Annotated in this window: 86 protein-coding genes, 1 other RNA gene, 1 pseudogene and 1 riboswitch (1 of these 89 running past the window's edge); of the genes and pseudogenes, 29 read left to right on the plus strand and 59 right to left on the minus strand. The window is 64.0% G+C overall.

All coding sequences use genetic code 11. From position 1 onward, the window contains the following. Positions 1-217: 217 nt before the first annotated feature. The 12 genes from QRN34_RS04080 to QRN34_RS04135 all read right to left on the minus strand — a co-directional run bounded on the left by QRN34_RS04080 (position 218) and on the right by QRN34_RS04135 (position 25,180). Positions 218-1,483 (minus strand): substrate-binding domain-containing protein, encoded by a 1,266-nt coding sequence (locus tag QRN34_RS04080; RefSeq protein ID WP_285402242.1) that lies wholly within the window; start codon positions 1,481-1,483, stop codon positions 218-220. 270 nt (positions 1,484-1,753) lie between these two features. Next, the gene (locus QRN34_RS04085) at positions 1,754-15,418 is read right to left on the minus strand and encodes a filamentous haemagglutinin family protein (RefSeq protein ID WP_285402244.1); all 13,665 of its coding nucleotides are present in this window, start codon (positions 15,416-15,418) and stop codon (positions 1,754-1,756) included. Next, a complete protein-coding gene (locus tag QRN34_RS04090) occupies positions 15,415-15,792 on the minus strand; it encodes a hypothetical protein (RefSeq protein ID WP_285402246.1) in 378 nt (125 codons plus the stop codon). Before QRN34_RS04090 ends, QRN34_RS04085 begins: the two co-directional genes overlap by 4 nt. Before the next feature lie 102 nt (positions 15,793-15,894). Next, positions 15,895-16,521: a hypothetical protein gene (locus tag QRN34_RS04095; protein ID WP_285402248.1), complete on the minus strand. Its 627-nt coding sequence runs from the start codon at positions 16,519-16,521 to the stop codon at positions 15,895-15,897. 9 nt (positions 16,522-16,530) lie between these two features. Further along, a complete protein-coding gene (locus QRN34_RS04100; RefSeq protein ID WP_285402250.1) occupies positions 16,531-18,237 on the minus strand; it encodes a putative porin in 1,707 nt (568 codons plus the stop codon). A 56-nt stretch (positions 18,238-18,293) separates the two neighbouring features. Further along, a complete protein-coding gene (locus QRN34_RS04105; protein ID WP_285402252.1) occupies positions 18,294-18,974 on the minus strand; it encodes an energy transducer TonB in 681 nt (226 codons plus the stop codon). 4 nt (positions 18,975-18,978) lie between these two features. After that, positions 18,979-19,386, minus strand: coding sequence for a biopolymer transporter ExbD (locus QRN34_RS04110; RefSeq protein WP_036142026.1), 408 nt, complete (start codon positions 19,384-19,386; stop codon positions 18,979-18,981). A 9-nt stretch (positions 19,387-19,395) separates the two neighbouring features. Further along, positions 19,396-21,171, minus strand: coding sequence for a MotA/TolQ/ExbB proton channel family protein (locus QRN34_RS04115; protein ID WP_285402256.1), 1,776 nt, complete (start codon positions 21,169-21,171; stop codon positions 19,396-19,398). Positions 21,172-21,208: 37 nt separating this feature from the next. Next, positions 21,209-22,813, minus strand: coding sequence for a ShlB/FhaC/HecB family hemolysin secretion/activation protein (locus QRN34_RS04120; RefSeq protein WP_285402258.1), 1,605 nt, complete (start codon positions 22,811-22,813; stop codon positions 21,209-21,211). 140 nt (positions 22,814-22,953) lie between these two features. Further along, a complete protein-coding gene (locus tag QRN34_RS04125) occupies positions 22,954-23,919 on the minus strand; it encodes a FecR domain-containing protein (RefSeq protein WP_285402570.1) in 966 nt (321 codons plus the stop codon). 5 nt (positions 23,920-23,924) lie between these two features. Beyond that, the gene (locus QRN34_RS04130; protein WP_285402260.1) at positions 23,925-24,461 is read right to left on the minus strand and encodes an RNA polymerase sigma factor; all 537 of its coding nucleotides are present in this window, start codon (positions 24,459-24,461) and stop codon (positions 23,925-23,927) included. Positions 24,462-24,463: 2 nt separating this feature from the next. Further along, the gene (locus QRN34_RS04135) at positions 24,464-25,180 is read right to left on the minus strand and encodes a secretin and TonB N-terminal domain-containing protein (RefSeq protein ID WP_285402262.1); all 717 of its coding nucleotides are present in this window, start codon (positions 25,178-25,180) and stop codon (positions 24,464-24,466) included. 182 nt (positions 25,181-25,362) lie between these two features. Between QRN34_RS04135 and QRN34_RS04140 the strand changes: the two genes are divergently transcribed. After that, complete coding sequence (locus tag QRN34_RS04140; protein ID WP_285402264.1) at positions 25,363-25,791, plus strand: hypothetical protein; 429 nt, start codon at positions 25,363-25,365, stop codon at positions 25,789-25,791. Positions 25,792-25,817: 26 nt separating this feature from the next. On the opposite strand, the gene gspD is transcribed toward QRN34_RS04140, so the two are convergent. Beyond that, positions 25,818-28,172, minus strand: coding sequence for a type II secretion system secretin GspD (gene gspD, locus QRN34_RS04145; protein WP_285402266.1), 2,355 nt, complete (start codon positions 28,170-28,172; stop codon positions 25,818-25,820). Between the two features lie 188 nt (positions 28,173-28,360). Between gspD and QRN34_RS04150 the strand changes: the two genes are divergently transcribed. From QRN34_RS04150 to ykgO, 4 genes are all read left to right on the plus strand, one after another. Then, positions 28,361-29,080: a CoA transferase subunit A gene (locus tag QRN34_RS04150; protein WP_036142040.1), complete on the plus strand. Its 720-nt coding sequence runs from the start codon at positions 28,361-28,363 to the stop codon at positions 29,078-29,080. A gap of 10 nt (positions 29,081-29,090) precedes the next feature. Continuing rightward, positions 29,091-29,726, plus strand: coding sequence for a 3-oxoacid CoA-transferase subunit B (locus tag QRN34_RS04155; protein WP_285402269.1), 636 nt, complete (start codon positions 29,091-29,093; stop codon positions 29,724-29,726). Positions 29,727-30,072: 346 nt separating this feature from the next. After that, positions 30,073-30,987, plus strand: coding sequence for a LysR family transcriptional regulator (locus QRN34_RS04160; protein ID WP_285402271.1), 915 nt, complete (start codon positions 30,073-30,075; stop codon positions 30,985-30,987). A gap of 88 nt (positions 30,988-31,075) precedes the next feature. Beyond that, positions 31,076-31,201, plus strand: coding sequence for a type B 50S ribosomal protein L36 (gene ykgO, locus QRN34_RS04165; protein WP_029213509.1), 126 nt, complete (start codon positions 31,076-31,078; stop codon positions 31,199-31,201). A gap of 305 nt (positions 31,202-31,506) precedes the next feature. On the opposite strand, the gene QRN34_RS04170 is transcribed toward ykgO, so the two are convergent. From QRN34_RS04170 to QRN34_RS04180, 3 genes are read right to left on the minus strand one after another with little or no spacing between them, the layout of a single operon-like run. Further along, on the minus strand, positions 31,507-33,405 hold the full coding sequence (locus tag QRN34_RS04170) for a GGDEF domain-containing protein (RefSeq protein ID WP_285402275.1): 1,899 nt from the start codon (positions 33,403-33,405) through the stop codon (positions 31,507-31,509). Next, the gene (locus tag QRN34_RS04175; RefSeq protein ID WP_285402276.1) at positions 33,353-33,790 is read right to left on the minus strand and encodes a hypothetical protein; all 438 of its coding nucleotides are present in this window, start codon (positions 33,788-33,790) and stop codon (positions 33,353-33,355) included. Before QRN34_RS04175 ends, QRN34_RS04170 begins: the two co-directional genes overlap by 53 nt. Positions 33,791-33,805: 15 nt before the next feature. Continuing rightward, positions 33,806-35,416, minus strand: a complete 1,611-nt coding sequence (locus QRN34_RS04180; protein WP_285402277.1) for an OFA family MFS transporter — start codon at positions 35,414-35,416, stop codon at positions 33,806-33,808. A gap of 183 nt (positions 35,417-35,599) precedes the next feature. Between QRN34_RS04180 and QRN34_RS04185 the strand changes: the two genes are divergently transcribed. Both QRN34_RS04185 and QRN34_RS04190 read left to right on the plus strand, forming a co-directional pair. Continuing rightward, the gene (locus QRN34_RS04185; RefSeq protein WP_285402278.1) at positions 35,600-37,705 is read left to right on the plus strand and encodes a TonB-dependent receptor; all 2,106 of its coding nucleotides are present in this window, start codon (positions 35,600-35,602) and stop codon (positions 37,703-37,705) included. Between the two features lie 4 nt (positions 37,706-37,709). After that, positions 37,710-40,151 (plus strand): sulfite reductase flavoprotein subunit alpha, encoded by a 2,442-nt coding sequence (locus tag QRN34_RS04190; protein WP_285402280.1) that lies wholly within the window; start codon positions 37,710-37,712, stop codon positions 40,149-40,151. A 252-nt stretch (positions 40,152-40,403) separates the two neighbouring features. Here the strand turns inward: QRN34_RS04190 and greA are convergent, their stop codons facing one another. The 3 genes from greA to carA are packed head-to-tail and all read right to left on the minus strand — an operon-like array spanning position 40,404 to position 45,308. Beyond that, on the minus strand, positions 40,404-40,886 hold the full coding sequence (greA, locus tag QRN34_RS04195) for a transcription elongation factor GreA (RefSeq protein WP_285402281.1): 483 nt from the start codon (positions 40,884-40,886) through the stop codon (positions 40,404-40,406). Further along, entirely contained in the window at positions 40,883-44,110 is a 3,228-nt protein-coding gene (gene carB / locus QRN34_RS04200; RefSeq protein WP_285402282.1) for a carbamoyl-phosphate synthase large subunit, read from the minus strand. The genes greA and carB overlap by 4 nt, the downstream gene beginning before the upstream one ends. A 58-nt stretch (positions 44,111-44,168) precedes the next feature. Continuing rightward, positions 44,169-45,308, minus strand: coding sequence for a glutamine-hydrolyzing carbamoyl-phosphate synthase small subunit (gene carA, locus QRN34_RS04205; protein ID WP_285402283.1), 1,140 nt, complete (start codon positions 45,306-45,308; stop codon positions 44,169-44,171). Positions 45,309-45,524: 216 nt separating this feature from the next. On the opposite strand from carA, the gene QRN34_RS04210 reads away from it, so the two are divergent. Continuing rightward, positions 45,525-46,208, plus strand: a complete 684-nt coding sequence (locus tag QRN34_RS04210; protein WP_285402284.1) for a 2OG-Fe(II) oxygenase — start codon at positions 45,525-45,527, stop codon at positions 46,206-46,208. On the opposite strand, the gene QRN34_RS04215 is transcribed toward QRN34_RS04210, so the two are convergent. From QRN34_RS04215 to hrcA, 6 genes are all read right to left on the minus strand, one after another. Beyond that, on the minus strand, positions 46,205-47,212 hold the full coding sequence (locus QRN34_RS04215) for a sodium:calcium antiporter (protein WP_285402285.1): 1,008 nt from the start codon (positions 47,210-47,212) through the stop codon (positions 46,205-46,207). The two genes, QRN34_RS04210 and QRN34_RS04215, sit on opposite strands and share 4 nt — an antisense overlap. Positions 47,213-47,232: 20 nt before the next feature. Continuing rightward, positions 47,233-47,425: riboswitch (yybP-ykoY riboswitch) on the minus strand. 95 nt (positions 47,426-47,520) lie between these two features. Then, positions 47,521-48,315, minus strand: a complete 795-nt coding sequence (dapB, locus tag QRN34_RS04220) for a 4-hydroxy-tetrahydrodipicolinate reductase (RefSeq protein WP_285402286.1) — start codon at positions 48,313-48,315, stop codon at positions 47,521-47,523. A 54-nt stretch (positions 48,316-48,369) separates the two neighbouring features. Beyond that, on the minus strand, positions 48,370-49,506 hold the full coding sequence (gene dnaJ, locus QRN34_RS04225) for a molecular chaperone DnaJ (RefSeq protein WP_285402287.1): 1,137 nt from the start codon (positions 49,504-49,506) through the stop codon (positions 48,370-48,372). A gap of 127 nt (positions 49,507-49,633) precedes the next feature. Further along, positions 49,634-51,562: a molecular chaperone DnaK gene (dnaK, locus tag QRN34_RS04230; RefSeq protein ID WP_036142082.1), complete on the minus strand. Its 1,929-nt coding sequence runs from the start codon at positions 51,560-51,562 to the stop codon at positions 49,634-49,636. Between the two features lie 91 nt (positions 51,563-51,653). Then, the gene (gene grpE, locus QRN34_RS04235; RefSeq protein WP_036142085.1) at positions 51,654-52,190 is read right to left on the minus strand and encodes a nucleotide exchange factor GrpE; all 537 of its coding nucleotides are present in this window, start codon (positions 52,188-52,190) and stop codon (positions 51,654-51,656) included. 87 nt (positions 52,191-52,277) lie between these two features. Further along, positions 52,278-53,339: a heat-inducible transcriptional repressor HrcA gene (gene hrcA / locus QRN34_RS04240; protein WP_285402288.1), complete on the minus strand. Its 1,062-nt coding sequence runs from the start codon at positions 53,337-53,339 to the stop codon at positions 52,278-52,280. Positions 53,340-53,473: 134 nt separating this feature from the next. Here hrcA and recN point away from each other — a divergent pair, with 134 nt between their 5' ends. Beyond that, positions 53,474-55,144, plus strand: coding sequence for a DNA repair protein RecN (gene recN, locus QRN34_RS04245; protein ID WP_285402289.1), 1,671 nt, complete (start codon positions 53,474-53,476; stop codon positions 55,142-55,144). A 50-nt stretch (positions 55,145-55,194) separates the two neighbouring features. Here the strand turns inward: recN and QRN34_RS04250 are convergent, their stop codons facing one another. Continuing rightward, a complete protein-coding gene (locus QRN34_RS04250; protein ID WP_036142093.1) occupies positions 55,195-55,824 on the minus strand; it encodes a response regulator transcription factor in 630 nt (209 codons plus the stop codon). An 86-nt stretch (positions 55,825-55,910) separates the two neighbouring features. On the opposite strand from QRN34_RS04250, the gene QRN34_RS04255 reads away from it, so the two are divergent. Next, the gene (locus QRN34_RS04255) at positions 55,911-57,530 is read left to right on the plus strand and encodes an MASE1 domain-containing protein (protein ID WP_285402290.1); all 1,620 of its coding nucleotides are present in this window, start codon (positions 55,911-55,913) and stop codon (positions 57,528-57,530) included. A gap of 415 nt (positions 57,531-57,945) precedes the next feature. Here the strand turns inward: QRN34_RS04255 and fur are convergent, their stop codons facing one another. Further along, positions 57,946-58,359 carry a ferric iron uptake transcriptional regulator gene (gene fur, locus QRN34_RS04260; protein ID WP_036142099.1) on the minus strand — a complete coding sequence of 138 codons (414 nt, stop codon included), beginning with the start codon at positions 58,357-58,359 and terminating at the stop codon, positions 57,946-57,948. A 72-nt stretch (positions 58,360-58,431) separates the two neighbouring features. Between fur and bamE the strand changes: the two genes are divergently transcribed. Beyond that, complete coding sequence (gene bamE / locus QRN34_RS04265; RefSeq protein WP_036142103.1) at positions 58,432-58,899, plus strand: outer membrane protein assembly factor BamE; 468 nt, start codon at positions 58,432-58,434, stop codon at positions 58,897-58,899. 26 nt (positions 58,900-58,925) lie between these two features. Here the strand turns inward: bamE and QRN34_RS04270 are convergent, their stop codons facing one another. Together QRN34_RS04270 and QRN34_RS04275 are read right to left on the minus strand one after the other, a co-directional pair. Further along, positions 58,926-59,204, minus strand: a complete 279-nt coding sequence (locus QRN34_RS04270; protein ID WP_285402291.1) for an RnfH family protein — start codon at positions 59,202-59,204, stop codon at positions 58,926-58,928. Further along, complete coding sequence (locus QRN34_RS04275) at positions 59,197-59,625, minus strand: type II toxin-antitoxin system RatA family toxin (RefSeq protein WP_285402292.1); 429 nt, start codon at positions 59,623-59,625, stop codon at positions 59,197-59,199. The genes QRN34_RS04270 and QRN34_RS04275 overlap by 8 nt, the downstream gene beginning before the upstream one ends. 79 nt (positions 59,626-59,704) lie before the next feature. Here QRN34_RS04275 and smpB point away from each other — a divergent pair, with 79 nt between their 5' ends. The 3 genes from smpB to QRN34_RS04290 all read left to right on the plus strand — a co-directional run bounded on the left by smpB (position 59,705) and on the right by QRN34_RS04290 (position 62,276). After that, positions 59,705-60,205, plus strand: a complete 501-nt coding sequence (gene smpB, locus QRN34_RS04280) for an SsrA-binding protein SmpB (RefSeq protein WP_036112483.1) — start codon at positions 59,705-59,707, stop codon at positions 60,203-60,205. Positions 60,206-60,287: 82 nt separating this feature from the next. Next, positions 60,288-60,680, plus strand: a transfer-messenger RNA (tmRNA) gene (ssrA, locus tag QRN34_RS04285). Positions 60,681-60,758: 78 nt separating this feature from the next. Next, positions 60,759-62,276, plus strand: coding sequence for a site-specific integrase (locus QRN34_RS04290; protein ID WP_285402293.1), 1,518 nt, complete (start codon positions 60,759-60,761; stop codon positions 62,274-62,276). A gap of 348 nt (positions 62,277-62,624) precedes the next feature. On the opposite strand, the gene QRN34_RS04295 is transcribed toward QRN34_RS04290, so the two are convergent. From QRN34_RS04295 to QRN34_RS04305, 3 genes are all read right to left on the minus strand, one after another. Then, positions 62,625-62,903: a hypothetical protein gene (locus QRN34_RS04295; RefSeq protein ID WP_285402294.1), complete on the minus strand. Its 279-nt coding sequence runs from the start codon at positions 62,901-62,903 to the stop codon at positions 62,625-62,627. Positions 62,904-62,929: 26 nt separating this feature from the next. Continuing rightward, positions 62,930-63,514, minus strand: a complete 585-nt coding sequence (locus tag QRN34_RS04300) for a TIR domain-containing protein (protein WP_285402295.1) — start codon at positions 63,512-63,514, stop codon at positions 62,930-62,932. Between the two features lie 73 nt (positions 63,515-63,587). Further along, on the minus strand, positions 63,588-65,042 hold the full coding sequence (locus QRN34_RS04305) for an SIR2 family protein (RefSeq protein WP_285402296.1): 1,455 nt from the start codon (positions 65,040-65,042) through the stop codon (positions 63,588-63,590). Between the two features lie 409 nt (positions 65,043-65,451). On the opposite strand from QRN34_RS04305, the gene QRN34_RS04310 reads away from it, so the two are divergent. The 6 genes from QRN34_RS04310 to QRN34_RS04335 all read left to right on the plus strand — a co-directional run bounded on the left by QRN34_RS04310 (position 65,452) and on the right by QRN34_RS04335 (position 70,314). Further along, positions 65,452-65,805 (plus strand): SDR family NAD(P)-dependent oxidoreductase, encoded by a 354-nt coding sequence (locus tag QRN34_RS04310; protein WP_285402297.1) that lies wholly within the window; start codon positions 65,452-65,454, stop codon positions 65,803-65,805. A gap of 291 nt (positions 65,806-66,096) precedes the next feature. Beyond that, the gene (locus tag QRN34_RS04315) at positions 66,097-67,494 is read left to right on the plus strand and encodes an SIR2 family protein (protein WP_285402299.1); all 1,398 of its coding nucleotides are present in this window, start codon (positions 66,097-66,099) and stop codon (positions 67,492-67,494) included. Positions 67,495-67,503: 9 nt separating this feature from the next. Next, positions 67,504-67,944: a TIR domain-containing protein gene (locus tag QRN34_RS04320; RefSeq protein ID WP_285402300.1), complete on the plus strand. Its 441-nt coding sequence runs from the start codon at positions 67,504-67,506 to the stop codon at positions 67,942-67,944. Between the two features lie 20 nt (positions 67,945-67,964). Then, complete coding sequence (locus QRN34_RS04325; RefSeq protein WP_285402301.1) at positions 67,965-68,420, plus strand: hypothetical protein; 456 nt, start codon at positions 67,965-67,967, stop codon at positions 68,418-68,420. 69 nt (positions 68,421-68,489) lie between these two features. After that, entirely contained in the window at positions 68,490-68,783 is a 294-nt protein-coding gene (locus tag QRN34_RS04330) for a hypothetical protein (RefSeq protein ID WP_285402302.1), read from the plus strand. Positions 68,784-69,465: 682 nt separating this feature from the next. Next, the gene (locus QRN34_RS04335) at positions 69,466-70,314 is read left to right on the plus strand and encodes a hypothetical protein (RefSeq protein ID WP_285402304.1); all 849 of its coding nucleotides are present in this window, start codon (positions 69,466-69,468) and stop codon (positions 70,312-70,314) included. Between the two features lie 2 nt (positions 70,315-70,316). Here QRN34_RS04335 and QRN34_RS04340 read toward each other — a convergent pair whose 3' ends face one another. The 3 genes from QRN34_RS04340 to QRN34_RS04350 all read right to left on the minus strand — a co-directional run bounded on the left by QRN34_RS04340 (position 70,317) and on the right by QRN34_RS04350 (position 72,323). Next, on the minus strand, positions 70,317-70,919 hold the full coding sequence (locus QRN34_RS04340) for a TIR domain-containing protein (protein WP_285402305.1): 603 nt from the start codon (positions 70,917-70,919) through the stop codon (positions 70,317-70,319). 53 nt (positions 70,920-70,972) lie between these two features. Then, on the minus strand, positions 70,973-71,809 hold the full coding sequence (locus tag QRN34_RS04345; RefSeq protein ID WP_285402306.1) for a hypothetical protein: 837 nt from the start codon (positions 71,807-71,809) through the stop codon (positions 70,973-70,975). 136 nt (positions 71,810-71,945) lie between these two features. After that, positions 71,946-72,323 (minus strand): hypothetical protein, encoded by a 378-nt coding sequence (locus QRN34_RS04350; RefSeq protein WP_285402307.1) that lies wholly within the window; start codon positions 72,321-72,323, stop codon positions 71,946-71,948. A gap of 295 nt (positions 72,324-72,618) precedes the next feature. On the opposite strand from QRN34_RS04350, the gene QRN34_RS04355 reads away from it, so the two are divergent. Then, positions 72,619-73,727 (plus strand): IS3 family transposase gene (locus QRN34_RS04355; protein WP_285402308.1). Its coding sequence is split into 2 segments (ribosomal slippage): positions 72,619-72,880 and positions 72,880-73,727, totalling 1,110 coding nucleotides; the frame shifts between segments, so codons are not numbered across the junction. Here QRN34_RS04355 and QRN34_RS04360 read toward each other — a convergent pair. From QRN34_RS04360 to QRN34_RS04370, 3 genes are all read right to left on the minus strand, one after another. After that, positions 73,724-74,023, minus strand: a complete 300-nt coding sequence (locus tag QRN34_RS04360; RefSeq protein ID WP_285402309.1) for a hypothetical protein — start codon at positions 74,021-74,023, stop codon at positions 73,724-73,726. The genes QRN34_RS04355 and QRN34_RS04360 overlap by 4 nt on opposite strands. A gap of 1,823 nt (positions 74,024-75,846) precedes the next feature. Then, positions 75,847-80,496, minus strand: a complete 4,650-nt coding sequence (locus QRN34_RS04365) for an RHS repeat-associated core domain-containing protein (RefSeq protein WP_285402310.1) — start codon at positions 80,494-80,496, stop codon at positions 75,847-75,849. Between the two features lie 209 nt (positions 80,497-80,705). Beyond that, a complete protein-coding gene (locus QRN34_RS04370) occupies positions 80,706-82,394 on the minus strand; it encodes a MobA/MobL family protein (RefSeq protein WP_285402311.1) in 1,689 nt (562 codons plus the stop codon). Between the two features lie 763 nt (positions 82,395-83,157). Here QRN34_RS04370 and QRN34_RS04375 point away from each other — a divergent pair. The 3 genes and pseudogenes from QRN34_RS04375 to QRN34_RS04385 all read left to right on the plus strand — a co-directional run bounded on the left by QRN34_RS04375 (position 83,158) and on the right by QRN34_RS04385 (position 85,011). After that, the gene (locus QRN34_RS04375; protein WP_285402312.1) at positions 83,158-83,418 is read left to right on the plus strand and encodes a hypothetical protein; all 261 of its coding nucleotides are present in this window, start codon (positions 83,158-83,160) and stop codon (positions 83,416-83,418) included. A gap of 169 nt (positions 83,419-83,587) precedes the next feature. After that, positions 83,588-84,716: pseudogene (locus tag QRN34_RS04380) on the plus strand (IS3 family transposase). Between the two features lie 43 nt (positions 84,717-84,759). Beyond that, on the plus strand, positions 84,760-85,011 hold the full coding sequence (locus tag QRN34_RS04385) for a cupin domain-containing protein (RefSeq protein WP_285402313.1): 252 nt from the start codon (positions 84,760-84,762) through the stop codon (positions 85,009-85,011). A gap of 139 nt (positions 85,012-85,150) precedes the next feature. On the opposite strand, the gene QRN34_RS04390 is transcribed toward QRN34_RS04385, so the two are convergent. The 4 genes from QRN34_RS04390 to QRN34_RS04405 are packed head-to-tail and all read right to left on the minus strand — an operon-like array spanning position 85,151 to position 89,901. Continuing rightward, complete coding sequence (locus tag QRN34_RS04390; protein WP_285402314.1) at positions 85,151-86,698, minus strand: MFS transporter; 1,548 nt, start codon at positions 86,696-86,698, stop codon at positions 85,151-85,153. 2 nt (positions 86,699-86,700) lie between these two features. Continuing rightward, a complete protein-coding gene (locus QRN34_RS04395; protein WP_285402316.1) occupies positions 86,701-87,852 on the minus strand; it encodes an efflux RND transporter periplasmic adaptor subunit in 1,152 nt (383 codons plus the stop codon). Further along, the gene (locus QRN34_RS04400; RefSeq protein ID WP_285402318.1) at positions 87,849-89,348 is read right to left on the minus strand and encodes an efflux transporter outer membrane subunit; all 1,500 of its coding nucleotides are present in this window, start codon (positions 89,346-89,348) and stop codon (positions 87,849-87,851) included. The genes QRN34_RS04395 and QRN34_RS04400 overlap by 4 nt, the downstream gene beginning before the upstream one ends. A gap of 4 nt (positions 89,349-89,352) precedes the next feature. Next, positions 89,353-89,901 carry a MarR family transcriptional regulator gene (locus QRN34_RS04405; RefSeq protein WP_285402320.1) on the minus strand — a complete coding sequence of 183 codons (549 nt, stop codon included), beginning with the start codon at positions 89,899-89,901 and terminating at the stop codon, positions 89,353-89,355. Between the two features lie 248 nt (positions 89,902-90,149). On the opposite strand from QRN34_RS04405, the gene QRN34_RS04410 reads away from it, so the two are divergent. The 4 genes from QRN34_RS04410 (at position 90,150) to QRN34_RS04425 (ending at position 94,303) form a co-directional block, all read left to right on the plus strand. Next, on the plus strand, positions 90,150-91,073 hold the full coding sequence (locus QRN34_RS04410; protein WP_285402322.1) for a LysR family transcriptional regulator: 924 nt from the start codon (positions 90,150-90,152) through the stop codon (positions 91,071-91,073). A 1,130-nt stretch (positions 91,074-92,203) separates the two neighbouring features. Next, positions 92,204-92,401: a hypothetical protein gene (locus QRN34_RS04415; protein WP_285402324.1), complete on the plus strand. Its 198-nt coding sequence runs from the start codon at positions 92,204-92,206 to the stop codon at positions 92,399-92,401. Then, positions 92,398-93,069 carry an OmpW family outer membrane protein gene (locus QRN34_RS04420; RefSeq protein WP_285402326.1) on the plus strand — a complete coding sequence of 224 codons (672 nt, stop codon included), beginning with the start codon at positions 92,398-92,400 and terminating at the stop codon, positions 93,067-93,069. The genes QRN34_RS04415 and QRN34_RS04420 overlap by 4 nt, the downstream gene beginning before the upstream one ends. Positions 93,070-93,148: 79 nt before the next feature. Continuing rightward, positions 93,149-94,303 carry a GGDEF domain-containing protein gene (locus QRN34_RS04425; RefSeq protein ID WP_285402328.1) on the plus strand — a complete coding sequence of 385 codons (1,155 nt, stop codon included), beginning with the start codon at positions 93,149-93,151 and terminating at the stop codon, positions 94,301-94,303. Between the two features lie 154 nt (positions 94,304-94,457). Here the strand turns inward: QRN34_RS04425 and QRN34_RS04430 are convergent, their stop codons facing one another. The 6 genes from QRN34_RS04430 to QRN34_RS04455 all read right to left on the minus strand — a co-directional run bounded on the left by QRN34_RS04430 (position 94,458) and on the right by QRN34_RS04455 (position 101,339). Next, complete coding sequence (locus QRN34_RS04430; RefSeq protein WP_285402330.1) at positions 94,458-95,150, minus strand: TetR/AcrR family transcriptional regulator; 693 nt, start codon at positions 95,148-95,150, stop codon at positions 94,458-94,460. A gap of 9 nt (positions 95,151-95,159) precedes the next feature. Next, positions 95,160-95,390: a hypothetical protein gene (locus tag QRN34_RS04435; RefSeq protein ID WP_285402332.1), complete on the minus strand. Its 231-nt coding sequence runs from the start codon at positions 95,388-95,390 to the stop codon at positions 95,160-95,162. Positions 95,391-95,528: 138 nt separating this feature from the next. After that, a complete protein-coding gene (locus tag QRN34_RS04440) occupies positions 95,529-96,890 on the minus strand; it encodes an NAD(P)/FAD-dependent oxidoreductase (protein WP_285402334.1) in 1,362 nt (453 codons plus the stop codon). A 108-nt stretch (positions 96,891-96,998) separates the two neighbouring features. Then, a complete protein-coding gene (locus QRN34_RS04445) occupies positions 96,999-97,328 on the minus strand; it encodes a hypothetical protein (protein WP_285402337.1) in 330 nt (109 codons plus the stop codon). Between the two features lie 418 nt (positions 97,329-97,746). Beyond that, a complete protein-coding gene (locus QRN34_RS04450; protein WP_285402339.1) occupies positions 97,747-99,513 on the minus strand; it encodes a methyl-accepting chemotaxis protein in 1,767 nt (588 codons plus the stop codon). A 59-nt stretch (positions 99,514-99,572) separates the two neighbouring features. Further along, positions 99,573-101,339, minus strand: a complete 1,767-nt coding sequence (locus QRN34_RS04455; protein ID WP_345782888.1) for a PAS domain S-box protein — start codon at positions 101,337-101,339, stop codon at positions 99,573-99,575. Positions 101,340-102,253: 914 nt separating this feature from the next. Here QRN34_RS04455 and QRN34_RS04460 point away from each other — a divergent pair. Continuing rightward, positions 102,254-102,886 carry an SOS response-associated peptidase family protein gene (locus tag QRN34_RS04460; RefSeq protein ID WP_285402343.1) on the plus strand — a complete coding sequence of 211 codons (633 nt, stop codon included), beginning with the start codon at positions 102,254-102,256 and terminating at the stop codon, positions 102,884-102,886. Here QRN34_RS04460 and QRN34_RS04465 read toward each other — a convergent pair. From QRN34_RS04465 to QRN34_RS04515, 11 genes are all read right to left on the minus strand, one after another. Further along, positions 102,860-103,162: a hypothetical protein gene (locus QRN34_RS04465; protein WP_285402345.1), complete on the minus strand. Its 303-nt coding sequence runs from the start codon at positions 103,160-103,162 to the stop codon at positions 102,860-102,862. The two genes, QRN34_RS04460 and QRN34_RS04465, sit on opposite strands and share 27 nt — an antisense overlap. A gap of 43 nt (positions 103,163-103,205) precedes the next feature. Further along, positions 103,206-106,289 carry an error-prone DNA polymerase gene (locus QRN34_RS04470; protein ID WP_285402347.1) on the minus strand — a complete coding sequence of 1,028 codons (3,084 nt, stop codon included), beginning with the start codon at positions 106,287-106,289 and terminating at the stop codon, positions 103,206-103,208. Beyond that, positions 106,286-107,686 carry a DNA polymerase Y family protein gene (locus tag QRN34_RS04475; protein WP_285402349.1) on the minus strand — a complete coding sequence of 467 codons (1,401 nt, stop codon included), beginning with the start codon at positions 107,684-107,686 and terminating at the stop codon, positions 106,286-106,288. The genes QRN34_RS04470 and QRN34_RS04475 overlap by 4 nt, the downstream gene beginning before the upstream one ends. Positions 107,687-107,698: 12 nt before the next feature. After that, positions 107,699-108,322: a translesion DNA synthesis-associated protein ImuA gene (imuA, locus tag QRN34_RS04480; protein ID WP_285402351.1), complete on the minus strand. Its 624-nt coding sequence runs from the start codon at positions 108,320-108,322 to the stop codon at positions 107,699-107,701. Next, positions 108,322-108,942, minus strand: a complete 621-nt coding sequence (gene lexA / locus QRN34_RS04485; protein WP_285402353.1) for a transcriptional repressor LexA — start codon at positions 108,940-108,942, stop codon at positions 108,322-108,324. Before lexA ends, imuA begins: the two co-directional genes overlap by 1 nt. 1,036 nt (positions 108,943-109,978) lie before the next feature. Continuing rightward, complete coding sequence (locus QRN34_RS04490) at positions 109,979-110,344, minus strand: hypothetical protein (RefSeq protein WP_285402355.1); 366 nt, start codon at positions 110,342-110,344, stop codon at positions 109,979-109,981. 212 nt (positions 110,345-110,556) lie between these two features. Beyond that, complete coding sequence (locus tag QRN34_RS04495) at positions 110,557-111,033, minus strand: hypothetical protein (protein WP_285402357.1); 477 nt, start codon at positions 111,031-111,033, stop codon at positions 110,557-110,559. Positions 111,034-111,666: 633 nt separating this feature from the next. Continuing rightward, positions 111,667-111,990, minus strand: coding sequence for a hypothetical protein (locus QRN34_RS04500; protein WP_285402358.1), 324 nt, complete (start codon positions 111,988-111,990; stop codon positions 111,667-111,669). A 220-nt stretch (positions 111,991-112,210) separates the two neighbouring features. Continuing rightward, a complete protein-coding gene (locus QRN34_RS04505; protein WP_285402359.1) occupies positions 112,211-112,567 on the minus strand; it encodes a hypothetical protein in 357 nt (118 codons plus the stop codon). Between the two features lie 383 nt (positions 112,568-112,950). Continuing rightward, on the minus strand, positions 112,951-113,241 hold the full coding sequence (locus QRN34_RS04510; protein WP_285402361.1) for a hypothetical protein: 291 nt from the start codon (positions 113,239-113,241) through the stop codon (positions 112,951-112,953). Between the two features lie 1,726 nt (positions 113,242-114,967). Beyond that, on the minus strand, positions 114,968-115,343 hold the 3' portion of the coding sequence (locus QRN34_RS04515) for a hypothetical protein (RefSeq protein ID WP_285402363.1). The gene runs 11 nt beyond the window's last position; only the last 376 of its 387 coding nucleotides appear in the window; its start codon lies beyond the right edge, outside the window — the gene reads right to left on this strand; it ends in the stop codon at positions 114,968-114,970.

Raw genomic sequence — 115,343 nt, forward strand, 5'->3', positions numbered from 1 at the left:
TGAGCGAGTTCGGCCGCTTGCGGCCGCTGCCCGAGCGCAGAGTGTGACCACCCAGTACCTCCTCGCCGTGCCCTACGAGCGACGGGCTCCGGCTCCGGCTCCGGCTCTGGCTTCGGCCTCGAACTCGCGGCATTACCCGCCCATGCGCGAAGAACAAGAAAAAGGGGCCCGAAGGCCCCTCGTTCGTCACCGGACATCCCTGTCCGCACGCAGAACCTTAGTTGACCACGCAGCCGTTGATCTTGGCCTGGGTCATGTCGGCGTTGGTCAGGAACGCCAGGCCCGTGCCGGCGCCCGCACCGATGGTGACGGTGTTGTTGCGCACCGTGGTGTTGTACGGCGAGAAGAGCACGCCTTGCACCGCCGACAGGTCGGCGCCGTTGCCGCTCGAGTTGCCGAGCAGGTAGGACACGGCGAGGATCGGATAGCCGCTGGCCGGCTTGGCGTAGTTGGCCGGATCGACCAGGGCGACGCACTGCGTGGTGAGCGGCAGCGCGGCGATCGTCGGACGACCGTTGCTGTCGACCGCACCGATCGCCTTGTCGTAGGTCACGGCGACGGCGAGCGGGCCACCGAAGTTCGACGGATTGATGAAGGTGGACGGCGCGGCGTCGTTCGACACGCTGGCGAAGCGAACGTTGCTGGACACGGCGTTGGCCGCTTCCGCGTAACCGATCGAACCTTCCGTGGCGGCAACCGTCGAGACGACGGCCGGGTTACCCGAGGCCGTGACCGAAGCGGCATAGGACGGGATGTAGGCCGCGGCGGCGGTCGCATAGGACTGGTCGGTCTTGAACGCCGTCGCCGTGTTGTTGCCGCCGATCGAGGTGGCACCGCACTTGGCCGACAGGTGGTTCGAGAACGCGAACGACGTGCCGCTACCGTCGGCACGCGAAACGATCGTGATGTTGCCCGTGGTACCCGACGGGATACCGGCACCGGCGAGGCCGGCGTCGTTCCAGGTCTTGATCTGGCCGGAGAAGATCTTGCAGACCTGCGTTTCCGTGAGCTTGAGCGAGGTCACGCCCGTCTTCTTGAACGCCACCGCGATGGCGCCGGCGACGGCCGGAATCTGCACCGGCTGGCCGCTGCTGTGGCCGGAGGTGTAGGCGGTGTAGTCAGACGAAGACAGCGGCGAGTCCGAGCCGATGAAGTGCGGCTGGGCAAGGCCGGTCGCGCCGAAACCGGTCGGCACGGCGGTGGCCGAGCAGGCGGCGTTGACGTTCGCGACCGACGGATCGTTACCGGCCAGGATCTTCTTGCCGGTGCCGCTGCCGGTCTGGCAGTAGGTGGTCGGCTTGTTACCGGAGATCTGCGAGTAAGCCCAGAGCATGGAACCGTTGGCCGGGACGACCTGACGGCTCGACACGTCGAGGCCATAACCGACGGCCGGCAACGTGGCGCCACCGCCACGGATGGTGGCGCTCTGCGCGACGGCAAGCGACGCAACGCTCATCAGAACAGCGCCCGCGATCAACTTCATGCGGGTGTTTCCCATCGAGTTCTTGAAACGCATGGTGTATCCCCTTGCATAGAAGCCCCCCGATCGGGGGCGACGACAAAGGTGGCATCTTGCGGTGACGTGTTGATGGTGTTTCGGTGTCGCGGATTGTGATGCAACGATGACTTCGTTCACTCCACATAACGTGGCGATCACACCTCGTATTGAACGTACATATGCGTTGTCATCGCCCGCTGACGTTGTGCCTAAATAGCGCATGATTATCCCGATATTGCCGCATCTGCAACCTTCTCACAGCTGTCGCAGCGCGCGTCGCTCATCCTCCGTCAGTCGCGCATCGCCTGCCGCCTGATGGCCCAGTACCTGGACCGGACTGCCCGCGTCGTATCCGCGGGCAGGCGCGATGCTCGAGGTCGTGTCGCCGTCGCGAAGCACCTGCACCGATATCTCGGAAGGCAGCTTGTCGCGCGTGTCGGCCTGCTGCTTCCTGACGACATCTTCCGCGGCCTGCGTCGCCGCGGTCGCCGCCGCACTCGCCGCATTGAGCGCACCGATGTTCACCGATGCCGTGACCGGAACACCCACCGACTCACCGGTGACCTGGATGTTGTCGGCGTTGGCGACACGCGCCGCGGCGATGACGAGGTTGCCTGCCACACGAATACCCGCGTCGCCCGCATCCACCGTACCGCGCGGCGCGATGAGATAAGCGTTGCCGGCCGGCGCACCTTCCACGGTCTGCAAGGTGGCGATGCCCGCGCCGGCGACCTGCCCGCGCGCATCGATACGACACCACGCATCGACGTCGCACACGTAGACCGGCGGCGGCACCTCCGCCGTGGTCTTGGCGCCCAGGCCGGCGTTGATATCCCCGTTCGAGCTCCAGATCGTGACGTTGCCGCCGCGCTCGGTAAAGATGCGGCTCTGGGCCAGCAGCACGCTCTTGTCGGTGAACAGGTTGACGCTGCCCGTCTCGAGGGTGAGCACACCCATGGTGTTCGGTCCCGCAAGCACGCGACCGTTGATGTCGACGATCTGCGATGGCGCTCCCGTGCTGCCGATGAGTGCCTGGCCGCCGGGACCGAGGATGGTCACGTCACCACCCTGCTGCGTCTGGATCGTGGAGCTGCGCACGTCCAGGTTGCCGGTGTCCACCGGCTTCGTCGCCCCGTTGAGGCCACCCTGGCCGGTACCGTTGGCGGTATAGCCGTCACTGGCGGGGAACATGGCCTCCACGGCGGCATAGCCACGGGCGTACTGACTGAAGTACTTGCTTTCCGGGCTGTTGTAGTCGGCACCGACCTGTGCCAACAGCTTGAACAGCGCTTTCTGCGCGAACAGCCGCTGCACATCGTCCGGCTGCCGGGCGAACAGTGACCGCGCCTGCGCCGCCGTCAACGTCACCGCGACCTCGTCGCCCACGTGGCCCGTGTCCGTTACCGTACCCGCGAGCCGCCGCTGCATGAAATCGACGAGGTCGGGCACGAGGCTCGGCAGGCCGTCGGCGCCATCGAGGTAATGGGCCAGGAAGCCCGCCGTGTCCATGCCCGGACCGACGCCGAAGTTCACCAGGATCTCGGCGCTTTCGTGCGGCAGGTAGGGATTGTACAGATTGCCCACGGCCTGGATGCCCGTCGGCTTGCTCACCTGACCGACCTGCGTCTCCGCCGCCACGTCGGTCTGGCTGGTGAATGGCCCGATGTCGCGACCGGCATCGACGAGGAACGCGCCCGGTCCTCCCAGCAGCAGCGAGGGCGCGAGATGATAGGCATTCGGAATGGGCCCGTAGAAGCTCACGTTGGCGAGATAGGGCGTGTCGTAGATGTCACGTCCGGCCCGCACACGCGTGATGTCGGCGCGGCGGGTGTGTTGCCCCACCAGCGACAGGTTCACGATATCCCTGCCCGCCTGGATGAAGGCCTGCTTGGCCGGGTAGATGACCAGCGACAGGTAGTTGAAGCCGTTGGGCGCGTCCAGGCCGTCGGTGATGTCACCACCCAGCGCATAGATCCGGACGGGTTGCACGTCGTCGCGATGCAGGCCGTCCGCATCGTGGTAAATCGCATTCTGCGCGGTGCGATCGTCGACACCCAGGTAGATCGACTGGTTGGGCACCGGCGCGAGCGGGTTGGGCATGCCTGCCGGATCGCTGTCGATCAGGCCGAAGCCCGTACCCAGCGAATCCAGGATCGTCTGCCGCGAGAACGCGATCCCGCCGCTGGCCAGCAGCGACAGGTTGCCGGATGCCGATGGGAACAGTTCCCCGTTGACGCGGATGTCGATATCGCCACCGAAGGCGTTCATGGCCAGGGAGGCTGGCAGGACGGGGCCAGCGACGCCGCCGGCACCAAAGACCAGCCCCGGTGCCGACAGGCTGCCGAAGACCAGGTCGCCGGCCAGGGCGCTCACCGTGAGCGCCGACCGCGCCGAGTACGACTGGGCATCGGGGTGCGTCGCAGGCAACAGGGCCGTGAACACGCCGGTCGAGTTGTAGTACGACGGGTTGTACACGCCCCCCAGGTCGACGCCTTGCCGGCCGCTTACCGTCGCCACCGTGTCCTGCATGCCGATCAGCGTCGACACGGGTGTGATGGTGTCGCCCAGCCCGGTGACGTTGCCGACGTTGACGGCCGACAACGCTTCCGAGGCGCCGATGCGACCGTCCGCGCGGATGTCCGCCTTGCCGCGCGCCACGAAATAGGCGCCGCTGAGGATATCGCCGCCCGCATGCACGGCGAGGTCGCCCCCGCCCACCGTCGTGATCGCATCGCGGGCATCGTTGGCGTACCACGTGGTGGGAAGCGATACGGACAACTCGCCGATGGTTCCGCCCGCCTGTACGTCCACGTTGCCGCCCAGGCTCATGACGCCCTGGCGGAAGTTGGAGAAGTCGATCGACGAGCGACTGCCGTCGGCGGCGTTGCCCACTTGCATCCATTGCCACCAGTACTGCGAGATGGGCGTCCCCGCCGTACCCTTGGTGAGGCTGCCATCGGTATCGCTCACCGACTGGATGCCCTGGATATTGCCGGCGGCATGCAACGAGAGGTCGCCGGCGCGATCGGGATTCACCAGTCCGTTGACGACCATGTTCGGCTGCGTGTCCGCCGCTCCCGGCGCACGCTCGGAAGGCCGCAGCACGCTGACGTCGGTACCGGCGGTGGTTCCTTCCGCCGGTTCACCCGCCGTGTAGATCGTCGCCGGTGCCGCGGTGTCCAACCACGCGATATCGCCGGCCGAAGCGACGTCGATCGAACCGGTGCCGGTGCGTATCGTGGTGGGCATCAGCCAGGTCTTGCCGGCGTACGGACTGCGAGGCGTCACGACGGTGGCATCCGTGACCGTGTCCTGCACGGCGAAGTGACCGGCCAGGCGCACGTCGCCAGTACCCGTGGCCAACGTCGCCAGCGGATCGGTGGCGACGGTGTCCGCCCCGGCGATGAGACGGTACGACGTGCTGGAACCGCCCAGCAGGGTCGCCGACGCGAACGACGCGGGGTTACCCAGCGACGGCATGTTCGAAGGCGAATTGTTCGGAGCCGGCGGCGGCACGACGACGGGCGTCGTACTGCCACCACCACCGCCACCGCCACCACTGCCACCACCATCGCCCGGCCCGGTGGCGACCGCGTCGGACTTCGGCGCAAAGGGGGCATAGAACAGCTGGCTGCCGGAGAGCCGGTTGCCGACGCTCCCGTTCACGTAGCGGAAATAGGTGTCGTGACCACCGATATACGTGGTGTAGTTCGTCGACCAGGTCGTGTATTCGTTATCCACCGGCAGAAGGATCGGCGATGGGGTGACGCCACGGTTGTCGACGCTGAAATTGCCTTCCAGCCAGGTCTCGTAGTCGGTCGCGTAGTCGGCATAGTTCGCATACGAACCCGGCTGGGGCGCCGCCAGGGTGGTCGGGTTGTAGACCAGGAAACCGACCACGTTGTTCGCACGCGCAAACGCCGCCGCCCAGGCCGGGTTGTCCCCGTCGCCCATCTCGGTCAGGTACTGCTGGTAGTTCGCATAGTAGGCGTCGGTCTGCGTCTTCAGCGGCGCCTGCAAGGGCTGGTAGTACGGGTCCTTGCTGATATCGGCGGTACCGCCGCCGGGCGTCATCGCGTTATCGGGGTCCCCGTCGCGCAGGTTGATGCTGCCGTTCCAGATGCCATTCTGGTCGAAGTAGCTCTGGATCGTCTGGTAGGAAGCCACCGACTGGTCATAGGCAGGATTCGAGTCCGAAGGCACCGCGTCCGACTTCGGTGCAAAGGGCGCATAGAACAGCTGGCTGCCGGAGAGCCGGTTGCCGACGCGCCCGTTCACGTAGCGGAAGTAGGTGTCGTGACCGCCGATATAGGTGGTGTAGTTCGTCGACCAGGTCGCATAGTCGCCATCCACCGGCAGCAGGATCGGCGATGGGGTGACGCCGCGGTTGTCGACGTCGAAATGGCCTTCCAGCCAGCTCTCGTAGTCGGTCGCATAGTCGGCATAGTTCGCATACGAACCCGGCTGCGGCGCCGCCAGGGTAGTCGGGTTGTAGACCAGGAAACCGACCACGTTGTTCGCGCGGGTAAATGCTGCCGCCCAGGCCGGGTTGTCCCCGTCGCCCATCTCGGTCAGGTACTGCTGGTAGTTCGCATAGTAGGCGTCGGTCTGCGTCTTCAACGGCGCTTGCAAGGGCTGGTAGTACGGGTCCTTGCTGATATCGGCGGTACCGCCGCCGGGCGTCATCGCGTTGTCCGGATCGCCGTCGCGCAGGTTGATGCTGCCGTTCCAGATGCCGTTCTGGTCGAAGTAGCTCTGGATCGTCTGGTAGGACGCGACGGACTGGTCATACGCCGGGCTCGTCCCCGAGCTCGGATTCGCCCCCGACCCCGAGCCCGAACCCGAGCCGCCGCCGACGCCGTCCGACTTCGGCGCGAAGGGCGCATAGAACAGCTGGCTACCGCTGAGCCGGTTGCCGACGCGCCCGTTCACGTAGCGGAAATACGTATCGTGCCCGCCGATATAGGCGGTGTAGTTCTGCGACCAGGCCGCGTACTCGCTATCCACCGGCAACAGGATCGGCGACGGGGTGACGCCACGGTTGTCGATGTCGAAATGGCCTTCCAGCCAGCTCTCGTAGTCGGTCGCGTAGTCGGCATAGTTCGTATACGAACCCGGCTGCGGCGCCGCCAGTGTGGTCGGGTTGTAGACCAGGAAGCCGACCACGTTGTTCGCGCGTGAGAAGGCCGCCGCCCAGGCCGGGTTGTCGCCGTCGCCGTACTCGACGAGGTACTGCCGGTAATTCGTGTAGTAAGCCGTGCTCTGGCCCTGGAGCGGAGCCTGCAACGGCTGGTAGTACGGATCCTTGCTGATATCGGCGGTGCCGCCGCCGGGCGTCATCGCGTTATCGGGGTCGCCGTCGCGCAGGTTGATGCTGCCGTTCCACAGGTTGCCGTTGTCGACGAGGTACTGGTCGGCGGTCTGGTACGCGGCCACGGAATCGGTATAGCCATTGTCCGGAGGCGTACCCGGATCGGTCGGATCGGTCGGGTTCGTCGGGTCCGTGGGGTTGGTGGGGTCCGTCGGGTTGGTCGGCGACGTGGCCTTGCCCGGGTTGTTGAAGGCAGCACCGTCGTTCTGCTGGTAGAAACCATCCGTGATGCTGGCCTTGAGGTCGAGATGGCCGGCCGCGCGCACCGTCAGGATCGGCGCCTCGCTGCCATAGCGATAGGCGAGCTGGATTCTGCCGTCGCTACCGGTGACGCCCGCGCCCAGGTTCCAGTTGGTGAGCACGGCGATGTCGCCCTGCGACGGGCCGTCGGAAGGATTGCGCAGCTCGATGCCCGGTCGCACGTTCACGTTCCGGATGTCCGCGAAGCGCGAGCCGAAGCTGAAGCCCGGCTGCTGCACGAAGCCCATCAGCGTGCCCGGGCCGTTCGCGATGTCGCCACCCAGGTAACCGTAGAAGCCGGCATGGTCGGCGTTCACGGCATCCGGGAAGAAGAAGTACTTCGACAGGTAGGTCGCGATCTGGTCGTCGCCGACCGGCGCGGCCAGGACCTTGCCGGATGCATCGGTCCACTTGCCCGCCACCATCGTGGCGCCGCCATTCGCGTACCAGCCGGCGGGGTCGACGATGCCGTCGAAATGCTGCGCGCCCGTGGAGGTGTCCTTCGTGCTCCACACGGCATAGGGCTCGAGGGTGACGTCGCGCGCGCCCTTGATCGCCGAGGCGGCGTCGACGGTGATCGGCACGTCGCCGTCGGCAAGCAGCGGCGCGCGCATGCTGACGCGACCGCCGGAGAACGCATCGCCGGAACCGCCGGAGACGTCGATGCCCGCATTCGCGCCGATATGGATGTAACCGGCATCCTGGCGGTCCACCTGCTCGTAGCCGCGGGTCGGGTCCAGCTGGCCGTTGGGCGTGCCCGTGGTGCCCAGCACCACGTCGCCACCGCGCTGGGCGGGAATGGACGTGTGCGCATCCAGCTGGCCTTCGATATCCACGCCCTGGCGGCCCCACACCTCGATACGGCTGCCTGCCGGGGCACTCGCGTCGATGCGACCGTCCACGCGCGCCGTGCCGCCGTTGGCGTACAGGTACACCTTCTGCGCCGTCAACGCATGGCCGGCAGACAGCGTGAGGTCGCCCTGCCCGCTGCTGATGTCGACGAGGCCCGTCGCACCTGCCGAAGCGGCGAGTGCCGAGAGGGCATCCAGGTCCAGCGTGCCACCCGAGCCGACCGTGAAGTAACCGCCACGGTTACCGGCAAGCGCATGGCCGTCGTAGCTGCCACCGAGCAGGAGATTGCCGCCGGCCACCGCATGGAACGTACCGGCGTCACCGCCCTGGGTCGTGCCCGCGAAACGCATCGCCGCGCCGTCGCCGATGACGATGTTCCCCTTGCCGGCGTCGAGCCTGACATTGCCGCCGGCGGAATACGCGGCGGTGTCGAAGAAGGTGCGGACCGCGCCGGAGGCGTCGAGCACCGTGCCGGGGGTGACCGTCAGGTCGCCGTCCGTCGCACGCAGCCGCAGCGTTCCCGAGGTAGCAGTGAGGTTCATGGCATCGTCGAGGGACGCCGCCTGCAGGGTCAGTGAACCGCCGAGCCCGTCGCGGGTCAGGGCGCTCCCGGCGGCGCCACGCAGCGACATCGTTCCCGTCGTGCCGAGCGTCGTCGCACCACCGCCGTCGGCGACGAATACCGGCGCGCTGAGCGCCACGGCGGCGGCGCCGAAGTCGACCCCGCCCTGCCCCTGGGCGACAAAGCCTTGCGCGGCGGTGGCGTTGAAGGCATCGAATCCATGCAGGGCGAGCGTGCCGGCGCCGAAATCCACCTCGCTGGCCTGGGCGTCGAACGTGCCGGACCCTGCCAGCGCCGCACCCGCGGCGGCGCCGAGCACGTTGGCGAATGTCAGCGTGCCCGCGCGCAGGCGCACGTCGCTGCCGTCGCCGACCAGCGCACCCGCACTGAGTGTCAGCGCCCGATCGAACGCGATATCGAGCGGACCGACGAAGTCGATCTCGCCACGGCTTCGCAGCACCACGCTGTCCGCGCCACGCAGCTGCGCGACGGTTCGCGAGCCGATGGAAAGGCCGTCATCCGCGCCGACCGCACCGTCCGCCACGAAGCTCACGCGGTTGGCGGTGGCATCGATCGACTTGCCCGACAGCGAGGCGCTGTCGTCCACGCGCATGCGGCCGGTGGCGTCAAGGGTCAATGCGTTGCCGCCGTCCACACTGGCGCCGGCGCCGATGGTGAGGCGCCCCTGCGCCGTCCCGTCGACGGGCAGGCCCAGGCGGGTCACCGACGAAGCGCCGTTCTGCGACACACGCAGCAGTGAGCCGTCGCCGCTGATCGCAGCGACCGGCGCACCGCTGGCGTCGATCGCTGCGTTCCGACCGAACACCAGGGCGTTGTTGCCACCCGTGTTCGCGTCGCCACGCCCCTGGATGACGCTGCCATCGTCGAGCACCACGCCTTCGCCATCCGGCGAACCCGCGGCCACCAGGAGGATTTCCTGGCCCGACAGCGGATGCGCCGCATCGTTCGACAGCAGGACGCTGCTCGCCTTCACGTCCACATGGTCGCCGTCGGCCGCTGCGCTGCGGGTGCCGCCGATGAGCAGGCTTCCCGCACCCAGGGTGGTCAGGCCGTCGGCGGCGATGCCGAGGTAGCCGTCGCGTGCCACATCGCCGGCGCCGAGGATCTGGATGGCCTGCCCCGCGATGTCCACCTGCGAGGTACGCCCGCCCTTGCCCGGCGTGGTGGCCAGCGTGGCACCCAGGTCCAACCGCTGGCCCGCGTCGATCATCAGGCGGCCGGCGTCCATCGGACGCTGCGTGGCGACCTGGCCTTTCTTGCTCGCCAGGCTGGTGAAGAAGGTATCCGCATCGGTGAAGCGGTACTGCGAATACTGCTGCCACACCGGTGCCGACTGCACGAGGAAGCGGGTGTTGCGCGCATCGCGCGCACCACTGAGGGCATCGCCGAAGTAACCGGACACGGCATAGGTGCCGTCGGCCATGCGCGAGGAACGGCCCAGCACGCTGTCCTGCGCCGTGGTGTCCTGCACGATGCGGTAGGCGCCGCTGAGCTGCGCGTACTGCGCAGGCAACAAGGTATACATCCCTGCGGGCAAGCCAGGCATGCCGGAAAGGTAGACGGACTGTCCCACGCGGGGCTGCGTACCGCCCGCACTGGAGAAAGCGCTGTCCTGCGCCGCGACCGGGCCGGTGAACCCGGGGAGGATCGCGTACACGGCCGCGCCCGTGCCCGTTGCTGACGACGCGAGCACGTCGCGTGTGCCACCCACGCCGGCGACGAACTCAGCCGCCTGCAACTGGCCACCGCCGGCAAGATCGATCGATGCACCGCTGTCCAGCGCCAGCGCGGTTCCGTGCAGTTCCACCTGCTTCGACGGCGGTGCCGTCAGCGCGGCCGAGGACACGTTGGCCGCACCGTTATAGCGCCAGTCCACGCCGTCGACGGTGCTGCCGTAGGGCACGGTCGCGCCACCCAGCGACACCGAGGTGATGCTTCCCGGAGCGAGGTGCACCGAGGTCGTGGCCACGAGCGGCGCGTAGGCGGCGCCCAGACCGAAGGCGGACGCGGCGGCCTGCGGATCGCTCACGCCGAGAATCAACGAGCCCGCCGGCGCGCGCAGCGTGCCCTGCTGCTCGATGTGATCCGCGCTGACCAGCAGCGCGCCGCCCGCGGACAAGGGTGCGGACGACGGTCCGCCGGGAAGGAAGGTGACTGTGGTTTCGCGGGCGTTGCCCTGCGCATCGGCGATCCCCGAGGCGTTCGCGTCGATGACGAACCGGTAGTCGGTGGCGGGATAGACCTGCGCGGCGCGGAAGGTGAGATCGCCGGTGCTGAAGAGCATGCCCGGCACACGCGCACCCGCCGTGTCGTAGGCAAGCTGCGCGTCCTGGGCGAAGCGGAGATCGCCCGTGGCGTTGAACGACGCACCGCTCCAGCCCTGCAGGTTGAGGGCGCCGCCAAGGTCGATCGCGTTCGCCTGCACGAGCAGGGTGCCGTCGCCGGCCTCCGCTGCCGTCACGCTGGGTGCGCCGCCCGCCAGGTGAACGTAGGGCGCGCGAAGATGGACCTGGCCGTTACCGCTGCGGAATCCGTTCACCGGCTCCGTGCCGGTCGCGTCGTTGCCGACGGCCCGATAGGCCAGCGCATACGCCGAGAACGACCGTGCGAGATCGAGATCGACGTCGCCTGCAAAGGTCACCGGTACGATCGTGTTCGCGACACCGCCCGCAGGGTCGGCACCCAGCGACAGGCTCGCGATGCCCGATCCCTGCAGACGGTCCGCCCCGAAGGCGAGCACACCCTGCGCGGAGGCACCGGTATCGGTGACGGAGGAGGCGTAGCCAGGCGCGTCTTCCACCCGGGCGCGAACGAGCATCGTGACGGGCGCCCAGGCGTCGCCGCCCACCTCGTCGCGCGGCACGATGGCCAGCGAACCGCCCTCGCCACGCGTGTCGCCGGCATGCGCGCTCAGTGCGGCGCCCAGGTACAGGCCCGAGACGGCGCCAATCGTGATGTTGCCGGCGTCGCTCCATACCGCGGTGGGGGCGTCGTCCACCGTCGTGCCGTTGAGCCGACGCGTGCCCGTCGGCAGGTCGTAGGTGTCGCTGGCGCCGGAGACATCGATGACCGACCCGTTCGCCGCGACCACGTAGCCCGTATAGGGCGAGTCGAGCGTGACACGGCCACCGTCGAGCACCGTGCCGGTACGTGGCGTGGCGCGCACCGACACACCTGCGCCCGCGCCCGCGCCCGTCAGCGTCGCCGGCGTGGCCTGGGTGTCGATCAGCGAGACGCCGCTGGCGTCCAGTACACCCGTGGCACCCAGCCAGACCCGCGAAGGCTGCACCTGCACCGTGTTGCCGGCCTTGCTGTTCGTCAGCGAGATGTTGCCGCCTGGCGCGCGCAACGTGCCGTCGACGACCACCGCACCCGGGGAAGCGAGCGCGATCGTGCCGCCGGCGTCCACCACCACCTGCGCACCCGCGCCGATGTCCGCCGATCCGCTGACGCCGGCATAGACCGGCGCGGCCGACTGCCCGCCCGCGGAACCGCGCGAGGGCCATCCGAGGTAATCGCCGGCGACCAGGGTGAAGCCCGGCCCCTGTCCGGTTCCGGTGCCACGCGTGGCCCAGCGCTGGTACGGATCGAGGTAACCGATGACCGACGCACCGTTGGACGCATCGATATCCGTTCCACTGCCAAGGAAGCGCAAGGCATCCAGGTCGGCGACGCGATTGGCGCGCCGCACCTGGACCTGTGTGCCGGGCGCGACCGTCGCGTCGGTGACCGCGTGCAGCACGTAGTTGTCGAAGCCCTGCCCCTGGAAGAACGACGGCGTGAGGTAAAGCCCGTTCGGCTGGGTCATGGCGGCGGGATCGCCACCCACCTGGACCTGCGCCGCGTGCAGGGCAAGCGTGCCGCCGCCGGCGAATCCATACGCGTTGATCGCGCCATCCATGACGAGGTAGCCGCTGTCCAGCGCCGTGGGAGGCTTCTGGTCGCCGAACGCCAGGGTGGACGGCACGTCGTAAAGCAGCAGCGACACGTTGCCGCCACGCCCCAGGGGAACGCCGTTCGCCGTCGCCACGCGAGCGTCGAGGCCCACGTAACCCCCGCTGGAGACATCGATCGTGCTGCCGCGGGCCAAGCGGATGGAGCCGGTCTGGTCGACCTGCGCCTCGACATCGCCCTGGTAGCTCTGGCGGGTGGCGAGGGTGATGTTTCCGCCATCGACGAAGTGGCTTCCTGCCACGTCCGTGCCTGCGCGATTCGTATCGTTCACCCACAGGCCGCGCGTGCTGAGCAGCGCGCCGTCGGTCAGGGTGATGTCCGGCGCGGGATTCGCATGGTCGGCGAACTGCGCCAGCGTCTGCGTCGTTAGCGTTATGGCGCCGGACGGCGCGACGAGGCTGCCATGGATGTCGATGCGGCCAGCGGCCATCGATACGCTGCCACCCGGCGACACGGTGACCTGGGTGCCTGCCGTCTCTTCGATCGCCCCGTCACGGTTGTTGATGGTGAGCGCGGAGAAGCCGCCCTTGCCCAGCGTATTCGCGGAAAGGAGCAACCATGTCTGGCCATCGTCCGACGGCGCCTGCACATCGGCAAGGTCGTCGCCGCCGTTGAAGCCCGGCATCAGCGATTCCAGCGTCTGCGAGGACTGCTGCAGGCGTACGCCGGGAATGACCTGGCGCGGCGCGATGGACACCGGGGTGGTATCGAAAACGAAGGTGCCGCCGTCCGGCGGCGTCCCGTTGGCGGCCTGCCGCGCACCGACCGTAGCCTGCGCCGTCATCTCGCCGTCCAGGGCCAGCCCGCTGCGCGCGTGCACCACCAGATCGCCCGCGTCGCTGCCGGAGACGAAGCCCTCGGCCCAGCGGCGCGAGCCGCCGAGCAGCGGCGAGTTATAGGTCTGCGATACGCCCCAGCGGGCGTGCGTCGCGGTGTACTGCCCGGCGAAGCCGATGTACTCCACGTCCGGATCGGCGGAGGAAATGTCGTAGATGCGACCGTCGGCACCCAGCAGGTTCGGCGTGGTGATCCAGCCCGCCTGGTAGGCAAGGTAACCGCCGTCGAGACGCAGGCTGGAACCCGAGCGGGCGATCACCTCGTTACCATCGAGCGTGATCGACCCGCCCCGGGTGAGCATCTGCGAAATATCGCGGGGCACGTTCTCCACGTAGCCCTTCACGTTCAAAATGGGGCTGCCGATCCAGTCGAGGCCGTCCGCGCGCGTGCCGGACTGGCTGCTGTCGATCAGCACATTCTTCTGCGTGTACAGGAAACCGTTGCGCAGCAGCGGGGAGTCGGCCAGTTCGTTCTGGCCGATGCGCGGCACGTTCACCAGCAGTGCGGACATCGGCAGATCGACATCGGCCAGGCCCGACACGTCGATCGTCGCGTTCGCATCCACGTAGACGCGGCCCGCGTTCGCCACCACCCCTTCGCCGGTGAGCGAGCTGTCGCGGATCGCGGTGAGCGCCACCGTCGAGCCCGGCGCTTCGATGAGCGCCCCGGAGGCGAGGCTCACGTTGCCGCCCGTCACCGTGACCTTGCCGGGCGTGAACACCTTGTCGGCGGCGGCGGTCGAGGAGGTCGTGGCGCCGTCCTTCTCCGGCAGGATGGTCGTGACCGACTGGGCGCCGAAGGTCACCGGACCCGAGCGGCTGCCCCGTCCCGACTGACCGGTGATGTTGATCGTTCCGGGTGCGGCGATACTGGTCGAGGCCACGACGACCCCGTCCTGCGCCACCCCGTAACCGGTGAGGTCGATCTCACCGCGACGCGCCTGCACCAGGCCGCGGTTGCTAACCGTGCCGCGCCCTTCCGTGTAGGCGCCGCTGGATGTCTCCGACAACAGGATGCGCCCGGACGTGCCCGCCAGCGATGCATCGAACACCGTGCCCGCGGCGAGGATCGCCTGGCCGTCGTCCGAGACCACCGCGCCTTCGTTGACGACGTTCGGCGCGGCGACGATCGCGAAACCCTGCGCACCGGTGGTGATGCCGGCGCCCTTCTCGATCGTGACGTCGTGCCCCGCGCCCGGGGCGAAGGCGGACTGCAACACACTCATTTGCGGGCCGCCCGAGGCGGTCGAGGCGAAGCCTTCCGCGAGGAACCTTGCGTTGCTGGTGGCCCGGTCGGGACTGTAGATATCCAGCGAGCTGGCGATCAGCGAATGCACGTTCACCTGCGAGCCGCTACCGAAGATCATGCCGTTGCGGTTGAGCAGGTACACCGTGCCTTCGGCCTTGATCTGGCCGAGGATCGTGCTGGGTTTCGCGGTGGGATCGGTGATGCGGTTGAGCGCCACCCAGTCATTCCCGCCCGAGGTGAGGTTGCCTGCGCTCTGGTTGACATACAGCGTGGTGTCGCGGCCGACATTGAAGCTGTCCCAGGTCAGGATCGCCTTCTTCGCCGTCTGCTTCACTTCCACCGTGTGCCTGGCGTTGGCTGCCACGGTATCGGTGGGCTGGCGTGCGTTCTGCCACAGCGTGGGATCGGCGGCGAGGCCGGCCGCCGGCTTCAGGCCACCCTCGGCCAGGCCGTCGGGCACGCCGGACACACGCGGTGCGGTGGCCGCGGCGGTGGCCTGCTGCTGCATCTGCGTGGCAAGGGCCGCTGCGGCATGGTCGAGGTTCTGGATCGACTGCTGCACACGTTGCTGCTGCAGCGCGTTACCCGGGGTGAGGCTGGCAGGCCTGCCATCGGCGCGTGGCACGGTATCGGACGATGAAGGCGTCGCGCCCGGCTGCCTGGCCGCCAGCCACGCCGCGCTGAACGGCGGAGGCGTCGTCGCCGCATGGGCGACACCGCCGCCGAACAGCGCCAGGGCGATCAGCCGGCACATCGCCTTGCGACGGAACGGCGGTCGCGACGCGGGCGGAAGCGGGCGGAGGGTGGCGGCAGGAGTCCGGATACGCGCGCTCATGAGAAATCACCAGTCATCGTTGCCACTTCATCGTTGAGTTCGGGCAGCGCGGCGAGCTCCCTGAGCTCCTCCCCGCTGAATTCGCGCAGTACGGCGCGGATCGCCAGGCGGCGACCGTCGTGCAGCCAGGCGTTGAGCACGCTGGCGATCGCGCGCATGGTCGACAGCGCGGTTTCCTCCAGCAGCGGCTTGCGGTGGCGCAGGTGCTCGACCACGGCATATCGCACGCGTGCGCCCAGGAAGGCGGACGACTCGTCCAGCAATCGCTGCAGCCCGTCGAGCGAACAGCGCGCCAGCAAGACATCGGCGGCCTTGGCCTGTCCGGCCGAGTAAAGCTGACGCAGCATCTCGGCCAGGGCGTAGGGACAGCTCATGTCGCGGCTCCCCGCATCGATCCGGGCACGCGACCACATCCGCGGCGCGCGATCCGTCGGCGAGGCGACGTCATGACCCGGATACATGGGCTACCCCCCGCCTCACGGTGTCGCCGATGCCTGGCCGGCCCGGGGGTCGAACCGCTGTTCGTAGAGCCGGTCGCCGAACGACTGCGCGGCGGCTTCCAGCTTCACCCGTGACTTCGCGGCAAACGGCTGCCGCGACGACACGATGTCGCCCAGGTCGATGTTCTCGTAGGCCGCGATCACATCCCTGCCCACCTGGTACATGCGGACATTGCGCGCGGTGCAGGCATCGACCTGGCCACGAACGACATCCAGCTCCCTGGCCAGGCGCGCGCGCTCGGCTTCCGCCGTGCGCAGCGCCACCCCCGACGACTCCCTGTCGGCCTTGCCACGTTGCACGTCCGCCTCGGCTGCTTCGCGGCGGCGGCGCTCGTCGGCGAGGGCGCGGACGGCATCCGGTGACGGACCGGCCGGCCGCTGCGATGCCGTGTGCGCCACGTCGTCGCTATGCCTGGCCTCGTCGCGCTCTTTCTCCAGCGCCGCCTTCTGCACGGCCCACTGCGATTGCTGGGCCTGCAGGTCTTGCAGTTGCGTGCGGGTGTCGCGCAACTGGTCGCGCAGCCGGCTTTCCAGGCTGGCGGTCTGCGCGAACGCCGTGGGGCACACGGCGAGCAGCGCGAGGACGATGAGGGTTCGTTTCATGTCGTCTCCTCAGAACCGGGCATTCATTTCGAGCTGGAAGACATCGATCGACAGCGGCGGCCCGAACACTTCCCGGGCATTGAAGTAATGCAGGGTCAGCCATGCGTAGGTGGACACGCCGTAGCTGCCGCCGAGGATGAAGCCCTTGGCGTTGGTGCCGCCCAGGTGGAAGTCGGTGTCGGTCAGGCCATCGAGCACGGCGTCCGGTTGCAGGTACTTGTAGGCCAGGCTGACGTTCCAGTCGCCCGCGGCATGCGGATTCACGTCGCCCAGGGTGGCGCGCAGCATCCAGCCCACCGGGCCGCTCTTGTACGTCGCTTCGCTGACGTCGCCGGCACCGAAGTTGTTCACCAGCCGGTTGACGCCCACGTCCGGCCGGAACGCGTCGCGACGGTGGTAGGCCAGGTTGCGCAGGTAATCCGCTTCCAGCCGCAGCGGCGTGTCCGCCACCTTGGTGTCGAACTGGGTGGTGGCGTTGGCGACGTGGTAGTCGTAGACCAGGCCGGCGAACTGCGGCTGCGCATAGCGCGACGGCGAGGCCGGGTCCGGGACGATGTTGCGGATCAGGAACAGCGAGTTGCCCTTCTGCATGAAGGCCGAACGGGTATCGTCCGTGTCGCAGTAGTTCACACCCAGGTAGATCGAGCACGGCGACGACAACTCGCCGCGCATGTGATCGAAGCGGTAATAGGCCAGGCCGAGTTTCCAGCGCGTATCCTCGCTGAACGACCAGGTGCCGCCGATCTGCGCGCCGGTCATCCACTTGTCGCGGCTGGCGTCCTTGGCCGGTCCGTTGGAGGGGAAGTCGTCGGCCTGGTATTCGATGGGGAACATGCCGACCGTGGCGAACGTGCTGACGTCATCGCTCACGGGTACGTCGAACCGGCCGGCCACACCGTCGAAGTTCAGGTCGTTCGAATACAGCAGGTCGGTGCTCATGAAGGGGTTGGGCATGCGCCCGCCGATGAACTGCGCCCACGCGGTCGGCTTCCAGGCCAGCCAGGCCTGGTCGAGCCACAGGTCCTTCTTGGCCAGGCCGCCACCCAGCGTCTGCGTCGTCGAGACCGGGTTGTTGTCGTTACCCGTGCCGATGCGGATACCCGCGGTGACGCCCTGCCCCAGGTCCACGTTCACGCCCAGGCGCGCGCGGATGCGCAGCGAGTTGGTGCGGTTCTGCAGGGTGTTGAGCAAGGGCGGCAGGTTGCCGCTGTTGAGGTCGTACGGCCCGGTGCGGTTGAGCTGCGCGAAGTCGACCATCGTGGGCACGTTGCCCTTGTCGTAGTAATGGAACTCGTCGCGCACGCGCATGTCGCCGGTCCACTGGATGCGGTCCAGCCACTCCGGCAGCTTGCCGGGCTCGGCCCAGTGTTCCTGTTTCGCCTGGGCGACCACTTCCTGGCGCAGTTCATCCTTGATCTGGTTGCGCACCACCTCCGGCACGTAGGTGACCCGCACCTGGCCCGGCGTGGCCGGCGCGGCATTCGCGGTACCGGCCAGTTTCTGCGCCTGGGCCGCCTCGGCGGCGGCCTGGGCGACGAGTCCGTCGGCATCGGACTGGGTCAGCACGCCACGCTTCACCAGCAGGCGAACCAGGTTGATCGTGGCGTTGTCCGAGGGTGCGTTTTGCGCGTGCACCGAGCCTGCGAAGATCGCCAGGCCGATGGCGGCGGCCAACATGGCGCGCGCGGGGCGATGGCGGGCCTTTCCGATGGTCATGCGAACTCTCCGGCTATCCAGGGTCGTGTCTTTCGAAGGGAAACAGGTGGCGTGGCTCATGCGGGGCGCTTCCCGCGAATGGCCACGCGCAGGGGAAAATGCAGCGACGACGGCGGCGCGACGTCGATGTGGGGCATCGTGCGCAGGGCGTCGAGCAACGCCTGGTCGGTGTCCGGGTTGCCGCTGGAGCCGACCAGTTCGGCGCGGGTGAGCTTGCCGTCGGCATCCAGCCAGATATCCGCGCGCACGTCGAAGGCCAGGCGGTTGACCCGGCCGTCGCGCTGCACGGCCTGCTGGATGGCGTAACCCAGGTACTGGTCGTAACTGCCCGTGCCGCTGCCGGTGCCGCCACCGGAACCGACCATGCCGCCGCCGTCGCCCGCGCCGATGTTGAACGCGTCGGACCCGGCCTGTGCGTCGGCATTCATGGTGACGTTGCGGGCTACGTCGTTGCTCGGCTTGGGCGCGTCCACCGGCTTCTGCGGAACGTCCTGCGGCTTGTCGACCGGCTTGATGTCTTCTTCCACCTTCTTCGGCTCCGGCGGTTTTTCCTTCGGCGGCGGGGGCGGGGGCGGCAGCGGCGTGATGGTGGCGATGCGCGGCGCTTCCCGGCGCACGCCCACGGTGCTGCCGGCGAAATGCCAGATCAGCACACCGAGCAAAACGACCGCGATGGCGCCGATCGCCGGACCGAGCCAGCGGCGTTGCCTGCGACGGGGGATGTCGTGTGGGCTCACGCGATCAACCCTTCGGTGCCTTGCCGGTGACCAGACCGACCTGCGGCAGGTCCACGCGGCGCAGCAGGTCCAGGATGTCCATCACCTTCTGGTACTGGACGGTCGAGTCGCCCTTGACCACCACCGGGAAATCCGGGTTCAGCGCCTTGAGCGAGCGCAGACGCTGCTCCAGCTCGGCGATCGTCACCGGGTAGGCGTCGAGGAAGATCTGCCCGGTGTCGGAGATGGTGATCGCCTTGGTCTGCGGCTTGGCCATGCTCACCGCGGAGCTCGCCTTGGGCAGGTTGACCTTGATGCCCTGCACCGACGCGGTGGTCATGATGATGAAGATCACCAGCAGCACGTACGCCAGGTCGAGCATCGGCGTGATGTTGATGTCGTCGTACGGTTTGTCGTCGTCTTGGGCGCGCATGTCCGCTCCTCAGGCCGCGACGGCGGTCGGGTGGGTGCTGCGCTGCTGTTCCGCCAGGCGCGTCACGAACTCGTCGACGAACACCTGCATGTTCGCGGTGACATTCTTGTTGCGGATCAGCAGGTAGTTGTAGCCGAACAGCGCCGGGATGGCGACGAACAGGCCGGCCACCGTGGCCAGCAGGGCCGCCGCGATGCCGGGGGCGATGGCGTTGACGTTGACGTCGCCCGCCGCGGCGATGGCGGCGAAGGTGATCATCACGCCGACCACCGTACCGAGCAGCCCGAGGAAGGGACCGCCGGAAATGGCGATGGTCAGCAGCACCATCGATTTGGCGAGGCGCTGGTTCTCGCGCACCAGCACCGAATCCATCGTGGCGCGGATGGCCTCGATGGATTCCGGCGCGATGTGGTCGCGGCCGTCCGCGTCACGGCGTCCCCAGACTTCGCCGGCGCCCACCTTGTACAGGCGATACAGCGACGAGGCCTCCAGCCGGTCCGCGGCCGGATCGCGCGACAGCGCGAGGATGTTGCGCCCCTGCTGGCGGAACGCGTCGAGGAAATCCTCGTTGGCGCGGCTGACCCGGTTCACGTAGGTGGCGCGCTGCCACATCACCACCCAGGACAGGACGGCCATGATCATCAGGATGCCGATGATGGACCAGGCATCCGCCGTCACCGACTTGACGATGATGCCGAAGTAGCCGAAGCCGACGCCGGCCTGCTTCTCGTCCGGGCCATAGGCCAGCAGCTTCGACTCCGCGCCCTGGGTCTGCGCGTCCACGGCGATCAGCGCCGCCGGACGGGCGATGCGCGAGATACGCACCTCGTCCATCGTTCCGACAAACGGCACCAGCGTATCGGCCTGGCCGGCGACATCGCCGCCGAGCGTGGCCGGGCCGCTCATCGCGGGCAGCCGGGCATCCAGCTTTGCGTACGGCTTGCCGTCGACATACAGGGCGATGTCGTTGCCCGCGGCGGTCACGGCGACATGGGTCCAGGCACCGGCCTTGATCGGCTCGCCGACGGGGCTCACCGCGTCGCCCACCTGTACGAAGGGCACGCCGTTGTCGAGGCCCACGAAGACCTTCTGCGTGCCCTGGCGACGCGCGTAGAGCAGCGAACGACCCGCGGCCACGGCATCGACCTTGACCCAGGCACTGACCGTGAAGGTGCCGCCGTCGGCGACGTTCATCGACACGCTGCCCGGCAGCGTCACCACCTTGCTGCCGTCGAAGCGCGCGGCCTTGCCGATCACGCCGTCGACGGTGGGGATGTCGTTGCCGGTGGCGTTGTTGGCGTACGCCGTGGCGTCGCGCGGCGGCGTGCCGGCGGGTTCCTCGAAGTGATACACGGCCGCGTAGTCGGCGTCGAACACGGCACCGGCCTTCTCGCCGCCCTGCGCCTTCGGGTTGCCGTAGTACATCCAGATCGGCTGCTGGGCATCGGCCGCCAGCTGCGGCACGTCCACCCAGACCAGGGCGACGCCGAGCACCGGATCGAAGCTTTCGACCTGGTAGTTCAGCGGGGTCTTGTCGTCCGCGGCGACGAAACGCACATCGGCGCCGCTTTCGGACACACCGTCGAACGTGAAGTTGCCCGAGTGCAACCGGACCAGCAGGGGCACGCGGCCGACCGCCGTGGTGAGGTTGCCGCCCTTGGCCGTGCTGTCGATGGTGATGGCCTTGCGGAAGGCGAAGTCCTGGTTCCACCAGGAGGTCTCGGCATGCGCGGCCGGCACCAGCGTCAGCAACAGCAGGCCGGTCAGGATGAGAAGTCGTTTCACGGTGATGTCCCCTGGATGCGTGGACCCGACCCGAGGGTCAGAGGTCCGCCTTGAGCGAGAAATGGATACGGGTGTCGTGGGCGCGCGTGGCCTGCCCGTCGTTGAACGGATAGGCCACCTCGAACGCGCCGGTGGCGATGTTGAAGATCTGGAAACGCGTGCCCAGGCCCACGCTGGAGAGGTCGTAACTCTTCACCGTCTTGCTGCCGGCCTCGGGACGGGATGGATCGACCAGCGACGGCAAGGCGTTCATCAGGGCCAGGTGCGCGCCGTCGAGGAAGGCATGGAAGCGCCAGTCGTTCACCCATGCGCCCAGGTGTGCGGCGATCGACGGTGAGCGGAACTCGATGGAGCCGATGGCGCCGCGGTCCGCGGTTTGTTCGGCTTCCAGGTAACCGCGCACGCTGCTCTCGCCGCCGGCGGCGTATTGCTCGCTGGAAATCAGCGACGAGGTGGACACCTGCGCGCCGAGGCGGCCAAACAGGCTGAACCCGTTGTCGAGGACATGGGTACGGCTGGTGTCGGCCTTCACGTAGAAGAAGTTCTGCCGCGCGCGGTAGCGCTGGTAGTCGAACTCGGCCGAACTGCTGCTGCCGGCGCGAAAGCCCGCCGTGGCGCTCAGCGAGATCGTCTGCACCGTCTTCTCGTCCACCGACTGGCCCTGGTAACCGGCGGTCAACGGGATATAGGTGATCGGCGCCTTCGAGGTGGCACCGCCCAGGGTGATGTTCTGGTCGAAGTGCTTGCGGTTGACCGCCAGCGACAGCGACTGGCTGTACGACCCATGGGCCGGCAAGGTACGCAGGAGCGTGAAGCCGAAGGCATTGCCCTTGCCGAGCACGGTGGTGCCACCCACGGCATTGGCGTTGCTGTTGGACTTATAACCGGAGGCCAGCACGCTCCAGTCGCTGTCGAGCGGCACCAGGTAGGAACCGGCCCAGACTTCCGCCGCATTGCGATGCTGCGGGGCGACGATATAGGTGAGCGAGGCCGCATGGCCTGCCTGGAACAGGTTGTCGTCGCGCACGCTGGCAACGGTGCGCAGTTCCGGCGTATTCACGCTGTGGTCGTTGTTGACCTCGAGGCTGGCGTGCAGCGGCGAGGCATCGGTGACCTTAAGCGTCACGTCCATCGTCTGCGGCAGCTTGCCGGGCGTCAGTACCGGCACCACCTGCGCGCCACTGCGCCGGTTCACGTCCGTGAGCTGCTGCTGGGCCCGGGTGAAATCGGGCACGTCTCCTTCATGCAGCGCCGGCACCGCGTCGCGGATGTCCTTCGGCGAGCGATACGTCGCGCCTTCCACGCGCACGCGGCCGATCGTGTTCTCGGTGACCTGGAAGCGGATGATCCCGCCCTTGACCTGCTGCGGCGGCAGGTCCACCACGACCGACTGGTAGCCGTGCGCCTGGTAGGCCTTCTGCAAGGCGTCCCGGGCCGCGCTCACGTCGTTCATCGACTTGCCGGGACCGAGAAACGGATAGACCGCCGTTTCGATATCCAGCGCCGGCAAGGTCGTGTTGCCGTCGACCACATACTCGTTGACGTCGAACGCGGTCGGCGCATCCTGGGCCGACGCGTTCACGGCGAGGCCGAGCGCAAGCGCCAACGCAAGCGCGTGGCGTGACGTCGTGGCACGACTCATGCGTTCACCCGTATTACTCGTGTAGCCACGCGGACTGTCCCCTGTCGTTCCGTTTGTCCCCTAGACGCGGGAACACGGGTGGCACTGAACCGCTGTCACGAAAGATTCATGGGCCGGCCAAGCGCCGCCCGGGCGCGTGCTCAGCTGAGCAGCACCCATCCCCCCGGGAGATGCGTGGCGTGGGCGCCATACGCGTCCTGGATGAGGGTCGTCACGTCGGCCATCTGGGCGAGGGTGAAACGCGCATGCACGCGACGCTCGGCAAGGGCACGATCGGTAATCACGATGCGCCCGGGCCGGTAGCGGTTGATATCGGCGACCACGTCGGCCAGCCGCTGGTTGTCGTAGATGAGCACACGACGGCGCCACGCCAGTGCGGTATCCGGATTCACCGCGACCGGCGCGGACAGGCCGTTCGCATCCACGTCCACCTGCTGCGACGGCTTGACCCGCGTCGTCGTCGATGCCCAGGTCAGTTCGGTCTGCCCGTCCAGGCAGGTGACGCTGGTCGCCGCGTCGTGGCAGCGCAAGGCGAACGCACTGCCCGGCGCCGAGGCCAGCGTGGCATCGGCCACCTGCACCACGAACGGCGCACGGCGGCTCGGGTCGATGTGGACTACCGCCTCACCCGAGCGCAGCCGCATGCCGGTGACCCGCCGCCCGTCGGTAAGCAGGTGGATGTCGCTGGCCGTGTTCATTTCCACCCGGATGCCCGGCGCCACGTCGACCCGGCGCTGCTCGCCCACCGCGGTGTGCAGGGTCGAGGCATCGGCGGTGGCGATCAGGTCGAGCCCATGACGTCCGATGAGGACGGCGGCCACCGACGCGGCGACGGCCGCGGTGAGGAAACGCCTTCGGTCCATGCGCAGGCCGTGGCGCGGGGCGACCCGATCCCCGCGTGACGCGCCCGCGCGGTGTTCGGCGATCGCCGGCCCCAGGTGCTCCCACAGGCGCCGCGTGCGTGCGAAGGCCTCCGCATGCCGTTCGTCGGCCATGCACCAGCGCCGGAACGCCTCACCGTCCTCGCGGGTCGCCGTGCCCGAGGTGAGGTGGAGCAGCCAGGCGTGTGCCTCGCGGTCGCTGCGTTGCAGGAGAAGGGTGTCCATATCGGTCAAGACGATTCGCCCGCACCGGGACCGAACCGCTGGAACGATTTCCGACCCACTTTTGTGGCGCAGGTCTCAAGCGCCTTCTTCAGTTCCTTGCCCACCATGCGCACGGATATGCCATGCCGCGCGGCGATGTCCGCCTGGGGTTGTTCGTCGACACGGGCCGCGATGAGGATGTCGCGCTGGCGACGGGTCAACGTGTCCAGGGCCTCGGACAGCGCCAGCACCTCCTGCCGCGACGACAGCACCGCGGAGGGATCGAGGCCATCGTGGACGCCGTTGATCAGGTCGTCCACCTCGTCACCCGTGAGCAGGCGCCCCGACGCACGATGATGATCGGCCGCCATGTTGAGGGCCATGCGGAACAGGTAGCCGGTGGGATGCCGGGCACGTTCCTCGCTCGGGTCGAGCCGGCGCACGCGCAGGTAGGTCTCCTGCAGCACGTCGTCGACCAGGTCGTCCGAGCGCAGTCGCCGACGCAGGCGACGGCGGAAGTCCTCGTAATTGTCGAGGAACAGGCCGAGCATCGACGTATCCACGGTCAATCCTCCCCCGCGCGGACGCCGCGGCAGGGATCGTTCGACGCGGGGGAAGGCACGAGCAGCACGGTCACCGGGCTCATGCCGGACAACCGGGGCGGTAGACGCACCGAGCGCACCGCGGCCAGTACCCGGCGATCTCGCGCGGGATCGTCGGAAGGCGCGAGCGCGGATGCCCGTTCCACGGTCCCGGAGCCGTCGATCCACAGCTGCAAGGCGAGGCGGAAGCCACCCGGGCGGGTGTCCTGCCTTGCGCACAAGGCCTGGGCGATGCTCGCCTGGATCAGGAAGGCATCGCCCTGGCCGAGCGAGGGCGAGCCGTCCCGTGCCATCGCGGGCGCATCGGGCACGCCAGGCGTCGGGGCTGTCGCGTCGGCGGTCACGGTGAAGGCATTCGTCGATGAGAAACGTGCACCCAGGCCGGTTCCGAGCAGGAGGATACGTAACGCATCGTGCGGGCTCGCCGTCCCGTGCACACCCCGACTGAGGCGGCCCGCGACCAGCGCGTCGTCGAACAGCACGGCAATGCCGCTCTGTTCGCCGAAGGCGCGCAGGGCACTGGCGAGGGACTGTTCGTCGATGTCGAAGCGCGCTGACGCATGCGTTTCTGCCGTCCCCTGGGGTGATTCGGACGGCCTGCCCACCTGCGCGACCGCACCGGACGACGCGAGCAGGACCATGCACGCGACGAGCGCGAAAACGCTGCGTGCCAAGGTCATTCCTCGCGCTCTGGCGGACGGGACGGAAGCTCGTCTTCGGGCCGAAGGCTAGGCGCGCGGAATGACAGTCAGGCTCTGTTTCGATGACAGGCTCGATGACACGACCATGACAGCGGGGGAATGACGTTTACCCGCGAGAACTTGCGTGTTATCCATCACCGGATATCGCGGGGAAGAGAACGATGCATATTCGGCAAGGTGGACTGAAAGGCGTCGCAGCGAACGCCTCGAAGCGATGTGTTGTTGCCATCGCGTTGTGCATCGCTGCGCTGGACGGCGGCTGGTGCAGCGCACAGACCGTGGCCGACCACGGGGCGGTCGTCACGTTGCCCGGCGTCAATGCGTCAGCCGATGCTCCGGGTTGCGCCGAGGCCAACGGCGCGGGCACCGCGGCGCTTTCGTTCGAGTGCCTGAACCGCGCTGTCGCCCCCACGAACACGCCGCCCCTACCGGTGCCGCAAGGTACCGACGTCGGCCATCGCGCCACCAACCAGCTGGGCCTCTACAACGCCGCCGCCCTGGGACACCGCATGGGACCGAACCTCGGAACCTCGGTGCAACCCTACCGGCCGCGGCTTGCCTACCCTACCCCGCTGGTGCCCGCGCACTAGCGCAGCGCGGGACTATCCATGGTGCCTTACGGATGCAGAGGCACGGTCACCGTCGGCTCGCCGTTACCGGTCCGGGTCGTTCCCGACGTGGGCGTATCACCCCGATACGGGCGCAGCGATTCGAACTTGCGCTGGTATTCGTCCGTCACCTGCTTGGCTTCGTCGCCATTGGTGATGACGCGCGGCGTGATCAGCACGATCAGCTCGGTGCGGTTGCGGCTGCGCGTGGTGGAGCCAAACAGACGGCCGAAGACGGGAATGCGATTCAGGCCGGGAATGCCGGTGTCGGTCACGCCCTCGTCCTGCTTGATCAGGCCACCCAGCAACACCGTCTGCCCGCTCTGTACGGCCACCTGGGTGGCCACCTCGCGCTGCTGGATCGGGAAGTTGCCCGTGGCGGTGTCCTTCTGGCCGGGCGCGCTCACCACCTGGTTGATGTTGAGGTACACCAGGCCACCGGGATTCACGCGCGGACGCACGTTGAGGATCACACCGGTGTCCTTGTATTCCAGCTGGCCGATGGTGTTATCGGAGTTGGCGTTGGTGTTGATATAGGTCTGCGTGATGGGAATCTGGTCGCCGACCTGGATATGCGCCTTCTGGTTGTTCAGCACCACCAGCGACGGCGCGGACAGCGTCTTGGTGTTGCCGCTGGTTTCCATCGCACGAAGTGCCACGGAGATATTGTTGTTGACGAAAGAGTAGAAGAAACTCTCGCCGCCGTAGCTGGCGCCACCGTTGCCCAGCGCCCACTGCTGCTTGTTGCCGGGCTGCGTGGGCTGGCCGTTGGTCGACCCGACCAGGCCTTCCAGGTACCACTGCACGCCGAACTGGAACTCGCCGGTCAGCGCCACCTCGAGGATGCGCGTCTCGATCTGCACCTGCAGCGGCACGGCGTCCAGGCGCTTGATCGCCTGCTCGATCTCGGCCCACTGGGCCGGACGGCAACGGACCATCAGCTGGTTGTTCGAATCCACCGAGGTGATGCGCACGCCTTCGTCCGTGGTGATCGGTCCGTTGCGCTGGCGGCGCGACGAGGTGTTGTCGTCGTCGCCGAGGCCGCTGCCGCCACCCGAGCCCATCGAACTGCCGCCGCCGAAACTGGAGCCGCCATTCGATCCGTACGAGCCGCCGCCCAGGCCGCCGGTGGTATTGATCAGGCCCGACGAGCCCGACGACGAACCCGAGCTGTTGCCGAACGAGCCGGTGTTGCTGCCCAGGCCCGAGCCGCCGCGGTTGCCCAGGTCGTTATCGCCGCCGCCCAGCGAGCCGGACGACAGGCCGGGGCCCACCTTGCCGCCGCGGTCGCTCGAACCGCCGCCACCGGAGCCGCCGCCGTAGATGTCGGAGAGGTAATCGGCCAGGTCGGAGGCCTGCACGTTGCGCACGTCGTAGACGTACAGCTGCGGCTCGTTACCGCCGCCGTGGTCGATACGGTCGATCCAGCTGCGGACTTCCTCGAGGTACGCCGGCTGCGGGCTGATCACCACCAGCGAGTTGGTGCGTTCGATCGGGATGAAGCGCAGCAGGCCGGCCATGGGCGTATTGCCCTTGTCGCCGAACAGCTTGTCGAGCATGGGCGTGAGGTCCTTGACCTCCGCGCGTTGCAGGCTGAACACGCCCACCGACATGCCACGCAGCCAGTCCACGTCGAACGTGGCCACGGTGCGCTGGTAGTTGTCCAGCTCGGAAGGCGTGCCGGCCATGACGATGACATTGCGCGTCGGATCGGCCAGCAACGTGGCGTCCGGCCGCGCGAACGGCTTGATCAGCTTCTGCATCTCGGTGGCCGAGATGTAGTGCAGCGGGAACAGCCGCGCCTGCAGGCCGCCGGCCGGCGCATTGGCGCCCAGGCTGGGGACGAGGTTTCCCGCCACGGCGTCCTTCGCAGGCACCACCACGTAGCGGCCGTTGCTGTGCACCAGCGCGTTGTTGGTCCAGGACAGCAGCGTTTCCAGGATCGGCAGGGCCTGCTCGGCCGTCACCGGCTGCGAGGTCGAGAAGGACACGTTGCCCTGCACGCCCGGGGTGATCGAGTAGTTCTCGTGCAGCAGGTCGCCCAGGATGGCCTTGACCACCGCCTCGACCGGCTGGTTCTCGAAATTGAAGGTCACCGTGCCGGTGCCCGCCGCGACCGGCCGGGGCTTGGCCAGGCCCACGGGGCGGACGAACTGGCCGGTGCCGGTGGTGATCTGCGGCTGGGTGGTCGCCGACGAGGAAGGGTTGGTCGACGGGGCGATGCGCGGCCGGGGGGCAGGCAGTTCCGTACCGGCCATGGCTTCGCGCTGCAACGATCCATCGTCACGCGGTTGCGGCAGCGACTGGCATCCGGCAAGTGCGACCGCGAGCGCCGTGGCGCCGATCAGGGGACTTTTGAGCATGGAACAACGTACTCCCTCGTTGGACGCGGCACGATACACCGACCCCTGGTGTTCGCCTATTTCGCTAACTCTAAAGGGAGCCTCACACAAAGCGCCAGCCTTACGCGCCGTTGCGGCATCCCCGGGCGGCCCTCGGCTATGATGGCCGGCGAACCGGCGGCGGGTCCGACCGGATGGACTGGACACGCATGAACCAGGTGAAGTCGCCTTCCCGCGACAAACGCGTCGCCACCGCCGACGAGGCGCTGGCCGGCCTCGTGGCCGATGGACAGATCATCGCCGTGGGGGGCTTCGGGCTCTGCGGCATCCCCGAACTGCTGATCCAGGCGCTGCGCGATTCCGGGGTCAAGGGCCTCACCGCCGTGTCCAACAACGCGGGCATCGACGGCGTCGGCCTGGGCCTGCTGTTGGAAACCCGCCAGATCCGCAAGATGGTCTCGTCCTACGTGGGCGAGAACAAGGAATTCGAGCGCCAGTACCTCGCCGGCGAGCTGGAGGTCGATTTCACGCCGCAGGGCACGCTGGCCGAGAAGCTGCGCGCCGGCGGCGCGGGCATCCCCGCCTTCTTCACCCGCACCGGTTACGGCACGCAGGTCGCCGAGGGCAAGGAAACCCGCGAGTTCGACGGCCACATGTACGTGATGGAGCGATCCATCGTGGCCGACGTGGCCCTGGTCAAGGCGTGGAAGGCCGACCCCTCGGGCAACCTGGTCTATCGCAAGACCGCGCGCAACTTCAATCCGATGGCCGCCACGGCGGGCAAGGTGTGCGTCGCCGAGGTGGAGATCATGGTCGAGGTGGGCGAGCTGGACCCGGACCAGATCCACACGCCCGGCATCTACGTCGATCGCATCGTGCACAATCCCGCGCCGTCCAAGCGCATCGAACAGCGCACCGTGCGCGCCTGAGGAGAACACCATGGCCTGGACCCGCGAACAGATGGCGCAACGCGCCGCCCTGGAACTCTCCGACGGCGATTACGTCAACCTCGGCATCGGCTTGCCCACACTCGTGGCCAACCACCTGCCCGAGGGCGTGGACGTGTGGCTGCAGTCCGAGAACGGCCTGCTCGGCATCGGCCCCTTCCCCACCGAGGACGAAGTGGACGCCGACCTCATCAACGCCGGCAAGCAGACCGTCACCGCCCGCCAAGGCGCGTCGTTCTTCTCCAGCGCCGATTCCTTCGCCATGATCCGCGGCGGCCACGTGGACATTTCCATCCTCGGCGCCATGCAGGTCACCGCCAGCGGCGACATCGCCAACTGGATGGTGCCCGGCAAGATGGTCAAGGGCATGGGCGGCGCGATGGACCTCGTGGCCGGCGTCAAGCGCGTGGTCGTGGTCATGGAGCACACCGCGAAGGACGGCACGCCGAAGATCCTGACCGAATGCAGCCTGCCCCTCACCGGCAAGGGCGTGGTCGACCGCATCATCACCGACCTGGCCGTGTTCGATGTCACGCCCCAGGGCCTGGTGCTGATCGAGATGGCCCCGAACGTGGACGAGGCGCACCTGCGCGCCAGCACCGCCTGCGATTTTGCACGGGCCGGCTGACGGGCCGTGAGGCGTGATGGGCGGTGAGGGGGATCGCGCACGTGCGTGCGCTCCTACACACACCAGGTTGTCACGTCGTCGCGTTCCCGCCGTAGGAGCGCACGATGTGCGCGATTCCGCCGTGCGCACAATGACCGGACACCGGAAATAAAGTCGCCCCGGAGCAAACGCCTCGGTATGGGCCTCGGGGGGGGAGGTAGGCCAGATACCGGTAGTTAGCGTCGCTGCGGGGCGAGGGACCTGCCGACCCAGGGGGAGGGTTGGTGGCAGGTCGAGGCGAAGCATAGATTTCCTAGGAAATTCTCGCCAATATATATTTCAGCGATCACTTATACGAAATGCGACTATGTTCGATCTTCGGCAATTGCGCTACTTCGTCGAAGTGGCCGAAACCCTCAGCTTCACCCAGGCCGCGCAACGACTGCATATCTCGCAGCCGCCGCTGTCGCAGCAGATCCAGTCGCTGGAGGCGGACCTGGGCGTTCGCCTGCTCGACCGGAATCGGCGGCGTGTGGCGCTGACCGAGCCGGGGCGGCTGTTCCTCATCGAGGCCAAGGCGATCCTGGCCCGTGCCGAAAGCGCGCGTACCGTGGTCAGCGAGGCGGCCGCAGGGTTCACGGGCCAGCTGAAGCTGGCCTATGCCGTTTCCGTCTCCTTCCACCCCGCCCTGCCCGAGACCCTGCTGCGGTTTTCCCATGAGGCGCCCAACGTCAGCCTGCACCTCGGCGAGATGCTGACCGGCGCGCAATACGATGCGCTGCTCAGCGGACAGATCGACGTCGGCCTGCTGCGCGCGCCCCCCGAAGGCGTGGCTAACGCGCGCCAGCTGAACGTCGAGACGATCGACCACGAGCCACTGGTGATCGCCCTGCCCGTCGATCATCGCCTCGCCCGGCGGGACGCGGTACGCATGGAGGAACTGGCCACGGAGCGGTGGGTAGCCCCGCCGAGGGCGCACGCCGCGACCCTGATCGACCGGCTCAGCCTGCTGGCCGACAAGGCACGCTTCCGTCCCAATATCCGCCAGGAGGCCCAGCAGATCCCGTCCCTGCTGCCGCTGGTAGCCGCGGGCCTGGGCCTCGCCCTGGTGCCCGCCTCGCTACGGGCGGTGCACCTGGACGGTGTCGCTTTCGTCCGCGTGGACGATCCGGAAGCCTACCTGTTGCTTGCGGTGGCCTCGCGCGTGGACAATACCTCGCCCGTGCTGGACAGTTTCCTGCGTACGGTCCGCCAGGCGCGCGTCAAGCTCGGTCTTGCCTGAAAAGCGAATCTTTCCCAGCGCTTGCGTAACGGGAGGCGGATGGCTACAATTCCGTTTTTCCTTGTCCTTAAAGTTTCAGGAGCTGGCCGTGAAGGTGCTTTCCTCTTTGAAGTCCGCGAAGTCGCGTCACCGTGACTGCAAAGTCGTACGCCGTCGCGGCAAAGTGTTCGTGATCTGCAAGAGCAACCCCCGTTTCAAGGCTCGTCAGCGCTAATCGGCTGCGACGGGTTCAGAAAAAAGACCGCGAAAGCGGTCTTTTTTTTGTCCGTTACACCCTCGCGCGCCGTTGGGGGTAAGGCATCGGTCGTTTTTGTCGCGGTGAGGGTTCGCGCACATGCGTGCGCTCCTACACCTGCCGGAATCGTCACGTTTCGGAATCGTCACGTTTCGGAATCGCCACGGGCCGGGATCGCCGCGCTTCTGTAGGAGCCCACGATGTGGGCGATCTAATACACCTGCCGGAATCGCGGCACCCCTATAGGAGCCCACGATGTGGGCGATTTACGCCCCCTACCCGGCTTACGCCCCAGACTCGGTGAGATACGGCGAATCGGGAATGTCGCCGGTGTCGCCCATGAAGACGCCGTTGCGGCCGGCGCGCTTGGCGCGGTAAAGGGCGGCGTCGGCAACCACCAGCAGGCGGTGCAGTTCGTAGCCGCATTGCAGCGTGCTGCCTACGCCGAAGCTGGCGGTGACATGCAGTTCCGGGTGCGATGGCGTGGCCGAGGTGGCGGCGATGGACAGGCGCAGCTGTTCGGCACGGGCGCGGGCCTGGGCCGGGCTGCAGTCCGGCAGCAACACGGCGAACTCCTCGCCCCCCAGCCGCCCGAACACGTCGCACGCGTGCAACGAGCGACGGCACACGTTCACGGCGCGCTTGAGCACCTCGTCGCCCACGGCGTGGCCGAAGGTGTCGTTGACGTTCTTGAAGTGGTCCAGGTCGAACAGGATCAGGCACAGCCCGCGATCGGACCGCGCGCCGTAAGCCAGCACGCGCTCGGCCTGCTCGACGAAGTGCTCGCGGTTGCAGATGCCGGTGAGCCCGTCGCGGCGCGCCAGCTTCATGAAGCGTAGCTGCGAACGCCGCAGCCACAGCAGCAGCCAGACGATGGCCACCAGGGCTAGTCCGAGAATGAAGATATACAAGCGGCCGGTCTCGACCTGCTTGCGGTCCAGCGCGCCGCTCAGGCGGAGGATCTCGTTCTGCTTGTTCAGTGTGTCGACTTCCGCCTTGCGGGCCAGCAGCTGCTGGTCCACGATCTGGAAGGCCAGGCTGCGGGCGCCGATGTCGTCCAGATAGGCCTTGTCCGCCGCCATGTACTGCTCGTGGTACGCCAGCGCCTGCGGCGCGTGCCCCAGCCGCTCCTCGACCTGGTACAGCACCAGGTAACCCGTGCGCCGCGGATCGGTGAACTCGTCGCGGATGGCCCCGGCGACCGCCAGCAGACCGAAACGCCGCGCATTGGCCAGATCGCCCAGGGCAAGATAGGCGCGGGCCAGGTACGCATCGAACTCGCTCAGCAACTGCGGGTAATCCAGCGCGCGCAGGTTGTCGCGATGCGCGATCAGCAGCGCCACCGCATCGGCGGCGCGGCCGTGGTCGAGATAGAACGCCGCGATATCCGCGCGCATGCTTTCGGCGAAGACGTCCTCGTGCCGGGCCATGCAGGTCTCGATGGCCTGCTCGAACACCGGCTCGATGGACGACAGCCGATTGGCTTCGCGTCGCGCCCGCAACAGGTGCTGGGCGCCCTTGCAGATCGTCTCGCCCGGTGGCGGCTGCGCCATCATCTCGCGGGCATACGCCTCGGCCTGGTCGAACTGGCCCGCCGTGCTGAGCAGCTGAGACGCTTCGCCCAGTGCCTGGAAACGCGCCTTGCGATCACGCACGGAAGGCAGCAGCTCCTGCAGTTCGGCCAGCCGCTGGAAGGCTTCCTGGTAGCGGTGCCCGACGCCGAGAAGATTGATCAGGGTGGCGAGTGCCCGCACGCGCAGCACCGAGTTCACCGAGGGATCGATGACCTTTTCCAGCTCGCCGCGGCCGGTGTCGTAATCGCCCAGCCAGGTGGCGCGCCACCCGCGCAGGAAATGGAGCATGGCGCGCTGGTCGGTATCCAGCCGCGGCTCCATCGGCGTCATGGCGTCGACCAGCCGCGAATAACGGGCGAAGTCGGTGATCTTCAGCGCGTCGGCTTCGCGCAGCGTGGCGTCGACAGCGGCCGGCGATATCGCTTCGCCCGCGCCGGTGGCGGTGGTCGCTGCCTGGCCTGCCCCCGCAGCGGACGCCGCTGCGCACGCCGCGGTGGCAGCCATGCCGAGTACGAACAGGGCCGCGATCCAGCGCTGGCCGAACGCGCGCACCGGGTCAGGACAACGGGGCGGGATGGACCAGAGGGGAACGACGAGGTTTGCCTTCACCCTCGTCGTCGTCCTCGTCGTCCTCGTCATCGAGCGGCCGGTCGTCCTCGTGATCGGGGTGCACCGGCATCTGGCTGGAAAACCAGATGCCCTGCCCGCCCATGACCGCCCGCAAGGCTTCCGCGTCGCGTGCCACCAGGGGCGCGCGAACGGCATCCTCGATAACGTGATCCCCCAGGGCCTTCGCCAGCGATTCCGCCGACGCGTACCTCAGCGACGCATCGCCCCCGACGCGCGCCAGCCAGTCCACTACAGTGCCCATCTTCGTCCCTTGGGCGCAGAGGCCGTACCCCTGGCCGATGTCGTGCCTCCCCTCGAGGCGCCGTGGGCGGATCATATCCGCAAGGGCTTTCGGGTTGAAGTAGGCCAACTGGCCGGTATGCATCGCCCTGTCCCTGCGTTACAGCAGGGCCGCGGCTTTCTGCAGGGCGATCCACACGCCGATCAGGAACGGAATACCGACCGCCAGCCAGGCGAGCACGCCCGTCATGCCGAAGGGGCCACGCGCGGCCGCCGATACGCTCGCGTCGGTGGTGTGGACTTCGTGCTGCAAGGCGCGTTCGCGTTGCAGCTCGGCGTCCGTCATGTGCAGGCGCGGATCGACGGGGCGCACCAGCAGGTTGCAGACCAGCCCGACCAGCAACAGGCCCGCCAGCAGGTACAGCGTGCGGTCGTAGACCAGGTTCTTTGCCACGCCCGCGCCCAGCTGGGCCTCGCGGATGCCGGCGATCAGCACCGGACCGGCGACGCCCGCCACCGACCACGCGGTCAGCAGGCGCCCGTGGATGGCACCGACCATCTGCGTGCCGAAGATGTCCGCCAGGTACGCGGGCACCGTGGCGAATCCACCACCGTACATCGAAAGGATCAGGCAGACGGTCAGCACGAACAGCGCCGCCAGCCCCATGTGACCCAGGCTCGGCAGCAGGCAGTACAGGGCGATACCGAGCAGGAAGAACACGGTGTAGGTGGTCCTGCGGCCAAGGATGTCCGATGCCGAGGCCCAGGCCAGTCGGCCCAGCGAGTTGAACAGGCTGATCAGGCCGACCAGACCGGCCGCGGCGGCGGCGATCGAGGCCTTCTGTGCCGTGCTGAGCGCGACGTCCGATCCGACGCCGAGCAGGCGACCACCGAACACGTCCTGCAGCATCGGGCTGGCCATGGACAGCACGCCGATGCCGGCGGTGACGTTCATGCACAGCACGCCCCAGATCAGCCAGAACTGCGGCGTCTTCCACGCGTGATCGAGATGGACGTGACCCTGCGAAATCATCGCGGCCTTCGTTGCGACCGGCTGGTAACCGACCGGTTTCCACCCGCTGGGGGTCACGCGGAAACCGAAGGCACCCAGCGACATCACCACGAAATACAGCACGCCCATGACGATGAGCGTCCGCGACACACCGGCGATGTCCCCGTCCCGGAACACGTCCATCAGCTTGACTGCGACAGGCGCACCGATCATCGCGCCGCCGCCGTAGCCCATGATGGCGAAGCCGGTGGCCAGTCCGCGCCGGTCCGGAAACCACTTGATCAACGTCGATACCGGCGTGATGTAGCCGAGCCCCTGCCCGACACCGCCGAGCAGGCCACAGCCGAGGTAGACCAGCCACAGCTGGTGGATGGCGACGCCGATGCCGCCCAGCACCAGGCCACCGCCCCAGCAGCATGCGGCGATGAAGCCCGCCTTGCGCGGGCCGGCATGTTCCAGCCAGCCGCCCCAGATCGCCGCCGCCAGGCCGAGCATGGCGATGAAGGTCTCGAAGATGTGGTTGACCGAAGGCACCGTCCAGTTGCAGGTGGTCGTGGTCAGCTGGTCGAGGAAACCCTGGCTCGCGCACAGGGCGGCGTCGGCGCCGGGTACCAGCTTCGTCATCGGCAGCCAGAACACGGAAAAACCGTAGGCCATGCCGATGCACAGGTGAATGGCCAGTGCCGCGGGGGGCACCAGCCAGCGATTGAATCCCGGACCCGCGATCGTGCGTTCCCGTGCCAGCAAGCCTGCCGCCATGTGATGTCCCCCTGCCTGTGAAAATCGTCGTGCCCCGGATCGCATCTTAGGCAGGTTGACGGGCAATGCCACCCTACGTTGGTATGACGACGCGCGTTGACGTATCGATGTGCGGTCGCAATAATCTGCGGTTCATCCGGGCCAGCCAGATCGCCACGCCCTCCCCTCTCGTGAGGACCTCTGGTGCCCCTTTCTTCCCGGCTGCTCGCTGCCGCCCCGTTTCTCGTCCCGTCGCTCGCCCTGGCCGACGACGCCCGCCCGCCGCAGACGCTCGACAAGGTCGTGGTCACCGCCTCCCGCACCGACCAGGACGCCCACACGGCACCGCAGACCGTCGTGGTGATCGACCGCGAAGCCATCGAACAACAACTGCGGCTCAGCAGCAACACCTCCGATGTGCTGTCGAACCTGATTCCTTCGTACACCCCGAGCCGCGGCAAGATGAACGGCAGTGGCGAGACCTTGCGGGGACGGACGCCACTGATCCTCGTCGACGGCATTCCGCAGTCCAACCCGCTGCGCCCTACCGGTCGCGAAGCACACACCATCGATTACGCGATGGTGGAGCGCATCGAGGTGATCCAGGGTGCGAACGCCATGAACGGCCTGGGTGCCACGGGCGGCACGATCAACCTGATCACACGTCGTCCGGAACCCGGCGCCGTGAACCAGCACCTGGGCGTGCAGACGACCCTCCCGACAAGCGGCGCCAACAGCGAAACGGCCGGTTACCGCGCGGACTACCGCATCAGCGGCAACCGCGGTCGCTGGGATTACCTGCTGGGTGCCGGGTACGAGGACCAGGGCTTGTGGCGCGACGGCAACGGCAAGGCCATCGGCACCGACGTGACGCAAGGCGACCTCATGGCCACGCGCGCCTACGACCTGCACGCGAAGCTCGGTTACTGGATCGACGACAACCAGGAACTGCAATTCAGCACCAACCGCTACCGCATCAAGTCCAAGGCCGAGTACGTCACGGTGCCGGGCGATCGCGACGCCGGCGTTCCCACGACGTCCGCGCGCGGCACCCCGCCAGGCACGCCGCCGTGGAACGACGTCTGGACGACCGGACTCAGCTACACCCATCACGACCTGGCCGGCATGGAACTGAAGGCCATGGTCTTCAACCAGCGATTCGAAGGCCTGTTCGGCGCCGACAACTCGTCGACCTTCCAGGATCCACGCATCGCGCCGGTAGGCACGCTGTACGACCAGTCGCGCTCCGTGGCGTCGAAATGGGGATCGAAGACCAGCCTGGGTCGGGACGACCTGTTCGACGACCACCTGAAGCTGACCGCCGGCATCGACACGCTGTGGGACAGCGGCAAGCAGGACCTGTACGGCACCGGGCGCACGTATGTTCCGGAATCCTCGTTCCGCAGCCTCGCGGGATTCGTCCAGGCCGATGTGAAACTCCTTCCCGCACTGACCCTGCAGGGCGGGTGGCGCCATGAGGACTCCCGGCTGCGCATCGACAGCTACCGGACCCTCTACCGCTACAACCGCGTGAACGTGCAGGGCGGCTCGCTGTCGTTCAAGCAGAACCTGTTCAACGCGGGGCTGGTCTACGCACCAAGCGACACGTTCAACGTGTACACCAGCTACGCCGAAGGCTTCGGCATGCCCGATGTGGGCCGCGTGCTGCGCTCGATCAACACCGTCGGCACCTCGGTGGCCGACCTGCGCGCGCTGCAACCGGTGCTCACCCGCAACACCGAGCTCGGTGCGCGCCTGCGCACGCACGACTGGGAAGCCGATGTCAGCGTGTTCCAGTCACGTTCGGCCTACGGCACGCGCGTGATCGCCGTGGACGGCGCCTTCCAGATGGCGCGCGAGAAGACCGCCATCGAGGGCCTCGATGCCGCGCTGCGCTATCGCGTCGACGACACGCATCGTTTGGGCGTGTCGTATGCCTGGACGCGTGGCCGGTACGACAGCGACGGCGACGGACGCCTGGACGCACGCCTGGATGGCCTCAACATCGCGCCGAACCGGGTCATCGCCACCTGGTCGGCACAGTGGACGCCCCAGCTGTCGACCTTCGTCCAGGGCCAGTACGCGTTCGACCGGCATTTCGATGAAGCCGCCAAGGATTTCAGCGGCTACGCGCTGTTCGACCTGGGCGTGGACTATGCCCTGCCCCGCGGCAGCCTGAACCTCGGCGTGGCCAACCTGTTCGACCGCCAATACATCACCTATTACTCCCAGAGCGCCCTGGTCGAACCGGCCCGCTACTTCGCGGGACGGGGCCGCACCCTCACCGTCGGTTACAGCCTGGATTTCTGACCCGATGTTGAAAAACGTGCTCTTCCAGCTCCACTGGTTCCTGGGCATCACGGCCGGCACGGTGCTCGCGATCATGGGCATCACCGGTGCGACGCTGGCCTTCCAGGACGAGATCCTGCTGAGCATGAATCCGTCGCTCGAGCAGGTCGTCCATCGTCACGAAGCCGGCGAGCACGCGCTGCCCCTCACCGAGATCGTGGCCCGCACAGGCGAAGGCGAGACAGGAGCGTTGCAACGCCTGCGCGTGGACGCCACAGGCGTGCGCGTCTCGATGGCCCGTTACGAAGGCGGCCGGAAGCACTGGCGGTACTTCGATCCGTACACGGGACAACGGCTGGCGGAACTGAAGGGCGAGCCGTTCTTCGCGTTCGTGGAGAACCTGCACCGGCGACTGGCCGCGGGCGACACCGGCCGCGCGGTCACCGGCGCATGCGCCGTCACGCTGGTGTTCTTCTGCCTCTCGGGCCTTTACATGCGCTGGCCACGGCGCTGGTGGAGCCTGCGCACCTGGTTCGCCGTAGCGTGGCGTCGCGACGGCCGCAGCTTCCTCTGGAGCCTGCACTCGGTTGTCGGCACCTGGGTGATGGCGGTGTATCTCATGATCGCCCTGACCGGCCTGTGGTGGTCGTACGGTTGGTACCGCACCGCCGTGACCAGCCTGCTGGGGGGCACCCCCGAGCGGGCGGCCGGCGCACCGAAGCAGCGCTTCGGCACGCTCGACCTCGCACGCCTGCAGGCCGGCCTGTCACAGGCCGTGCCCGGGCTCGACAGCGGCTACCTGGACCTGCGTCTGCCCGGGAAACCGGGCCAGTCAGCGAGTGCGCGCGTGCAGGTGGGCGAAGGCCCGCATGACCGCGCCTACGACAGCCTGGCGCTGGACCCGGCCACGGGCGCCGTGCTCTCGCAGGAGAGATACGCGGACATGCCTGCGGGCCGCAAGATGCTGGCGAGCGTCTTCGCGCTGCACTCCGGCAGCTTCTTCGGCCTGCCCGGCCGCGTGGTCGTCATGGTTTCGGCGGGCGGCATGTCGCTGTTCTTCGTGACGGGCTGGATGCTTTACCTGGATCGACGGCGGAAGAAACGGGAAGCGCGCGCGTCGCGCCTGCAACTTTCACCCGTCGCCCATCCCGACCTCGCTGATGGACGTCCGTGGCTGATCGCCTTCGCCAGCCAGAGCGGCTTCGCCGAACAGCTGGCCTGGCGTACCGCCGGACAACTGCAGGCGGCGGGCCTGCCGGTACAGGTGCATCCGGTGGCTCGCGTGGACAGCGGCATGCTCGCGGACGCCCGCCACGCCCTGTTCGTCCTCAGCACCTTCGGCGAGGGTGAGGCGCCGGACGCGGCGCGTGCCTTCGAGCGAAAGACGCTCACCCGCGCCAGCCACCTGCCCGACCTGGCCTATGCGGTGCTCGCGCTCGGCGATCGGCAGTACGCGCAGTTCTGCGGCTTTGCGCGTCGCGTGGAAACCTGGCTTGCGAACATCGGCGCCACGGCCCTTTTCCCCACGGTGGACGTGGACCGTGCCGATCCGCAGGCCCTGGCTACCTGGCAACACCACCTCGCCAGCGTGACCGGCCGTCCCATCAGCGCGCCACGGGTGGAGACGCCCGCCATGCAGGACTGGGTACTCGGCGGGCGGACACGGCTCAATCCCGGCTCGGCCGCCGGCGAGGTATGGAAGGTGAGCCTCCTGCCGCCCGCCGGTGCGCACTGGCGGGCCGGCGATATCCTCGAGGTTCATCCCGGGCATGGGCCTGCACCGCTCCAGGCACCGTCGCTACCCGTGGCACACGCGCAACCCATGCTGCTCGATGACCCGGCACATCCCCCCGCCCACGAGCCACCGCCGATCCGCGAGTATTCCATCGCGTCGATCGCCGCCGACGGCACCGTCGAGCTTGTCGTCCGCCTGACCACGGCGCCGGACGGAGGCCACGGCCTCGGTTCCGGGTGGCTGTGCGTCCACGCCCCAGCCGGCCAGCCCATCAAGGCCCGCGTACGCCACAACGACAACTTCCACCGCCACGTGCCCGCCGCGCCGATGATCCTGATCGGCAACGGCACGGGCATCGCCGGTCTGCGCAGCCTGCTGCGCGAAGCGAAGGCAGAAGGCTCGCACGGTCACTGGCTGATCTACGGCGAACGTACGCGCCGGCACGACCACCTGTTCGCGGACGAGCTGGACGCGTGGCAAGCGGAGGGGCACCTGGCCCGGATCGACCTCGCCTTCTCCCGCGACCAGGCCGAACGCGTGTATGTCCAGCACAAGCTGCTGGCCGCCAGCGACGAGCTCATCGCATGGATGGCGCGCGGCGCAACCCTCTACGTGTGCGGCTCCGTCGTCGGCATGGCATCCGGCGTCGATGCGGCGCTGCGCGGCATCCTGGGTGAGGATGCCGTGGATGACCTGGTGGCCGAGGGGCGTTATCGGCGGGATGTTTATTGAGCCGCTGCGCGGCCGTACGCCTCGGGCATCCCGTATCGCGCACATCGTGCGCTCCTACAACGCACCAAAACCCGTGTAGGAGCGCACGATGTGCGCGATCAACGTCGCCTCACACCCCGGTAGGAGCGCACGATGTGCGCGATCAAGATCACCTCACACCCCGTGTAGGAGCGCACGATGTGCGCGATACAGGCAACGCGATAGGCGCGATGGACGTGCGCCCACACACCCTATCGCCCACATCGTGGGCTCCTACCGGTAGCGGACGCCCTTGATCTCGTAGGTCTTGGTGCCGTTGGGTGCGACGAAATCGAACTCGTCGCCCTCGTTCTTGCCGATGAGGGCGCGCGCGATCGGCGACGACACGGCGATGAGTCCCTTCTTGATGTCGGCTTCGATATCGCCAACGATCTGGTAAGTCACTTCCGCATCGTTGTCCAGGTCGATCAGCTCGACGATGGCGCCGAACACGATGCGCTTGCCGACGGTCAGGCGCTCGGTGTCGATCACTTCCGAGTTCGACAGCGCCGCTTCCAGCTCGTTGATGCGACCTTCGTTGAAGCCGTGCATCTCACGCGCCGCGTGGTACTCGGCGTTTTCCTTCAGGTCGCCGTGCGCACGGGCTTCCGCCACGGCCGCGACGATCTCGGGGCGCTTCACGCGCTTGAGGTAGTCCAGCTCGTCACGAAGACGGTCGGCACCGACGGCGGTCATGGGAGGACGGGTGGCGCTCATGCGTTCAGCTCCTTGTGCAGGTCCTGCAGGCTGTTCACTTCACCATTGGCGTGGAAATCCAGCGAATGCACGAGGGCACGCGCGCCGGCCACGGTAGTGGAGTACGTCACGCGCTGCTGCAGCGCCTCGCGACGGATGGAGAACGAATCAGAAATAGCCTGCTTGCCCTCCGTCGTGTTGACGATATAGACCACTTCGCCGTTCTTGATCAGGTCGACGATATGCGGGCGACCTTCGAGCACCTTGTTGATGCGCTCGCACTTCACGCCGTGGCTTTCGAGGAACGACGCCGTACCGGAGGTGGCGACCACGACATAGCCGCGCGCCGTGACATCCTGCGCGATCGGCAGCAGGCGGTCCTTGTCGGCATCGCGCACCGACATGAACACCTTGCCCTTGGGCGGCGCATGGATGCCCGCAGCCTCGTGACCACGCGCGAAGGCGGCGCCGAACGTGCGGCCCACGCCCATCACTTCACCGGTGGAGCGCATTTCCGGCCCGAGGATCGGGTCAACGTTCTGGAACTTCAGGAACGGGAAGATCGCCTCCTTGACCGAGTAGTACGAGGGGATGATCTCCTTCGTGGCACCCTGGTCGACCAGCGAGCGGCCGGCCATGGCCCGCGCGGCGATCTTGGCCAGCGACATGCCGGTGGCCTTGCAGACGAAGGGCACCGTACGCGAAGCGCGCGGATTCACCTCGAGGATGAACACCTCGTCGCCCTGGATCGCGAACTGCGTGTTCATCAGGCCGATGACCTTGAGCTCGCGCGCCAGTTCGGTGACCTGCCGGCGCATCTCGTCCTGCACTTCCTGCGACAGCGAATACGGCGGCAGCGAGCACGAGGAATCGCCCGAGTGCACGCCCGCTTCCTCGATGTGCTCCATGATGCCGCCGATCAGCACGTTGCCCTCGGCGTCGGCCACGATGTCCACGTCCACTTCCACGGCGTGGTCGAGGAAGCGGTCCAGCAGCACCGGCGATTCGTTGGACACCTGCACGGCCTCACGGATGTAGCGCGAGAGATCCGCATCGGCATAGACGATTTCCATGGCGCGGCCGCCAAGCACGTAGCTCGGGCGGACCACCAGCGGGTAACCGATCTCGCGCGCCAGCGCCAGCGCCTCGTCGGCGTTGCGCGCGGTGCGATTCGGCGGCTGCTTGAGCTTGAGCTTCTCGATCAGCTTCTGGAAGCGCTCGCGATCCTCGGCCAGGTCGATCGACTCCGCGTTGGTGCCGATCACCGGCACGCCGGCGGCTTCGAGCGCACGCGCCAGCTTCAGCGGGGTCTGCCCGCCGTACTGCACGATCACGCCCTTGGGTTTTTCGAGGTCGACGATCTCCAGCACGTCTTCCAGCGTCAGCGGCTCGAAGTACAGGCGGTCGGAGGTGTCGTAATCGGTGGAGACGGTTTCCGGGTTGCAGTTGACCATGATGGTCTCGAACCCGTCATCGCGCAGCGCCAGCGCGGCGTGCACGCAGCAGTAGTCGAACTCGATGCCCTGGCCGATGCGGTTGGGGCCACCACCGAGCACGATGATCTTCTCGCGGTCGGTTGGGTTGGCCTCGCATTCTTCCTCGTACGTGGAGTACATGTACGCGGTGGTGGTGGCGAACTCGGCGGCGCAGGAGTCCACGCGCTTGTACACGGGGCGCACGCCCAGCGTGCGACGCACGTGGCGCACGGCGGCCTCGTTGGTGTCGACCAGCTCGGCCAGGCGCGCATCGGAGAAGCCCATGCGCTTGAGCTCGCGCATGCGCGGCTCGTCCAGCGCGGTCAGGCCCTGGCGCTGCACCTCGCCCTCGGTCATCACGATGTCCTCGAACGCGGCGAGGAACCACGGGTCGATGCGGGTCAGCGCGTGCACTTCTTCCAGCGACAGGCCGGCGCGGAAGGCATCGGCGACGTGGAACACGCGGTCCGGGCGCGGCTCGCGCAGCTCGCGCTTGAGCGTCAGGAAGCCCTCTTCGCTGCCGATGTCCAGGCCGGTCGGGTTGAGGCCGGTCTTGCCGATCTCCAGGCCGCGCAGGGCTTTCTGCATCGATTCGGTAAAGGTGCGGCCCATCGCCATCACCTCGCCCACCGACTTCATCTGGGTGGTCAGGCGCGCATCCGCGGCCGGGAACTTCTCGAAGGCGAAGCGCGGGATCTTGGTGACCACGTAGTCGATGGACGGCTCGAACGAGGCCGGGGTGAGGCCACCGGTGATGTCGTTCTTCAGTTCGTCCAGCGTGTAGCCGACGGCCAGCTTGGCGGCCACCTTGGCGATCGGGAAGCCGGTGGCCTTGGAGGCCAGCGCCGAGGAACGCGACACGCGCGGGTTCATCTCGATGACGACCACGCGGCCGTCCTCGGCATTGATGCCGAACTGCACGTTGGAACCGCCGGTGTCCACGCCGATCTTGCGCAGCACCGCGATGGAGGCGTTGCGCAGGCGCTGGTATTCCTTGTCCGTGAGGGTCTGCGCCGGCGCGACGGTGATCGAGTCGCCGGTGTGCACGCCCATCGGGTCGAAGTTCTCGATCGAGCACACGATGATGCAGTTGTCCGCCTTGTCGCGGACCACTTCCATCTCGAATTCCTTCCAGCCCAGCACCGACTCCTCGACCAGCACCTCGTGCACGGGCGAGAGCTCGAGGCCGCGACCGACGATCTCGACGAACTCTTCCTTGTTGTACGCGATGCCGCCGCCCGAACCGCCCAGCGTGAAGCTGGGCCGGATGATGGTCGGGAAGCCCACGGTCTGCTGGATCTCCAGCGCCTGCTCCATCGAGCGGGCCACTTCGGCCTTCGGGCATTCCAGGCCGATCTCGGCCATGGCGATGCGGAACAGGTTGCGGTCTTCCGCCATGCGGATGGCTTCGCGCGACGCGCCGATCAGCTCGACGTTGTACTTCTCGAGCACGCCGTGGTCGGCGAGGTCGAGCGCGCAGTTGAGGCCGGTCTGGCCACCCATCGTCGGCAGGATGGCGTCGGGACGCTCCTTGGCGATGATGCGCTCCACCGTCTGCCAGTTGATCGGCTCGATGTAGACCGCGTGGGCCGTATCGGGGTCGGTCATGATCGTGGCGGGGTTGGAGTTGACCAGGACGACGCGGTAGCCCTCTTCCTTCAGCGCCTTGCAGGCCTGGGCACCGGAGTAGTCGAACTCGCAGGCCTGGCCGATGACGATCGGGCCGGCGCCGATGACGAGGATGGTCTTGATGTCTGTGCGCTTGGGCATGGTATCTCTCGCAAACGAAGCGGATGGATGAGGGGGTCGGGGACAGCGCGGCGCGTGGTTACGCGCGCTTGGCCCGGTGCTCTTCCATCGAGGCGATGAACGTGTCGAACAGGTAGCCGACGTCTTCGGGGCCCGGACTGGCTTCCGGATGGCCCTGGAAACAGAAGGCCGGCCGGTCGGTCAGGGCGAAGCCCTGCAGCGACCCGTCGAACAGCGAGGTGTGCGTGATCCGCACGTTGGCCGGCAGCGTGGCGGGGTCGACCGCGAAGCCGTGGTTCTGCGAGCTGATCAGCACGCGGCCGGTGTCGTGGTCCTTCACCGGGTGGTTGGCGCCGTGGTGGCCGAACTTCATCTTCAGCGTCTTCGCGCCCACCGCCAGGGCCAGGATCTGGTGGCCGAGGCAGATGCCGAACAGCGGGATCTTCGTGTCGAGGATCTGCCGGGTCGCTTCGATCGCGTAGTCGCAGGCGGCCGGATCGCCCGGGCCGTTGGCCAGGAACACACCGTCCGGATTCATCGCCAGCACGTCCGACGCGGGCGTCTGCGCCGGCACCACCGTGATGTCGACACCGCGACCGGCGAGCAGGCGCAGGATGTTCTGCTTCACGCCGAAGTCGTAGGCCACGACCTTGAACGTCTTGGGCACGTTCTGGAAGGCCTGCTTGTCGAGGTCGTAGATGCCCTCGGACCACTGGTAGGTCTGCTTCGTGCTGACCACCTTGGCCAGGTCCATGCCGTTCAGGCCTTCGAAACCGCGTGCCTTGGCCACCGCCGCGTCGGCGTCGATCGCGTCGCCGGCGACGATGCAGCCGCCCAGCGCGCCCTTCTCGCGAAGGATGCGGGTGAGGCGACGCGTGTCGATGCCGGCGATGGCGACGATGCCATGACGCGCAAGATACTGCGGCAGGGGCTCGACGCTGCGCCAGTTGCTGGCCAGGCGCGGCACGTCGCGCACGATAAGGCCGGCGGCGTGGACGCGGTCGGCCTCGACGTCGACGTCGTTGGTGCCGGTGTTGCCGATGTGCGGATAGGTCAGCGTGACGATCTGGCGGGAGTACGAGGGGTCGGTCAGGATTTCCTGATAACCGGTCATGGCGGTGTTGAACACCACCTCACCAATCGTCTCACCGCGGGCACCGACCGCATGGCCGTGAAAAATGCTGCCGTCTTCGAGAGCAAGCAGAGCAGGTGTACGCATGGGATGGCCGCCTTCGGGTGCAGCAAAGCCCGCAAGCCTGCATTGAGCGGCTCGTGGGCCTTGGGGATAAGGGATCGCTGGGCGGGTAAGAATGATAGGTGTGAAGGCCGCTTTTGTCCACCCGGGATGCATGAACGGCGGTGCGGCGGAATATCGCTGGGACGCCGGTCCGACGCGATACAATGGCGGCGAGCCAGACCACCCGAGAACCGTCGCATGCTGCTCGATCCCGCCCGCCTGGAACGTCCGGACACCGACATCCGGCACGAGCCCTTTTCGTTCATGATCGCGCACGGCCAGCTGCCGGACGAGTGCCGGGCGGAACTGGAGCGCGATTTTCCGCAGTACACCAGCGCGGGGTTTTTCCCGTACGACGCCAGCGATTGCGGCCCGTCGGTGAACGAACTGGTCGAACAGATGACCTCGCGCGCGTTCTCGGCCGCCATCGGCCGCCACCTGGGCATTCCCGGGCTGGAGAACTACCCCACCCTGGTTACCCTGTGCCGCCTGCTCAACCGCCGGCACGGCACCATCCACACCGACAGCAAGTCGAAGGTCGCCACCGCGCTGATCTACCTCAACCCGCTATGGCCGGACACCAGCGACGGCTGCCTGCGCTTCCTGCGCTCGATCAACGACATCGACGACATGGTGGCGCCCGAGCTGAAGCCGCTCTACGGCGAGTTCGCGGTGTTCCGCCGGGCGGAGAATTCCTTCCACGGCCACCTGCCCTACGAGGGCGAGCGCCGGGTGATCCAGGTGGCCTGGCTCACCTCGGAGGAAGAGAAGGCCCGCAAGACCAAGCGTGGCAAGTTCTCGCGGGTGTTCAAGAAGATCTTCGGCAAGCTGGACCGCAAGATGGGCGCGGACCGGGATCGCAACGCCTCGCACCCGGACTAGCGCACCCCGAACCACCAGCCGACGAAGACGGCGAACACGCCGTAGAGCGCGCCGATCGGCATCAGCCAGCGCGCCTCCACGGAGCCACGCCGGAACATCGCCCACAGCGCCACCACCGCGACCATGGTGATCGCTCCGGCCACGATCAGCGGCGTATCGAACAGCCACGGGGTGGCGAACAGCGCCAGCGAACTGGGAATGGTCGCCTGGATCATCATGGCGCCGGAGATGTTGGCCAGGGCCAGCCGCTCCTTGCCCTGGCGCACCCAGATCAGCGCGTTGACGGTCTCGGGCAGTTCGGTCGCTACCGGACTGAGCACCAGCGCGACGATGTGCGGCGATAGCTGGAAGAAGTCGCCGAAGGCCTCCAGCTGCCAGACGAAGGTGCGCGAGGCGATGGCGATGACGACCAGGGCCAGGCCCGTCTGCAATGCCACCCAGCCCATCGACGGATTGGCGTCGCGCGGGCGGAAGGTCAGCGGTTCCAGCGCCTCCTCTTCCGGTGCCGTGGTGTCGTCGCGCATCTCGCGCCACACGTAGGCCACGTAGGCCAGCAGGAACAGCACGCCCAGCCACGGCTTCCAGGCGAAGGCCACGAGGCCCAGCCCCACCTTGACGATGAAGATGGCAAGGAACCAGGACTGGTCGCGCGCCAGGCGCTGGTTGTCGACGCGTACCCGCAGGTCCGGCCGGTTCAGCCGCTTGCGACCCGCATACAGCGCGAAGCCGACGACGGCATAGGCGATGGTGGCCAGGACCAGGGGGCCGCCGAGCGCCGCGCCCACGCCGATATCCTTCGCTTCGGGTGTCTTGCCGAACATCACGGCGACGAAGGTGACCGCGCTTTCGGGAAGCGCCGTGCCGAAGGCGGCAAGCACGGTGCCGGTGGCGGTAGCGCCGAGGTTGAGCTTGCGCCCAAACCACTCGACACCGTTGACGAAGTATTCGCACGCGAAATAGATGGCCCCGGCGGAAACCAGGAACAGGAAGCATGTCAGCAGCATGGATAGTCTAAGGCCGAGCGAGCGAGAACATACCGATGGCTCAACGACACCGCTCGCCCGGCCCGGGTAAGCATGTCGCTGGCCAAAGGTCTCGCCGGGCGGGCAGCGTACTCTCCTACGCTGCTGCCGTTCGCGCCATGGGGCCGAGGCCACCAAGTGTGTTGACGCGAACTCTCCTGGGTACGGAGATGGCTACTCCCCAATGACTTCGGGCCGAATCCTACCACGCCCCGCAGCCACCCCCAACCCCACCGCCGTAGGAGCCCACGATGTGGGCGAAAAAACCAGATCGCCTCACCCCTCCCCCATCAAACCCGCGTCCCGATCACATCCTCGATCGTCCACCCACCCGGCGCACGCCCCGCCATCCACGCCGCCGCTTCCAGCGCCCCGCGTGCGAAGATCGACCGATCCGTCGCCCGATGCGCGAGCTCGATCCGCTCGCCTTGCCCCATCAGCAACGCCTGGTGCTCGCCCACGATGTCACCGCCACGCACCACCGCGAACCCGATCGTGCCGGCCTGACGCGCACCCGGACGCCCCTCGCGCGTATAGACGGCCAATTCATCCAGCGTGGCGCCGCGACCGGCGGCCGCGGCGTGGCCGAGCGCCAGTGCCGTACCGGACGGTGCGTCTTCCTTGCGGTTGTGGTGCGCCTCGACGATGTCCAGGTCCCAGCCGGGCAAGGCGGCCGCGGCTTCGCGCAGCAGGCGCGTCAGCACCGCCACGCCCAGGCTGAAGTTGGCCGCATGCAGCACGGCGATGCGCTCGGTGGCATGGATGAGGCGCTCACTGAGGGCCGGCCCGAGGCCGGTGCTGCCGGTGACCAGCGAGGCGCCGCTCGCCTCGCAGTAGTCCAGCGCAGCGGCCAGGCCTTCCGGGCCGCTGAAATCGACCACCACGTCGATGTCGGCGGCGTCGGTCCAGTCGCTGAAACGCAGGGCGGAGACGTCACCGTAGGCGGCCTTGCCCAGGCGCGGCGAGGCCGACGACACCACCGCCCGCACCGCGTCGAAACGCGCATCCTCGCGCACCAGGCCGAGCAAGGCGGAGCCCATACGGCCGGAGGCGCCGCTGATGGCGAGACGGACGGGACGGGTCATGGGGTGGAACCTCGACGATGAACGGACGGCCATGCTAGTGGATGGCCGTCCGGCTTACGAGGTGACCTTCGACCAGAAGTCCTTGACGCCGTCGATGAAGGTGGTGGAACGCGGCGTGTGCTTGGCGGCTTCCTCGCCCACGAACGTGGCCTCGAGCTGCGTGAGCAGTTCGCGCTGTTCCTTGGTCAGGCGTACCGGGGTCTCCACCACGACGGTGCAGACCAGGTCGCCTGTGCGCCCGCCGCGAACCGACTTCACGCCACGGCCGCGCATGCGGAACTGGTGCCCGGTCTGGGTCTCGGGCGGCACGCTGACTGGGATCTCGCCCTCCAGCGTCGGCACCATCAGTTCCGTGCCCAGCGCGGCCTGCGCGAAGCGGATCGGCACCTCGCAGTAAAGGTCGCTGCCGTCGCGCTGGAAGATGGCGTGCTCGCGCACCCGCACTTCCACATACAGGTCGCCGGCCGGCGAACCGGCGGGACCGGCTTCGCCCTGGCCGGTCAGGCGGATGCGGTCGCCGTTGTCGACGCCCGCCGGAATCTGCACGGACAGCGCGCGCTGTTCCTCCAGCCGCCCTTCGCCGTGGCACTTCTTGCAGGGCTTGTCGATCTTCTGTCCGGTACCGTGGCAGGTCGGGCAGGCCTGCTGGATGGAGAAGATGCCGTTCTGCATGCGCACGCGGCCGTGGCCGGCACAGGTACCGCACTTGGACACCTTGCCGTCTTCCGAGCCGCTGCCGTTGCAGTGGTGGCAATTGACCTGGGTCGGGATCTCGATCTTCTTCTCGACGCCGAACACGGCCTCTTCGAGATCCAGGTCCATCATGTAGCGCAGGTCGGCACCGCGGCGCGCGCGCTGGCGGCCACCGCCACCACCGAAGATGTCGCCGAAGATGTCACCGAAGATATCGCCGACGTCACCGAAGCCGCCACCGCCTCCGCCGCCACGACCGAAGCCACCGCCCTCGAAGGCGGCATGGCCGTACTGATCGTACGCGGCGCGCTTCTGCGCATCCGACAGCACGTCGTAGGCTTCCTTGGCTTCCTTGAATTTGTCGATCGCCGCCGGGTCGTCCGGATTGCGGTCGGGGTGGTACTTCATCGCGACGCGACGAAAGGTCGTCTTGAGTTCGCCGTCAGTGACGGTGCGTTCGACACCGAGGATTTCGTAGTAGTCGCGCTTGCTGCTCATGGCACGCTTGCTTTCCCTGGACGGACGAACGCGCCGAGAGGTTGCCCTTCGACGCGATCGTGCCGGTTAACCGATAGCGTGCCGCGGGTATGGAACCCGCGGCACGCCGTTGCCTTGTCGGGACGAATTACTTCTTCTCGTCCTTGACCTCGGTGAACTCGGCGTCCACCACGTCGTCCGGCTGGGCCGAACCGCCGCCCGGTGCCGACTGCTGCGCGGTGTCCTGCGTGCCACCCGACGACTGCGCCGCGGCGGCCAGGGCCTGCGCGACCTGCTCGAGGTTGGCGATCTTCGACTCGATGGCGTCCTTGTCCTCACCCGACAGCGCCTTCTCCAGCTCGGAGACCGCACCGTCGATGCTGGCCAGCTGCTCGGCCGGGATCTTGCCGCCGTGCTCCTTCAGCTGGCTGCGCGTGGCGTGGACGAGCTGGTCGCCCTTGTTGCGCACCTGCACCAGGTCGTGGAACTTGCGGTCCTCTTCGCGGTTGGCTTCCGCGTCGGCGACCATGCGTGCCACTTCCTCGTCGGACAGGCCCGAACCGGCCTTGATCTCGATCTTCTGTTCCTTGCCGGTGTCCTTGTCCTTGGCGGACACGTGCAGGATGCCGTTGGCGTCGATGTCGAAGGTCACTTCGATCTGCGGGGTGCCGCGCGGCGCCGAGCGGATGCCGGAAAGATCGAACTTGCCCAGCGACTTGTTGGCGTTGGCTCGCTCGCGCTCGCCCTGCAGCACGTGCACGGTCACGGCGTTCTGGTTGTCCTCGGCGGTGGAGAAGGTCTGCGAGGCCTTGGTCGGCACCGTGGTGTTCTTCTCGATCAGCTTGGTCATCACGCCGCCCATCGTCTCGATACCGAGCGACAGCGGGGTGACGTCGAGCAGCAGCACGTCCTTGACGGTACCGCCCAGCACGCCACCCTGGATGGCGGCGCCGACGGCGACGGCCTCATCCGGGTTGACGTCCTTGCGCGCTTCCTTGCCGAAGAAGTCCTTCACGGCTTCCTGGACCTTGGGCATGCGGGTCTGGCCGCCGACGAGGATCACTTCGTCGATGTCGGAGATCTTCAGGCCGGCGTCGTTCAGCGCGGTGCGGCACGGGTCGATGGTGCCCTTGACCAGGTCTTCCACCAGCGACTCCAGCTTGGCACGGGTCAGCTTGATGTTCAGGTGCTTCGGGCCGGTAGCGTCGGCGGTGACGTACGGCAGGTTCACGTCGGTCTGGTGAGCCGAGGACAGTTCGATCTTGGCGCGCTCGGCGGCGTCCTTCAGGCGCTGCAGGGCCAGCTGGTCCTGACGCAGGTCGATGCCCTGCTCCTTCTTGAACTCTTCCACCAGGTAGTCGATGACGCGGTTGTCGAAGTCTTCGCCACCCAGGAACGTGTTGCCGTTGGTCGAGAGCACTTCGAACTGCTTCTCGCCGTCGACGTTGGCGATCTCGATGATCGAGACGTCGAACGTGCCGCCGCCCAGGTCGTACACGGCGATCTTGCGATCCTTCGCGGACGTCTTGTCCAGGCCATAGGCCAGCGCGGCCGCGGTCGGCTCGTTGATGATGCGCTTGACCTCGAGGCCCGCGATCTTGCCCGCGTCCTTGGTGGCCTGGCGCTGGCTGTCGTTGAAGTAGGCCGGCACGGTGATGACGGCCTCGGTGACGGCCTCGCCCAGGAAGTCCTCGGCGGTCTTCTTCATCTTCATGAGGACCTTCGCGGACACTTCCTGCGGGGCCATCTTCTTGCCGTCGGCGGTCTGCACCCAGGCGTCGCCGTTGTCGTGCGCGACGATGCCGTAGGGGACCAGCTTGAGGTCCTTCTGCACTTCCGCGTCGGTGAACTTGCGGCCGATGAGGCGCTTTACCGCGTAGAAGGTGTTCTTGGGATTGGTGACGCTCTGACGCTTGGCCGGCGCACCCACCAGGACTTCGTTGTCCTTGGTGAAGGCGACGATGGACGGCGTGGTGCGATCGCCCTCGGCGTTCTCGATGACACGCGCGGTCGACCCTTCCATCACTGCCACGCAGGAGTTGGTCGTACCGAGGTCGATGCCGATGATCTTGGCCATTGAAGTTGCTCCGTTTATATCTAAGCGGCCCCCGCGGCCGCGACTGGTGTGGAAAATGGGGGTAACCCCCATCGATTCAATATCTTCGGTATCAGTTATCGCGAACCACGGCGACCAGCGCCGGGCGCAGCAGGCGATCGTTCAGCACGAACCCCTTCTGCACCACCGCCACCACCGTGTTGGGCGCGTGCTCGTTCGACTCGACCGAGCTGATCGCCTGGTGGTGCTCCGGGTTGAACGGCTGGTGCAGCGGATCGACCACCGACAGGCCGTTGGCCTGGGTCACCTTTTCCAGCTGCTTGAGCGACATTTCCAGTCCCTCGCGCAGTGTCTTCGCATCGGCCGACTGGTTGGCCAGGCCGAGCGCGATGCCGTCGTAGACCGGCAGCAGGTCGCCCAGCAGCTTCTCGTTGGCGAAGCGACGCGCCTGGTCGAGGTCGCGCTGCATGCGCCGGCGCTGGTTCTCGATCTCCGCCTTTTCGCGCAGGACCGTCTCGCGGGCCTGGGCCAGCTCGACCTCCATCGCGGAAAGCTGGGCGTTCAGCGCATCGAGCTCGGCCTGTGCGCCGTTCTCGGCGACACCGCCGTCCTGCGCCGGATCGGGCGCGTGGGGATCGTTGTTCTGCATGATTACTCCAAATGTCAGCTCACCGGCCCCGCGGTGACGCGGGGCCGAACATTCGCGGGAATTACCAAACCCGCCTCCCGTGCCGGTTTATGAGGTCGCCGCGGCGCGATTCAAGGCGTCACTGAGCAGCGCGGCCGTGGCCTGTACCACGGGGATCACCCGCTCGTAGGCCATGCGGGTCGGTCCGATGACGCCGATCGCGCCCAGCATGCGGCCGGGGGTGCCGTAGGTGGCGGTGACGATGCTGCAACCGTCCAGGGCCGAGAAGCCCGATTCCTCGCCGATGAAAAGGCGCACGCCGGGGGCCTGGACGCACATTTCCATCAGCTGGAGCAGGTCGCGCTTTTGCTGGAAGGCGTCGAAGAGGTCGCGGAGCCGTTCGATGTCGGCCAGCTCCGAGTAGCCCATGAGGTTGGTCTGGCCGCTGACCAACACGTCGTCGGCGTCGTCCACGGGGGTAAAGGAGGCCGTGGCCAGTTCGACCACACCGGACAGCAGGCGGTTCAGTTCCCCCCCGGCCTCGCGCAGTTCGGTGGCGAGGTGGGCGCGTATGTCGGCCAGGCGGAAGCCGGCGAACTGCGCATTGAGGTAGTTGGCCGCCTGCTCCAGCTCGCCGGCATCCAGCGGCTTGGCCAGCTGGACCACCCGGTTCTGCACCTGGTTGTCCGAGAAGACCAGGATCACCAGGACGCGCGCGTCGGGCAGGCTGACGAAATCGATGTGGCGCAGCGGGAAGTCGCCCTGCCGCGGCACGGTGACCACGCCGGCGAACCGGGTCATCGCGGAAAGCAGGTTGGACACGTTGCCCAGCAGGTCGCGCGTGGTGGTCTGGTGGGGCGGCAGGCCGCCCTGCAGGCGGGCCATGTCGTCGCGCGGCAGCGGTTTCAGCTCCAGCAGGCTGTCGACGAACAGACGGAGGCCACGCGGCGTCGGAATACGCCCTGCCGAGGTGTGCGGCGAGGCCACCAGACCGGCCTCTTCCAGGTCGGCCATGATGTTGCGGATGGTGGCGGGGCTGACTTCCAGGCCGGACGAACGCGCCAGCGTGCGTGAGCCGACCGGCTCCCCATCCGACAGGTATTGCGAGATGAGGGTCCGCAGCAGCCGGCGCGCGCGAGCATCGATGTCGTGACCGGAGAACGGATTCATGCGCCTGGCTGGTGTGGGAAAGGGGATGGAACGTGGCGCTATCAATAAGGTCTTGCCGCGCCGCTTGCAAGTCTCGGCTTCTGCGACGCGCCTGCCGCTACAATCGGTGCGATTCCCTCCGCCGTCCGGTCGCCATGCTCACGTCGCTCTACGTCCGCCAGTTCGCCGTCGTCGAAGAAGCCGAGATCGCCTTCGGCCCCGGCCTCACCGTGGTCAGCGGCGAAACCGGCGCGGGCAAGTCCCTGCTGGTCGACGCGCTGATGCTGCTGGCCGGCGCCCGCGCCGACAGCGGCATGGTCCGGGCCGGCAGCGACCGCGCCGAACTGGCCGCCGAGTTCGACCTGGCCGGCCTGCCCGAGGCCACCGAGTGGCTGCGCCAGGAGGAACTGGACGACGGCGAGACCTGCCAGCTGCGTCGCGTGATCCGCACCGAGGGCAGCTCCCGCGGCTGGATCAACGGCCGCCCGGCCAGCCTGGCGCAGATGTCCGCGCTGGCCTCGCGGATCGTGGAGATCCACGGCCAGCACGAGCACCAGGCGCTGCTCTCGCGCCAGCACCAGATGGCCCTGCTGGATGCCTACGCGGGCAACGAGGCCCGGCTGGCGAGCGTGCGCGACACCGCCAAGGCCTGGCGCGACGCCGTGGCACGCATCCGCACCCTGTCCGGCGGCGACGACCGCGAACGCCAGATCGAACTGCTGGCCCACGAGCTGGAAGAACTGGACCGCTGGGCCCTGGCGCCGGCCGCGCTGGACGACCTGGAAGCCCAGCACCGCCGCCTCGCCAACGCCGGCCGGCTGGCCGAGGGCGCCAACGGCGTGGTCGAGATCCTCGATGGCGAAAGCGAGTTCGCGGTCGGGCGCGCCCTGCTCCGCGCCCATGCCGAGGTTTCCCGGCTGGCGGAACTGGACGCCTCGCTGGTGCCCACGCTCGAATTGCTCGACAGCGCGCAGATCCAGGTCGGCGAAGCCGTCGACGGCCTCGGCCGTTACGCCCAGGATGTGGAGCTCGACCCGGAACGCCTGGCCGAGGTGGATACCCACCTCACCCACCTGCACGACCTGGCCCGCCGCTACCGCTTGCCGATCGAGGAACTGACGGCCAAGGCGGAAGAGGTCCGCGAGCGCCTGGCCGAGCTGGAAGGCGCCGGCGACGCGCTGGACCGCCTGGCCCACGAGCGAGACCGCCTGCGCACCGCCTGGGACAGCGCCGCCAGGGCCTTGTCCGACGCCCGCAGCGAAGCCGCCGGTCGGCTGGGCGGCACGGTCGCCACGCTGATGGGTGAACTGGGCATGGGCGGCGGCCGCCTGGTGGTGTCACTGGAGCCGGCCGAGGGCGACGAGCCCGATCCGCAGGGCCGCGAACGCTGCGAACTGCTGGTCAGCGCCAACCCCGGCCAGCCGCCCCGCCCGCTACGCAAGGTGGCCTCCGGCGGCGAGCTGGCGCGCATCAGCCTGGCCATCGAGGTCGCCACGCTGGGCAACGACAACATCGGCTGCATGATCTTCGATGAAGTGGACACCGGCATCGGTGGCGCGGTGGCCGAGGTGGTCGGGCAGAAGCTGCGCGCCCTGGGCGAGAACGTCCAGGTGCTGTGCGTGACCCACCTGCCCCAGGTGGCCGCGCAGGGCCATGCCCACCTGCGCGTGGCGAAGGAAAGCGACGGCGATTCCACCCGCACACGCATCCACGCCCTGGATGCCGGCGGCCGCCGCGACGAGCTCTCGCGCATGCTGGGCGGGGTGGAAATCACCAAGGAAACCCGCGCCGCCGCGAAGAAGATGCTGGACCGCGCCCAGGGGTAACCCGGGTACGCCGCCCGCCGGTCAGGCTCAGGCGCTCAGGCTCGGCGGGCTCAGGCGCGGATCAGGCCGCGCTCCTGCGCCATGCGGTAGAGATCGAGCTCCGAGCCGGCGTTGAGCTTGTTCATCACCGCGGCGCGGTGGATATAGATCGTCTTCTGCCCGATACCCAACTCCGCCGCCACCTGCTTCGGCGCGCGTCCGGCTGCCAGCAGGAGGAAGACTTCGCGCTCACGGGCAGTCAGCCGACTGAACGGGTCCAGATCCGCCGAGGGCCGGCCCGACCGGCGCTGACGCAGGTCCGAACTGAGGTATTGCTCGCCGCTCAAAACCGAACGCACCGCGGCGACCAGTTCCTCCGGGGCCACGCCCTTGGTCACGTACCCACGCGCGCCACGGCGCAGCGCCTCGGACACGTAGGGCTCGCCGTCGTGCATGCTCAGCACCACGATCTTCATCGTGGGCGCGATGCTGGCCAGGTGCTCGATCAGGGGCAGGCCACTGCCGTCGGGCAGGGACAGGTCCACCGCCACCAGGTCGGGGCGATGCTGGGTCACGGCATCCACGGCCTCGTCGGCGTTGCGGGCTTCGGCAACGACATCCAGATCGGGTTCGAGCTCGATGAGCCGCTTGAAACCTTCACGAACGATGGCGTGGTCATCTACAAGAGCGATTCTTGGCATGGGCAGAATGTAACAGGCAAACCCGACGCGTGCGTATGGGCGACGCCGGGCGTCGGGCAGCCGCATCCGCCGTGTAACATTCGGCCATGCGATTACACGCACCCTCCCGATTCATCGGTCCCCTGATCGCGCTCGCCTACGCGGCCGCGTGGATCATGCTCTGGCCGACCGAACAGCCCTACTGGGTGCTGCCCTTCGGCCTCCGCTTCGGCGCGCTGCTGCTCACCCGCACCCGCAACTGGTTCTGGATACTCCCCGCGGAGATCGCCGGCAGCAGCTTTTGCGAGTGGCGCAGCGGCCTGCCGATCGGTGGCGCCGGCTTCATCATCGGCGACGCGCCCGAGCCGCTGATGGTCGCCGCCTGCCTGTGGCTGCTGCGTCGCGCCCACCTGCACGCCAGCCTGGGCACCCCGGAAGACGTCGCCCGCCTGCTGCTCTCCGCCATGGTGACCGCCACGGTGGCCACCGCCGGTAACGCCGCCATGATGGCCTCCCTGCATCCGGCCGCGCCGGTCGAGATGCTCGGCACCACCTTCGGCAGCGACCTGCTCGGCAACTACCTGGGCGTGCTGTTGGTCGTCCCGGTCATGATCCTCATCTTCCGGGAGCGCCCCACGCAGGCCTCCATGGCGGAGCTGATGCTGGATGGCCTGCTGGTCATGCTGCCGTCGCTGGCCATCCTCATCACGCTGGCCGAGTACTCGCCGCAGCCGCAGTTCGCCCGGGTCCTGTCGCTGGCGCCCGTGCTGTTCTTCGCATTCCGGCACGGCTGGCGCGGCGCCGGCCTGGCCATGCTGATCACCAGCGTGGGCCTCAACGTCACCGAGGACATGATCGGCCGCGGCGCGCCCACGGCGGCAGCCCACCTGTTCCTGGCCGTGGCCGGCACGGGCACGCTCATGCTCGGCGCCGCCACCGATGCCCTGCGCCGCAGCAGCGAGCGCGTGGCCCAGCAGAACACCCACCTGGCCGCGGCCAACCAGCGCCTGGACCAGTTGGCCCGCCAGTTGCGCGACGCGGCGCGCGGCAACCTGCAGGCGGAAGAAAACCTGCGCCGTCACATGGCCGCGGAGCTGCACGACGAACTGGGGCAGAACCTCACCGCCATCCAGACCCACCTCAAGCTGGCCCAGGCCCGGCTGGGCAACGCGGGCATGGAAGACATCGGGCGCTCGATCAACGGCATCCTCGGCCACATGCGCAAGGCACTGCACAAGATGCTGGACAGCCTGCGACCCTCGGTGCTGGACGAATTCGGCCTGCTGCGCGCGCTGGACGAAGGCCCCATCCGCGACATGCTCACCGCCGCCGGCATCCACTACGTGACCGACCTGCGTGGCGAGCCGCGGCTGCTCGACGAAGACACCCTCACCGCGATCTACCGCGTGGTGCAGGAAAGCGCCACCAATGTCGTACGCCACTCCGGCGCCAGCCGCCTGGCCCTTCGGCTGCGCATCGGGCTGCGCGACCACGGCCCCGTCGCCATCCTGGATATCCGCGACGACGGCACCGGATTGCCCGCCACGCCCCAGCCGGCACGCACGGACGGCGGCGGGCGCGGCCTGCAAGGTATGAGCGACCGCATCACTGCGCTCGGTGGCCTGTTCCGCATCCGTCCCGAACCGGTCGGATTGCACCTGCGCGTGCTGCTCCGCAGCACAAGTATCGGAATGGACATAGGAAATTTTCCGATATCACGTCAGTGAACACTTCGTTACGATCTCTTTATCGATGTGGGGGAGCTGCCGTCGAGAGACGGTAAGCCCAGGTCGGTCGTGGGGACGATCGACCTGAAGAGGCGACAGGATGTCAGCCTCGCCGGTTCGACGTGGATAAGCGCCAACCCAGCGAGCAACTCGCGGTTGGCGCGCTACGACGAAGCGGATCAAGCCGCCGGGGGACAGGAGTCCTCCGGCGGCGTTTTTATGGGCGCTTGTTTTTCGCCATGCCCTCGCCCTTCGTGGCACACCCTGCCCGACACTGCGCGACCCGCTCAGTAGGAGCGGACGATGTCCGCGAAACCAACCCAGGCCATACCGAACCACCCGAAGGCCCCACAAACGCAATCACCCCCGTGGCTTGCGCGACGGGGGTGACTGGGAGGGGGTGACGCAGGCGGGATCAGCGCTTCTTCTTCGGCCTGACGTACAGCACCAGGCTGTGGTCCTCGATGACGTAGCCGTGCCGCTCGGCGATCTCGTGCTGGAGGCGCTCGATCTCCTCGCTGATGAACTCGATCACTTTTCCGCTGTCAACGTCGATCATGTGGTCATGATGCTTGCCGCGGTCCAGCTCGTAGACGGCCTGCCCACCCTCGAAGTTGTGCTTCATGACGATGCCGGCCGCTTCGAACTGGGTGAGCACCCGATACACCGTGGCAAGCCCGATGTCCTCCTGGTGCGCAAGCAGACGCTTGTAGATGTCTTCGGCCGTGAGGTGGCGCTCGTCCGCCTCTTCGAAGATCTGCAGTATCCGCATGCGCGGATGTGTGACTTTGAGACCCGCCTTGCGGAGCTCCCTGGTTTCCTGGTCCATAAAGACCCCCTCGCGGTGCCGTCAGGCGCTTAGTGTATCATCGCAGGCTTCACGATCCGGACGTTACTACGCATGCATAAGCTCATTCGCACGCTGGGTTTGGCCATGATGGCAGTCGCCATCGCGGGCTGTGGCCTCGTCTATACCCCCGACGTGCAGCAGGGCAACCTGCTCGACAAGAAAAACGTCGATCAGCTGCAGCCTGGCATGACCAAGCGTCAGGTCCTGGTGCTGCTGGGCACCCCCTCGGTCACCTCGCCCTTCGACCAGGATCGCTGGGATTACGTGTCCACCTTCTCGCATCGCGGCAAGAAGATGACCACCCGCACCCTCACCCTGACCTTCAACAACGACACGCTGGTCCGCACCGAAGGCGATTTCTTCGCCCAGGATGCCCAGCAGCTGCTGAAGGACTCGGAGAAGTACAAGGCCAACCCCGTGGGCGGCGCCCAGGGCGACAAGAACACCAGCGCCGACGACAGCAAGAAGGACGACGGTGGCGTGTTCGGCGGCGGCTCGTCGGGCGACGGCAAGAAGTAAGCCCTGGCTGCACCCTGCTGGCCGGATCAGGCGCCGCGTTTCGCGCGGCGCCGTCGGGCCTCCATCGGGTCCAGGATCAACGGCCGGTAGATTTCCACGCGGTCGCCCGCTTCCAGCGGCCGTTCGGGCGCTACCTTCTTCGCAAAGACGCCCAGGCGCGCCGGATCCGGCACCAGACCCACGGGTAGCCGTGGCAGGGCCATCGTCACCGCTTCCCAGGCCGATGTGCCAGCCGGCACGATAAGGGCCACGACGCCCTGCCCCTCCGGCCCGGCGTAGGCCACTTCCACGGCAAGTTCAGCCATATTGGCGACGGGCCTCGTCGCAGAAATCGTCCACCATGCGGTTGGCCAGCTGCTGGAAGCCCATCTTCAGGACCGAGCCGCCCAGGCCCGCGTAGTCGAAGTCCAGCGCCAGCGCGATCTTGCAACCCACCTCGCCCAGCGCCTGGAAGGTGAACAGTCCATCGAGCGAGCGGAACGGGCCTTCCACGAATTTCATGGTGAGGCTTTCCGGACGCACCATGGTGTTGCGGGTGGTGAAGCTCTGCCTGAGTCCAGCCAGCTTGAGATCCAGCCGGGCCACCAGCACATCGGGCTCGCGCTCGATCACGGTGGCCGCATCACACCACCCGAAGCGCTTTGGGTATGCTTCCACATCGTTGACCAGGTCGAACATCTGCCCCGGTGTGAAAGGAACGATCGCACTGCGGCGGATTTCAATCATTAGCTGACCTCGTCTTATGTGCCGGCAAACGGACCCGCCGGCCTTGTATCAGGGACCCGATAGACCGATTTTAGCGGACATGGCAAAAGCGAAACCGAAGGACACGGAAAAAGAAGGCGGCGGCACGATCGCGCTGAACAAGCGCGCGCGCCACGAATATCACATCGACCAGCGCTTCGAGTGCGGCATGGCCCTGGAAGGCTGGGAGCTGAAATCGCTGCGCGCCGGCCGGATCAACTTCGGTGAAGGCTGCTACGCGATCATCCAGCACGGCGAGGTGTTCCTCGTCGGCGCCCAGATCCCGCCGCTGATCAGCGCCTCCACCCACGTGATCGCCAACGACCGGCGCACGCGCAAGCTGCTGCTGCACCGCGAGGAGATCGACCGCCTGATCGGCGCCGTCGAGCGCAAGGGCTACACCCTGGTGCCCACCGCGATGTACTGGAAGCACAACAAGGTGAAGTGCGAGATCGGCCTGGCCAAGGGCAAGCAGGAGCACGACAAGCGCAACACGGACAAGGAACGCGAATGGGCGATCGACAAGCAACGCGTCATGCGCTCGCACAATCGCATGGGCTGACCTGAACGGTCGGGCGGCGCCCATTGTGGGTGCCACTCCCCGCCCATATACTGTGGGATGTAGTCACACAACGTTTTTCCCCGGGGGTGTTCTGGTTTCGACGGGGGTAGTGCGATCTACTGGTGCATGCCGAGGGGGCAGCTTTCCTCGTTAAACCAGCCGCAAAACATATAGTTGCCAATGACAACTACTACGGTGACAACTCGGTGGCTCTCGCCGCCTAAGCTGTCCGGCCCCTAAAAAAGGCCAAACCCCCGACCCGATCTTGTGCTCATGCTCGTCGGTGTAGGGTCACTATCATGAGACCGCCGAAAGACCCTCCATCTGTGGGTCTGACGCTAGATCAATCAGATATGTCCGCCGGTGCGCTTAGCACGCCGTGCTGTCGGTGGACGAGATCTAACGGTGAGCTAAGCATGTAGATCTGGAGATTAAACGCCTTCGGACGCGGGTTCGACTCCCGCCACCTCCACCAATATGGCTCATCCCCCCGGTATATCGGGGGAAATGACCTGCCTCGGCTGATTCCTTCGGGTATCACGCGAGGTATCACGTGCCAAAGCCTTTGCTGCTGCACCGACCGAGCGGACTTCATGTCCGCTTTTTCGTGCCTGCGTTTCTGCAGCCCTCTCTCGGGCGCCGGTACATCGTGCTCAGCCTGCGGGGCCAGCGGGCGGATGGCGCCCGGCTCCGGGCCGCCCAAATCGGGTATGTTCTGGGCCAGGCCTATGAACGGATGCGGGGGGAGCCTGTGGCAGACCACAAGAACCTGTTGGAGACCGCGCTCGCCGCAGCACGGGGTCCCCACGTCGACCTGACCATTGAGCTCCCCGGTGGCGTCCGAATCGTCACGGATGGCTCGGTCCGGGAGAACGCAGAGGCCCGCTCCCTCGCCCTGGAGCTCGAAGGCCAGCGCCTCGGCGCACCCGACCGAGCGCGCGCTCCAGAACCGGAACCGAAGACGAATCCGGAAGACCTGCTGTCGGCTCGCATCCCGGCCTTTCTGGGACACATGGACGGGCAGAACCGCAGCAAGAAGAACCTGCTCGACACGGAAAATACCCTTGCCCTTTTCCTGGCCCTGGTCGGCGACAAGCCGACGCAGGCCTGCACCGCCGACGATGTCGACACCTTCATGGCCGCCATGCGGGTGTGGCCGGCGAACGCCAGCAAAAAGCCCGAATACAGGGACCTGACACCGAGGGCGATTGTGGCCAAGGCGAAGCGGGAAGGCACGCCAGGTCTTGCGCCCCGGACGCGTGAAAAACACCTCGACCGGCTGCGGCTCTTTTTTGGGACCTGGCTCAAGCGCAAGAAGGTGGGTTTCAATCCCTGCGACGGATTCCAGGTGACCAGCAAGGCCGAGGACGAAGCCCAGACACGTGAGCCGTTCTCGCCTGCTGATCTCCGCACCATTTTCTCGCCGGACAAGATTCTCTACGCCTTGCCCCACAAGTACTGGACTCCGATTCTGGCCCTGTATACCGGCGCACGCGTCAATGAACTCGGGCAGCTGCACGTCGAAGACGTGGAAGAAATCGCAGGCATCTGGGGACTACACATCCGCCGCAAGACAAAAAACCGTGCATCCCGACGGTTCGTTCCACTGCACCCGGAGCTCATCCGGCTCGGCTTTCTGGACTATGTCAATGACGTCAGGGCGGCCCGGTTTGAGCATGTATTCCCTGGTCTGACATGGGGCGACAATGGTCCCGGGGACAGCATTGGTGACTGGTTCAACCGGACCTACCTCCGAAAGACCTGCGGCATTACCAGCCCTGCGAAGGTCTTCCATTCATTCCGACACAGTTTCGCCACAGCAGCCGAACGCGCGGGTGTGGCTGACGGGCGCATTGCCCAACTGACGGGACACAGCACCGGGGTGAGCGTGCTACGAAAGCATTACATCCACGTGGCGGAATTGCCGCGACGACTGGAAGACATCAGCAAGGTGGTGTTTCCGGAGGTGCAACTTACCCCGCGTAAGCCTGGATTCTTTGAGCCCTACCTTCGTCGGCAGCGGGCTGTGGAAGACAGGGCGAGGCGGGCAGAGGAAACAAAAACAAGGTGACAGCCGGGATGCCGGTGTGTACCGAAACACGCGATTGTGTGTCGTCGCATATGCAGCGCCCATGTCCGACTCGGCATCTTCGATGATGGAAGTCAGGCCGCTCAGCAAGGAATTGCGAGCCTGTGCTTTTCAGAAGGGCCGTTTCCGGGCTGCCCTAGGTTGCAGGCCCCTGGCACACTCACGGCCTTCCGAACGTTCGCGGGCCGGTATGGCGGGGGTCAATCGCTTCGGAAGAGGCGGCATACTGGAGCATCTGTGTGCTGGAAACGTCCAGAACCGATTGGTTCGACTTTCGACTAGCCGGCTTCGGTCAAGAGACATCAACACGTGGCCGGGACGAGCACGGTTTCACCTCGCCGATGGTGAGCCGCATACGGACTTTGCGACCTTGCCAACACCTCCCACATCACTGAGCTCGGCGAGGAAGCGAAGATAGTGCTCTTCCCTGACGTCACGGCGCTTGACCTTGGCGCCTTCGTCGCGACCCGTTCCGGCCTTGAAGCGTCGCAGGCACTCTTCCATCTGACCAAGCAAGCACTGCGGGATGACGTAGCCCGCCACGACGCAAAAGGCGTTCGCGTCAGGGGCCTGCCCGAATGTGCCGGACTCATCGAGAAAGATCATCATCGGTTTCTGACCTCCCCTGCCATGATCTATCCAGCGCCGTAAATCCGCCAGGCGTTCGCAGACCCGAAAGTGCGAAGCGGCTGCCAATGCCTGCCAGCCTTTTCCACGAAGACATCCCGGCTGCCGTTGCTGTAGGTGTTTTTCTGGACCACAGCGTACAGCTCCAGGTATTCCTGACCTGGGAAGCTGTCGCCCTGATGCTCGACGAGGGGCAAAATGGCGACGGCGTCTTCGCCTTTCTTGCCGTCGAAGAACCCGAGCTCCCACGGCATCCATTTCGACACTGTCGCCTTGGCCGACGAAACATAGATGAGGCGCCTGCATTGCTCCATTCGCTTGCGGAGGATGTCGGCGGTCTTTCCACTGACCTTTGAGCGGTCGAGCTGGCGGTCAACTATCCAGTCGACATAAACGGTCAGACTTTGGCCCTCGAGAATCGATTTGATGCCAAGGACCGCTTCAGCGTCCTGCATCGAATGGGACAAAAACACGTCAAAGGTCCGCCACGACTCTGCCGACGCCGCCTCTTCGAGGCGCTTGTTGACCGACGTGAAGTTGCCGGAACTGTATGCCGCCAACCGCGCTTCGCTCAGGGTGAAATAATCTGCCATCCCGGTCCTCTGGTTTCCGTTTTTTGAGTTCCATCACCGCGTCGCTACGCCCGCGATGCGCGGTCCCGTCTGTTCAGTCATTGATATCGTTCATGAAAGCCACGATGGCGGTGATGATGTCGTCCGGCTCTGTCGCGTCCCAGAGCGTCTTCAGGACTTCGCTGTGGGCCGGAGGCGCATTCCGTGACAGCGCCGATTGCCGCTTGAGCGCGCTTGCAAACCGCCCAGCCATCGAGCCGGTAGCCCGAATGGGGACCGGGATGACGCCGGCGTCCAACGCGATTTCGAACTCCTCCTGCATGCCGGTTGCATCCACTGTCTTGCCCTTGCGGGGCCCTGCCTTGTTGCCAAAGACAAAGATGGCAACCCCGCACTCGCCGAGCGTCTTCTGCCGGTACTCGCGCCAGAGCACTACGGTTGCAGGGTCGGCCGGGTCGGTCTGGGGAAAGGGGCGCATAACGAGCTGATCGGACGAGCAAACGGCCGGGGAGCCGTAAATTTCCTTCAAAGCCCCGTTGATGACAGGAGTGCCAACCCCGATGCCAAAGCCGGTAAACACCCGGAAGCGCTCGCGGACCAGCGCCGAGGACAGGTTGGACAGGAACGTCTGCGCCTTCTCCCGCCCCCAGGGTGCGAATTCTTCCGCACTGCCACTGATGAACACGGTCCGCCGACGGTACCGCCGCTCGATTTCTCCGAGGATAAGCGGGATTTGCTCGAACCCGTCGATTTCAAGCGCCGTGATGCCGTATCGCTTCAGATCTGCATTGCGCAGGTCCTGGAGCGCCCTGGCATATCCGTACGCCTCGTCTGCTTTCGCGCCGTCCTTTTTGAAGTCTTTCAGACTCGCCTTCTTGACGAAGAAGTAATGCTCGCGCTCGCCCTTGTAAGGCAGCTGGGCGAGGATGTGGGTCAGGTTGGGGTCGGCGAAGCTAAAGCCCACGAAAAGGAAGGTTTTGGTCGTCAGGTCACCCTGCAGCGCCGTCACAAACGCCTGGTGGGTGGCGGCATACGACTCATACTGGGAAGTCTGCAAGATGGCATCGGTCGGACTTCGCACGTCGCCGTGCATCTTGTAAACGATGGCATCCCGCCGGGGCCACGCCCGCGCCATGTCCCTCGGCTTTTCCTTGACATCAATAACGCGGTTGGCGTTCTGCAATGCTGTTTCAAGCATGCAGTCGTAGTTCGTCGTCCACCAGTCCATGATGGGCAGGCGGGCGAGGATTTTGTGCGACTCGGTGAGTGTCGCCTTTTTGGCAAACCGCTGGACGATGGCCTTGTTGAGCCGGTCACGGGAAACACTGTTGGCGTAGTACTGCGCGAGGGCAACAAGGTCGTGTCCCCTGGCAGTCTCGAGCCCCAGCTCGCGTGCACTCCGGTCGAGCAATTCGACCCAGTCCACGAACCCTGCGGTTCGCGACAATCCGGCGCCCGCAAACAGGGCTGCTGTCCCGGCAGTCAGCTGCTTGACGTAGTCATCGATGAATCCCTCGATGCGGGGGCTGAATCCGTGCGTAGTCTTCATGGTCGCCACTCCCTAGCCGTCTATTGACCGTAATTTTGCCCTGCATTATTGCCGGTTGCACGCCGGCAACAGTGCATCCGCGTCGGCCTGCCAGGCACGCGGCTTGTGATCCCGTTTTTCAACATGGTGGTCGGAGGGCAGTCGTAACCGAGAATCTGGCGATTGACAATGAGTCGAAAGCTCTCTCGCCTGCCGACAGTGGCTGGTTTCGAGGTGGCTGCGGTCGCCCTCTTGGCCGCTTTGCCTTTTGTATCCAGTTGCGGCAATTGTTCTCGCCCGGCCATGCTCCCCATGCATTGCCCCCCCACTTATAAAGTCTTTTTCAAACCCGGCCTTGAAGCCTAGATTGGTCCCAGTGGCGAGACGCAGAAGGCGTCTCGCGCCATCTTCATCCACTGGAGTCAAGACCATGAGCAACTCCACCGTTCTCATCACAGGCGCCCTGACCGGCATCGGCCGCGCTACCGCCATCGCGTTTGCAAAGCAGGGCGCCAACCTCGTCGTGGCTGGTCGCCGCGAGGCTGAAGGCAAGGCATTGGAAAGCGAGCTTCGCGGTCTCGGATCCGACGCCCTGTTCATCAAGGCTGACGTCCGCCACGAAGACGACGTCAGCGCCCTCGTCGACCAGTCGGCCAGCCGTTTTGGCCGCATCGACATCGCCGTCAACAACGCCGGCACCGAAGGCAAGCCGGGGCCATCACCGACCAGACGGCCGAGAGCTACGCCGCAACGTTCGATACCAACATTCTCGGCACACTTTTGATACAACTTGTTGATTCCTTTATATCTTTAGAATAATAGTGGCTCTGATACCGCGTTATTCGGGCTACGAAAAATGGATCGAATGCCGACCATTCCCTTGATTGTCCGATGCCCGATTGCCGGGCTGGGCATGGCCCCCGCGCGATGTACCTATCGATATCCGTTGCGCGGTCAGGCGTTGCCGTCGCAAGCGAAACCTGTTGCCGGAACCATGCAGCGGGCGTAGAGTTCGTGGCAACCAATCAAGCAGGGAGCTTCGGTGGACAGGGACCAAATACGCCTGGTTGAGAAGTTGTCCGATGAGTTGGAAGCAGGCAACCTCGCCATCTTCGCTGGCGCTGGTTTTTCGATGGCAGCCGGGTTCGTTGACTGGAAGAATCTTCTCCGTCCCATCGCCGAAGACTTGCAATTGGACGTCGAGCGCGAATACGACCTTGTCGCTCTCGCCCAGTACCACACCAATGACAACGTCGCCAATCGCCACCGGCTAAACCAGCTGCTCGTCACCGAGTTTGCCCGGGAGTTGAACCCCAGCGAAAACCACCTCATCCTCGCCCGCCTGCCCATCTCGACCTGGTGGACGACCAATTATGACCGGCTCATCGAGCAGGCCCTGAAAGACGCCGGCAAGGTCGTTGACGCCAAGTACCGCCGCCAACAGCTTCCGACGACCGTCCACAAGCGCGACGTCGTCTTGTACAAGATGCACGGCGATGTGGAAAACGCCGACGAGGCCATCCTCACCCGGGACGACTACGAGCGCTATCACCTGCGGATGGCGCCGTTCATCGATGCGCTCAAAGGCGACTTGGTCGCAAAGACCTTCCTCTTCCTCGGCTTTTCGTTCACCGACCCCAACCTGGACTACATCCTCAGCCGCGTCCGCATCAGCTACGAACAAAACCAGCGCCAGAGCCACTGCGTCCTGCGTCGGGTCGCCCGTCTCGAAAACGAGTCCGATGCGGACTTTGAATACCGCGAGCGCAAGCAGCAGCTGTTTGAGAAAGAGCTCCTGCGTTTCGGCATCCGCACCACCTACGTGCGCGAATTTTCCGAAATCACCGAAATACTCAGAGCCATCGAAACCTGCCACCGTCGCCGCTCCGTGTTCATCTCCGGCGCGGCGCATGACTATGCGCCCTTTGGCGAAGTGGCAAGCGATAAGTTCGTCTTCAACCTCGCCGGAGCCATCAGCAAACGGGATTTCCGCATCATCTCCGGCTTCGGACTTGGCATCGGCAGTGCTGTAATCGCAGGCGTCATCGAAACGACCGCCCTGGATGGTCGGGCACTCGATGAAGACCGCCTCCTGGTGCGCCCGTTCCCCCAAAGCGCCCCAGGGATGACCGACCGCGCACAGCTCTGGACCCGGTATCGCGAAGACATCCTGAAGCGTGCAGGGGTGGCAGTATTCGTCTTCGGCAACAAGCTTGTCGGTGACGAGGTGGTCCATTCGAACGGCATGAAAGAAGAGTTCGACCTCGCACTTGCCAACGGTGTTTTCCCGATACCGGTCGGCATCACCGGCGGCATGGCGCGGGAGCTTTGGACGGAGACCATCGCGCTCCTCGACTCGGGCCGGCTTTTGGCACCTGCGGGCGCCCGCGAGCTCATCAGCGAACTCGGCGCGGATGAGACAACACTCGAGCGCGCCCACACTATTGTTCTGGAATTGCTCAAAATCCTATAAGGTGGACACATGGCAAGGAAGGTCTTTTTCAGCTTCAAGTACGCCGACGCCCAGCGGGCGATGGTTGTTCGCAACTCGAACGTCATCAAGAGCGACGACAAGGTCGGCTTCATCGACAAGGCGGAGTTCGAGGAGGTCAAACGCAAAGGTGACGCGGCCATCAAAGCCTGGATTGACGGCCAGCTGAGCGGCACCTCGGTCACCGTGGTCCTGGTCGGTGCGCGGACCAACCAGAGCAAGTGGGTGGCCTACGAGATTGCGGAAAGCATCAAGAAGGGAAACGGCATCCTCACCGTCGATATCAGCCAGATCAAGGGCTTTGACGGCGCGGCGAGCACGTGGTGCGGGATGACGGTGCCCGGATACCCGAACTACCAGTGGTTCAATGGCAACGGCCACGAGAACATCGGCAAGTGGATTGACGACGCAGCGAAGAAAGCCGGTCGCTGAACCCGTTTGGAGGAGCACACATGGCAGTAATGATTGAAAACGCTCTCGACAGCGCGACATGGGCTGCTGTCGGACTCGAGCTCGTCGAGATGCAGATTTTTGAGTTGGGCCCCGGCCCCGGCGAGATGACAGTCCGCGAACTTGTACGAACATTGTTCGCCATTCGGAGCATAGGCGGCGGTTTGCATCCTGGGCGTTATACGAGCAAGGAGGCCGCCATAGCCGTCCTCGACGCCCTCCTGGCGGCGCATCTGCTTGCTGACCACAACAGGCTGATCGCGGCCGTGGACGCCGCCGGTGCGGCGGAGCCCCAGACCAGGGCGGCGTTTGTCACGGCCTCCACCTTGACGTCCTCGCTTTGGGCTGTCCAGGCGCCACCCCACTATGAAATCCGCGAGGGAGAGGCACTGGCTGAGTTCCTCGCGTTTCCCGTCGGCAGGCGACGTCCGAGACCCCGCGTTCGCTTCGGCGGGTGACTAGAGGCGTGGCCGGCTGCCCGCAGTCGCCGGGCTCGACCCCACGCGCGCATGGAGCCAGCGACTTTCGTGCCGGTCGACAGCTTCGAGAAGGCGGGGAACAAGACTGGTGAAAAGGCCCCGTTGACGCTCGCTCGCCTGGCGATACAGGCGGGCGCCCGCACGCCACGTGTCGTCATCGAACTGCGAGAACGTTGGCAGTATCGCCTGCAGGAAGTAATTGTCGAGAAGGTCTTTGGGAACGCGGGAAGAAAACCTGGTCAGGTCCTCATATCGCGTGTCTGGCCGCACACCGTCGTGCAGCCATCGGCGGGCAGCATCAAACACGCCCGTTGGTCCGATGGACAAGACGCGCTCGAGTGACTCGGTGACGTATTCTTCGAACAAAACGACCGACAATCGTCGTTCGACCATTGCGTAGAGCTCTGCCAGCGTGCCCGCCCCCATCATGCCTTCCGACCTGCACGGTGCACGCGGCCATGTCCGCCATCCAGTGACCTTTCCGTCCCCGTAGGGCGCCAGAGGGTTGCGGTTGACGTCAAGATCGAGTCCCGCCATGGCGAGACGGTCCGACACCCACCGGCGTGTCCGACGGGGAAGCAGGCACGGACGTCCGGCCGTGCCGTTCAATGCATCGATGAGGCAGCGGACCGAACCGGCGGGCGAAGACACGATCCTTTGTTGAGGCGAGTCGGACAAGTGCGTTCTCCAGGGGTCCTCCCAGCCTTCCGTCCAGGGGTCACTGGCGCCTGGCACTATCGTTGAGCCGAACGCGTCGGTGGACACGTTGCCTTCCCATACGAGGTCAACCTCGTCGCCGACCATCTGTTGCACCCCAAATTCTCCGTCCTGTCCCGCTCCAGCATGGCGCCGTTGTCTCCTCCGTCAACTGGACAACCTGTCGCAGCCACGGCCGGGTCGGCAGCAAGAACCGGAGGCTCATTTGGGGGTGGCTTAAGGTATTGCCGAGGGCTAAAGTCCTAAGCAAAGACACACCGCCGCCAACGGCAGCGGCCATCCCACCCAACTGACAGGGACGTATCCAATGCTCAACGGTTTCAAGCTCGAACTGGCCACCGCCAATCCGTTCTCCACGTATGAGGCCGGCGGCCGCAGGATCCTCGAAAAAACCTGGCCCGCATCCTCCCGCTCACTTGATGACTTCATCACCAAGGGGGTTCTCGACGGCGACGCCATCAAGGAAAAGTGGTTCCGGAAGACGAACGCCCATGTCTTCATTTCGCACGCCCACGCCGACGAGAACAAAGCGCTAGGGCTCGCGGGTTTTCTGTGGGAAGAGCTCGGCCTGCTTCCCTTTGTCGACTCCCTGATATGGGGCGACAACCGGAAGCTCCAGCGACGCATTGACGAGAAGTATTGCTGGCAGGACGATTCGAAGAAAGTCTTCGATTATGACAAGCGGAACTACTCGACAAGCCACGTGCACATGATGCTGGCAACATCCCTGACGGCCGCCATGGACAGCTGCGAGTGCCTCATTTTCCTCGACACTCCAAAGTCCATCAGCATCCAGGACGCTGATGCACCAGACCTTGGCAAGGTGGCCACCGAGTCGCCGTGGATCTACCACGAGCTGATGACGTCGAGCGTTCTCCAGCGGAAGCCGGACGGCCGGCGGCGCCAAATCCGCATGGCCGCCGAGTCGCAAGTGGTGGTGGCCAGCGACAGCGCGGACCAACCCTTGAGGGTCGGTTACCGAGTGCCAAAAAAACATCTTCTCCCATTGTCGACCGGGAAGTTGCTGGAATGTGCAGGCAAGGGTGTTCAGGAGTTTTTCGCACTCGACTGGCTGTATGCCAACGCGGTACTTGGCGACGACGAGCCGTTTGCGCTCCTCGAGTCCATCCTCAAGGAGATTCAACGCAAGTCCTGAACTCAGCGACCAGCCACGCCGGCCGCCAGTTCAATCCACCCGTCGATGTTCTCCCGCCCGTTCTGGGCGGCAAAATCGTACCGCAGCGCGTGGCTGGCAAACTGGACAACGTTCGCGGTGGTCGGTGCCGGGAACCACAGCGCCGCCTCCGGCACGGGTCGGGTGTAGTCCTGGTAGGCGACCCACTTTCCGCCCGACCATTCGGCGAAATAGATGCCGTTGTCTGTCCGGTACACGCCCATCTGCGCAAGCGGGTCGGCACCGTGTACGGCAAGCTCGCCCTGCTGGTTTCTGACGCCATGGATGTCGACAGTCAAAAGCCCGTTGCGCTTGAGCACACTCTGGGCAATCTCGTAGCGCACCCATCGGCGCTGCCAGGTATTTGAGCCGGCAAGAACGCAGGTGACCGACGTGTTGTCCAGACCGTTCCGGAGGAACGTTTTCAGCTGCTCGTCACCGGTTCTCTTGAAGCTTTCAAACACGCTGCTGTCAAAGAATCCGTTGCTATGCTGGTCGTCGGGTCGGACAACCCAGCAGTTGCGCACGTTCCACGCCCGCCACACATCCGGCTGGTAGTGAAACGAGAAAAATGTACGTCTTGCCATGGTCTCCTCCCTGTCAAGCCCGTCGCCAGGCGTTCATTTGATGCCCCACGCAGCTACCGGATGCTGTCTGTTTCCGCCTCGTGCCCGACGGTATTTCGCAGGCCCGTTCCGAGCAACGTTGACACGGGCGTTCCGTCACCGTCATTGGCAGCCGCCGGAAGCGGCGTCAGCCCAGCGGCCAGGTCAGGTACGGCTGGCTGCCCTCCATCCAGAAGAGCGCGCGCCTTGCGCTTTCTGGCCGAGGCCAACAGCCCTTTCTGGTACACCAGCCGCTCGGCAGCGCTGCCCAGCATGGCGGGCGTCAGCACGATGAAAGCGCCGACAACGAGATAAAACAGCGAATAGGCAGAACCCGCCGGAACCCACTTCAGATCCGTGGCGACCTTGTAGGCGGCAATCAGGGCCACGCCCGTCGTGATGATGGAGGAGCGGTCTCCGATGACCGCGCTCAGCCGAGTCGATGCGCCGGTCAGACGCGCCTCAATCTGGTCTGCCATGTCTTCCAAAACACCGTCGTTGTGGACCACCAGTGCCTCGACCTGGAGCTCCCGGTGGCACGCCCGGGCAGACGTGTGATGGAATTCGTCGTCTGCCCGGAAGCGCTTACGCACGCGCCGGACAATGACGTCTGCAAGCATGTAGCCAAGGCCGGAGAGGATTCCGGCGCCACCGGCGATGACGACCACCGTTGCGAGCCTGCTGCCAAAGCCGCCGGGGTCCGCCGACTGGACCACAAATAAAATGGCCAGGACCGCCGTACTGGCCAGAAAGAAAGGTGCCAGCACTCGCTCAAGCCTGCCGATGGCAAGGTCGGTGTCGGTCGGATTGCCGTCCGGGTCATACGCTGACGCGTCCGCGAGCTTGCGCAGAACCTGCTGTGTTTCGTTCATGAAGCCCCTGTGTTCCATTGGTTCGCATCCTCGTTCCGACACCCATACGGGCGGTTCAAGCCTGCCAGCGCCGCATCTCACTGGCTGCGACCGTCCCATTGTCAACGCACTCGCACCTCCGCGAGCCGCTTTCGCGTCACGCAGCAGAGGCGTTGGACGCCATTGACGCGTGACGCCAGAAATTCCTGCAGCCCAGGAAAGAGGTGCCGTCGGCCTTTCGCTTTCTTCGCACCAGCATGGCCTCACCGCAATCCTTGCACAGCGAGAACGTCCCACCGTTCACCTGGATTTCGCCGTGATGCCAGGTGTTCATCAATTCGGAAACATAGCGGGACGGGTGGTCCTCCTGGACGAGCATCGCCACGCGGTGTTTGGCCCGGGTCAGCGCGACGTACAGAAGGCGGCGGTCTTCGGCGTCCTCCACTGCCTCCCGGGCGGGCAGGAATATCTCTCCGAGGGGGTCCTGGTATCGCTCGGCCGGGAAGCAAGCATAGTGGTGGCCAATGCTGTACATGCCAACGAGCAACACGTAGTCTGATGAATACTGTCCCCTTCGCGCGCCAGTTCAAAGCGCGGCGCGCCGAATAATTTTTTGACTTCGCATCTTGCGAAGGCGACCAAACCCCGCGAACGAGAAAAGCCCGAGCAATGACGGGCTCTTAGCGTTGCAACACTGCGCGCTGATTACATAAGGCAGTAGTTGGAACTGAAAGGCCGCATGTCGGGCACCAACGTCTGTCGCCTCCCCGTAAACTTACTCCAGACATAAACCGAGGTCTCCGGGCAAAATATCCCCAAGGAGACCCACGATGCGCAAGAGCAAATTCACCGAGAGCCAGATCGTTGCGACGCTGAAGCAGGTCGAAGGCGGCAGGCAGGTCAAGGACATGTGCCGGGAGCTCGGCATTTCCGAGGCGACCTACTACACCTGGAAATCGAAGTACGGTGGCATGGAGGAGTCGGACGTTCATCGCCTGCGTGACCTGGAAGCGGAGCACAACAAGCTCAAGCGCATGTATGCGGATCTGGCGATGGAGAACCACGGGCTTAAGGATCTCATCGCAAAAAAGCTGTAGACCCGGCGCATAAGCGCCCGCTCATCACCTGGCTGGTCGAGCAGCACGGATGGAGCGAGCGCCGGGCCTGTGAGGCACTAGGCTTCTCGCGATCTACGCTGCGCTACGAGGCTCGCCCTGATCGCGACGAGCCCGTCATCGGGCTATTAGCGGAGCTGGCTGAGCGATTCCCCGAGCGCGGCTTCGACAAGCTATTTCAGATCATCCGCCGGCGCGGCCTGCCGTGGAACCACAAGAGGGTGTGGCGCGTGTATTGCCAGATGCAGTTGAATCGCCGCCGACGCGGCAAGAAGCGTGTCCCGACGCGTCACCCGCTACCACTGGTGGCCGGCGAGGCGATCAACGGAAGCTGGTCCATCGACTTCATGTCCGACGCGCTGTGGGACGGCCGCCGCTTCCGCACCTTTAATGTCATTGATGACTTCAGTCGCGAGGCACTCGCTGTGGAAATCGATTTCAATTTGCCTGCGTCGCGTGTGATTCGCACGCTCGAGCGTGTCGCTGCATGGCGCGGACATCCATCAAAGCTTCGTCTGGACAACGGCCCGGAATTTGTCGCCCTGGCGCTCGCGGAATGGGCAGAAGGCAAAGGCATCAGGCTCGACTTCATCGAACCCGGTCGACCGATGCAGAACGGCTTCATCGAGCGCTTCAACGGCAGCTTCCGGCGTGGTGTCCTCGACATGCACGTGTTTCGGAACCTGACCGAAGTACGCGAGCAGGCAGAGCTTTGGCTAGCCGACTACAACCGCGAGATACCGCACGACAGCTTAGGCGGGCTGACGCCCGCAGAATTCAGGCAAAAAAATGATCCGGCGACCTTGGGTTATGGTTGGCACTAACTAGTGGGGAGTCGACAGGCGGCATAAACGAACGAGCCCAGTTCTCCCAGGTGAGCGATGACCTCCGCCGTCGTTTCATCGACGGTGTATTGCTTTGGCCAGCCGGCTTCGGGCACCACGGTATACACGCGCGTCCCCTTGGTCAGGTCGAACAGCATTAACTTCACGCTATCGTCGGTCGAACTGCGGGCGGTCTGGCAAACACCGTAGCGCCCGCCGACGGAGATCGCACTGACGATAACGTTGGCGCTTAGGCCGGCCTTCATCACCTGCCGACCGGCTCCGTCGAATGCCAAGAGCGTTGTTCCGAGCACCGAAGGATCGCCCCACTCCTCGATGAGAAAGGTCCCATTGTCCGCAACACGACCGTTCTGAGGGCGCGGTACGGACTGCTCGACAATGACCAGCTCGTTCCGCGTGTCGTAAAGTAAGAACTTCCCAGCATGAAACCGACGTCGCCCGCTGGCCAATTCTGTCCAATGCCCGTCCCGCTGTACGTGCTCACTCCGGCTGGCCGAAGATCTCTAAGATAGCTACCGGATAATTGAACAGGTTGTCCACGTCGATGCTTCCAATCGTATTGACGGCATGCAAGGCTGACTGCCTTGGGCAGGCGAACGACATTCATCGCGGCCAATATGCGGGGGCCACCACGATAGCTTGATGATCGTCGCCCATAGCGCCGGGCGTTATCTAAGCAATGATCGTGATCACGTCCGTGCCCCGACGCTTTCTTGTCGGCCTGTACCAAGAAAAACTATGCCGGCCAACGGAGCTGATCAATGCACTATAGGCAATGAAATATCCGGGAGAAGTTCTCTAACAACCGTCGTCGATGATGACATCATTGCAATGCCATCCCCATCGAAGACTGGGACGATTGCGATGACGGGGCTACTCATGGCGTCTGCGTCGTCGAACAGCCACGCCACGGAGTAGCAGCCGATCATACTGGCTAATGCTCGCCGGACTGTTTCTGCCTCAGTACGTCCAGACTTGAACATGACGTAAACCCCTCCAGGAAACACTGCCACATTTTCATCAAAATCATCCTGCAACGAATCCACTTCTTTCGGAACTGCGTAGGCGTGTGGAACAAGCAGCCTTAACGAACTGTTCCGCGATATCGCCGAGCTAAGACTCGCAGCGACCGAACTTCCGACTGCCATAGCTCCCGTCATAAGCGTAGATCGACCGTCCATAGACGGCGCGGTCGGGGTCCCCGGTATTGCCTGGCTAATATCTCCGTCGACCTGGAGGTGCACCGCTTGATGGACCAGAAGCTCAATCGAAGCCTCAAAGCCTTGTGGTGCCGATAAGGCGTACCCGAATGGCCTGCGATCAATGTCATCCGTCACAATATTTGTGACGGAATGACGTTGATTGCATGTGGGAAGTAGTGCCCTGAGCATGATTTGCGCGGTGTTATATGAAACACAGACCTTATGAATCGTAGTAGATTTGCCCCGGCTCTGCCGGTGGCTGAGGAGTCAAGCGATGCTGAGTGTATGCGGCAACGCTGGCTGGCTATGGATACGCGCCCCATTTGGCCTAGATTACGTGTAGAGGTTACTGCCAACGTCCGCTGACCGTAGAGGCTATTCGGTAGCTATCCGGCGAGACCACCGCGCTCATAAAACGGTTTGCTGGGACAAGCCCATTGCCACAGCAAAAAGCCGAAAAGCTATTTAACCGAGGCCGTTTTTCCACAAGCACACAGCACATGCGTGATTACATCAAGCGGCTCACTACTTTGCGTGCCTTTCCCAGATAATCTTTCTCTCGTCACCGAATGTAACAATCGACGTGGATGTCGGAACCTCGACTACATAGTCAAAGCTTCCGGATAAACCTGGTCTAGCGGGAACGAGAGATATCGTTAGTCGAAGCGCGTCGCCATCCTGAGTTTGCATAAACTGATCGACTGCTAAGCCGCTGTGGAAAGCAAGCCCGGATAGATGAAGCGTCGTCCTAGAGTTGGCAGACGTCGCTATAACCTTGAAAAACTGAACATCCTTTGCCTCAAGGTTCATGGGTACTCCGCCGGCGCAAGCCGATACTGCTACTAAGGCCATAGCGATAAAGAGGATTGCGATTCGTAAAGATATCTTGGACATCATCAGGGCCAAGGGCTAGGTGGGGTTGGTCCAATACTGCCATGATTCGCTCCCCCATTGGCATCAATGATCGATTGCTTCAGAGAAGACGGGTTGCTGTAGGGCCCGTTGGGACTCAGCGACTCGCCTGTGGAGGAATTCCAAGCATCGGCGGCGAAGCTAGAGCATGGATGAAAATAGCCCCACGCATTCTCGCCCTCGCTTTCATACTGTTTTACGACGCCATAGAAGTTGGCTTCCTGTGCATCATTTAACTGTGCTGCACGCGTAGCGTCTCCGGTTCGTCCAAGCTCAAGATTATGTTCAAGTCCGTTGGCAAGGCCCTGAGGGTTGTTCCCCCAAGTGCCGTATGTAGCTGTCTTCCCGCCATCGGGCGTGTAAGAAACCCAGCTATGCCCTGAAACTCCGCCGCTCCCCAAAATGCCATCGCCAGAACCGCTTGAATTGATCACAAGAATGCCAGACAACCCCAGCGGATCGATGAAATTGTAGGGCTTCGCGGATGCATACCCGAAGGTACTGAAACCGCCCAATAGCCCGATTGGATCACTCTGGATGTATCGCCCCGCCGCCGGTTCATAGTCTCGATTAATGTTGTAGTCCAGGCTTGACTCGACATCGAAGTACTGACCCGGAAAACGCAGGTTCAGAACATATCCACTTAAGGAGGCCGGTGATTTTTCTCCGAACGGATTGCCGGCATAAGGCCATTGCCACAGAACATTGCCCGCCGCATTCGTGATAGCCCGCGGGGCACCTAAGCCGTCGGCGTGGACAAAATTGACCGTGGATGTACTGCCTGCTCGATCGACCAGTCCGACCGGCAACATATCAAGCCAAACATAATCCCGGCTTGCCGCGCCCGCGCCTTCCGAGACCAAGCGGCTGCCTTCATCATAGTCGAAGCGCGTCGTGACGCCGGCCGCCGTTTTCTGCACCCGCTGGCCCAGCGCGTTGAAAACATAGCTCCCCACGGTTACACCATTGTTCTGAACGACGGTCAGGCGGTTGCGCTGGTCGTAGCCAAATCCGTAGGTGCCCGAAGCGAGCACCGTGGCGGTTGTATTGCCTCGTGCATCCACCTGCCGGGTCGTGGTGCCCACGCCTATCAGCTGGTGTGTCCCGGCCTGATAGGTGTAACTGCCGGTCAGGACGCCTGGCGCCGTCTTGGACAGCCGGTCGCCCGTCTTGTTGTAGGTATAAGCCTCCACAGCCGTGCCATCGCCGGCTTGAACGCCCGTCAGGCGATAAAGCGAGTCGTAGCTATAGGTTTCTGCCGGGGTGGGCGCGCCCGCTGCATTTCCCAAAGCCGCCACATTGCCCATCGCATCCCGCCGCAGATGAAGGGAGAACGCGGTGCTGGCAATATCCGTGAGTTGGCCCGTGGCGTCGAAGGTGCGGGTGACCGTCTGGCCATCGCCGAGTTTGTAGCTGGCCACCTGGCCGAAGGGCTGATACGTGACGTTGGACGCCACCATCGTCGCCGTTCCGCCCAATGGCGTGGCCTTGACCGAGGCAATCCGACCGACAGCATCGCGCGCGTAGCTGATCACGGTGCCATTGGCCGTGATCATCGACGCCAGCCGATTGCCCGGCGTCCAGGTATAGCTTGTCGTGGTGGTGGTCGTGCCAACCGTCTGTTGCTTCTTGACCACGTTGCCGCGCCGGTCGTAGCAGTAGATGAGCCCGCCACTCCCTTCCACAACGCGGGTCAAGCGCCCCTTCCCTACGCTGCCCGTGCAACCGGTCACTGAGTCGACTTCGTCGTAATGGTAGGCGACGTTGAGCGTCGTGTCGGCGTAAGTGGCCGTGGTCAGCCGGCCAAGCGCATCGAAGGAAGAGGCCGACGCGATATGGGTGGCATCCACTGACTGGGTCGGATTGCCGCCGATGTCGAACCCGCGCGTCGTCGTCCCTGTGTCAGGACTGTGCAAGCCGGTCGCGTTTCCAAGGCCATCGAAATCATACGTGGTGTTGAGCCCATCCGGATCACTGAACCCGGTTACTCGGTCGAGGGCGTCATAGCTGGTCACTGACTGGCTGTTGGCCGTCGCGCTGTTGGTGCCCTGGTAGTCTCTCAGCGTACTGACGAGTCGGTTTAGCCCATCATAGACGCGCTTTTGCTGGACCGAGAGACCGTCCTGACTGTGGACCAAGTTGCCATTGCCGTCATAGCTGTCGGTGAAGCCCGCGCTGAACACCGTCCGGTTGAGGCCATCGCTCAGGGCCGTCAACTGGCCAAGGGCGTTAAAGGTGCGGCCGAGCGAGCGAACTACTGCACCCGTTGGGCTCAGAACCTGTTCAGATGTTCGATTACCGGCACTGTCCAGCGTGTAGTGAATGCGCGCGCCCAACCCATCTGTGACGTCGGTAAGCCTGTGGGCTGCGTCATAGGTGTAGGTCGTTGTGACCCCATCGGCGTCCTTGACCGAATGTACCGTTCCGGTCGGGTCATAGGCGATGGTTGTGGTCGCATCGAGCGCCACGACCGCTCCAGAGGCGTTGGCGCGAAAGGTCTTGGTCGCGAGCCAGCCACGGGCCGTGTATGTATAGTCGGTCAAGACTCCGTTCGGGTCCTTTATGCGGGTCACCCGCCCTGCCTTGTCATAGGAGACATAGTTGGTGACCAAGCCAGCACCATCGGTAGTGGACTTGAGGTCACCGAGGTGATGGCAGACACCTCCCACAGTGGCGCAGCCCGACTCATCCGTGGTCAGGTACCAGGCATAGGACACGGTGTCAGCCACGTCAGTGCGCGGGCCGTCGGTCTTAAGCGGGAGGCCGACCAGAGGACAGGTCGTGGTATTGACGGCAGTGCAGTAAGTCATGACCGAGCGTCGGACACCGGTAGGGACCGCGCTGGTTGGGGAACATGTGTAAGACGGGGCAAGTACCGGGTCCATCAAGCAGGCTGCTGTGACCTTTCCGCTCGCGTCGTAAGCCCAGCCGACTTGGCCGACCACCGTACCGTTGTTGTCTTTAACCGTGCGGAGAAGCGGTACACGCAGCGCACCATCCCAAACCGTGTCGGTGGTTGTTCGAATATCGTTGGCTTGCTTGGCCGTGACTTCATGAGTCAGCAAGCCATTGCTGTCGTAGGTGACGAACGCCACATTCCCGTTGAAGTCAACGTACGTGCTGGGTCGCCCGTTGGCATCGTAGCTTCGGCTCTTATAAGGTTGGTCGCACTCTCCACAAGGAGAATCGACAAACTGGACGCGCAAAAGCCCTTGCACGTTGGCATAGTTTTGATGCGATGTGCCCCCCAGAGGGTAGGACACATCTGCTGATCCAGGATCCTTGTAGGCGATGGCAACCCGACCAACGCCGCCCGCAAACTGAGTGGACACGGCACGCCCTGAACTATCGAAGGCTGTTTCCTCGAAACGCGCTCCCGCTTCGTCGCCAATGCCTGTCATCGCCGATGGCAAGCTGGCACCGCCGGTCAATGCCGACTCATTGTAGATATAAGTTCGCGTGCGATTGTCGGGATATTGGACGCTGACGAGATTTCCTACGCTGTCGTAGCCGTAAGTGGTCGCCGCGCCTTCAGGTTGGATAAGCTTTCGAACGCGTGCGCTGGCATCATAAACCAGCGACAACTGTCTTCCGCTGGGTGAGGTGACGCCAATAAGCAAACCAGCACTGGGAGCAATGGAAGGATCGGTCGCAGCGACGCTGTACGTTAGATTGAGTGTTTGACCTGTATTGTCCCGCACAGACATGAGGCGACCATCGAATGCATACTGTTCGGTGTGGCGCAGAGCGGCCACCCACAAGGTATAGCCTACGAGTTGGCCCGAAGCATCATCGATCTCCGTTAACTTGTCCGGATTGGTGGTGGCAGCAATCCAAGCAGAATCATCGATCTTTCGGAACGTTTCGCTCATTCCATTCGGGCGCTGTACCTTCACGGTAACGTTTCCGCTCCTGTCGCTCGACCTCGAGAGGGTTCGATTGAACGAGTGACTCCAGCGCGTCCCCATCGAAGTGCTCGGAGTCGAGGGATCGCTGTTGTAGAAGCGTCGAAAGGTCAACCACGGGTCAACGTTGAAATCCTCTTCTTGAATGTATTTGTTCCCAGTCGCTGTATTGATGGGGTCGCCGGCCTGCGGAAGGCCTTGCTCCGCTACACCTTGAGTGCTCTCACACGACAAGCCGCCTCCTGAACCAGAGCCCCCGCCCTCGCCGGGGTGCCCTTCCCCTCCGTCACACCCAGCGCCCGACCCCGCATTCGCGCCAGCGTCGGGCGGCGTATCCGGCACCATAGGGCACTTTGACATCGGGAATTCATAGTCGACCGTTTTCCCGATAGTGCTCGGGTCAATTCCTTTCAAAGAAAACGAAACATAGTCATCGGCCCGATTTGAAGGCCACTCACCGGTGTAATGGCACTGCTGGTCGATGGTCCAATAACCGCCGGGGCCGAGAAAATCAGCGAATTCCTGGGCGCAATTCTGCATTGCCAACTGATAGTCGGCACATGAAGGGTCCGGCTGGTCAGCAAAAGCGGGAGGCGCTATAAACGCGACGAGGGCAGCGATGGCCAAGTATGCCCAAGTTAGTCTGCGTCCTATCTTTTTAAAGAACATCGGAAGAATCCGTTTCATCGACCCCCCATGTGCGATCCGATCGGTCGCGATTTCAGTCATTCTCCGATGCTCCGTGTTGCCAGATTTGCGTGGGCGGACGCTACCGCCTACCGTCAGAAAAGTCTGTAGGGGAATTCCTACAAAGTGCGAACGTCAAATGTAAAGCGAAACCGCGCTTGCTCCCAAAAGTGCGAAGCCACGCGGCATCGCGCACGCTGCCGATGTTGTGTACGCACCGATACCGATCCAGCCGACCCGCATCGGGCGACTCACCGCTTCGGCCGATAGGCCCGCTGGGTAGTCCGGTCCGTCCGGCGCGCCTGCGTTTCGGCCTCGTCTACCAGACGTTGGAGGGATAGCGTCGGCTCGGTCTTGGAGGTATAGAGCTTGAGCCATGGCAGTTCGTCGCTATTGGCCACGCCCAGCAGGTCTTCGACCGCCTGCTGATCTTGGCGCTCCAGCTCAGCCAGATGCCCTTTCAACTTAAACCGGTCGTGGATGGCTTGACTCCGCCACGGCTTTGCCCGCTGGCTGATGTCAGCCATCTGGGCGTCGATGGACACCGACAGACGCGCCCGATCCGCCACCTCCTCCTCCATCGTGCGGATCTGGGCGAGACGTCGCCGATGGGCGGCCTGCATACGTGGGGTGTAAGGCCGACGCGCTTGGTCTTGCTCTCGGCGCAACGCAGCCAAGGCCTCGCGCTTTTGATCAGCGTCGCACTGCAAGTCAAAACGCACGGTGGAAAAGCGCTTGTACTCGCGATCCAAGTGCAGCAATGCCTTGCCCACCATGACCAAGGCATTGAGAAACCACTGCACGGCCTTCACCGTTCGCATCACCCCGGTCTGGATACCGCCGGGCGACGAGGCCACCCGGGTGACATAGACCGCATCAAAGCGCTCCGCCAGGCCGACGATGGGCGGTGGCTCCCAGGCTACAGGCGATTGCATCCACTCTTCTTGGGTGAGGTATTTGGCTCGGCGCACCGACGCGCTGGGTCTTGGGGTGACCACAGCCGGCGCACCGAGCTTGGCGGCTGGCTTCGAGGTGGGCTGCGGCGCCTGAAACGCCGCAGACACGCCCAAGGACGGTGGTCGCGGCGTCACCCTTGGACCATCCGTCCTCGTCGCAGCGGCATCAGCGCCCTCCGCTGCGGTCATCCCTGCCGGCTCGGGGGACGCACCGTTCCGAGCGGCCCGGTGCGCCAGCAGCGCGTCGCCCAGCCGTGTCTGGGTGCCCTGACGCTCCATCGCCGTCGCCGCTTGGCCCAGCTGCGGCTCCGCAGTTCGCGCCATACCCATTCGCTTGTAGCTGCGGTGATCCACCCGCACCTCGAGGCCACTGGCCGAGGCGATGAGATTCGACAACTCGGCCCATTTCGCGTTGAGCCGCTCCAGCGCTTCCGCGCCGGCCGTTTGATCGCGAAAGACCTCGAGCTTCAGGCCAAAGGCCGGCGCCCCCTCGACGGCACCCGGCTTAATCGGCCGGGTGGGAAAATACAGGTGCGCGTGATAGCCACGCTGGCCATCGGGCTTGAGCACCCCGAACGCGTCGCGGGCCGCGTCGCGGTGCAATGCGATGGACACCGAGGTGTGCAGCTCGTCGGCGATGAAGCGCGCCAACGCTTCGGCGAGATCGGCCGCTTGTGTTTCATTGAAGCCAATCGGTACCGGACAACGGTAGTCCCGGGCGACTTGGCCATCTTTGCGCCGCTCGGCGCCTTCGACCGCGTTCCAAAGCACCGCCGGGTCGCTGGCCCACGGCGGCGCCCCATCCGGGGCGATGGTGAGCGCGCGGACGACGGAGTCGCTGAGCGCGCGTCTGCGGTAGTCGTGCCAAGTCTTGGTGCGTTCGTCGTAAAGGCGAAGACCGAGGCGATATGCAGCACCGGCAACCGCTGAATGAGCCTTCGCACGGGTATGAACACTGAGGTGGGGGCGAGCGTGATAGTGCATGAGATGACAGTCCTTGTCGTGCAGTGGGCGCCGGTCGTCCTGACCGGCATATCAAACATCCATGGGTAGCGCCCGTCGTCTTCCGTTGCGCCGCCCCCATGCGTTTCATTCAAGCGGGTTCTTCACGAACGTCAAGGCCGCCTAGACCTTGATATGGCAGTCATCATCAAAAGTGTGACGGCCGTCGGCTGCGCTGAGCACTCGTTTGCCAATGCACGGAGATCCTGTGCAGTAATGCGCACGCGTGATGCGCAGTGCGCAAAACGAGCGGCAAGGTCTGCATCGCAATAACGTGCGAGCAACGCATATGCATTGCTTTGGCTAAACGCGTTATTCCTCCGGAATAAATAGACGCGCACTGGCTTTGGCAGTTCTTAGATCTTAGTGCTTAGCACTCACCGACCAGCGCAGAACAAGATCCCCACGCACGACGTAGCCAGGCTACTGCATGGGATGCAAGAAGCATGAAGACCTGTCGGGACGATACCAACAACACAGACTCCATTGGCACACCAGAGGCACGCGCTAACGTTATATGAATCAACGGGAGACCATCGCTCATGAGGAGCAACAAAGAGTCGCAAGGATGGGCTCACTACGCAAAGGTCACGGACCACAACATGATCGAAGCCAAGGACGGATGCTGCCTGCGGTGGCGATACCCATGCGGATCAACCGCCAGCATTAGCTTTGCCACCCGAAGCGACTGCATGCGCCACCTTCGCAAGCCATCCATGACATACGCCACGACGCGCGGCACGCCGTGCATACCGACGACTACACGTTCATTGATCACCGCATGAACGCCGACGCCTGCGCTGCCCCCAAGGCGGCTGCTGCGGCACATGCGCTGTACTGGACGATGTTAAAGCACGCGCTTCGGACACGGGGGCATCGAAACCTCATGCGCGCCAACGCGTTGCATCGAACGTTTTCCAGCGTCGCCAACTGCAATGAATGCGACTCCTATATCGCCAAAGCGAAGACGGAATGCAGTGCATGCTTGCTCAAGCAAGAGCTGTAAAGGATTAACCCAATTTCAAATCGCCGGAGCCGGCTTTGACGTGACTGCGGCCGAACATCAACGTTGAATGGCGAGCCTGTTCCGAAATGCCCTAGAAATGTCGCCCCCCGTAAACTTACTCCAGACATAAGCCGAGGTATCCGGGAAAATATCCCCAAGGAGACCCACGATGCGCAAAAGCAAATTCACCGAGAGCCAGATCGTTGCGACGCTGAAGCAGGTCGAAGGCGGCAGGCAGGTCAAGGACATGTGCCGGGAGCTAGGCATTCCCGAGGCGACCTACTACGCCTGGAAATCAAAGTACGGCGGCATGGAGGCGTCGGATGTCCATCGTCTGCGCAATCTGGAAGCGGAGCACAACAAGCTCAAGCGCATGTACGCGGATTTAGCGATGGAGAACCACGGGCTGAAGGATCTCATCGCAAAAAAGCTGTAGACCCGGCGCATAAGCGCCCGCTCTTCACCTGGTTGGTCGATCACCATGGATGGAGCGAGCGCCGGGCATGTGAGGCACTAGGCTTCTCGCGATCGACGCTGCGCTACAAGTCTCGCCCTGATCGCGACGCCCCCGTCATCGCGCTATTAGCAGAGTTGGCTGAGCGATTCCCCGAGCGCGGCTTCGACAAGCTGTTCCAGATCATCCGCCGGCGCGGCCTGCCGTGGAACCACAAGAGGGTGTGGCGCGTGTATTGCCAGATGCAGTTGAATCGCCGCCGACGCGGCAAGAAGCGTGCTCCGACGCGTCACCCACTGCCACTGGTGGCAGGCGAGTCGATCAACGGAAGCTGTCCATCGACTTCATGTCCGAAGCGCTCCGGGACGGCCGCCGGTTTCGTACGTTCAACGTCATTGACGACTTCAGCCGCAAGGCGCTCGCTGTGGAAATCGACCTTAATCTTCCTGCATCGCGAGTCATCCGAACGCTCGAACGTGTCGCCGCGTGGCGCGGCTATCTGTCGAAGCTTCGCCTGGACAACGGTCCGGAATTCGTCGCTCTTGCGCTGGCGGAATGAGCGGAACGAAAACGCATCAAGCTCGACTTCATCGAACCCGGAAGGCCGATGCAAAACGGCTTCATCGAGCGCTTTAACGGAAGCTTCCGGCGCGGCGTCCTCGACATGCATGTCTTCCGAAACCTGACCGAAGTACGCGAGCAGGCAGAGCCATGGCTGGCCGACTACAACCGCGAGATACCGCATGACAGCCTTGGCAGGCTGACGCTCGCCGAGTTCAGGCAGCAGAATGATCCGGCAACCTCGGCTTATGTCTGGAGTAAGCTTACGGGGGCTCGACACTAGCGGGGGTAGTGCACGGCTTTTGGCTGGCACTTCTGGCCCGGACATGATTGAGCTTTGGCGATGGGTCATAGTGCTTGGTGAAGTCTACGAGTCGCAGGGCCATCCATCGGGAACGATGGAGCTATTCCATGTAGAAGAGGGTGAGTTAAGGTTGCTTTTGGACGGCCGCGAATTAGTGATCCCTTACGGATCAGCCGCCGTGGTCAAGACGGATGTTGCGCACAGCTATATTTGCGGCGTTAATGTCGAAGTCGTGTTCACGATGGCGGTGGCAGAACTACATCGTCCGCGGTGAATGCTCAGGTCCCCAGCCAACGGCTGCCTCCGCAACTCGCCTCCAATACAAAACGATGCCGGTGCGATGCCGGCACGCGGATGAGAGCAAAAAGACGTTCGAAAATAGAGAGCTGAGTACGCATGATTCACCACCTCAGTCAGGGGTCGGAAGAGGCACTCGGCGATCGGAACAAGATGCGGCGTGCGAGCATAATGACCATGGCCAGTATCGCCACGAGGGATATTGCGAAGAAATATTCCGTGCCGGCGACCAGCGTCGCCTGCCGGGCAAGGTCGTCTGCGACGGTACTCATAGCGGTGCCGTGGGCACGCTCACCCATGCCGTAGGCCGCGTAGACATCGGCGATGGCGTCGGAGCCCGCGAGAAACGTGCGCGCTCCGCGATCGACGTAAGCTCCGATGTGGTCGTACTGAACCGTGCTGCGCCACTGCAGGATCAGCGTGGCAAGGGACGTTCCCAGCGCCATCGCCAGCTGGGCCACGATGGCCTTGATTTGGTAGCCGTGAGCAAACAACCGGTCGTCATGCGTCAACCCAGCGAAAGTGTGAACTGCAGCGGTGGCCAGACCGAGCATGATGAAACAGCCGTTAAACAACAACGGGGGGAGTACATGAGAGTAGAAATCCGCCTCAGGTGACAACCGGCTCATGAACCACCCAAAAGCCCATAAGCAGGCGAGGCCGAGCGAGAGATATTTGCCGAGCGCAGGCGACCGAGGAATCAACGCAGACATGACAATCCACGTCACAAGACAGGCGAGAAGTCCCATCGACTCGAGCTGCCCCGTGACTTCCCACGAATAACCTAGTCCACGCTGTAGGAAGTTAGGAATGGTGTAATTGTTGGCACCGAGCAACAAATAGGACATTGCAAACAATGCGATACCTGCAAGATAGCGTGGTGACTTTACCTCGCGAACGCGGAGCAATGGCGCGGGATGCGCATGCTCGATGCGTACATAGGTATATATACCGAAGGCCGCGATCGCCGAGAAGGACAGCAACACCAATGTGTCGCTATAGAAATCGTAGTATGAACGCTGTAACAAGTAGAGGAGAAAGAAAGCACTCGCGGCGAGGAGGAGAAGCCTCGCGGGCGCGAGGTTCGACGTGGGTTCGTGCGTGGGTCGGCCAGCAGGTACGCAGGCTATCGCAGCCAGTGTCCCAGCTACGGCAATGCCGATGAGCGTATAGAACATCATGGGCCAGGCGTCGTTGATGACGGCCACCGACGCTAGCCATGGGGCAGCAGCCGTGCCGCCCGCAAGACCCGACGCAAAGAACCGTACGCCGGTAAATCGGCCTGGACCAGGGCGGTCCATCGTCACAAGGATGCGGGCAGACGTCATGAATGCGCCGCCGCCCAACGCCATAATGATCCGGCCTGCACCGAACTCCACGACGTCCGAACTGCTGGCACAGACCAATGCGCCCAGTACATAGACCGTTGTGGTGCACGCAAGGTAAGGGCGCCAGCCGAAGCGCTCCACCAGCCGCTGCTGCTCCGCTATCGCAACCACAGCGACACAGGCGTAGATTGAGGCCACAAGGCTAAATTCCTCAGGCCCCGCACCGATCTCGCCCATGATCGGTGTCGCTGCGAACGCAACCATGCCCGACTGCAGGAAGTCGGCCGCGCACAGCAGGAAAACGCTGACGAAGAGGAATGGGCGGGACACGGACATGTTCACTTTCCGTCGTCTGCGCCCGAGTTGGCCGCGATGATCTGGGAGACAAGCCCGTCTGCGTCATGCATTTCGTTGTCAAAGACTCGGGTGCCATAGGCGGTACGCCCCTCGGACTGCGTCGTCGGGCGTTCACCGCGGAGGTCCGTAGTGTCGACGACCACATGCATTGACAGACCAAGACGCAATGCATTGTGTCGCAGTTCCTGCGGGTCGAGGACAATGCGCACAGGCACGCGTTGCGTTACCTTGATCCAGTTGCCCGTGGCATTTTGGGCCGGCAGCAGTGCGAAGGCCGAACCGGTTCCGGCATCAAGCCCGATGACTTTGCCGTGGAACGTCACACCGCCGCCGTAAAGGTCAGCCTTCAGAGTCGCGCGCTGACCAATGCGTATATCCGCAAGCTGCGACTCCTTGAAGTTAGCGTCCACCCAGATTTCATTGAGTGGAACGATGGACATCAGACTTGCGCCGGCAGGAATGTGTTGACCCACCTGCACAGTGCGTCGAGTTACCGTTCCATCCACCGGCGCGGGAATCGTGGTGCGGCCAAGAGCAACATAAGCATCTTTCAATCGACTTGCGGCAGCCAGCACATCTGGTTGATTCTCCATCGTGAGCCGGTCGGTCATGGCGAGACGCTGTGCAAGCTGCTGCTTCGTGCCTTCCAAACCGTTACGTGCGACTCGCAGCACGTCTTCTGCGTGATCAATTTCCTCTTTAGAAACGGCGCCGCTGTCTCCAACCTCATTACGGCGACGCACGTCGGCGATGGCGCGAGCCACATCGTTCTCACGCGAGGCGACTTCAGCCCGAAGCTGGTCCACCTGATGAAACTGCACCCGTGCTGCGCGCGTAGCAGCCGCCAGTGCTGCCTTGGCACGCTCGAACTGCACCTCGTTGTCCACGGCATTGAGTTTAACCAGCGGCGCTCCAGCGGCGACAGACTCGGTATCATCGGCATTGATGGCCGTCACGGTACCAGCAACCTGGGAGGTCACTTGTACGACATTGCCTTCGACATAGGCGTCATCGGTGCGCTCTGATCCGTCGACATAAAGCGCCCAAAGGGCAATAGCGACGACGACTGTAACTGGAAAGCCAATAAGCATGGCTCGGTGTCGGCCGAAGCTCTTGGCCGGCTCCTGATTCATGGTGCGTCTCCGGATGTTTCGGACAGGGAATTGAGAGGTTTCGTAGCAGTGCTTGCAACGGGCGGTGCTTGCTCAGAACCGAGTAGGCCACCACCCAGCGCACGATAGAGACTCACCCGCAGGCCAAGCGCATGCGCACGCAAATCCACGAGCGCCTTGCGCTGGCTGAGCACGGCGTTCTGTGTTGTAAGTACCTGGATATAGGTGGCAAGGCCCGCTGCGTAACGCTTGTTGACGAGATCCGCTGCCTGCTGCGCGGTATCGACCGCGTTTGTTTGCTCCGCCAGTCCCGTTTTCAGCCAGCGCATCGAGGTCAGTTGGTCCGCGACATCGCGCATCGCGGCCAGTACGCTGACGTTATAGCTCTCCACCACCTCGTCATATTCGGCGTCGCGCATGGCCAAGCCGGCACGCAACCGACCGCCATCGAATATCGGCAGCGAAATGGCAGGGCCAAAGCCGAGGATCCGGCTGCGCGAGCGATCGAAGTTCTCAAAGCCGAGGCTCTGGAGGCCGATGCTCGCCGCCAAGTCGATGTTCGGATAGAAATCTGCTTTCGCAACCTTGACGTCGTGCGCTGCCGCCTCTACGCGCCAGCGTCCAGCGATCACGTCGGGACGTCGACCGATAAGTTCAGCGGGTAGACTGCTCGGGATGGCAACACTTTCCGGCAGCGCCATGTGCGGACGCGCGATGGCGGCCTCAGCGCGACTACCGGCGCCGGTTAGTGCAACGAGCTGGTTTTCCAGCAGTTCCTTTCCCTCCTCAAGCTCGGCAATAGCCGCCCGACGGGCAGGCACTGTGGAGGCGGCCTGTTTCAGGTCCACCTGCGAGTCGAGATCGGCGTGGAAACGCTTTTGCGTGAGGTCGAGGATCGCCTGCTGCTGACGGAGCAACTGCTGTTCGATATCAATCTGTTCGTAGGCCGTCTGCAGCGCCACGTAGACCTGTACGACGGCCACGGACAACATGAGGCGGGCAGCAGCGGCATCAATCTCGGCCGCGCGCTTGCGCCCCACCGCACCGGCAAGTGCTTCATCATTCCTGCCCCAAAAGTCCAGCTCGTAATGCAGGCCGAGCTGCGCTTGGTTCACGTTCTTCCATGTACCTGCTACCGGCGGCGGGGTGGTGCCGTCGGCGCTGAATCGCTGGCGCGTCATCGCGAGCACGCCATCGAGGCGCGGATCCAAGGCAGCACCTGCCAGCGCAGCCACAGCATCAGCCTGACCGATACGGGCGTTCGCCAGGCGCACCGATGGGTTCGTCGTCAGGGCACGGTCAACGAGCCGATTGAGCTGATCGTCGCCGAGCGTTTTCCACCAGGCGTCTGTAGGCCATCCCGTGCTATCCACTGTCACGGAATCGGGCACGGGATCGTGCTGCGAGGCAGACGGGACGATCAGGCGCGACTGCGGCTTCAGGTCGCCGAATTGACACGCCGATAGCACGGTCGTAAGTACTGCCATCGCCATCGGGCGTGTAAGGAAGGGATTCATGACGTCAGCGGCATCCAAAACGTGTCGGGTTTTCAGTCACTTCGGCGAGCCGGGTCAGCTCGTGGCTGAGCAATCGATATCGCTCGCCTCCATCGCCCGATGGCAACATGGCAGACAGCGCCATATCTACGCGCACGCGTGCCTTTTCGAAGCACTTGACCCCGCCGAGGGTGGGACTAAGCGTCACGGCACGGCGGTCACTGCTACCACGAACCCGACTGACCAGCCCCTTTGCATAGAGCTGGTCGACGGCGCGGGTCACGATGGGCGGTGTAACGTGGAGTTGTTTGGCGCACTTTCCGGGAGCACTGATTTCATCGCGAACGATTGCCCCCAATACCCGGTACTGCAGGAGGTTGAGGTCCCAGTCAACGAGGATGGCGTTCAACGAGTGCTCGACCCGCGCTGATGCTCGCAGCAACAGGCTGACGAATTTAACGTCGCGGCTTTCGTCTTCGACAGCTTGGGTGCCAGTCAAGGCTGCCGTCGTGTCTAGCGCGGCCCAGTCGCCGGCGCTTCGATCTGCGTCAGCAATAATCAATTGCGTTTTCATGGCGTAGGCTTTCCAGCGCTTCCTGCCCGTGTCTTGAACATGGCGTCATCTCGGTTGCGTCGCTCCCTGCAGCCCAAGAAGTCGTCCGCGCAGGCCTTTCCGGTCCTGTTGGCGGAGAGTCTAGGCAGGTCCCGTGCGGCAGAAAAACACCGTTTTAGTCTAGGTAAGACCATTTTGGTCTTACTTATCCCAATTTCGGGCACGCCTACCCTACGATGGCGATCACTCAGTCACTTTTAGGTCTTACGATGGATCTGAAGCGCATCAGGTATTTCGTCGCTGTCGCCCGGCTGCGGAACTTCACGCACGCCGCTTCCGCCCTGCGGATAGCGCAATCGCCGCTCAGTCGCCGCATTCAAGAGCTGGAAACGGAGCTGGGCGTGGTGCTGATCGACCGGGATTCGCGTCCCCTAACGCTCACCGAGGCTGGCAAGATCTTCTACGAACAAGCCGTACAGTTATTGCAGCGGACCGACGCCATGGTGGCGGCGGTGCGCAGCATGCGCGCCGGGGAGCAGCCGCGCTTTGTTTTCGGCGTAATCCCAGCCAGCTTCCACGTGAACGTTGCGCAGATCATCCGGCGTTTCGCGCAGATGCAGCCGCATCTCAACATCGGCATTCTGGAATTGAACAGCACCCAGCAGATCGCCGCACTTCGCGAAAGACGGATCGATGCCGGGTTCGGGCGGGTACCCCTCATCTCCGAGGGGGTACATAAAATCGTTCTTCGCGAGGAGCAGTTCGTCGCCGCCATCCCGGGTGATCACGCCCTGGCCGAGGTCGAGGGACCCGTCTCGCTGGAGGCGCTGGCGGAGCAGGCCTTCGTTATCTACAACAGTTCACCACGGCCAAGTCTTGCCGATACGATTCTGGCCGCGTTCGCCGAGCGGGAGCTTACGTTACGCCGTAAAGTGGACGTGGAACTTTACGAAACAGCCATGATGATGGTCTCGGCAGGCCTGGGTGTGACCATCGCTCCAGCGTCTGCCCGAAGCGTTCAACCGCGCGGCGTAGCCTTCCGCCCGTTGGTTGAAACAGTGATCACACCCATCGTTCTGTGCTGCCGGGAGGGCGAGAATGATGATAATCAGATTGCGCTGCGTCGTGTACTTGCGGAATACCTCGGCGATCAGGGATACCCCGTTCCGCAATCACTGATGCATGCAAGCTAATCGATGGCACGGTCAGCCAAGACCTCCTGCAATGAACTGGGCGAACACCTTGCATACGTCGGCAAGTGACAATCGCTCGGTTAACGCCATCACGATCGAAATGGGCAGCACGTCGAAGCCATGAGGCGCCGACGACCTTCTTGCTCAAGCGCAAGGACAGGTTGGCAATACCCAGCCATTGGTTAACGGACCAAGGAGGGTGCGCTCCTGCGCATCACCCTGACCGTCGAAGGGGACAGTGCTGCTCCGCCGCCGGTCGTGCGCATGTTGACCGCCGTTGATACAGCGCGCTGCGTGGATGGCTCAAACCTGCGCAACGAGCTGGCCAGTAAGCGTGGGATTCGCTGGACTGCCCTCAGCTCTAACCATGGGTGGACAGCGACGGATTCGGGGAAATACCTGACCATCAGCCAGATGGGCCATTGCGTAACCCCCGTCATGATCGATATCCGGCGACAGCCTCGCGTGGGGCCGGCGGCGCGTCCTCTCAGAGTTGATGCGTCGGGACATGTGGCGCAGATTCCGTTACCTCACCATTGAAGGCCGACGCCGACGCCCAGATTCCCTCTCAATAAATGAGATTGCGCAGCGGAAGCGCTCCAGCCGGTATCCGGGACGCACCCGTGGACCCACTGAGCATAAGCTCGCAAAAACGCGAAAACTGCTCGGATTCCGTTATTACGAAATCTGCCGCGACCATCGAATCAGCAGCTGCTGGACCGATATCAAGCGGGAAGAACAATCAATTACCGATCCGTGAGTAGAATCGGCATCGACTGCGTCAGTGGACCCACCAGCCGCTCGATTAAACCGTCTACCCATCGCTCAGCGATCCGCGCCCTGTCCGAGCGATCGGACGCCATCGGCGCCGCTCAGGACCTCAGGACGCTGCGCCGAGTGATCAGCGCCGAGACAGACGCGCAGATTGGGCGACGGGTGAAAAAGACCCTTAAGGTGCTCGAAGCCCGACACCACGATGTACATAGAACACACTCTCCCTAAGCGCCACGGTTCCGCTACCGCATGGCCACAACACCAGCGCGCTCGACGAGCATTGACGACGCCACCTTTCCTCAACCGCGGGCCAAGTATCCGCTTCATCAGCGCCAGGGTTGGAAAAGGGCTCGCGCGTGCAAAAGTTCGCCACCGCGCGCACCGCAGATGACCGCCAGCTCTGCATCGCCCGTTTGATCATCCCGCTCAATGCATCGGCGTCAGCATCGCATCGGCTATCGGACGCAACGCCTAAAGTTTCTTGCGCATTGGCCGCTTTCTTGTTGAGCCTTCAACACTCGCAAGTCGACAACGAACAGGAGAACGCGGCATGAGGCATGACGTCCGGTACCGCACCCTGGCACGCATGATGCTGGGACGCATAGCGTTAGGCGAAGGAATTCTTCATTCCGCACACTGTTTGGCTGCCATTGACGATGGTGGCCCGCGCGAAGGCGGATGGATGTTCCGTGCGATGGCACTTCAAGTGAACGTTAGGGACATGCGCTCCACCCTTAGTGGAATCGGGGGCCAGGTCACCACGCCAAACCAGCGGACTCCAGGACTGGATGTCACCTACTTCGTCACCGATCGGTGGGCACTCGAAGTTCAAGGCGGGGTATTCGCGCGCGATTACCGAATCGAAAAATCTCGAATCGGCGACTTCGCCGTTGGCACGGTAGAAAGTGGAAGCGTCTCCATGACCGTCCAGTATCACTTCAGACCATACGCTCGGCTCTCCCCTTATCTGGGTTATGGTTTCAATTATGCCTGGGAGCACAAGATCCGTCCGGCTCCAAACATCCCGAACTTTCATGTCAAGCCCATTGTGAGCCGCATCCTGAATATGGGCCTTGACTATCAGGCCACCAAGCATTGGTTTGTGAGCGCAAGTGTTCGCTACATTACCAGCCCGACATACACATTTCGCGGGCACGGGTTTAATGCATCGGTTGATCTGGACACGTTGATCATCGGCGTGGGCGTGGGATACGGAATGTGATCCCACAGCAAGTGGTATGCAGCAACGATTTCCACTTGGTCCGATATGCAAGCATCCATTTACGAGGACGCGTCTCATCATGCTGGACATTGAAACACTTTATTTCAGCAGCGCAATGAGCCGCGGCGCATTCCTGCTCGTGTTCATCGTGACAGCGATGGGTCAGCCGAAAGATCACCATCTCTACCATTGGATTGTCGCGATCGTGACTTCGACCCTCGGCTCACTACTGAGCGTCAGGTTCCAATCGGCCCCGGCGCTTCCGCCATTGATAGCGCTGATGATCTATACCCTGTTCTTCTCCAGCCTTACCGCTTCCTGGAGCGGAATAAGACTATTCTATGGACGAAGGGTATCTCTTTTCACCTTGCCACTGCTCGTCATTGTCCCGAGTCTCGTATACACCATCGCGGCTATGACAGGTGTGAGCCAGAAAGTGAGTCTTTCGTTCGTTTATCTGGTTGCCGCACTTCAGGCTGCCATGGCGGTTCGCGAGATCGCGACCGCACCAGACCGGAGGATGCTTAGCCAGTACGTCGTTGGCGTCGCCTTTGCCTGCTACTTCCTTGGCCTCATCGTGCCAGTCGTCTTGATTGCGTTTGGCATGATGCCAGCGGATATCCGAACGAGCGGGCGCATCTCGATGGTTACCGATCAGCTCACCAGCATCTTGGTGTATTTTGGGTACATCGCGATGACAGCCGAGCGGGCGAACCTCAGTTTACAGCGGCAAGCCGAGAGCGATCCGCTCACGAACCTCCCCAACCGGCGCGGTGGGTGTCAAGTGCTGGAGCGCTTCCAGGCCCAGGTATCGCAGAGCGTTCCATGCAGCATCGTCGTCATCGACATCGACTATTTCAAGCGCATCAACGACAGCTACGGCCACGACGCAGGTGACGCCGTATTGGTGGAGCTGGCTCAGCGCCTCACCGTGATGGCCGGCAAGCGCGAGAAAGCGGCGCGGTGGGGCGGTGAGGAATTTCTCGTCATCCTGCCACGACTTAGCATCGACGAAGCAGAAAAAGCGGCTGAGCGCCTGCGCTTATCAGTCGAAATGGAACCGTTCATCATTGGCCCACACCGCCTCACCGTTACGCTCAGTCTCGGCGTCGCAGAGATGGATGCCCGCGACCCGACCTTCGATGCGGTGCTCGCCCGTGCGGACGCCGCGCTCTACCGTGCCAAGCGGGATGGCCGTAACCGAGTCCGAAGATCACTTCCGGCTACGGAATGAGGCAAGTGCGCTAGACCTGAGCAAACTAGAAAAAATCCTAGGTTTCAATGTCACCGTGCTGTGGACATATTTCTTTGCGCGTAGATATATCACTGAACCGTGATAAGAGACACGTGACTTCGTCATCAGACTTACGCGACGTTCTAAGTTGAAATTAAACCGGAAGGTACTCATCCACCGGCCGCTGATTGCCTCGCTCAACCCATTCCTGTTCGACGGCGCCAAGATAGCTCGCCATCGCACGCTTGAGTTCGCGAGTGTAAAGGTCGGTGCGAGAGGCATCGAACTGCAATCCAGCGCTCATGGTACCGCCTGCAATCAGATGCAACATCAGTGCCCAATCCGCGCGTGTTTGCGCATCAAGCCCAGGCAAGCGAGACTCGATGATGCGATCCATTGCACGGATCAAGTACGGTGAATCGTCTCCTAGGGCTTGACCTCGCATGAGCGGCACATAGTCGGGCCTACTCCCCACATAATCGATGAAAGGCGTCACAATACGCTCGATCACCTCAGCAACGACCATCGTTCGCCAGTCTCCTGTCGGTACATCGACCAGGGTGGCTGCGATTGCGAGTGTAGCCGCGCGATGTCGCTCACGGGCTGCCTCAAGCACACTTTCTCGGTCGGCGAAAAAATGGTAGAGCGAACCAATTGAGGTGCGCGAACGATGTGCCAGCGCATGCATGGTCACGCCAGCTATTCCCTGTTCGACGATTAGCTCCGACGCTGCAACCAGAATGGCATCGACACGTGCCTTGCCCCGCGCTTGTGTCGGCTTTCTGAGCGATGTCTTTCCAGCCCCTTCTTTCGGAACCGCGCCTGCCGTCGATGTGTCTTCGTTCATGTTGCGCCGCTATCCCCGCAAACCATTTGAAATATCAAGCAGGAACCTGGCGACGCGATGATAATCGCCTTTTCGAATCAGGTCGTCTGCAGTCCGCCCATCGAATTCATCGATGGGCGTATCGTAATACCAAGTCAGACCGCTTGCCGCCGAGGGCTCAATGGCCTGCGCCAGCTGCAAGATTCGCCGCTTTGACAGCGTGACGACCACCTGCGTAAACGCCTGATGTACCGTTTCCATGGCCTCATTATCGTGTGGCACGCGACCACCCTCGCATGAGCCAATATCGGTGGATGGGTCACAGCGCACGGCATTGCCTTCAGAAAATTGCACATGGCACGAACCCCGAGAGCTTCGGTAAGGGTAGTCGCTAATCATTCAATCAAGTCTGATCGAAGACTTTAAACGTCTGTTGAGCTGGTCCACTAGCCACAACAGCCCGCCTCTCCAGAACCCGAACAGCCGAGCTTGGTGGCGGCGATACAATAGTGCATGACTCACTTGGGCAAGCGCTCCGCGTATGGTGGCCTGCTTGAGCAGTCCGAACTTTCCGAGCGATCCATACGCCTCGTAGTTGGCCAGCGACACCAACGCCCCGAAGTCACGGTACCGAAATGCGGGAACGGGGACGTTCTCAGAAAGCGCTACGAGGAGATGCCGCATCAGGTGCTGTGCCTGCTGGTCAGCGACCTGGGCCGTGGGCGGAAGCGGACGTGCGCCCCCCTCCGGGGTCAGACTCGCGCAGTCGCCCAAGGCATACACTTTGGGGTCTCGGGTCGTTTGTAACGAGGGACGAACGAGCAACTGGTGGCTTGGCGTCGTCTCCAGCCCATCAATATCCGCAAGAAACGATGGCGCCTTGACCCCAGCTGCCCATACACGCACCGACGCCGGTAGCACCCCCCGATCACGGAGGACGAAGCCATCCGCAGTAGCGGCTGTCACACGAACGTTGGTTAATACATGTATGCCCAGGCGCTCAAGCTGCCGCTGGGCGCCTGAGGAAATGACTTCTGGAAATGCAGGAAGTAGCCGACCACCGCCTTCGATGAGTGTGATCTGGATTTTCGAATGCAGGTTCTTTGCGCCATAGGCCTCGGCGGTCTCAGCCAGATGGACCAGCTCCGCCGCAAGCTCTACCCCAGTAGCGCCGCCGCCCACGATGGCGATGGATAGTTGATGATCCTGCGCCAAGCACTGAAGAATCTGCAGCCTCACTTCAAGGTTGAACGCTTCAGCCTGTCGCCGGGAGTCAATGGTGAAGCAGTATTTGTCGACGCCAGGAGTTCCGAAGTCATTGGCTTCGCTGCCAACCGCAAACACTAGCGCATCGTAATGAAACCAGCGCTTTTCTATCAGCAGCCGCCCATCCGGCGCACGCATGGGCGCGAGAAGGATGCGCTGGCCCGCGCGGTCCAGCCCGCATATATCGCCGGGATGGTAGTCGAAGCCCGCAGCCCGAGCTTGCGCAATGTAAGAGGTCTGCTGCTGCGAAACATCGCGGGTGCCGGCAGCAACCGTATGGAGCATCGGCTTCCAGACGTGCGCAGAATCACGATCGATCAAGGTCACTTGATGCGCTTTTCGACCACGCTGACTCTGTCGGCCCAGGGCAGTCGCGAGTGAGAGCCCCGCCACGCCTCCGCCGACAATAACGATGCGCCGATTGACTGGCGGTCCAGCCTCCACCATGCGAACGGGGGCGGAGGACGCATTGATCGGAACCGCTGAACGTGCCATCAGGCGACCTTCATATTAGACGAGTTCGTCCAGTATGACTCAACTAGACGATTTGGTCTAGTATTCAACTGAGCTGATCGGACCGCGTCGGCAAGTCGCCCATCGGCCCTACAGGTCAACACTGCGGCCTGCCCCTAACGACTCCCGGATGGCGCCTGCTGCGGCAGCGACCACTCGCTCAAGCTCCAGCAATAAAGGACCCGCTGGCTTCGCCTGGGCCTGCGCCTTGACCACCGCCACCAGTGAACGGGAGGCATCGACGAGCGCTACCAACCCGAGTCGCTCCGCGTGAGCGACCAGCAACAGCGCACGGAATTCAAGCTCCGAGAAATCCTTGTCGATGAAAGCGCTCAGGAGCGCAACGGTATCCGTCGCGATTGCTTTGCAGGTGGCGGCTTGATCGGCGGCCAGATTCGGCTCGCCGGCATCAAAATTCATGCCATACATACTCATCACCTGCGATCGTTACCGTAGCGGAAGCTGCAGCAGGAGCGCATAAAAAAACTTCGAAAACCGGGCTTTCATCGCCCGGCACCCCGACCGCCTCTCCGCAAATGCGGCGGTAACCGCACCATGATGGCCGCCACGCACAGCAGCCTTTCCAAGGTCTCATTCGCCCCCTTAGCCACCACGAGGGCAGCGCAGGTGCCCCCGTCCTATTGGGCGACCAGTACTCCATCTAGACGGGGTCCCACCGCCCTGCCGAAGCTATGGCAACGGCGTCCATGGGCGTCTTTCCAAGGTTCAGTCGAACCGTGACGGGGCGACGCAACAACCGCGGCGCTGTTTTCGCTAGAGGCGGGACATGATGACAAAGGCTTCGTCAACCTATCGACTTCGAGAACACGGTCAAGCGCTAGAATTCTCGCCAGACCGTATCAACCATCGCCACGGGGTTCGCCACACGACCAGCCCTACGCTCCTGCTCAAGGCGAGGGGCCTCATCCGGCAGCGCGGTCGTGGCCTGGATGTGTCCCTCCAACCGAAAGAACGACACCTCCCGCACCAGTTCGTCAGCCAGCTCAAGCGCATTGCGACTCGCCGCACTGGCTTCCTCTACTAATGCTGCGTTCTGCTGAGTGACTTCGTCCAGTGCCGTCACAGCACCGTTAACCTGCTCGATGCCGGCCGCCTGCTGGATCGACGCGGTTGCAATCTCTCCCACAATACTCGATACACGTACCGCACCGAATTCCATTTGTTGAAGCGCGTGGCCCGTGGCCGTCACCAATGCCGATCCTTCGATCACCCGCTCTCCAGATGCTGCAATCAACCCTTTAATGTCCTTGGCAGCGATCGCACTGCGCTTGGCAAGGCTACGCACCTCGGCAGCGACCACCGCGAACCCCCTGCCCTGATCCCCAGCCCGCGCCGCCTCCACAGCAGCATTTAGAGCGAGAAGGTTCGTCTGGAACGCTATCTCATCGATCAACACCGCGATCTCAGCAACGTCACGGCTTGCTTCTGAGATGCGCTGCATGGCTATGATCGCATCGCTGGCCACCACGCGGGTCGCTGCCGCCTCGTCCTTCAGGGTGGTGGTCAGAGTCCGCGCCGAACCAGCGCCATCGGCGTTCTGACGGACCGATGCCGTCATTTCTTCCATAGATGCTGCCGTTTCCTCGAGTGAGGAGGCCTGCTCCTGAGTCCGGTTAGAGAGTTCATCGTTACCGGCCGCAATATCCCGTGCCGCCTGGCTCAGTTGGGCGGCATTGTCCCGAACCTTACTCACGATGCCGGCGAGCTTTTCGTCCATCGTGGCAAGCGAACGAAGCGTGTCGCTGACTTCATCACGTCCCGTTACGGCGAGCCCATGGCCAAGTTGTCCCTCGCTGATGCGCGCAGCCAACCCGCGCGCCTGCATCAGTGGCCGCATGATCGAGCGTGCCAAGAAGATACCGAAGGTGATGAGCCCGCCAGCACCGAACGCAATCAATGCCGCGACCATCCAGAAGGCGTGTCGCTCTATGCGTGTGGACTCCTCATAACCCAATCCCGCCTGACGCACCTTCTCCTGGACGATGGATGCAATGGCTTTTGACTCAGCTTCAAACGCTGGACCAAGCGTAGTCAACATGTATTTGACCGCGTCGTCGTGACGGCCCGAGGCCATCATCGGCGCAATCCGTTCCTTGTATTCACGGGCACGGGATCGGGTGGCAATGAACTCCAGGGCAGCGGCTTTTTCCTCGGGCGAGGAAACCATCGACGGGTAGTATTTCGCCCAAAGCTCGTCCATTTTTTTGACCCCCTCAGAATTTTCCGCTTGCTCCTTGGCCAGATCCTCGCGTGTATTAGCAAGCAAAGCTCGGTTAAGACCAGTTCGCGTTTCATTGAACAGGCCTCGCACACCCGTGACCAGCACGATGGGCTGAAGTGCGGTTTGATACATCGTCTCCAGCTGCCTTCCCGTTTGATACAACGCCAGCAGCCCGCCGGCGCCTACCAGCATCGCAACGAGGACGGCGGTGGTGATGAGAAGCGCGATGCGCTGACGTAAGGTCATAGTAAAAAGCTCCGGAAGACATATCGGGTGAAAGACACCGCAGGGATGAGCTGAGGTAGAAACGAAGTAGATTTGCGAATTAACGACAATGGCGATTTTCCATTGCGAGATGAACATGGGGTTCTCTTTACTTTGGAGCAGCGTCAGCCGGTTCTTCACTTCAAAGAAGCGATGGCTTATCTATCCAACTTGCGCTTGGCTCGACCTAGCCGAACCTGATGTTCCGCTCGCGCGATAGCGGCCTCAACCCGTTCGCCTGTTTCGCTTGTCACCGCGCCGACGCTGAATGAAATAGGCGCCTTGGCACGATCGCGATCCAGGTGCTGTATGACCTTGCTTAAATACCGGTCGTTGCCCGACTCAAGCAAAAGAAGAAACTCATCACCGGACAAGCGAATGACTTCGTCACCCAAGCCACATCGGCGAATAAGAAACGCCGCCATCTCGGTCAGCACCTCATCTCCGCGCTCGTAACCTCGCTCCTCATTCACCGCACGAAAGCCATCGAGGTTGATGACGATGCATCCCCAACAGGCCTCTGGTGGTGTCCGGGCAATCCAGGAATGAAGCATGAGGCGATTGCCACATCCGGTCAGCCGGTCGCGGTCCGTAGCCACTTCATGCAGGCGCGCCTGTTGACTCAACGAGGTGACATCTTGGGCATGACCCAGGACGTAGGCTTCTGCACCGTGCCCCTCGTAGACGTTGTGGTACTGCCAAACCAGGACCTGCCCGTCCTTAGCCCTCAACTCAATCAAGCCCGTGTCGCTTCCATTGGCCGCAATGCGTTTAAGGTAAGCGCGTATCGAGTCTTCCATCTGTGGAGCCATTAAATGCGAGAATGGCATGCCGAGCAGTTCCGCCTTCGTGTAACCCAATGCTTTTGCCGAGGCAGGATTGACGGAAAGCAGGATGCCCTGGGGATCGTGTGTCCAGAGAAACCCACGAGTATGCTGGAACAGCGCGCGGAAGCGCTGCTCGCTGGCTTCGACGGCTTCGACGGCCTGTCGGCGAATCGAAACGTCCTGGATTGTCCCGATGAAACCGACGAATTCCTGTCCCTCTCGCAGGGCATCGCCCTGTGTTCGAACCCAAATGTTCCGGCCCAGAGCTGTTCTCATCGGAAGCTCAAGATCCCAGCCCGTGGCCGTTGCCGTGCAGTGAGCAATGGCGTCGACTAAGATCGCTCTTGCTCCTTCGTTGTAGTAACTCAAGGCTTCATCTAGCGTGGGCTGTCGATCAGCAGGAAGGTCGTGGATCGTGTAGGTTTGAGCGGTCCAAATCATCGTGCTGTTACGTAAATCCCAACGCCACCCCCCGACGCCAGCGACCTGACCCGTCTGCCGAAGGAGTTGCTCGCTCTCACTCAGCGCCCGTTGCACCAAGGCCAGAGCCTCGGCATGCTGCCGTTCGCGCAGCGCATCGCGTTCAAGCAGATCATTGCGAAGAATAGCCATGGCGCGCTGCTCAAATGCCTGACCCGTGATCCTTGCAATCACAGCGAGAATGTCGCGCTGCAGCGTTGTCAACGCGTGGGGCTCCCTATCCAGGACACACAGCGAGCCTATGCGCACGCCGTCGTTCAATACGATGGGCGCGCCCGCATAGAAGCGAACGCCGGGCTCGCCGACCACAAACGGGTTGTTAGCGAACCGTACATCCTCTTTGGCATCGGGGACTTCAAGAATTTGCCCGTCCGGGACAACCTGTTCACAGAACGCTGTCTTTCTCGCTGTCTGCGTGAAACCTGGCAGTCCCACGTTAGCTTTGAACCACTGCCTGTCTTCCCCCAGCAAGGCGATCAAGGCGATTGGGGTACCGGCGACCTTTGCAGCAGCTAATGCCAAGGAGTCGAATAAAGGTTCGGGACCCGTATCCAGAACTTGGAGTGCCTCAAGTCGTGAAAGTCGAGTGTGTTCCGAGCAATCTGGTTTCTTTCGCATTTGAGCATAGTCCTAACGGTGTTTGACTCAGGACAGAAGGGGTATTTACCCGCACGAGTAACGCCCCACCCGGAGGGTATGAGTGAGGACGAATAAGCCTCTTGGCACCGGGATACCCTTCGTAGTGCGCGCGCTCCCGGCGCTGCGGGCCCCAAGCGTCGAGCGAATGAGGTGTGACAAGTTCTGATCAGCACTCACTGTCGCTGATCACCAGGTCGGCACAAGCTGCGACCAAGCGATAGACAGCACGCGAGAGTTGGCGTTTTTTACTGAATCTTGCGTTGCCATAAAGGACGCTCAAAACATCCGTTGCGGCCGATTTCACTGCGCTACTTTTGGCCTGCGCCGCATAGCTTGTAATGAGAAGCGCTCGAAACCGAGTTTCGGTCCAATCGGCTTGATTGAACGCGTTTATCAGAGCGAGCGTCTCTTCAGCTAGAACATGGTTTCCCACTGACACAGGCTGTCTGTCGAGCATTGGCACCGCTTTTAGGTGTACCTCTTGGTCATTCTTCGACCCGCCTGCCCTATCACGTTCAAAGAATCGGACAAGACGAAGAGGTACCCATTGCCGAGCGGGACGATCTCCATCCGGCACACGCATTGGTCGATCCTTCGCTGGATTGAGGTATGTAAGAAAACACTCTGGTCTTTTCGCGTCGCGACGACTCCTCATTTCGACAGGCGCGGGGTGTCCCTTTGACGTCTCAATGCTGCGATGGTCGAACACGACTGCACTCCTAATAGAGCATGGCGATGACTTGTTGAGAGCAATCACCGGTTAGCAGCGGGCGTGCCAAGGCTAAGTGATTGAAATAGAAGAAAAGACGACCTCGGAAGCGGTGTGAAATTTTGGCAAAATCTGGCGTGCTTCGCCGAATATGTGCCTACGGATTTACTTAATAGGGTCACAAGTGGACGCTTTGCGTCACTACGATGAGATTCGTCGAACCAAGCTGGCCGAGATCCATGACCATGCTGTGGCTGACGGCTATGACCTCATTTGGCCGAGTGGTCCCGATGCCACGAGCGTCGCCCTGCCCAGTTGGACCGAAGCCGATGAGAAGAAGTGGGACGGCACCTATAACGCGCGTCGGGACAAGCTGAGCACGGCTTGGCGGGAACTATGGGGAGCGACCCACGGGGTGATGGTGGCTCGACGCATCTACGAGTCCGTTGCGCTTCACCGCCTCGACCGTCGCGCCTTGGTGCCAGGCGAACGTGAAGTGCCGGTGGAGGTCGAGTTTCGCCCAGAGCCAGAGCAGGATCTGCTGTTGGCGTGCCTTTGGCGGTATGTCGAACCTGAAGGAGATGAGCCAGGCTTTTACACCGTGGCCGCCATCACCGGCGCGCCCCTGCCCGACTTCGCGGCCGCCGGGCATGACCGCAGTGTCATGGCCATCAAGCCCGAACACTTGGACGCTTGGCTCAATCCGCAGGCCAGCGGCTTGGCAGCAATGGTGGCCATTCTGGATGATCCCGCAGCGGTGACATATGCCTACGCTCCCGCAGAGCGCGGACTACCGAACATAGATGAGCACGAGTAAGCCGATGCCCGCCGCGATGCCGACGACGGACTCGATCAACATCCATGTGCCGTCGGGATTTCCCTCGCTGCGCAACCGCTTCATCATGACCCACGCGGAGGTCTCGGGCCGGTGCGCGCGGGCATACCGGAAGTAGATGCGCCAGCTGGCGAGGCCCGATACCCCAAGGACCAGGGTCAAGACCAGGTGGACCATATGGTAGGTAGCTGGATTCATCAAAGCGCGCCCATGCCTGCCAGCGAATTGCCACGCATTAACTGGCAAAAGCACTTTCATTGACCTTTCTGGCAGATACACGCTGGCCTGCGGACAAATTTGGCTATCGAAAGTCCCTTGAGCGCGCATCCAATCCACCTAACAGGTGCGAAAGGTCCACCAGCCGTCGCGCCACCACATTGCAGACCCCCTCCTCCACTTGCCAGCGCCCCTCGATGCCGAGCAAACGGGTTTCCAGCAGTTCTCGCCGTTGCGCTTGCGCGATTTTTCGCCAGACGATGACATTGAGCAGGCCGTGTTCGTCTTCCATCGTGAGGAAGGTCACGCCGCTGGCCGTCTGCGGCCGCTGACGCAAGGTGACCACGCCGGCGGCCCGCACCCATCGGCCGTCCGGAAACGAGCGCAATGTGCGGCTGTCCACCCATCGCGCGGCACGCAATTTGTGTCGGATCTGTTGAAGCGGATGCGGGCCCAGGCTCACGCCTGTCCGCGCGTAGTCGGCCAGCGTGTCTTCCGCCTGAGTAGGCGGCGGCAAGGCCACCGCTTGCTCCACCGGGCTCTCCCCGAACAGCGGCAATTGGGGCTCGACCCCGGCGATGGCCCATTGAGCGCGGTGACGATGGCCTGCCAACCCGCGCAGCGCACTGGCTTCGGCCAAGAGGTCCTGATGCCGTTTATCCAGGCCGACGCGGGCACAGAGGTCGGCGATGTCGACGAACCTCTGTTGTGAGCGCGCCCGCACGATGGTCTGGGCTACCGTCTCAGCGACTCCGCGGATTTGGCGAAATCCTAAACGGATGGCCCAGCGGCCCCGTGGGTCCGGTTCTAGGGAGCAGTCCCACTCGCTGTGACGCACATCGACCGGACGAACGGCGATGCCGTGACGTTGCGCGTGCTGGACGATTTGGCTCGGGGCATAGAACCCCATGGGCTGACTGTTGAGGAGCGCGCATGCAAAGGCTGCCGGATGGTGGCACTTCAGCCAGCACGAGGCGTAGACGATGCCGGCGAAACTCGCCGCGTGGCTTTCAGGGAAACCATAGGAGCCGAATCCTTTGATCTGCTCGAAGAGTTGTTCCGCGAACGCGGTGGTGTAGCCCCGCTCGAGCATGCCGGCCATGATGCGCTCGCGGTGGTGCTCCATCCCGCCGTGCCGCTTCCATGCCGCCATCGCGCGGCGCAGTTGGTCGGCTTCGCCGGCCGTGTAGCCGGCGGCCACGATGGCGAGCTTCATCACCTGTTCTTGGAACAGCGGCACGCCCAAGGTGCGCTCAAAGACCGCCTTGAGATCCTCGGATGGATAATCCACCGGCTCTTCCTTGCGTCGCCGGCGCAGATACGGGTGAATCATGTCGCCTTGGATAGGCCCTGGGCGCACGATGGCGACTTGGATCACCAGGTCGTAGAAGTTCTCCGGACGGTGCCGCGGCAGCATGGCCATTTGGGCACGCGATTCAATCTGAAACACGCCCAAGGTGTCTGCCCGCTGGATCATCGCGTAGGTCGCCGGGTCTTCCGGAGGCAGCTTCGCCATCATGAGATCCCGACCCTCATGCTGGCGAAGCAGGTTCAAGCATTTCTGGACACAGGTGAGCATGCCCAGGGCCAGGCAGTCGACTTTCAACAGGCCCATGGTGTCGAGGTCATCCTTGTCCCACTGCAAGATGGTGCGATCTTGCATGGCAGCGTTCTCGACCGGCACCAGCTCATGCAGCGGCGCGTCGGCGATGACGAACCCGCCGACATGCTGCGACAGATGGCGAGGCTGGTCCATCAGTTCGGCGGTAAGCGCCACGACCTGACGAATCACCGGACTGTCGGGGTCAAACCCGCGTTCGCGCAGCAACTCCCACAACGACAACGAGCCGTCCCACCAGGCGAAGACCTTGCTGAGCAACTCCACCTGCTCCAACGGCAGGCCCATGGCTTTGGCCACATCGCGCACCGCGCTCTTGCCGCGATAACAGATGACGGTCGCGGCCAACGCGGCCCGTTCGCGCCCGTATTTGCGGTAGATGTATTGGATGACCTCTTCGCGCCGCTCGTGCTCGAAGTCGATGTCGATGTCTGGCGGCTCGTTGCGCTCCTTGCTGATGAAGCGCTCCATCAAGAGGTTGAAATGGGATGGATCCACTTCGGTCACCCCCAGCGCGAAGCACACCGCGCTGTTGGCCGCTGATCCGCGGCCTTGGCACAAGATGCCTTCGCTGCGCGCAAACCGCACGATGTCGTGCACGGTCAAGAAATACGACTCGTAGCGCAGGTCCGCAATGAGACCCAGTTCGTGCTCAATCTGCGCTCGGACTTTGGCGGGCGGCCCGTCGGGCCACCGCCAACGCACACCCGCTTCGGTCAACTGGCGCAGCCATTGCGCACCGGTCATCCCTGACGGCACCAGTTCGGCCGGGTACTCGTAGCGCAGCTCATCCAGCGAGAACCGGCAGCGTTCCGCCACACGCAGCGTTTCGGCCAACAGTTGCGGCGGATAGATGCGCTCGAGCGCGGCGTGCGTGCGCAAGTGCCGCTCGCCGTTGCGAAAGAGCACGCCGCCCGCCTCGGCAATGGTCAACCGATGCCGGATGGCGGTCATCGTGTGCTGCAAGGGCAAGCGTCGGCGGACATGCATGTGCACATCCCCAGCCGCGACGCAGGGCAGGCCCAACTGCCGACCCAGGGCCTCTAATTGGGCCCAGCGTCGGCCGTCGTGCACCTCCTTCACCAGTTCAACCGCCAGCCATGCGCGATCGCCGAAGGTGGATTGCACCCATGCGCCCTCCTCCACACTGGGCGTCCGGCCCGGCACCCACAGGGCCAGCGTGCCTGGCAGGCCATCCGCGACATCCGCCCGCGTCAGGCGGTAGGTGCCCTTCTCGGCGGCACGCCGCCCTTGGGTAATCAGGCGACAGAGCGCCACGTAACCGGCCTTGCTCTCGGCCAGCAGCACCAAGGTGGGTCCGTCGTCCAGCCGAATCTCGCTGCCGACCACCAAACGCACCCCCGTGGCCCGGGAGGCCTCCAGTGCGCGAACGATGCCGGCCATGGAGCATTCGTCGGTGATGGCCAGCGCGGTGTAGCCGCAGGCCTTGGCCCGCTCGAACAACTCCCGCGCGGTCGAGGCCCCCCGCTGAAAACTGAAATTGGAGAGGCAATGCAGCTCGGCATACGCGGGCGGGTCGGTCGCGCTCATGCGAACCAACCGTGGAGCATCCAACCGGCGTGCTCGCCGGGCGGCAAAAACGCCCAGGCGCGCTGCCCTTCGGCGGTCTCGACCACGTAGTAGTCCCGTCGGACCGGCTGCCCGTCCCACCACCCGGTCTCCATCCGTTCGGGGCCCGCCAGCACGGTGGGCGATGGGCCGCGTAGCGGGATGGGCCGCTCCAGCAGCCAAGTGGGCCGCGGCGAGGGATCGATGTCGCCCTCATCTTGGGCCCCGATGCGCTGCGATCGTTCCGGGCGCGGGTCAATCGTGGTGGCAAGCTGATAGACCGCCTCATCACCCAGGCGCGCGCGCAATCGCTCGCGCAGCTGGCCCAGCGGCAAAGCATGGGCCGGCCGCTCGTCGAACAGATCGCGCCCCTCCGGCACGAACGGGGGCAAGTCATCGGCGCGCAGGCGAAGCGCCAGCACCGGGGCCGGCAAGCGGGTCTGCTCCAAGCGTCCGCGGGCTGCTTCGAACAAGGTGGCGGCGCCGCGCTCGGGCGACAGCAAGCCGATGGTGACCACAGTGGCGCCCTCGCGGTGCTCCAGATGCAGGGCAAACCGCTGGACTCCGCCGTCGCGACCGGCCAAGTAGGCCGCCAAATCGCTGGTCATCCGTCGGACCGGGAACACCAGCGCTGCGATGTTCTCCACCTCGTGCATCAGCTCGATGCGCCAGTCCACCGTGTCGGGCGGGACATACAGCGACAGGCCCGCGGGCCGGTCTCCCACCATCTGGTCCAGGCTATCGAGCAGCTCTGCACCAAAGCGGCGACGCAAGCCGTCGCGCGGCAGGCGCAGCAACTGGCCGAGCGTGCGCACCCCCATGCGTGGCAAGGCGGCCGTCGCCGCCGCAGGCAAGCGGGCTTTGCCCACCGGCACCGCATCGAGCGCGCGGCGCAGGTGGTCGGGGGCCAGCACGGCCATGCCATGGGCGACGCCGGCCAGCACATAGGCCGCTTGCGGCGTCGGTGCGGCCGCCAACCGGTGGCGAAACCCAAGGGCCGTGAGGTCCTCGCGCAAGCGGCGCTCGATGGCCGGCCAATCGCCAAAGAGGCCCTGGCTGCGGCTGATCTCGAGGACGAGCGCATGCGGCAGCAGCGCGACCTCGGAGCTGTAGCGGTAGGCCACGCCGGCAAGAAAGGTCTGCCAGCGGTCGACGTCGGCCTGGTCGTAGGGCATTGCCGCGAACTGAGCCAACAGAGCTTGGGCTGCCGTGAGGCGCTGGCCGACCCGAAGCCCTGCCGCCTTGGCTTCCGCGTTGAGCGCGACCACGGCCCGGGTCTGCACCGGGCCATCGACCAGCACCAAGGGGCCCGAGTCAGGCTGACGCCGGAGGACGCCATCCAGCGCCAGGGATGGCAGCAATACACACGCCCAGAGCATCGTCAGCGGCCCTCAATGGACCGTGGCCGGGAACGGCACCGGCTGGGCCGGCGGATTGCCGCCCCGGCATTTGCGCACCCAGATGGCGGGCACTGGCCGGGCCACCAGCTCCAGGCGGAGTGGCGCAGGCGAGCTGTTGCCGAGGTGCTGTCGGTCGCGAAAGACAAACCCCAGCGCTTGGCCGTCGGCTGCGGCAACTTGCAGACGTCGGAGCGCCCGGTCATCCGCGCGGCGCGGCCACAGGAGCACGGCCGAGCACGCGCCCGAGCGCAGGCACTGCTCGGCGGCCCACAACACGTCCGTTTCAGGGGCGCGGACGAAATGCACTTGGCCCATGCGCAGCCCCTGTTGGCGCCAGCCCATGGCACTAGGCACATACGGTGGCGCGATGACCACCACGGGGCGCTGGCCTCGGGTCAAGCGGGCTAGCGTGGGCAGGACCAGACGCAGCTCGCCAACCCCGTCCAGCGGCATGAGGATTTCCGAGACCGAAGCGTCGGGCCAGCCCGCGGTCGGCAGCACGGCATCCAGCGCCCCTAAGCCCGTCGGTTGGTCGCCGGCTGGGATGGGTTGGGCACGACCGCGCCAGACCTGTCGGGCATCGACGAGGTCAGAAAGAGCGACGACGGCGCCCATCAGCTTCTCCGGACCAAGCCTGCAAACAGTCCTTCGATGGCAAAGTCGTCCGTGGGATCGGGGTCAATTGGGTGATAGCCCGGACTGTTCGGCAGCAGGCGGATCACCTCGCCTTGGTGGTGCAGCCGCTTGATGGTGAAGCGGTCCCCGCCGACACGGGCAGCCACGACCTGGCCGTGGCGGGCCACCGGGGTGGCGTGGACCCCGACCAGATCTCCGTTGAGGATGCCCTCGTCGCGCATCGAGTCACCGACGACTTCGACGAGATAGTCGGGCTTGAGCTTGAACAGCCACCGAGACACCCGGAGCGACCGCTCGACCCGCTCGGCCGAAAACAGGGGCTCACCGGCGGCGATGCGACCCACCATGGGCAGGTCCAAGGTGTCGGCGGCCAGCGGATCCACCTCTTCAACCAGCCGGATGCCACGGGGGCGATTGGGCTCAATGACCAGTCGGCCTTTGGCCTGAAGGGAGCGCACGTGCTTCAGGACAGCGCTGACGTGTTCGATGCCCAACGCTTGGCCAATTTCTTCCAGCGTTGGCGCCTCCCCGTCCCGTCGGAGGCGGGCTCGGATGAAGTCGAGGACATTGTGCTGGCGACTGGTCAGAATCAGGGTCATGGCGGCCACTTTTCACCTTTTTAGGTGAAAATGAAAGGGTCAAAATTTGCTCACCCCGGGATCAACGGCCTATCCGCTAAACCTCTTGTAGAACGCGAGGTGGATTCAGACGCGAAGGTGCCCTGAGCCCGTCTCAAGGGACGAGATCGACGATCGCGAACTTTAAACTTGACGTGTTTCCGCACAATCAAAACCTGTCAGTGCAAGCTACGCAGCGCAGAGCCGGTGAGGGTGTCGCCGCAATCTTCTTCCCGCAGAGCTTGGGTACTGGCTGCGCACGGTAGCGGCGAGGCTGCAATTAACCGACGAGCACTCTTGCGTCGACGCTTTGCGCGATCAATGATTGGTACAGGCTGACGTACTGTTTTCGTTGCCTTACTCCATAACGAACACGTTGCCGGTCAGAGGCTTATGGCGTTTCCCGACAGGGTCCCGCCACCTCCACCAACACCTGCGGCGAGACAGCGGTAAATCATTGTTTCGCCGTTTCTTTTTGCGGCAAGACATATCGCGACGATGAATAGCCTGGCTGTCAAAGCAGCACTCCGGCAACTTGAACCCTGCCCACTATTAAAGCATCCTTTAATAGTGGGCCGTCGTTTTAAAAATGCCTTTAACGGCCCTTCAATCTCCGTTCGGAGCGCACCTATGCCGCGCACCACCCGGCGCCACTGCATGTCGGTCGACATGCACATGTAAGCGGCGACCGGGCAGGGAGGGGGGAAGACAGAGACGGGGCACAGGCCATGGGCGCACGCCACGCGGGCGGCGGCGCGCGCCGTCGCACCCTACCCTAGGCCCTTTCCATTCATGAGGAAACGGACTTGAACAGGGCGCAAGGTGGCGTGCGTCTCAAAACGATGCATGCAGGGGTGGGACCTGTTGGAAAAAACCATCGCCGCCAGGAACTCGACGGTGAAGCTGCGCCCAGCGGACGTTTGACGGCGAACGCGCCGGGTCCATGGATGATACCCCCCTTGGTCCGTAGCCCGTCCGTTCCAATGGAGCATGAAGGACTGGCTAGGTCACATGCCCGCTAGGTTCTTTGAGCGGGAAGAACTGCCGCAGAGAAAACCCGATAGGCCGTGTACCTGCACGCAAATCCCGTGATGAGCATCGATGGCACGATAAACCACCACGTTTTGAGCAAAAACAGTGCGTCTGCCGACGAACGTACAAAAGTCAGCAGTACGCCTAAGGGAAGGGGTAGCACCGCCAGCGTTCCAGCCGGCACGAGGGCAGGTGAAATAAGAAGCACGCCCGAGGCAACAAACGCGAACCGCCTGCGACCGCTGAACCTTGAGGTTTTTTGAACCGAATGGAAAATTAATACAAGCACGCCGATGCCAACCACGAGCTCCACGATGGCAATACAACCAATAATCAACACGGCGGAAAGCATTGGCATAGCCCTATGCAGAGATTTCCAGAGGCCATCGCTCGCGCTTCGTCTGGCACTCGAATTCCAACGTCAAATCACTTTCGCCAGCGCAGGCAAGCTTTAATCGTGACCATCGTCAGACGATTGGGCGCATCGTAAGCATAAACCATTGATGCCCCATCCGAAGATTGACGCTTCTTGTCTCCAGCAGTGAAAGAGCGTCACGAGCCCTCTTAGCGTGCTTGTGGCGGCGAACGCTCATGGTCCGTGCATGGAAATCCCATGGGACCGTAGCCAATCTGCTCCAGTGCGCCATGGATGGCATCGGCCGACATCGCTGGCTGGTCTGCGCAGGGGCGCTGCCTGAGCGCGGCAAGGAGCTGGGGGATGAACGGCTTCGCCCTCGCACCCAGAAAGCCCAGTGCGTTCGCAGCCTCACGCCTGACGATGTCATCGTCTTCCTTCAGAAGGCCCACCAATATCGGCATGTCGGCGTCGCTTACTTCTCCAGGGTTCTTCCTTACCCAATATGAGAGCGCTATCGCCTCGTCGGCGCGTTTCCTGCGAACGGTCGCAGCCCTGATGATGTCGGCGGAGCGGCTTACGTGAGACGGTGCTTGCGCTGTCTCAACCAACGCCTGGCCGACCGCTTGCGCTGAGTCAGGAAAATTCGGAGCAAGTAGAAGAAAAAAGGCTGATACAAGCATCATGCTTGGAAATCCTAGGGGGAACCAAACGGACTGGCACAAGAGATGTTCACTGGCTCCGCCCCAATACGCTCCAGTGTGGTCCGTATTGTGTCTGCAGGCATGGCGGGCTGAGGTGAGCATGGCTGTTCGCGAAGGGCCTGGACAAGCGCGGGGGCGGCAGATGCAGCGCGGTGGCCCACGAAACCAAGTGAAGCGGCAGCTTCACGACGGATAATCTCATCCTCATGGCGCATGAGTCCCGCGAGTATGGCTATGTCCGCATCCGTGACCTGCGCCGAATTTCGCCTCACCCATTGGGTCATCTGTATAGCCGTCCCTGCCCTTGGGTCTCGCTTGGGTTGTTCCCAGATGGCAACAGCAGCCTTGCTGACATAGGAGCCGCTGCCCACCACTTCAGAATGACCGGGAGGGACCGTCTGCGCACTGGCTCGACCGTTTGTAAAACATATGGCAAAAGCAGCGACACAGCAAAACGCCAATACTCGAACCATTACGCCACCTCCACGTTCATCCTGCTTTGTTTGCCAACCATCTCAATGACCAACAGCGCTGGTTGATGGCGAAAAGTAGCGCGTGACCGTGTTGATGCCCCGATAGCCGGTGATATCTGCCCCGCCTGGCTTGCTCAAAAGGTCATGCGCGTACTTCCACCCGGCCAGTTGCCGCGTCGAAGCTGCGGTTGATGTTGTATTTCAGTCCCGCCTTACCATCCGCCGATTGGCCCGGCAGGCGCAGGTTGAGCACATAGTCAGTGGTCGACGGTGCACGGTTCTCACCGAACGGATTAAGCGCATACGGGTAGCTCCAGACGACAGCACCGGCTGCCGACGTCACCGCACGCGGCGAGCCCAGCCCTTCGGCCGTGACGAAACCCAGCGTGGAGCCATCGGCGACGGCAAGCGGCAGGCCATCGACCGCGATGTAATCATGCCGGGCCGCCCCCGACACCTCGGACATGAGTTGACTGCCATTGTCGTAGACAGACCGCGTCGTGGTGGCGCCCGCCGTCTTCGCCACCCGCTCGTCAAAGGCGTTGTAGACATACGAGCCGGCGGTCGCACCGGTTGGCCCATCAGGTTGACCAGTTCCTTGGCAGAAGTGATGCCAGAAGCGTAAGCAGCGGCAACGAATCGGCTTCGCGTTTGGTCGTCCTGGGTCCGTCCGTTGATCGAGGGGCCTACAGAGCGTCAGGCACGAACTTCGCCAAGCATTGATGCTTGGCGCGCTTGCTTGCGGGAACGGGCACCGCCGCGGTCACATGGTAGGGCTTGCCCGTTTTTTGGTCATCGGGGTCCACAAAAGCGCCAGCATGGTAGCCGGTGTCGCACTGGTCATATTTGTCACAGACCGCCAGCTTCGTGCAGATCACTTTGCCATCCCGCTCGTAGACGTAATACGTCGCCTCCGAATACGGCGGCCGGGGATAAGCTTCGGTGTGGATTGTGATGGCGGGCGACTGCGCAGCACAGGCCGAACCCGCCAGAGCCAGAACAGATACTGCGATCCAAGCGGTCCAATGCGTGCGAGGGGTCATTCCGGTGGCCTTCTGAGGTGATCCTGAGCGCCCGATGTTGCCCCATCGCACGCTCACCGCCAAGTCAACGAGACCTCGAACGGAGACGACCTCCCACGACGGCGGAGACCCGCGTTCAACGCTCGGCATATCACCACAACATCGCATCGTGTGGGTCATTCGTCGCCGTGCCACCCTAGGTTCTTCTACGGCGCCCAGACGTGTCGTGGCGCACCTCGCCCCTTTCGCTCGTCAGCCAACTCATGCGATCGGCGAGACCATCATCACCCACTGGCGCCAAGCGCAACTCCCTTTTTTTCTACCACAGGTGGTAGGTGACCGGGTGCCTACGCTCGTTCTGTCCGAGTGATAGACCTGTCATCGCAGATGACCTTGGGACCTTTTCAGGGAGCACGCACACCGGCCGAGGATGCAACGAGGGCACGGATCGCCATCCACACCCCAACCAGGATGATCGACACCAGCAGCGAGTTCAAAATGATTGCCGCAATGATGACGACAGCGGGGTCGAAACTGATGCGTTCTAGAGGAAGCAACGTCAACGGGAAGCTAAACACGTCATCCAGTCGGATTTCCCCCATGCATCCGGCATAGCAACTCACCGAATTCAGACCTGTGACCACCGACCCAGCCAAATGCGCCACAAAGATGACAAGCCACGTCAGTGCTAGCATTCGTCTACTCACGGATCCCCCTGCATGGGAGTGTCGAGCTTCTCGCTCGGAGAATACCCCTGCCCCCGGCGGTAGACGCATGCGCGGAAGCGCGCAGGAACGCCTCTTCAGTCGGACTTGGGCCCGGGCGACTCATCCGTTGGCCCGACCCCCACCTCATTTGGCGCCGCATGATCCGTCGCGGTCGCCTGCCCCTCGTTGACCCGAAGTGCTGGCGAACATCCGCTGTTCGCCAGCCAATCCTCACGTGGTCGTTTTAACCACCAGCATTTTGGTGTGAGCGAGATTTCACGGGAGTCGTCGAACGTTTTAGTGACGCTGATGGTCCCCGTCAACGCCGCCGGTTCATTCGCTGTCCCCGGAGGGTCGCAAAACAACCACGCCTGTTCAACATCCGCGGGGCACAGCGCCGCGGCATCGCCGATGACGCCACTAAAAACTAAACCGATCGCATTGGTATGCGAACGACCGCGCAGAAGATAGCGCCGGAAATTAGCCCCATAAGTAGACCTGTGCAAAATTGCTCTAACAGCATGCTCAGATTAAAAGGCCATCCACCCCGAAGTAGCGCAGCCGCGACTACGAACGTGACCATGCCTATGGCGCCTGCCCCAGCGGAGACATAGGCAACAGTTAGCCTTCTACAGCGAGTAAGAGCAATCAACCATGGCCAGCCCAAAACAGCCAGCGCTAAGAAAGCAATCGGCCCGCCAAAAAGGTAAGTGAAGCCTAACGACAATGCCCACGCTTGCCACGCCTGATCGGAGTCCGTAACGAGATCATAAAGCCCGTAAACAACGAAAAAGGCCAGTGGGGTCAGGAGTGACGTAACGAGGATACCCAGCCAAATGGTGCGTCGAGTCAGCTTTATCGTTGACATGCGAGCGCCTTACACCAATGAACTGCCGCGTTACTGAACGGAAGATCTCCACCAAAAACAGGAAGTCCCCAGGAAGACACGGAACCACCCGCTATAGCATCGAAAATTCGATGATGAAAATCGGCAATTGATTGGCCGCTGACCATCACCGGGTTGGTAGGAGACGCATCTAAGGCATCCAGCTGAGCAGCACGCGCATCGAGTAGTGCTTATCTAATGGCGTCCATTTTTTCATCCGTCATAACTTTGGCTGAGGCACATGTCCCGCCCGGTGGAAGGTGGTCAGAAATCAGCATCGCAAGCCGGTAATTCTCTACCCCGAAAGAAGGCCAGTATTGCTAGCAACTTTCCTGGCTTCGCACGCATACGGGTCTCCTCCATCACACACTCACCGTGTGTCAGGTACGCCGCAAAAAGCCACCCAGTCTTTCACGGCCGGAAGGGCCCTCTCGACGTGAAATGACCGCGAAGCTGGACAACCGGCTTCATTTAGCACTTAGCGTCACGCCCCATACAGCAAAGCCAAAGAAACAACGCCCAAAGTATCTTTCGCATTCATTGCTCTAACGTCAGTGCATTCAATGGGTCGTGAGCATAGATGGCACGATAAACCACGACGTCTTCAGCGGAAACATAACGTCCGTCAACGAACGTACGAAAGCCAACAGTACACCCAAGAGAAGCGGCACCACCGCCAGCGTTCCAGCAGGCGCAATGGTATATGAAAATGAGAAGCACGCTTAAAGCACTCAATGTGAACCACCTGCACGGACTTCGGGCGACGAGCAGGTAGGGTCAACGCATGGCAACGCGATCGGTCTGATGCCTACAGAACCCTGCTATGTGTTACTTCTTTTGCTCGTTCGATAGCCAAGTAAGTAAGTCCTGAATGGTATCAAGCGGTGGCGGACTATTTGCTGTTTTTTTTCGAATCAAGTCTTCGACCGCATCCTGCGCACCACCTAACTGCCAGCTATCAACCTTGAAAATCTCGGTGAATCTATCCGAAGGCCTAAGCTGACCGGGGCGGATGCCGATTTCCTCTGCAATCGTTTGAAAAACGTCTTCGAACAGGGGACGCGGTACATTCGGGTTCGACATTGCCCTTAAATGTTCCAGGTCGGCATCTTCCCGCATCCCAAATAGTTTGATTCGCGAGCGTCGCCTTAGATACACGATCAAGGCTGCCAGTGCGGCAAAAGGAACAACAACTGCGACCCAA

This window comes from Luteibacter sp. ME-Dv--P-043b, assembly GCF_030209605.1.
Taxonomy (GTDB): domain Bacteria; phylum Pseudomonadota; class Gammaproteobacteria; order Xanthomonadales; family Rhodanobacteraceae; genus Luteibacter.

What these genes read in the sequence shown, in the direction of transcription:
- QRN34_RS04080 (WP_285402242.1), bottom strand. Translation starts at nt 1,483, where the DNA reads ATGAAGTTGATCGCGGGCGCTGTTCTGATGAGCGTTGCGTCGCTTGCC.
- QRN34_RS04085 (WP_285402244.1), bottom strand. Translation starts at nt 15,418, where the DNA reads ATGAGCGCGCGTATCCGGACTCCTGCCGCCACCCTCCGCCCGCTTCCG.
- QRN34_RS04090 (WP_285402246.1), bottom strand. Translation starts at nt 15,792, where the DNA reads ATGAGCTGTCCCTACGCCCTGGCCGAGATGCTGCGTCAGCTTTACTCG.
- QRN34_RS04095 (WP_285402248.1), bottom strand. Translation starts at nt 16,521, where the DNA reads ATGAAACGAACCCTCATCGTCCTCGCGCTGCTCGCCGTGTGCCCCACG.
- QRN34_RS04100 (WP_285402250.1), bottom strand. Translation starts at nt 18,237, where the DNA reads ATGACCATCGGAAAGGCCCGCCATCGCCCCGCGCGCGCCATGTTGGCC.
- QRN34_RS04110 (WP_036142026.1), bottom strand. Translation starts at nt 19,386, where the DNA reads ATGCGCGCCCAAGACGACGACAAACCGTACGACGACATCAACATCACG.
- QRN34_RS04120 (WP_285402258.1), bottom strand. Translation starts at nt 22,813, where the DNA reads ATGAGTCGTGCCACGACGTCACGCCACGCGCTTGCGTTGGCGCTTGCG.
- QRN34_RS04125 (WP_285402570.1), bottom strand. Translation starts at nt 23,919, where the DNA reads ATGGACACCCTTCTCCTGCAACGCAGCGACCGCGAGGCACACGCCTGG.
- QRN34_RS04135 (WP_285402262.1), bottom strand. Translation starts at nt 25,180, where the DNA reads ATGACCTTGGCACGCAGCGTTTTCGCGCTCGTCGCGTGCATGGTCCTG.
- QRN34_RS04140 (WP_285402264.1), top strand. Translation starts at nt 25,363, where the DNA reads ATGCATATTCGGCAAGGTGGACTGAAAGGCGTCGCAGCGAACGCCTCG.
- gspD (WP_285402266.1), bottom strand. Translation starts at nt 28,172, where the DNA reads ATGCTCAAAAGTCCCCTGATCGGCGCCACGGCGCTCGCGGTCGCACTT.
- QRN34_RS04150 (WP_036142040.1), top strand. Translation starts at nt 28,361, where the DNA reads ATGAACCAGGTGAAGTCGCCTTCCCGCGACAAACGCGTCGCCACCGCC.
- QRN34_RS04155 (WP_285402269.1), top strand. Translation starts at nt 29,091, where the DNA reads ATGGCCTGGACCCGCGAACAGATGGCGCAACGCGCCGCCCTGGAACTC.
- QRN34_RS04160 (WP_285402271.1), top strand. Translation starts at nt 30,073, where the DNA reads ATGTTCGATCTTCGGCAATTGCGCTACTTCGTCGAAGTGGCCGAAACC.
- QRN34_RS04175 (WP_285402276.1), bottom strand. Translation starts at nt 33,790, where the DNA reads ATGCATACCGGCCAGTTGGCCTACTTCAACCCGAAAGCCCTTGCGGAT.
- QRN34_RS04180 (WP_285402277.1), bottom strand. Translation starts at nt 35,416, where the DNA reads ATGGCGGCAGGCTTGCTGGCACGGGAACGCACGATCGCGGGTCCGGGA.
- QRN34_RS04190 (WP_285402280.1), top strand. Translation starts at nt 37,710, where the DNA reads ATGTTGAAAAACGTGCTCTTCCAGCTCCACTGGTTCCTGGGCATCACG.
- greA (WP_285402281.1), bottom strand. Translation starts at nt 40,886, where the DNA reads ATGAGCGCCACCCGTCCTCCCATGACCGCCGTCGGTGCCGACCGTCTT.
- carB (WP_285402282.1), bottom strand. Translation starts at nt 44,110, where the DNA reads ATGCCCAAGCGCACAGACATCAAGACCATCCTCGTCATCGGCGCCGGC.
- carA (WP_285402283.1), bottom strand. Translation starts at nt 45,308, where the DNA reads ATGCGTACACCTGCTCTGCTTGCTCTCGAAGACGGCAGCATTTTTCAC.
- QRN34_RS04210 (WP_285402284.1), top strand. Translation starts at nt 45,525, where the DNA reads ATGCTGCTCGATCCCGCCCGCCTGGAACGTCCGGACACCGACATCCGG.
- QRN34_RS04215 (WP_285402285.1), bottom strand. Translation starts at nt 47,212, where the DNA reads ATGCTGCTGACATGCTTCCTGTTCCTGGTTTCCGCCGGGGCCATCTAT.
- dapB (WP_285402286.1), bottom strand. Translation starts at nt 48,315, where the DNA reads ATGACCCGTCCCGTCCGTCTCGCCATCAGCGGCGCCTCCGGCCGTATG.
- dnaJ (WP_285402287.1), bottom strand. Translation starts at nt 49,506, where the DNA reads ATGAGCAGCAAGCGCGACTACTACGAAATCCTCGGTGTCGAACGCACC.
- dnaK (WP_036142082.1), bottom strand. Translation starts at nt 51,562, where the DNA reads ATGGCCAAGATCATCGGCATCGACCTCGGTACGACCAACTCCTGCGTG.
- grpE (WP_036142085.1), bottom strand. Translation starts at nt 52,190, where the DNA reads ATGCAGAACAACGATCCCCACGCGCCCGATCCGGCGCAGGACGGCGGT.
- hrcA (WP_285402288.1), bottom strand. Translation starts at nt 53,339, where the DNA reads ATGAATCCGTTCTCCGGTCACGACATCGATGCTCGCGCGCGCCGGCTG.
- recN (WP_285402289.1), top strand. Translation starts at nt 53,474, where the DNA reads ATGCTCACGTCGCTCTACGTCCGCCAGTTCGCCGTCGTCGAAGAAGCC.
- QRN34_RS04250 (WP_036142093.1), bottom strand. Translation starts at nt 55,824, where the DNA reads ATGCCAAGAATCGCTCTTGTAGATGACCACGCCATCGTTCGTGAAGGT.
- QRN34_RS04255 (WP_285402290.1), top strand. Translation starts at nt 55,911, where the DNA reads ATGCGATTACACGCACCCTCCCGATTCATCGGTCCCCTGATCGCGCTC.
- fur (WP_036142099.1), bottom strand. Translation starts at nt 58,359, where the DNA reads ATGGACCAGGAAACCAGGGAGCTCCGCAAGGCGGGTCTCAAAGTCACA.
- bamE (WP_036142103.1), top strand. Translation starts at nt 58,432, where the DNA reads ATGCATAAGCTCATTCGCACGCTGGGTTTGGCCATGATGGCAGTCGCC.
- QRN34_RS04270 (WP_285402291.1), bottom strand. Translation starts at nt 59,204, where the DNA reads ATGGCTGAACTTGCCGTGGAAGTGGCCTACGCCGGGCCGGAGGGGCAG.
- QRN34_RS04275 (WP_285402292.1), bottom strand. Translation starts at nt 59,625, where the DNA reads ATGATTGAAATCCGCCGCAGTGCGATCGTTCCTTTCACACCGGGGCAG.
- smpB (WP_036112483.1), top strand. Translation starts at nt 59,705, where the DNA reads ATGGCAAAAGCGAAACCGAAGGACACGGAAAAAGAAGGCGGCGGCACG.
- QRN34_RS04295 (WP_285402294.1), bottom strand. Translation starts at nt 62,903, where the DNA reads ATGATGATCTTTCTCGATGAGTCCGGCACATTCGGGCAGGCCCCTGAC.
- QRN34_RS04300 (WP_285402295.1), bottom strand. Translation starts at nt 63,514, where the DNA reads ATGGCAGATTATTTCACCCTGAGCGAAGCGCGGTTGGCGGCATACAGT.
- QRN34_RS04305 (WP_285402296.1), bottom strand. Translation starts at nt 65,042, where the DNA reads ATGAAGACTACGCACGGATTCAGCCCCCGCATCGAGGGATTCATCGAT.
- QRN34_RS04310 (WP_285402297.1), top strand. Translation starts at nt 65,452, where the DNA reads ATGAGCAACTCCACCGTTCTCATCACAGGCGCCCTGACCGGCATCGGC.
- QRN34_RS04320 (WP_285402300.1), top strand. Translation starts at nt 67,504, where the DNA reads ATGGCAAGGAAGGTCTTTTTCAGCTTCAAGTACGCCGACGCCCAGCGG.
- QRN34_RS04325 (WP_285402301.1), top strand. Translation starts at nt 67,965, where the DNA reads ATGGCAGTAATGATTGAAAACGCTCTCGACAGCGCGACATGGGCTGCT.
- QRN34_RS04335 (WP_285402304.1), top strand. Translation starts at nt 69,466, where the DNA reads ATGCTCAACGGTTTCAAGCTCGAACTGGCCACCGCCAATCCGTTCTCC.
- QRN34_RS04340 (WP_285402305.1), bottom strand. Translation starts at nt 70,919, where the DNA reads ATGGCAAGACGTACATTTTTCTCGTTTCACTACCAGCCGGATGTGTGG.
- QRN34_RS04345 (WP_285402306.1), bottom strand. Translation starts at nt 71,809, where the DNA reads ATGAACGAAACACAGCAGGTTCTGCGCAAGCTCGCGGACGCGTCAGCG.
- QRN34_RS04350 (WP_285402307.1), bottom strand. Translation starts at nt 72,323, where the DNA reads ATGTACAGCATTGGCCACCACTATGCTTGCTTCCCGGCCGAGCGATAC.
- QRN34_RS04365 (WP_285402310.1), bottom strand. Translation starts at nt 80,496, where the DNA reads ATGACTGAAATCGCGACCGATCGGATCGCACATGGGGGGTCGATGAAA.
- QRN34_RS04370 (WP_285402311.1), bottom strand. Translation starts at nt 82,394, where the DNA reads ATGCACTATCACGCTCGCCCCCACCTCAGTGTTCATACCCGTGCGAAG.
- QRN34_RS04385 (WP_285402313.1), top strand. Translation starts at nt 84,760, where the DNA reads ATGATTGAGCTTTGGCGATGGGTCATAGTGCTTGGTGAAGTCTACGAG.
- QRN34_RS04390 (WP_285402314.1), bottom strand. Translation starts at nt 86,698, where the DNA reads ATGTCCGTGTCCCGCCCATTCCTCTTCGTCAGCGTTTTCCTGCTGTGC.
- QRN34_RS04395 (WP_285402316.1), bottom strand. Translation starts at nt 87,852, where the DNA reads ATGAATCAGGAGCCGGCCAAGAGCTTCGGCCGACACCGAGCCATGCTT.
- QRN34_RS04400 (WP_285402318.1), bottom strand. Translation starts at nt 89,348, where the DNA reads ATGAATCCCTTCCTTACACGCCCGATGGCGATGGCAGTACTTACGACC.
- QRN34_RS04405 (WP_285402320.1), bottom strand. Translation starts at nt 89,901, where the DNA reads ATGAAAACGCAATTGATTATTGCTGACGCAGATCGAAGCGCCGGCGAC.
- QRN34_RS04410 (WP_285402322.1), top strand. Translation starts at nt 90,150, where the DNA reads ATGGATCTGAAGCGCATCAGGTATTTCGTCGCTGTCGCCCGGCTGCGG.
- QRN34_RS04420 (WP_285402326.1), top strand. Translation starts at nt 92,398, where the DNA reads ATGAGGCATGACGTCCGGTACCGCACCCTGGCACGCATGATGCTGGGA.
- QRN34_RS04425 (WP_285402328.1), top strand. Translation starts at nt 93,149, where the DNA reads ATGCTGGACATTGAAACACTTTATTTCAGCAGCGCAATGAGCCGCGGC.
- QRN34_RS04430 (WP_285402330.1), bottom strand. Translation starts at nt 95,150, where the DNA reads ATGAACGAAGACACATCGACGGCAGGCGCGGTTCCGAAAGAAGGGGCT.
- QRN34_RS04435 (WP_285402332.1), bottom strand. Translation starts at nt 95,390, where the DNA reads ATGGAAACGGTACATCAGGCGTTTACGCAGGTGGTCGTCACGCTGTCA.
- QRN34_RS04440 (WP_285402334.1), bottom strand. Translation starts at nt 96,890, where the DNA reads ATGGCACGTTCAGCGGTTCCGATCAATGCGTCCTCCGCCCCCGTTCGC.
- QRN34_RS04445 (WP_285402337.1), bottom strand. Translation starts at nt 97,328, where the DNA reads ATGAATTTTGATGCCGGCGAGCCGAATCTGGCCGCCGATCAAGCCGCC.
- QRN34_RS04450 (WP_285402339.1), bottom strand. Translation starts at nt 99,513, where the DNA reads ATGTTCATCTCGCAATGGAAAATCGCCATTGTCGTTAATTCGCAAATC.
- QRN34_RS04455 (WP_345782888.1), bottom strand. Translation starts at nt 101,339, where the DNA reads ATGCGAAAGAAACCAGATTGCTCGGAACACACTCGACTTTCACGACTT.
- QRN34_RS04465 (WP_285402345.1), bottom strand. Translation starts at nt 103,162, where the DNA reads ATGAAAGTGCTTTTGCCAGTTAATGCGTGGCAATTCGCTGGCAGGCAT.
- QRN34_RS04470 (WP_285402347.1), bottom strand. Translation starts at nt 106,289, where the DNA reads ATGAGCGCGACCGACCCGCCCGCGTATGCCGAGCTGCATTGCCTCTCC.
- QRN34_RS04475 (WP_285402349.1), bottom strand. Translation starts at nt 107,686, where the DNA reads ATGCTCTGGGCGTGTGTATTGCTGCCATCCCTGGCGCTGGATGGCGTC.
- imuA (WP_285402351.1), bottom strand. Translation starts at nt 108,322, where the DNA reads ATGGGCGCCGTCGTCGCTCTTTCTGACCTCGTCGATGCCCGACAGGTC.
- lexA (WP_285402353.1), bottom strand. Translation starts at nt 108,942, where the DNA reads ATGACCCTGATTCTGACCAGTCGCCAGCACAATGTCCTCGACTTCATC.
- QRN34_RS04490 (WP_285402355.1), bottom strand. Translation starts at nt 110,344, where the DNA reads ATGCTTTCCGCCGTGTTGATTATTGGTTGTATTGCCATCGTGGAGCTC.
- QRN34_RS04495 (WP_285402357.1), bottom strand. Translation starts at nt 111,033, where the DNA reads ATGATGCTTGTATCAGCCTTTTTTCTTCTACTTGCTCCGAATTTTCCT.
- QRN34_RS04500 (WP_285402358.1), bottom strand. Translation starts at nt 111,990, where the DNA reads ATGTCCGAGGTGTCGGGGGCGGCCCGGCATGATTACATCGCGGTCGAT.
- QRN34_RS04505 (WP_285402359.1), bottom strand. Translation starts at nt 112,567, where the DNA reads ATGACCCCTCGCACGCATTGGACCGCTTGGATCGCAGTATCTGTTCTG.
- QRN34_RS04510 (WP_285402361.1), bottom strand. Translation starts at nt 113,241, where the DNA reads ATGCTAGCACTGACGTGGCTTGTCATCTTTGTGGCGCATTTGGCTGGG.